Raw genomic sequence first — 87,397 nt, 5'->3', positions numbered from 1 at the left:
AAATGTTCCGTAAGCTTCTTGACGAAGGTCGTGCTGGTGAGAACATTGGTGCACTTCTACGTGGTACTAAGCGTGAAGACGTTGAACGTGGTCAAGTACTAGCTAAGCCTGGTTCAATCAACCCACACACAACATTCACTTCAGAAGTATACGTACTTTCTAAAGATGAAGGTGGTCGTCATACTCCATTCTTCAAAGGTTACCGTCCACAGTTCTACTTCCGTACAACTGACGTAACAGGTGACGTACAGTTACCAGAAGGCGTAGAAATGGTAATGCCTGGTGATAACATCAAGATGACAGTAACTCTAATCGCGCCAATCGCGATGGACGAAGGTCTTCGTTTCGCTATCCGTGAAGGTGGCCGTACTGTTGGTGCTGGTGTTGTTGCAACTATCGTTGAGTAATCAACTGTTGTAATGCATTAAGCATTAAAAAAACCCGAGCTTAGTCTCGGGTTTTTTAATGCCTGTAATTTATGTAATGTGAAGGTGGCTCTCTTACCTTAGGCATCGGTGCTTTGTAGCAACTATCGTTGAGTAATCAACTGTTGTAATGCATTAAGCATTAAAAGTATTAATGTTATCGCTGTAACAGAGTAGGAGCATGAACTTAATCAGTTAGTAACCAGCATTCTTACGTAACTCATCAAGCATATCTTGGTTACCCATCATTTCGTCAAGCGTTGTCCTGACTGCATTGTCAGAACTATTGTTATAAACTGAAAGTAGATGCTGCGCCATTTGCTTCGTATAACCATCTTGTTTATTTTGAGCTTGGTAGTATTGCGCCATCAACCCTTGTGCAGCTAAGCGACGGATATAATCATTCGTGTCTTGCTCTAACAAGTTTGTAAATTGCTCTGCAAGGCGGTAATCAAGTACCGGTGTTTGAGTTGTTAACTCAACAGCTTGAATTTTAAATTTTTCGTCACTACTGTTGTTCGCTAAATTTAAAATGTTACCTACTACTTCATAGTCATACTCAGGCATACTCGATTTATTCAAGATAAACATATTCATTTGCAGTTGGCTCAGTGCAGCTAACCTATTTAAATCAGAGATGCTTGGATCTAAAGTTTGCTCTCTTAATTGAGAGTTTATTTGTTTAGCATAATCAGGTTCTGATTTGATCCTTAAATCATAGTCTTCTGGTAAGTCTGCATAAAAGCTATAAAGAGGATTTTGCTCACGTCGTTTTTCATCTTCTTGCTGCTGTTTTTCCTCTAGTACGTCAAGAACAAGTTCCTTAAATTCGTCGGTATCTTGTTCTTGATAAGAGCCATTAGCGTGCAGTGTTAAGTTTGCTACTTTGCGTTGTAGCGAACTTACTTTCTTGCTTAGTTCGTCAATTAAGGCTTCATTTGATTGCTGATATTCTGCAGGAGTACTAATAGAAACTGTGGGGCTTAGCTGTTGCTGCTTGGGTTTATTAAGCGAACTGGACTGATCTTTAAAAAATGTTCCGTAGCATGAAATTACCAAGGCAAGTGTTGCTATAGTAATCGCAATAGTTCCTTTGTTTATAGTCATAAAATAATCTGCCTCTAAAATGGGTAATTTATCTGTTTTCGAAATATAAGTCTGTTAAAAAATGTGTTAAATGAGGATGAAATATACGGGTTAATTAAGAAGGCGGGGCGTGAGTGGCGAAATACGGTGTTTAAATTGGCTATAAGCGCTAGACCTAAGCCTAGCGCGTAAAGCTTAATGCGATTTTGCGTATTGCTCAGCTTGTTTCCACACTCTTAGTGTATTGCCGCTTAAAATCTTTTTAATATCGGTGTCGCTGTAACCTCTGTCTATCAAACCTTGAACTAGATTTGGGTAGCTAGATACATCTTTTAAGCCGATAGGTAATGAATCGCCAACTCCATCATAATCAGAGCCAATACCTACATAATCAATACCAATTAGCTCAACTACGTGATCAATATGGTCAAGTACTTGCTCAAGACTTGCAAATGGATACGGATTTTTAGCACGGTACGCAGCATCAAAATCTTTACTTAACTTAGTACCTTCTTTTTTAGCTGACTCTTTTGTACTTTTTAATTGCTTGCCCCAGCTACCTGCTTTAGCGGTAACAAAGCTTGAGCCAAAATTGATTTGAATAACACCGCCATTTTCCTTCAGCGCTAATAGCATATCGTCATTCATATTACGCTCAAAGCCAGGCGTGTATTTACGAAGTGATGAATGAGAGGCAATTACTGGCGTTTTAGAGAGCTCCATAACCTGATAAAACGCATCATCAGAAATATGCGATACGTCAATTAGCATGCCTATATTATTCATTTCAGTGACAAGCTTTTTACCGAATGGGCTTAAGCCTTTCCATTTACGGCGTATATCGTAAGACGAATCCGAAATATGGTTGCTTTGCGAGTGCGCTAGCGTGATGTAACGAATGCCACGGTCGTAAAAGTGCTGAAGGTTTTTCATATCACCTTCGATTGGAGAGCCATTTTCCATACCCATGGCTATAGACAGCTTACCTTGTTTAAATTGCTCTTCAATATCAGAGCTTGAGTTAGCAATAGCAAACTTATTGGGTGCGCGCTGGATTATGGCTTCCATACTATCAATCATTTGATTGGCTAGCTGGTAGCTTTTTCCTTTACCCTCAAACTCTAAATGCGCAGGAATATAAATCGACATAAACGGTGCGTTTAAACCGCCTTTTACAGCGCGAGGATAGTCAAAATCGCCATCACTAGTTGCTTTGGTTACATCAACCCAGCTTTCGTGAATTCGATAAGGTACGTCAATATGGGTATCAATTAAAATGGTATCTTTAGCGAGTTTAATTGCCTTATCAGATGCTGTTATTGTTTGTTCTGCTTGGGCTTGGCTAGTTAAAGCTAGTGATATGGCTACCACTAGAGTGCTGAGTTTTATCATGTTTTGGCTCTTTGGGTAAAAAGCCATTGTGTACGTTCAATTCAAAAGTTACAAGTACTACGCCCTAATCAAACGACTGTGCTTGATGCTCTTCACTTTGCAGCGCTTTAAATTCACCTTTTGAAATTATAGTTACAGACTCGTGTAATTCTGAGAAAAACACCATCGCTTCGCCATTTTTAAGCTGCAGCTTTACTTGGCTTACTTTAGATTCGATGCTTGCCTCTACTTCACCATAATCGGTACCTTCGCGTAATACGTAGCTTTCGATTAAGTTATAAAGAGTGTCTTGATCGAGTTGTTCAAAAGGGATAATCATTACTACTTGTTACTCGCTTTATTTGATACGTGCTGGCTAAAATAATGAGGGACGGCTTTTTCTAACCAAAATATAGGTTTAAACGGATTTTTACCGCTAATAAAACCAACATGCCCGCCCTTGTCAGAGATGCGCAGCGTAACATGCTCACTTACGTCTTGCCTACTCGGTACGGCTTTAATTGAGAGCATAGGGTCGTCTTTGGCATGAATAATAAGTGTGGGTATAGCGATATCTTTTAAGTACGGCATAGCACTGGCTTTACGATAGTAATCGTGGGCATTTTCAAAGCCATGTAACGGTGCTGTAAGTTGGTTATCGAACTCTAATAAATCATCAATATTCATTAATTGATCGGTAGTTATAGGAATTTGCTGCTTAATTTGCGGTAATTTACGTTGCATCGACTTTTTCATGCGATCGAGCAAATACTTTTGATAAATTTTACCTAAGCTTTTACGAATAACATCACTTGATGATGATAAGTCATAAGGCGCCGATACCACTGCAGCTGCATTGAGTGGGCAGTTTGTATTCTCTTCGCCTAAGTACTTAGCAAGCACATTACCACCAAGCGAAAAGCCCACGGCAACCATCGCTCTATCTGGGTATTGTTGCTTAAGATGATTTATAAAAAAGGCTAAATCGGCGGTGTCACCGCTGTGATAAGCACGTGGAAGGCGGTTTACTTCAGTTGAGCAGTTTCTAAAGTGCATAAGCACAACTGCATAACCTTGTTTTTTTAAAGCCTTCATCATGCCTTTGGCATAAAAGCTATTTATATTGCCTTCAAGGCCATGCAAAACAACAGCAAGTGGTGCGGTTTCGTTATGTGGAAGTGACCATGCGAGCTCAATAAAGTCACCATCAGGTGTATCAAGTTGCTCAAGTTCGTAGCGAGTGTGGTGAAATGGGCGGAAAAAACGCGGCATTATGGTTTGAACGTGACGATTAGTCATCCACCATGCTGGTTTGAACTGAGAGATCATGTTTGTACTACGCACTTTGTATTAAACGAAAAGCTAGTGTACCAAATTTTTCGCTTCAGAAAATAAAAAGCGCCTAACTAGTAAACTAATAAGGCGCTTTAGTGCGTCGTGCTTAATTTTGGTCAGGAATTTCTGCATCATGTATTTTTTTCAGAAAGAAAAAAGCAAAAAAGATACACAAAGAAACAACGATAGTTAAAAATCCAAAAGACATAAATAAAACTGGATCTGTAAAAAAATCTCTAAAGAATACGCTCATGATTTGTTCCCCTCGTTGTTGATGGGTTAATCATAAGCGGTGTTTAGAAGGCCCAACGTGATCGAGATCAAGTTATTTACATAAGCAGATGTAGGAGCGAAGCTAAGTTGATTTAGATCATGATTTGAGGACTAATAAGTTATTACCAAAGGGTAAATAGAGTTTTTCGCTTGAAATAGTGAGCTGATCGTAATCCATGTTTTTTCACTTCCTCCAAAGCGTAGTGCTTTTAACTTTTTTGAGTAAACTACTTAAAAAATTTTCACAAAGAGAAAAGAATGAGAAGTAAATGAGGGTAGAGCTATAAACTACTTGAGCCAAACAACCGCTCAATATTTATATTTTTATCTAAGTAATCTAGTTTGTTTTCCTCTAAAAGCGAAGCGCCTCTTAACCTCTTTGTGAATAAATTACTTAAAGGTTTTTTGCACAAAGAAAATAGAATGAGCAGTGGAGGAGGGTATAAAAAGTCGCAGCCTAAGTGGCTTTCACATATAGCTCAATATTGTTTGGCTCTGCATACTCGACTAATTCAAACTCATTTACTGTTTCAATCAACATATGTTGCTGTTGTTTTTCAAGCTTTAGCTCAGCGCTTAGTAACTCTGCGCGTATTGTGGCGTAATCACTTATTGAATTTTGGTTAGTTTTTAAATAGCTACGTGCAGCACGTAGCGGTTGCAAGGCTTGGTTATCAAACTCATTAATTACGTTTATTAACTCACTTAGTTGCTCGGCGTTAACGCTTAAATTTAATGAATCTAAATAAAGTAGTAACAAGCACAAATTTACATTTTTACCTTGCTGGTTTTGTAGTGCCAGCAAGGTTGTTTGTTGATCAGGCTTTGCGTACAAGGTGCACGCAAATTGCCAAAAATGGTCGCTATTGAGCAAGTTCATCAGCGAATGCCTGTTCTTTTTCTTCCATTTCTTCAAGTGCCATCAGTAGCTCTTCTTCAATGTCGTTAAGTTTAGGCGTAAGCGTTGCTTGCTTGGCCAATAACTCTTTGAGTTTGGCTTTGTTGTCGTCGTTGTAGAGTTCGTTGTCGCCAAGGGCTACTTCCACTTCACTTAATTCGGCGGTAAATTTATCGAGTTGCTTTTCAAGCTTTTCAATTTGCTTTTTAAGTGGCTGAGTGGCTTTTCTAAATTCAGCCTCTAAGCGCTTTTGCTCTTTACGGTTAACACCAGGATTAGCTTTAGGTTCGTCGCTTTGCTGTGCTTTAACTGCTTCTTTATTGGCGTTAAGTAGCCATTGATAATACGCATCTAAGTCGTAACCAAATTGCGTTACTTTGCCATCATCTACTAAGTAAAACTCATCGGCAGTGTTTTTAAGCATATGGCGGTCGTGCGATACGGTAACCATAGCGCCTTCAAAGCCTTGCAGTGCCATAACAAGTGCATGGCGCATTTCTAAATCAAGGTGGTTAGTTGGCTCATCGAGAAGCAGTAGGTTTGGCTTTTGGTATACCAACATGGCAAGTACTAAACGTGCTTTTTCGCCGCCTGAAAAAGGGGCTACAGGCTCAAGTGCTTTATCGCCAATAAAGGCAAAGCCACCTAAAAAGTCACGTAGTGATTGCTCAGTGGCTTTTGGGTCTAGTCGTTGTATGTGCGTTATTGCACTGGCTTTTAAATCAAGAGATTCAAGCTGATGCTGCGCAAAATAACCAATATTTAAACCATGGTGCTGCGCAACTTCGCCCGCTTGTGGCTCTAAGTCGCCAGAAAGCAGTTTAATTAACGTTGATTTACCCGCACCATTTCGGCCAAGTAAAGCAATTCGGCTGCCTGGTACTAGGTTTAGCTCTATATTATTTAAAATAGTGACGTCACCATAACCCGCTTTGGCTTTATCTATTGTCATTAGTGGGTTTGGTAATGCTTTTGGCTCTGCAAACTCAAAGTTAAAGGGCGAGTCGGCATGTGCCGGCGCTAGTTTTTCCATGCGTTCAAGTGCTTTCACACGGCTTTGTGCTTGTTTAGCTTTACTGGCTTTTGCTTTAAAGCGCGTTATAAACTGCTCAAGGTGGGCAATTTGATCTTGTTGCTTATCAAACATCGCTTGTTGTTGTAATAAACGCTCTGCTTTTTGGCGTTCAAACTGAGAGTAGTTACCTTTGTACACATTGATAAGTTGCTTATCTACATGCCAAATTTGATCAACCACCGCATCTAAAAACTCACGGTCATGCGATATAAGTACAAGGGTGCCGGTATACGCACGTAAAAAGCGTTCAAGCCAATAAACGGCATCTAAATCAAGGTGGTTTGTTGGCTCATCGAGAAGTAGTAAATCGGCGTCGCGTATTAATGCTTGGGCAAGATTTAAACGCATACGCCAACCACCCGAAAAAGAGCTGACAGGGTTTTCTATTAGGTTATTGGCAAAGCCTAAGCCGTGTAATAGCTCACCGGCGGTCGATTCAATGCTGTAGCCTTTAATGTTTTCAAGCTGAATATGTACTTTGGCTTGTGTGTCGCCATCGTTGTTTTTCTCGGCCTCACGCAGTGCTATACGCATTGCATAGTATTCTGGGTGGCCTTGAAGTACATAATCAATCGCGCTTATTTCAAGGGCAGGGGTTTCTTGCTTAACAGAGGCAATAGACCAATCTTTTGGAATGCTGCAGTTACCGGCATCCAGTTGTAATTCAGATTTTAGTAAACCAAATAACGTTGATTTTCCACAGCCATTAGCGCCAACAAGGCCTACTTTGTGTTCTGGAAATAATGTAGCTGATGCGTTTTTTAATAAGGCTTTACCGCCACGAAGTAGTTCTATTTCTGATATTTGGATCATGAATGCGTTACTTTACTGTGCCCTTGTTAAGTTGGCGCTATCATAACATAGAACTTAATGCTCTTATCAAGCGTATCAACAAGTGAAGTTATACGATAAAATAGCGGCAGTTCAAACCACAGGAAAAATGTTGTGAGACAAAAGAAGCGATTTATTGCTGGTGCATCGTGCCCTGAGTGTAAAGCCATGGATACTATGATGCTATACAGAGAACATGATGTTGAAAAAGTAGAGTGTGTTGAGTGCGGTCATAAAATGGCGCAACCCGATAACGCTGTTCAGGCGTCTACTCGCCAATTTGAACAAGTAATTGGTGTATTTAAACCGGGCGACTAACCCGGTTTTTTATTGCCTAATTTATACCAGCTTTAGTAATGCGGTGGAGGCGGCTCAGGTACTTCAGACATCATAGACGATGATGACTGCGACTCTTTAATTTTCTCTGCTAGCAGCTCGGTTTGGCGTTTCATTTTTGCTAACAGCTGTTGGTGCACTTTTATTTCATCATTTAAGACTTCAATCGTTTCGTCTTGAAAAGCCACTTTGGCTTCAAGTTCCATTAAGCGATGTTCAATTGTGTTCATTATTCTCTCGTATAATAAATCGCTCTGCGATCCCGCTGGAGCTTTCGGTTAACAACGACTTACCGTTATCTGTAAATGTCACATCTAGCACCACCGCCGATTTAGGCTTACTGCCTTCGCGCGGGGTAACCTGCCAAGTTTGAATTTTTTCACCGCTTGGTATTTGCCACAAATCTACGCGCTTATTTGGCGAGCCGGTTGCAAGCAAAGTGCCTTGTTCGTTAAAACGCACAGCAGTAAAAATTTTCTGACGCGCAATATACTTCAGTTTACTCACAAGATCACCTGTAGTCAGCTTCCATACATTTGCTTGTGCCATACTATCGGCCGTAAACGCATAGCGACCTTGTGGATCGAGCGTCACTTGGGTAACACGCGTTGGGTGATTAAAACGATGAATTACTTGTCCTGTACGTGTATCCCAAAAGTAAGCAACATAATCGTTAGAACCACTTAAGGCAAAGCGTCCGTTAGGTGACAGGTCAACGGTGTTAACTTTATCTTGATGACCTAAAAACTCAATACGACGTCCAGTTTCTAGGTTTACAAATACGACAACGCCGTCGCTACGGCCGTATAAAACACTACGGCCTTGATTGCTAATAGCAATATCGCGAATACTGGCTTTTTGTATTTTGTAATAACCTTTATTTTTGCCTGTGGCTATATCCCACACAGCAAACGTGGTTTTTTCGGCGGTAACAGCCACGCTGTTATCAAAAGCAATGGCAACAGCGTACACTAGGCTGTCTTGTGACTGCTGCTGAAACCATTGGTATTTTAGCACCTGCTGTTGATTATCCCACAGGGCGACCCCATGGTTGATAGAGGAGATCAAACTGTATTTACCATCGTTTGAAACTGTTGATGAAAACGCACCTTGTGCAGCATGTTCGTAACTTGCTACAGCGTGTTGTTTTTTATCGGTACAGGCGATGGCTAAAAAACAGCTAAATACGATTAAAAAAGTACGAAATATCGACATATTACAGGTATTTCCCCTTAACTCTTAGTGACTGAGAGGTTAGACTAGGACGCGTTAAATGCCTAGGTTGTTTGTCTAATCACTGGATATGTTTTTAGTTTAGCTAACAATGTGGAATTTAGTCATTAAACAAGCAGCCTATCATGTGGGCCGTTAATCTTTAACTAGTAATAATACATTAAAATGACAACTGCAAAGTGTGTCGGAGATTTAAAATGAAAAAGACGATTAGATTGTCATTGATTGCAGCGTCAGTTTTAGCGCTTACAGCTTGTAATCAAGAAGCAAAAAAAGAACAAGCTGAAGTTAAATTAGACACTGTAGAACAGCAACAAGCATACGGTATTGGTGCATCTGTAGGTAACTTTTTAAATAAAGACCTAGCAGACAAAACAGAAATTGGTATTGAACTAGACCAAGCACTTCTAATCCGTGGTTTTGAAGATGCACTTGCTGGTAATGCAAAACTTGACGAAGAAAAAATTCGCGAAGTATTAACTGAACTAGATACATCAGTGCGTACTAAGCAAGAAGAAAAAGCAAAAGTAGAGTCTGAAAAAAGCAAAGAAGCAGGTGTTAAATACCTAGCTGACAACGCTAAAAAAGAAGGCGTTACAGTAACTGAATCTGGTCTACAGTACGAAGTACTTAGCGAAGGCGATGGCGAAAAGCCAGTAGCAACTGATGTAGTTAAAGTACACTACAAAGGTACTTTATTAGACGGTACTGAGTTTGATAGCTCATATGCACGTAACGAACCGACAACTTTCCCTCTTAATCGCGTAATTGCGGGTTGGACTGAAGGTTTACAACTTATGTCAGTGGGTTCTAAGTATAAGTTCACTATTCCTTCAGAACTTGCTTACGGCGATCGCGACTTAGGTAAAATTCCAGCTAATTCAACACTTGTATTTGAAGTTGAATTACTTGAAATTCAAAACGAAGAAGCACCAGCACAATAATAAGCTTATTGTGTAAATGCAAAAAGGGACCTTAGGTCCCTTTTTTAATGTGCGTAAATAACATATTAGTTTGCGTGATTAGAAAACAAGTTATCAATAAGCTCATCTTCAAGTGCAAAGCGTGCTTCTAATGCCTCGCCAATAACAGATAAGTCATCATCAAAGCCCTTTAACAAGTCTTCTTTGTCTACTTCAGCGTATTTATCATTAAAATCAAGCGCTATGTCGGTTGTACTAGAAATACGCGGGTAAATAGAGTTTGCTAACTCTTGGCTTTGTAAGCCCTTTTTTTCACATGCTTTTGCTATATCGTCATACACTTCAAAATGGCCTGCAGATAGGTAATCCATTAAAAGTTGGCAAAATGATTCAATTAGCTTTGGCTCTGGTAATGCCTGATCTTGCTTTTCGTACGGCGTAAAGCCTGCAATTTTGCAATAAAGTACAATAAGGTCTTGGCGTTCGTTTAGCCATTTATCAATTACTGTGTGGCTACCACCCCATTTCTGTTGAGCTTTTTCTACACGCGTCAGCATAATTATTCTCCTAGGCTGGGTTGGTTTTTAATTAAAAATATAATAACTCACTGTACATCAAGATATATTTAATTTGAGCGTATATCAACAAGTAAAGTAACCCAGTTGTGAGTTGTATCTTCTTATATTAATTAAGATGGGGGAGTTTTATTGCAGGCAAGAAAAAACCACCAGTTACGGTGGTCTAATTTCTTTCAGTGACTTGTTATAACAAGCTTTCTTATTTTTATGAGATGATTTTTATTGTTATTATTTTAAAACTTTTATTTTTATTGTTTTAAGATTTTTATTGTTGTTTTAAGATTTTTATTGTTGTTTTTGTTAACGCGGGACAAACAATAACAAGGTTTTTAGTATGTTGCAAACATATTAATAAAAAGTTTTAAATGTTATTATTTTTTGCTTATTTTATAGTCAAAATGGATTAAAACACTCCATTCTATTGATCTACCTCTAGGTAAAGCTGTTTTCGTCCCTAAGCAATAGAGGGTCGGGGAATATGGTGGTACAATCTTGCACAATTTATACAAGTCTTAGGATCATTTACGCCATGAGCGAATTAAAAAACGACCGTTATTTACGTGCACTTGCAAAACAACCTGTTGATGTAACTCCGGTATGGATGATGCGCCAAGCAGGACGCTATTTACCAGAGTACCGTGCAACACGTGCACAAGCGGGCGATTTTATGAGCCTGTGCCGTAATGCAGAACTTGCATGTGAAGTAACACTGCAGCCACTACGTCGCTACCCGTTAGATGCCGCTATATTATTTAGTGATATTTTAACAATTCCAGATGCGATGGGTTTAGGCTTGTACTTTGAAACTGGCGAAGGCCCTAAGTTTGAACGTCCTATTTCATCACTTGCTGATGTTAAAAAAATTCCAAAGTTAGACCCTACAGACGAGCTTGGCTACGTAATGAACGCAGTAAGCACTATTCGTCGTGAACTTAAGGGTGAAGTACCACTTATTGGTTTTTCTGGTTCGCCTTGGACGCTAGCAACTTATATGGTTGAAGGCGGTAGCAGCAAAGTATTTGGTAAAATCAAAAAAATGGCGTTTGCAGAGCCGCAAACACTTCATTTATTACTCGATAAATTAGCTGATTCAGTTATCGATTACTTAAATGCTCAAATTAAAGCTGGCGCGCAATCGCTAATGGTATTTGACTCATGGGGTGGTGTATTAAGTCCGCGCGATTACAACGAATTTTCACTGCAATATATGCATAAAATTGTAGATGGCTTAATTCGTGAATACGATGGCCGTAAAGTACCGGTTACTTTGTTCACTAAAAATGGTGGTCAATGGATTGAAGCAATTGCAGCAACAGGTTGTGATGCAATTGGCCTTGATTGGACTATTAATATTAGCGACGCTAAGCGCCGTGTGGGTGATAAAGTAGCGCTACAAGGTAATATGGACCCGTCTATGTTACACGGTACACCAGAGCGTATTCGCCAAGAAGTAGGCACTATTTTAGAAGATTTCGGTACAGGCAATGGCCACGTGTTTAACTTAGGTCACGGTATTACACCAGATGTAGACCCTGAAAATGCCGGTGTATTCATTAATGCCGTACATGAGCTAAGTGCTAAGTACCATAAGTAATAGTGACTTAAACAAGCATTAGTGCTTGTTTAAAAATAAAAAACCCGCTTAGTGCGGGTTTTTTGTTATCTATTTATAAAGGCGTTTAAAAACCTTATTTAAGCAGTTACTTAAATAAACGATTTAAACCATTTAGCGCCGCAACACGGTAGGCTTCAGCCATAGTTGGGTAGTTAAATGTGGTATTTACAAAGTAGTCGATGTTATTGCCGCCATTTTTTTGTTCCATAATGGCTTGGCCAATGTGAACAATTTCAGACGCACGCTCACCAAAGCAATGTACGCCAAGTACTTCTTTGGTTTCGGTGTGGAATAATATTTTTAAACTACCCACTTCAGTGCCCGCAATTTGCGCACGTGCCAAATGCTTAAACTGAGCACGGCCAACTTCATAAGGTACTTTAGCGGCTGTAAGCTCTTGCTCGGTTTTACCGACTGAACTCATTTCTGGAATGGTATAAATACCAGCCGGAATATCAACAATCAGTCTGTCGTCACAGTTACCACACGCAATTGCATCAGCAGCTATACGACCTTGGTCAAACGCAGCACTTGCAAGGCTTGGGTAGCCAATTACATCACCAACAGCATAAACGTTATCAATTTCTGTTTGGTATGTTTCGTTCACTTTTAATTGGCCACGGCTATCGGCTTTTAAACCAATGGCTTCAAGGTTTAGCGTATCAGTGTTACCAGTACGGCCATTAGCAAATAAAATACAGTCAGCTTTTACGCGTTTACCCGATTTTAAATGCATAATAACGCAGTCGTCACGGGTCTCTATTCGATCAAATTCTTCATTATGACGAATAACAATACCGCTGTTCCAAAAGTGATAGCTAAGCGCGTCAGATATTTCAGCATCCATAAAAGCAAGCAGGCGGTCGCGTGTATTAACTAAATCAACTTTAGCGCCTAAGCCTTTAAATATAGAAGCATACTCACAACCAATAACACCTGCGCCATAAATAAGTACGCGATGAGGGTCGTGTTCAAGGCCTAGTATCGTGTCGCTTTCGTAAATACGAGAATGCGTAAAATCGACTTCAGGTGGGCGGTAAGGGCGTGAACCCGTCGCTATAACAATTGTTTTAGCGGTTAGTCGCTCAGTTGAGCCATCATTTCTTTTTATTTCAATTGTGTGCTTATCTACAAAGCTCGCATCACCTTGAAACATATGAATGCGGTTGCGATCGTAAAAGCTGCTACGTAAATTAGATTGCTTAGAAATAACCGAACTAGCATGACGTAAAATATCAGGAAATGTTAAGCGGCTAGGACGCTCGCCAACATTAAATAACGGGTTTGCTTTGTATTCAATATAACGGCTAACAGAGTGGCGAAGCGCTTTTGAAGGAATTGTTCCCCAATGTACACAACCGCCACCAACAGCTTCTTGGCGTTCAATAACCGCTACTTTTTTGTCATTTTTTGAAAGGTTCATGGCGGTACCTTCACCGCCAGGACCCGTGCCAATAATTATTGCATCATATTGGTATGTCACGGGTACTTTTTTTTGTTCTGGTTGTTTGGCCACTGCCACTCCTAAATTAATTAAAAGAGGCTTTTAATAACCTCGCATTAAGTGCTAGCCATGCCTGTTTTTGATTTTCCCAGGCGGCTTCCAACTCATGGTATTGTGCCATTAATGCTGAGCGTTCACACTGCTTTGCCATGTTATTTTTTTTAACTTCTAACACTTGTTTTTGTAGTGAACAATAATTTTGCAGTTTTTTCAGCAGTAAATCGTACTCTTGTTGTAATAATGTAATCTTATCTTGTGCTAAAGGCAATTTTGCAAGACGCGTTTGCGTTTTACCCATTAGCGTTTCGGCCTTTGCTTTTTCGATACGTTCAACAGGTGTACGCTTTAGTTTATTGGCTAAACCAACAGCTGCTAAAGAGCGGATCATCCATTTTGTTGGATCGTAATGAAACCATTTAATACCGTTACGGTAGTCGCTTGCAAAAATATGATGGAAGTTGTGATACCCCTCACCGTATGTAAATAACGCTAAAAAGCCGTTATCGCGTGCCGTATTTTTTTCAGTGTATGGGCGAGAACCCCAAATATGTGCAACCGAATTTATAAAAAAGGTAAAGTGTTGGCTTAGTACTAAGCGTAGTAAACCTGCAAGAATTAACATACCCCACACATCACCAACTAATAAACCAAGTGCAAGAGGCAAACCTACGTTCATGGCAATAGCTAGTTTTAAGTAGTGCTTATGTTGCCACATAACGACTTTATTTCGTTGTAAATCACGACAATTACTATAGTCGTTGTAGCTATCGCCTTGGTAGTCACGTAACATCCAGCCGATATGGCTATACCAAAAACCATTGGTAGCCGCGTAAGGGTCTTTTATTGGGTCGTCAACTTGGCCGTGATGTATACGGTGATCGCTACTCCAGTGCAAAGCACTGTTTTGTAGTGCAAAAGCACCGCCAAGCGCAAAAATAAATTCAACAGCTGGGTGTGCGTTATAGGTTTTATGTGCCCATAATCGGTGGTAACCGGCAGTAATAGATAAGCCCGCATAAAACATGCAGCCTACAAAAGCAATCCAATGCGCGCTGGTAAATCCGTAGCTAATAGCGTACCAAGGTACAAGGGTGGCAGCCGCCAAAAAGGTTAGGCTAAAAAACAGGACGTTTGTCCAAATAATCGGTGGTTTATTCATAATTCTCAATCTCAGCGTACAACTGTAAGCTAAAATAGTATTTCAAACTCTTGGCGTCAAGTATTAGACTGTACAATTGAGCTAATATCACTAAATATTCATATAAAATAATTCAGGGAGCTGTTGATGTCGGGTGTTAGAGCGCAACAGAAACAAAAAACACGACAGGCGTTAATTCAAGCGGCATTTAATCAGCTGAGTGCTGATCATAGTTTTTCGAATTTAAGTTTACGCGAAGTAGCACGAGAAGCCGGTATTGCCCCTACTTCTTTTTATCGTCATTTTAAAGACATGGATGAGCTAGGTTTAACCATGGTAGACGAAGCAGGTTTGACTCTTCGCCAACTAATGCGTCAAGCACGTAGGCGCATAGCAAACGATGGCGGCAGTGTTATAAACACCTCAGTGGTTACGTTTATGGAGTTTATTGATAACTCAAGTAACCAATTTAGGTTGTTGCTGCGAGAACGCTCTGGTACGTCTAAAGCATTTAGAGCCGCAGTAGCGCGCGAGGTAAAACATTTTATTTTAGAGCTGGCTCATTATTTAGAAAGCGAAACCAAATGTAACTCCATGCATGCCTATATTCAGGCGGAATCTATGGTCACTCTGGTATTTAATGCCGGTGCAGAAGCACTCGACATAGAAGGGCTACAACGCGACGAATTGATTGAGCGCGTTATTTGGCAGCTGCGTTATATTACTCGAGGAGCCGGGCATTACGTAAGAGAAACGAATAAAGAAGCATAGCTTAAAAAAATTGCAAAAAGTTAATATAAGCACGGTATATTGCAGTGCTTATTAATTTAAGCGCCACTAGTTACGTATTTGTTATTTTAATTCTTCACAGTCACCTTGTTTGAATTAAAAAACCCAATTGAATCGTTTTTAAATCTGTTTTGTGGAATTTTTATGCTTGCTTCCGTCGCTTTGTAATGTTAAAAATAGGCTTCACTGAACACACACACAAGAAAACAAGATGCATATTATTCGTTTAATTACACTAAAACTTAACCTCTTACTGCTATGGCAAGTAAGCGGGGATTAGTGTGTTTGCATCGAGTTGAACACTAAAAACCCCGCAATTGCGGGGTTTTTTTTATCTCGCGGCTGGGATTAATTGAAATTTGGGTAACATAGGAATGAGGGGCAGTTATGCAAGAGCAAGATAAAGTATGGATTTTTGATACCACCTTACGTGATGGCGAACAGGCGCTTAAAGCAAGCCTTACTGAAGATGATAAAATTCAATTAGCGCATACAATTAGCCGCTTGAATGTGGATGTGATGGAAGTGGGTTTTCCGGTTTCGAGCCCTGCTGATTTTCGCTCGGTGCAACGTATTGCAACCGAAGTAAAAGGCCCGATTATTTGTGGTTTAGCGCGCTCAGTTGCTAAAGACATTGAAGCCTGTGGCGAAGCACTTCGTACAGCTCAGCAAAGCCGTATTCATACTTTTATTGCTACAAGCCCTTTGCACCTTGAACATAAATTGCGTATGAGCCTAGATGATGCAACGGCAATGGCGGTTAAATCAATTAAATTAGCGCGTAACTACACAGACGATGTTGAGTTTTCGTGTGAAGATGCCGGTCGTACGCCGCATTGGGATTTATGTAAAATTGTTGAGCAGGCAATTAATGCCGGAGCTTCAACTATTAACTTGCCAGATACCGTTGGTTTTGTAACGCCAGACGAATACGCCGCGATGATCCGCCATTTAATGAATAACGTGCCAAATATTGATAAAGCGCGTTTAAGTGTGCATTGCCACAACGATTTAGGTTTAGCCGTAGCAAACTCGGTGGCTGCAGTGCAAGCCGGAGCACGTCAAATTGAGTGTACTATTAATGGCATTGGTGAGCGTGCTGGTAACTGCTCACTTGAAGAAGTGGCGATGATCATGAAAATGCGCCACGACCACTTAAAAGTATACACAGATATTAAAAGTGAAGAAATTTACCGCGCATCTCGCCAAGTGGCTAAAATTTGTAATATGCCAGTACAGCCAAATAAAGCGATTGTTGGCGAAAACGCCTTTGCACACAGCTCTGGCATTCACCAAGACGGTGTATTAAAAGCGCAAAATACTTATGAGATTATGTCGCCAGAAAGCGTGGGTGTGCCAAGCAACCAATTAAATATGACTTCGCGTTCGGGTCGTCATGTTATTGAGCATCGCCTAGAAGAATTAGGCTATCAAAAATCTGATTACGATATGGATGGCTTATATAAAAGCTTTATCGAATTGGCTGACCAAAAAGGCACAGTATACGATTACGACCTTGAGGCGATGATTTACTTTAATCAAATTAACGACAAAGACGAAAAATACCAATTAGAATTTGTTAACTCAGCCTCTAACTCACAATCGGTAGCAAGCTCTACTATTGGAATGCGCATTGATGGCGAAGCTAAACAAGAAGCCGCGACAGGTAATGGCCCAGTTGAAGCTTCGTTTGCAGCTATTGAGCGCTTAACCGGTATGAGCGTTGAAATGATTGAATATAACTTAGAAGCGACAGGCCAAGGCGCAAGCTCATTAGGCCAAGTAAATATTATAGCTAAATACGATGGCCGACCTTACCACGGTGCGGGCATTGCAGCGGATGTGGTTGAAGCGTCGGTACGCGCCATGATCCGTGTTTATAACTTAATTTATCGTGCACAAAAAGTGTCTGATTTAAAACAACAAAGGAAAGCAGGATGAGTAAAACAAACTACAGCGTTGCGGTATTAGCTGGCGACGGTATTGGTCCAGAAGTAATGGCAGCAGCAGAGCAAGTACTTGATGCTGTGAGCAATAAGTTTGGTTTTACCCTAAACCGCGAGCATTATGCAATTGGCGGCGCAGCCATTGACGAATTTGGTAAAGCATTACCAGAGAGTACACTTACTGCGTGTGAAAACTCAGACGCTATTTTATTTGGTTCGGTAGGCGGTCCTAAATGGGAAAACTTACCACCAAACGAGCAGCCTGAGCGCGCATCGTTATTGCCGCTTCGTAAGCACTTTGGTTTGTTTTGTAATTTACGCCCTGCACAGTTATTACCTGCATTAAGTGCAGCGTCGCCACTTCGCGCTGATATCAGCGAAAAAGGGTTTGATATTTTATGTGTGCGCGAACTAACTGGCGGCATTTACTTTGGTGAAAAAGGCCGCAGTGGTGAAGGCGCAGAAGAGTTTGCATTTGATACGCAAACATACTCACGAAAAGAAATTGAACGTATTGCACGCTTTGCTTTTGAAGCTGCAAAACTACGTAGTAACCATGTTACCTCTGTTGATAAAGCAAACGTATTAGCATCAAGCGTATTATGGCGCGAAGTAGTAACCGAAGTAAGCAAAGACTACCCAGAAGTAAGCTTAGATTACATTTACGTAGATAACGCCGCTATGCAGTTAGTTAAGCAGCCTAGCCAATTTGATGTATTACTTTGCGATAACTTATTTGGCGATATTTTGTCAGATGAGTGCGCCATGATCACAGGTTCAATGGGCTTATTACCATCGGCAAGTTTGAATCAATCAGGTTTTGGATTGTACGAGCCAGCAGGCGGTTCAGCACCAGATATTGCAGGTAAAGGCGTTGCAAACCCAATAGCACAAATTTTAAGTGCCGCATTAATGCTACGTTACTCGCTAGGGCAAGACGAAGCTGCTCGCACGATTGAAAAAGCAGTAGCAGAAGCCGTAGAAGCAGGCGTTGGCACACCAGATATATATCCAAATGCAGGTTACAGCACAAGCGATGTGGCAGCAGCCATCGTTTCACGCATTTAATAACATATTAAAGTTGCAGCACCGTTATGCTGCAACTCAAACAGATTAGGGAATTAGCAAGTGGCCCAAACGTTATACGAAAAAATTTGGCAATCACATACCGTTGCCAGCATAAACGAGCAAACCGACTTACTTTATATTGACCGCCATTTAGTGCATGAAGTTACTTCTCCGCAGGCTTTTGCTGGTCTACGTGAAAAAAACCGTACTGTACGTTGCCCAGAAAAAACCTTTGCAACGATGGATCATAACGTATCGACTAAAAGCCGATCACTTGATGCCGCAAGCGAAGTATCTAAAAACCAATTAATGGCGCTTGATAAAAACTGTAAAGAGTTTGGTATTGTGCTTTACGATTTAAACTCAATTAATCAAGGTATTGTGCACGTAATGGGCCCAGAGCAAGGGATTACTTTGCCTGGCACAACCATTGTATGTGGCGATAGCCATACCTCTACGCATGGTGCGTTTGGCGCATTAGCGCATGGTATTGGTACGTCTGAGGTTGAGCACGTATTAGCAACGCAAACGCTACAGCAAAAAAAGGCGAAATCGTTAAAAATTCAAATTAACGGTGTATTGCGTCCAACGGTTACGGCTAAAGATTTAATTATGGCGGTAATTGGCAAGTTAGGTACCGCTGGTGGCACAGGTTATGTAGCAGAGTTTTGTGGTGCAGGCATTGAAGCACTTTCAATGGAAGCCCGTATGACGCTATGTAATATGAGCATAGAAATGGGTGCAAAAGCGGGTTTGATTGCATCTGACCAAATTACTTATGATTACCTAAAAGGTCGTCCGTTTGCACCTAAAGGCGCAGATTTTGATGCAGCCGTTGAATATTGGGAAACTTTAAAAACGGATGAAGGCGCACACTTTGATTTAGTTGTTGAGCTAAATGCCGACGACATTCAGCCACAAATTACCTGGGGCACAAGCCCAGAGCAAGTAATTGGTGTTGATGAGTGCATACCCGATCCAGACCAAGAACCTGATTTAATTAAAGCGGACGCTATTCGCAGCGCGCTTAAATACATGGATTTAAAAGCGGGCGATAAATTATCAAGCGCGAAAGTAGACACGGTATTTATTGGCTCATGTACAAATAGCCGCATTGAAGACTTGCGCGCTGCTGCAAAAATTGTTGAAGGCAAACATGTTGTTGCCGGCATAGAGGCGTTAATTGTACCGGGCTCTGGCTTAGTTAAAAAACAAGCCGAAGACGAAGGCTTAGCCGATATTTTTAAAGCCGCTGGCTTTGAATGGCGCGAACCGGGTTGTTCTATGTGTTTAGCGATGAACGATGACCGCCTAGGAGCAGGCAAGCGTTGTGCATCTACTTCTAACCGTAACTTTGAAGGTCGCCAAGGTCGTGGCGGGCGTACTCATTTAGTTAGCCCTGCAATGGCCGCAGCTGCTGCAATACATGGTCACTTTGTTGATATTAGAGGAGAAGCCTAATGAGCGTATTTTTTAGTGGCTTAATGGCCCCACTTGATAAAAACAATGTAGATACTGACCAAATTATCCCTAAGCAGTTTTTAACATCAACTAGCCGCGAAGGCTTTGATGCGGCATTGTTTTATGATTGGCGTTACCTAGATAACGACGAGCCAAACCCTGACTTTATTTTAAACCGCCCATGCTACCAAGGCGCGCAAATATTATTAACGCGCGACAACTTTGGTTGTGGCTCATCTCGTGAGCACGCGCCATGGGCGCTGAAGCAATATGGTTTTGAAGTGATTTTAGCTGAAAGCTTTGCAGATATTTTCTTTAATAACTGTGGTAACAACCAAATGTTAGCCATAGCGCTACCTGCCGATACGCTTGAGCAATTGTTTGTACTTAGCGAGCAGCACGACGATATTAACATTGAAATCGACCTTGAAAATCAAACACTAACAAGCAGTAAGTTTGCACCAATTAGTTTTGATATTAGTAAAGAGGTAAAAGAACGTTTGTTAAGTGGTTTAGACTTTATTGGTGTAACCGAAACGCTAAACCCACAAATTGATGCGTTTGAAAAACAACTAGCGACTGAGCGTTCTTGGCAGTAATTGCTTAACCGTGTGTATTAAAAATCACGTATTAAAAAGCACGGCAATTGCCGTGCTTTTTTGTGGGTAAATATGAGATGTGGTAGCTAAAGGTTAATGCCTAAAGTCAGCCATTAACGCCGGTATACCAGGTAACATACCTACAATTGCCATTACAGTGGTAAGTAACACAAACATAATAAGTGGAATCACCCAGCGGCTCATTTTAGTTAACTCAGCGCTGCGCTCTTTACAGCCAATCAGCCCTAAGTTATCAAGTAGCATAGTAAGTGACCAACCAAAAGCAGGATTAACTAAGGTCGAAGCAAATACCACAATAGCGGCTGATTGCGTCGTTTTACCTTCGCGCGTCATTTCCATGCCAGCTTCAAGTAGCGGGATAAACACACCAACAATAAGCGCTACACACAATACAGGCTGCCAAATTGCTAAATCCATAGGGTAACCCCATAAACCAGCAATAATACAAAATAATGCAGTTAAAATAGCGCCAGCAGGGATAGGGCGTTTAGCAATAGCGGCAGGCACAATATAAGTACCCCAAGAGGAGGCAAAGTTAGCACCACCGGCAAGTGAGCCGAATGTTTGTCTAACCGATGCACTTAGCATGGTGTCGTCGATATTCATTTGTACTTTTTCAGTGCGTTGCGGATAACTTATTTTTTGAAATACTTGATGGCCTAAAAAATCAGGAGACCACATAGCAACGGCGAGCACTGCAAATGGGAGTACAACAACAAAGCTTTCAAGCGTTGGTAAACCTAGCATCCAACCCGTGTTTTCGCCCCACCAGTAAGCTGGGTTCATATTTGGTAAACCCGGTGCAGTATGAAACTCAAACGGTGCGCCTAAGGCAAAGGCAACCACGCCACCAATAAGGCAACTTAACGGCACGGCTAACCAACGCTTTTTAAAGTGCTCTAATAGCGCATACAATAAAATGGTGGCTAAAATAACAATAAACGCAATGTGTGCCATATCAATGGCTTCAGCCCAAGCAAACAGCTTTTTAACTTGCGAAATAGTACCAATAAAGCCTAAATAAATAAGTAGCCCGCCACATACACCTTTACTGGTTAGGCGCGCGAGCATACTTCCTCCCTTGGTTATGGCTAAAATAAAACCAAAGGCACCAATGAGTAAGCCAAACGCCATAGGGTGACCGCCAGCAGCAACAACAATAGGAATTAACGGAATAAGCGGGCCGTGAGTACCAGCCAAGTTGGCTGTTGGTAAAATAAAGCCTGAGAATAAGATGATAAAAATAGAAACAATGAGTAATTCGTAACGTACATTTTCTAAAACAAATGCATCGCTTAAACCAAGAGGCGCCGCAAAGGTTGCTGCAATAGCCCCCACCATAACGACTTTACCAATAGTGCCCGCCATTGCAGGTATAGTGTCTTCAAATTCAAATCGGTAATCTCTAAACGGTAAATTAGGACGCCAGCGCTTAGGCTGCATAATTTGTAATTCATGTTCGAGGTACTCGTCGCGAGTATTAAACTCTGAACTCGGCTTGTGAAGTTGCTCGTAGCTTTGAGCATCTTTGTGCGTGTTTGATGGTGCATCACCGGGTGGTGTAGTTTGCATGCGTTCTCCTGCAACATTGTTGCTTAATCAAATAAATACGGCTTTGTTAAAGCAAATGAATATTGAACATGCAGGGTAAATCAGCTCTTAGGCTGGGATGTATAGGCAAAAGGTCGTGTATGGTTGTTTTTAATACAGTTAATCTGACAGTCAGCTTTACGTTAGAAATTATAAAACTATACAAAATGATTTAAAGTTATTATAAATCAATGGCTTGTTTTTTATTTTAAGGAGTTTGATTACTGTTTATAGCGGGGAGTAGTGTTAATGGCAGGTTATTATCCTTTAGTCTTAGTGGCTGTAAAAGCCGCTTTGTTTGAAAAGCTTATTGGTAGCAGCCGTTAATTTCGTTTTATTTGTGGTGAAATAATACTTCTGTTACTTTCGGATTGTTAATAACAACAATAAAGAATAGAGATGCAACTCAAATCCCCTAAATCAATTGGTATTTTACTTGGTACGCTTTACGGCATATTTATGCGGCTGTTTGTAGAGCTAGTCAATGCTTATAATTTAGGTAGCTTAGTCTCTATATCATTTATGTTTTTAGTGCCTGTTGCTATTGGCTATATTCGTATTCACTTTGAGTACAACGAATCAAAAGCATTAACTAAAAGGCAAATGGTGACGATTGCTTGGCAGCCTATTTTTGTTTTTTTATTTGTAAGTGTAATTACTTTACTTGAAGGCAGTATTTGTGTGGCCATGGCATTACCTGCCTTTATGCTCTTTGCAAGTATTGGCGGTTTACTGGCAGGCTTTATTAATAATCGTCAAACAAAAAATGCTAACCGTTCTTTACTTTCAATTGCTTTGCTTCCTGTATTACTTTCACCTATTGAAGTTAATTTTTTAAATTTATCAAAAACGTACGAAGTCACCAACTCTATGGTTATTGAAGCACCTATAAATCGTGTATGGCAGCAGCTTGCAAATGTAAGCACAATAGAGCCACAAGAGTTGCCATTTTCGCTTACCCAATTAATAGGTGTACCTAAACCTTTAGAGGCAAATATGAATGCTACGGGTGTTGGGGCAATTAGAACGAGTAAATGGCAAAAAGGAGTTGTATTTAAAGAGGTAATTACTGATTGGCAACCAAACAAAAAAATGCTTTATAGATTTGACATAGACCCTGATGCTATCCCCGATGACGCACTCGATAAACACGTGAAACTTGGCGGTGAATACTTTTCTCCACTTTATGGGGGCTATCAGCTAAGTGAAGATAAAAGCGGCAATACAATTCTAACGTTAACAACTACCGTTCAAGATAATACAAACTTTGGTATTTATTCGCGAATATTGGGAGAGGTGATATTTCAAGATTTTCATCATTCACTTTTAACGTTGATGAAAAACAGAGCTGAAAAGTCACTTATCGCAATTGTTTCTTATAACTAGCTTAAACCATCATATCTCTAAAAATATTACACGTTAAAAGGTAAAGCCTTTGCAATTGCAAAGGCTTATGTTTTAACAGCTAACTTTTACCAAATCATTTCTACAAATTCAGGGTGGTCGATATACGGGTTACGATTACCTTGAAATTCAAACGCTGCTTGGTTACGGTCAAGTTCCATTTGGCTTACAGGATCGCTGTTATGCCAGTTAAGCAGCATGGCTACGACCCAGCTTTCAAACACTTTGTTGCTTGAACCATCAAGCACTGCATTACTTGAGGTCGTTTTGGTTTGCCAAGTGCCTATTACATTTTCGTAGCGCGTTGCCATGTAAAAATAAGCGCGAGCAAAGTCACCTTTAAATTCGTCAATTGGCTCAAACACAGTACCAGAGTAATTTAATGAACTTGCTGCAGAACCTAATTTACTTCCGTTAGTTGATGTAAATGAAGCGCTTGCTACTTCACCAAATGGGAAATTACTACGTTTTGAGTTTACATAACCGTCGGTTGCGTAAATATGATGCACATCTGAGTTCATTGGCTCAATAGTGCCGCCAAACCAGCTTTTAGGGAATGAATGCTCACGGTTGTAACAGTCGCCTTCTCCACTATAGTTACCACATTGATCGCTCACAGCAGTATAATTGTAGCTATCTGAACCGTTTGGTTTTTCACTATACATATCTAAAATGCTGTTATCGTTTTCAAAGTATTTATCACGTGCTGATGAGTCGTAAAAATTCCAAATAGCCAAGTAACCCTGTGCATTATGATCTTTAATAATATTATAAAGCTCAGTTTTTAGTGTATAACCCGATAACCCTTGAGCAGTAACATAGTAGCCTGTGGGTGTTGGATTAGTCCCGCCGCCATCACCAGAGCCACCGCCTAAAGTAAATGCTGTACTGTCGGTGTTACTAAAACTTGCACCACTTGCAAGTGTGGTAGAGCCTTGCTTAAGTGCATAACTGCCACTACCTGTTGAGCAACACATACCATCGCCGTAGCTGTCGCTAATAACTAGTGCGTATGTACCATCAGTTAGGCATATTTGTTCATCATATTGTGTGTTTGATGCGTAACCACTGCCGTTAGCGATTGCGCTACCTTGATTGTTATTTACGGCCCAGCTAGTTTCGCTACCGTAATTATCGGTATTAAGCGTTAGGGTAAGGCTATTGTCGGTACAACTTGTTGATGCGCTGCCATCAGCGTTTGGTAAAAAGTTATCTACGTATGCGGTTTCGCTGCCATCAAATCCACTTACATCGTAAAACCTAAGTCCAACACTAATTGTTTTATCACTGCTTGCTGTATAGCTATGGCTAACTGTTTGCCATTGGTTAGTTTGTGCCTGATTTGAATAGCCTTGGTAGCCGTCTACATATAAGCGCGCCTTAACTTTACCTTCGGTATGGTAAACATCAGCCGAAAAGTTATAGGTTTTACCTGCTTCTACAGTAACTTGTTGTAATAAATCGGTGTTACTTTGCGACCCTGTAGTTACATTTACAGCAGCAGAGCTACTGCCACTTTTAACTGTGCTGGTGGATCGTGAAAGGCTAATTCCGCCATCTATTGTTGTCCATGCATCAGGTGTATTACCTGACCATTGCTCAAAGCCGCCATTAGTTACATTGGCCATTACAGGTAATGAGCCCAGTAACAAAGCGGTACTAATTAATTTGTTTTTATATTTCCCGTGTAACATGATTGTTCCTATTTTTACTTTGAAAGTAAAATATACCCTACATTAGTTTGGTTACAAAATTGTTAATTTAAAATGCAGTAAAAGGCAACAATTACTCTTTAAACTGTTTTTGAAGGTATTTTTATAAATTAATAACTAAATGGAATATCAAAGCAGATTCTATTCTTTTTTTATCTATGCTTAGCCCGTTATCCTGCATACTTAGAAAACCTCAACAGATACACTCTGGATGAGGTAAAACTCATTTTTAACAATACACAAAGTGTGTTGTGTTTAATTTTCAGGGTTATGGGGAATCGATTCATGTTGTTAGGTCAACTAAATGCTGCGGCAAGCCCGCTATCGCAAGATCAAGTACAAAAGCTGCAAGGTTTAGTGGCTGAGCTTAATCCAATTCAACAAGCATGGGTAAGTGGTTACTTAGCCGCTAATGCTAACTCAGCTGCATTAGGTGCTCCCACTGCTGGCGTACCGGCTGCAGGAGATGCTGCAGCGCTAACTATTTTATATGGTTCGCAAACGGGTAACGCAAAAGGCGTAGCAAGCAAAATGAAAGAGCAGGCTGAGTCGCGCGGCTTAGCGGTTAAATTGGTTAGCATGTCAGATTACAAACCAACAGCCCTGAAAAAAGAAAAGTTTTTAACCATCGTTGTATCTACTTACGGTGAAGGTGAGCCACCAGAAGACGCAGAAACACTCTATGAATTTTTAGCAACTAAAAAAGCACCAAAACTAGACGATGTAAAAATAGCCGTTATTGGTTTGGGTGATTCTAGCTATGAGTTTTTCTGCCAAACAGCAAAAGACTTTGAAGAGCGTTTAAATAAACTAGGTGCACAGACCATATATCAACGTGCTGATTTAGATGTAGATTATGAAGAAGAAGCTGCAACATGGATTGCGGGCGCAATTGACGCATTCGAACCTGATTTAAAAGCGCAACAAGAGGCCGCTGGTGGTCAAGTTGTATCAATGCCATTTGGCGCTCCAACCTCTGCAGCAAGCCAATATACAAAACAAAATCCATTTGAAGCAGAGCTATTAACTGTTCAAAAAATTACCGGTCGCGACTCGACTAAAGATGTACGCCACGTTGAAATTTCGCTTGAAGGTTCTGACATTACTTACACGCCAGGTGATTCATTAGGTGTGTACTTTTTAAATGACGATGTATTAGTTGATGAAGTACTTACACTTACTCAAATTGATGCAACAAGCATTGTAAAAGTAGGTGATGAAGAGCTAAGCGTACGCGATGCACTTATTGAAAAACTAGAGCTGACTCAGTCATACCCTGGTTTTGTAGAAAAATATGCAACTGCTACGGGCACGCCAGAGCTGCTTAAACTAGTTGAAGATAAAACGGCAATGCGCGCATACATTGAGCCTCGTCAAATATATGATGTGATTCGCCAAAACCCAGCAAAGCTTGATGCGCAAACATTAGTAGATTGCTTACGTAAACTACAAGCTCGTTTGTACTCAATTGCATCTAGCCAAAGCGAAGTTGAAGACGAAGTACATTTAACACTAGGTCTAGTGCAGTTTGATGCATTTGATAGCGAGCATTTAGGTGGCTGTACTGGTTACTTAACTCGTCGTGCTGAAGAAGGTTGTAAAGTTAAAGTATTTAGCGAACACAACGATAATTTCCGCCTACCTACTAACGATGATACACCTGTGATCATGGTTGGCCCAGGTACCGGTATTGCGCCGTTCCGTGCATTTTTACAAGAACGTGATTCGCGTGAAGCGCAAGGCAAAAACTGGTTGTTTTTTGGTAACCCACATTTTACTCAAGATTTTTTATACCAAGTAGAAATACAGGGTTATTTAAAATCGGGTTTACTCAACAAAGTAGATGTTGCATTTAGCCGCGACCAAGCCGAAAAAGTATACGTACAAGACAAATTACGCAGTAACAGTAAAGACGTGTTTGAATGGTTAGAAGCTGGCGCTCACTTTTATATTTGTGGCGATGCAAATCGTATGGCAAAAGATGTACACAACGCCTTGCTTGATATCGTTAAAGAAAACACAGGTAAGAGTAACGAAGACGCAGAGCAATACTTAAAAGATTTGCGTAGCGCAAACCGCTATCAGAAAGACGTGTATTAATCACGTTTCTTATTTTATTTAACAGCTAACAGCCGTCACTGTAACAAATTTAGGATTTAAAATGAGCGAACAAGATAAAAACGTAAAACTTTCTGATAACGAACGTTTGAAAAGAGAAAGTAACTTTTTACGTGGCACCATAGAAAAAGATTTAAAAGATGAAATTACTGGTGGTTTTACTGCCGACAACTTTCAGCTAATTCGTTTTCATGGCATGTACCAACAAGATGACCGCGATATACGTGGTGAGCGTGCTAAGCAAAAGCTAGAGCCGCTACATAATGTAATGTTACGTGCACGTATGCCTGGCGGTATTATTAAGCCAGAGCAGTGGCTAGCAATCGATAAGTTTGCAGATGACAAAACAAGCTACGGCAGTATTCGTTTAACAACGCGTCAAACGTTTCAGTTTCATGGTGTATTAAAGCCTAATATTAAAGGCATGCACCAAATGCTTGATAGCGTAGGTATAGACTCTATTGCTACAGCGGGTGACGTTAACCGTAATGTGCTTTGTACTACTAACCCAGTTGAGTCTGAGTTACATCAAGAAGCTTACGACTGGGCTGCAAAAATTTCTGAGCATTTATTACCAAAAACGAAAGCGTATGCCGAAATTTGGTTAAATGGCGAAAAAGCAGAAACCACAGAAGAGCCAATTTTAGGGTCTAATTACTTGCCGCGTAAATTTAAAACAACGGTAACTATTCCACCTAACAACGAAGTTGATGTGCATGCGAATGACTTAAACTTTGTGGCAATTGCTGATAACGGCAAACTTGTTGGTTTTAACGTATTAGTGGGCGGTGGCCTTGCAATGACGCACGGCGATACCGCAACTTATCCGCGTAAGGCTGATGACTTTGGCTTTATTACGCTAGAAGATACCTTAAAAATTGCAGAGCATGTTGTATCTGTGCAGCGCGATTGGGGTAATCGTTCAAACCGTAAAAATGCAAAAACTAAATACACACTAGACCGTGTAGGTGTTGATGTATTTAAAGCAGAAGTAGAAAAACGCTCAGGCGTTACGTTTGCACCAAGCCGTCCGTTTGAGTTTACTCACCGAGGCGATCGCATTGGTTGGGTTGAAGGCATTGATGGTAAGCATCACTTAACGCTATTCATTCAAAGTGGTCGTATTTTAGACTACCCAGGCAAACCGCTTAAAACAGGTTGTCGTAAAATTGCAGAAGTTCACCAAGGTGACATGCGTATGACGGCAAACCAAAACTTAATTATTGCGGGTGTACCTGCAGATCAAAAAGCCGTGATTGAAGAAATTGCACGTAGCCATGGCTTAATTGATGACAAAGATTCGCAGCAACGTAAAAACTCTATGGCGTGTGTTTCACTGCCAACGTGCCCACTTGCAATGGCCGAAGCAGAGCGTTACTTACCAAGCCTAGTTGAAAAAACTGAAGCATTACTTGCTAAGCACGGTATACCAGATGACAGCATTATTATGCGCGTTGTTGGTTGCCCGAACGGCTGTGGCCGCGCAATGCTAGCCGAAGCTGGTTTAGTGGGTAAAGGCCCAGGTAAGTACAACGTTTACCTAGGTGGTAATTTAGAAGGCACACGTATTCCTAAATTGTACCTTGAGAACGTAGGCGAAGACGTTTACCTAGAAGCATTCGATAAGCTAATTGGCCAATGGGCAAGCGAGCGCAATGACGGTGAGTGTTTTGGTGACTTTGTTATACGCAAAGGCATTGTTGCTGAAGTAAAAGTATCAGTAACCGATTTTCACGCTTAATTAAATACCAGCGCTTTGGCGCTGGTGAGGTTTGGAATTTACCATGAGTGAATTTAAAAACATTTTACAGCTAGATAAACAAAGCCAAACGGCTATGCTAGCTGATGCTAATGGTTTACTAGCGAATATGAGCGCAGAACAGCGTGTTGCATGGGCGCTTGATAACTTGCCTAATACGGCTTTTTTATCATCTAGCTTTGGTATTCAAGCGGCAGTAATGCTGCATTTAATGACCTCACAACGTCCAGATATTCCCGTTGTATTAACCGATACAGGCTATTTATTTCCTGAAACGTATCAGTTTATTGAACAAATGAGTGAGCGTTTATCACTAAACTTAAAGGTGTATAGAGCGCAGCTAAGCCCAGCATGGCAAGAAGCTAAGTTTGGTAAGTTGTGGGAGCAAGGCGAGGACGGCATTAAGCAATATAACCAGCTTAATAAAGTTGAGCCGATGACCCGCGCACTTAAAGAGATAGAAGCGGGCACGTGGTTTAGTGGTTTGCGTCGCGATCAATCATCTACACGTGCTGATAAACAGTTTGTAGAAATAAGCCGTGGTACCGTTAAAGTGTACCCGATTATTGAATGGTCTAACCGCGACGTGTATCAGTATCTTACTAAGCACGATTTACCTTATCACCCATTATGGGAACAAGGTTATGTGTCGATGGGTGACGTACATACAACACGTAAGTTAGAACCAGGAATGACAGAGGAAGAAACTCGCTTTTTTGGTTTAAACCGAGAATGTGGACTACACATGGATGGTGACGGTATTTAACGTCACTACGATGTAGTTAAATCGCAAATAAAAACGCAGCTTCGGCTGCGTTTTTATTTTCTTTTATTCGGGTACAAAAAATTGCCTAATTAAGTATTTTTTATTAGACTCAAGGCATTAAAGGATTAATTAAAGCAGGAACGCTATGAAATACTTTACCTACTTAGCTATATCAATTATGGCTATTGCAGTCATCTCTTTGTTTTATTTAAAAAAGCCCGATGGTCAAACATGGCTTTCTGCATCATCAATTAGCAGTGAATCTCAGCAAATTAAAGAAAGAATGGTCGCGCTATCTAGCAGTACTTTGGACCAAGCAGTGCAGGGCGTTCAGCAAGCTGGCGATAAAATTGCGAGCAGTATTTCTGATGAACCAATTGCTGCAAATGCTACCTCAAGTGGTAAAATTTTTAAGTGGCAAGACGAAACAGGCCAATGGCACTTTTCTGATACACCTAACCCACATGCAAAAAGTATTGAAGTAAAACTCGATCCTAAAGATATTACTGTTATTGCTGCAGAAGACACGTCTATTTTAAATACCTCTCCAAGTACAAATACAATGTCGGCTGCACCAGAGGGGATCAGTATTTTGAACCCAGATTCGGTTAAAAAGCTATTTAATGACGCCGAAAATGTAAAAGACAAACTAGAAAAACGTAATAAAGAAATTAATAATTTAAGTGCACTTTAATTATTTAGAGTGAGTGCTTTTATGGTTTTTTAAATAACGTTTTTCGGCTTCCATCAATAATACTGTTAAATATATTTTAGTGGGAAGCGACAGCAGCACGCCTACAGCAATGCATGCCGCCGCTATAGTTATTCCTTTAATACCATGCTCGACAGTAAAGTAGTTCGACACAATTAACGTATGGGCAGTCACGATATGGCACAACCCAAGCACTATTGATGTTTTAAGCAGCCTAATTATCATTGTTTGCGACATAGTTACCTCAGTAGGCACGCTTTAAATGCTTAGCATTGATTTAAGACAACAAACAGCAAATATAAAAAAGCCCAGCTTATTACTAAACTGGGCTTTTAGATGTATTAACTACTGTCTTTGTTAGTCGATCATATTACGCAGTACATATTGTAAAATGCCGCCGTGTTTGTAGTAATCCCACTCTTTAGGGGTATCAATACGTACATCAGCACTCAAGGTTACTTTTTTACCTTCGGCATTTGTAGCAATAACGGTTACTTCATCGGTTTTATCGTACAGGCCATCAATATCAAATTGTTCTTGCCCTGTTAACCCGTGTGACTCGTAGCTTTCACCTTCTTTAAATTGCAGAGGTAATACACCCATACCAATTAAGTTAGAGCGATGAATTCGCTCATAGCTTTGTGCTACAACCGCTTTAACGCCTAGTAAAAGTGAGCCTTTGGCCGCCCAGTCACGAGATGAACCCGTACCGTATTCTTTACCCGCTAAAATAATGAGAGGCGTATTATTTTTTTGATACTCCATAGCTGCATCGTAAATGCTTGCTAAATCGTTTTCTGGTTGTGTACGTGTTACACCGCCCTCAGTACCCGGGGCAAGTAAGTTTTTAAGACGTACATTGGCAAACGTGCCGCGCATCATTACTTCGTGATTACCACGGCGTGAGCCATACGAGTTAAATTGCGATTTTTCTACACCTTTCTCTTGCAAGTATAAACCTGCTGGCGCTTCTGCTTTAATAGCACCTGCTGGAGAAATATGGTCAGTAGTTACTGAATCCCCAAGCTTAGCTAAACAACGTGCGCCCTCAATCGTTGGAATACCCGGAGGTTCTACTTTCATACCATCAAAAAATGGTGCTTTTTTAATGTAGGTAGATGCGTCATCCCAATCATAAAGTTTGCCATCAGGTATTTGAATTTGCTGCCAGCGGCTATCGCCTTCGTAAACGTTAGCGTAGCTTTTTTCAAACATTTCTTTAGTTACTGTTTCTTTAACTAGGTCGCTCACTTCTTTAACGCTTGGCCAGATGTTTTTAAGGTAAATATCGTTACCATTAGCATCTTGCGCAAGGGGTTCGTTGTATACGTCAATGTCGGTTCTGCCGGCAATGGCATAGGCTACAACAAGTGGAGGTGAGGCTAAAAAGTTCATTTTCACATCTTGGTGAATACGCCCTTCAAAGTTACGGTTACCCGATAAAATAGAGCTAACCACTAATTTATGCTTTTGAATCGCATCTGATATTTCAGTCGCTAGTGGACCTGAGTTGCCAATACACGTAGTACAGCCATAGCCTACCAAGTTAAATCCTAGGCTTTCTAGGTCGTCCATCAAGCCTGCTTTTTCTAGGTAGTCGGTAACTACTTTAGAGCCTGGTGCAAGGGATGTTTTAACCCAAGGTTTTACATTAATGCCTAATTGCTTCGCTTTTTTAGCGACTAAGCCTGCGGCTAAAATAACACTTGGATTAGAGGTATTGGTACAGCTGGTAATTGCGGCAATAACACAAGCGCCATCATTTAGCTCAAACTCTTGGCCTTTAAATTTAACTTTAGCGGCACCCATAAACTGTGCTTCGTCTACTGGCTCATCTGGATTTGTTGTTGGGCCTTCACTTTCAATACGAGCTTGCTCTTCATCGCTTTTGTCGCGACGAGCCATACGCTCATCTTGAAAGCCTTTTAAATGCTCGCCAATTACTTCACCCGCTTTATTTAGGGCAATTCTATCTTGTGGACGTTTAGGGCCTGCAAGGCTTGGTACAACATCGTCTAATTTAAGTTCGAGTGTATCGGTGTAGCTCGCTTCGTCGCCATCGTTACGCCATAAACCTTGGTGTTTAGCATAATCTTCAATTACCTTTAGGTGTTTTTCGTCGCGGTTTGTTAAGCGAAGGTAGTTAATGGTTTCATCATCAATCGGGAAAATACCACACGTAGCGCCGTATTCTGGTGCCATATTCGCTATGGTTGCTCTATCGGCAAGTGGTAGGTCGGCAAGGCCGTCACCATAAAACTCTACAAATTTACCCACTACACCATGGTTACGCAGTATTTCGGTTACTGTTAATACTAAATCGGTTGCGGTTGTACCTTCAGGTAATCTGCCGCTTAGCTTCATACCGACTACTTGTGGAATCAATAAACTAATTGGCTGACCAAGCATAGCCGCTTCGGCTTCAATACCGCCTACGCCCCAACCAAGTACACCTAAGCCATTAATCATGGTTGTATGAGAGTCGGTACCTACGAGAGTGTCTGGGTAAGCGAATTTTTTGCCATCGCGCTCTTCATTAAAAACAACACGGGCTAAATACTCTAAATTCACTTGGTGAACAATACCGGTTGCTGGTGGCACTACTTTTAAATTATCAAAAGCGGTTTGTCCCCAGCGTAAAAATTCGTAACGTTCTTTATTTCGGTCATATTCAAGCTTGGCATTTAAATCAAATGCACCATCATTACCATAACCATCTACTTGTACCGAATGGTCAATAACAAGTTCAGCTGGCGATAACGGATTTATTTTTGCAGGATCGCCACCTAGTTTTTCCATTGCGTCACGCATCGCGGCTAAATCAACAATAGCGGGTACACCGGTGAAATCTTGCATAACTACGCGAGCTGGAGTAAAGGCAACTTCAGATGCAGGTTTTGCTTGAGGATCCCAATTAAGGAGGGCTTGAATGTCTTGTTCTTTAATATTTGCGCCGTCTTCGTTTCGAAGAAGGTTTTCAAGTAATACTTTTAAGGAGAAGGGCAATCGTTTCGCTTTGTCGCCAAGTCCTTTTAGAGAATGAATATGATATTGCTCACCGTTTATTGTGAGCTGATGTTGGGTATCGAAACTATTATTCATTATTTGCCCCTTTATGAATTATAAAAATATTTTGAAGAGTGACCTCTGTAGCACTTGAGTTGCAAAGTGCATACCAATGTAAAAAGCTGTCTTTAGAGAACGAATTTTATACAATTATTATAGTAGAGATGATGCTGAAAAATTTAATTTCAAGAGATGATTTGAAAGACGAGGTAAGGTCAAAAGTTATTTTGACCTTTATTAATTACTGTAACCAACCTTGTTGCTTAGCTTTAATACTTAAATAAAGTAGAGCAATGGCAATTATGATTACAAAAACAGGCATAAATACAGCACTTGCGCCAAGCAGCTCAATACTGTTTATAACTACAAAGTTATAGTACTGCTGTAGTAAAATAGCACCGAGCGACAGTGCAAAAGTAGGTATTGCCAGCGCGTTTTTAGTAAGTAGAAACAGACAACCCAAAGTGCTTCCAAATACAGCTATAGCAAAGGCAATAGTTGACCAAATAGGAACGTTAGAGTAGGCAGCTTGTTGATCTAGCGGTAGTTTACCTATCATTTCGGGTGTCATCATCATGTGCATAGCAAATGCAATAACGCCAAGTAAGTTCCATACAAGTGCCGCCCATACAGCGGGTTTAAACCAGGTGGCTGGTGTGTTTTGTGACATATTATTACCTTGTTTTTATTATTATTAGCTAGGTAATTAAAGAGCAAAAAGGCCAACTATACAAGGTGGCCTTTTTATATAAAAAGAGGGTTTTTTAAATACTTAACCAAATGAAATAGGACGACGACCTGTTTTATCGTCAACTTTTGGCTTTTTAGTGCGCTTGCGCTTAGCTTTAGCTGGCTGATTTATTGGTTGTGGTGCAGCTTGCTTTGATTCTGCTTGAGGTTGTGCCGCAGGTTTTTCTGCAGGAACTGCATCTTCACTTAACGCAAGTTGAAAAAACTCACCATCGAATTCTAGTACATCGCCACTGTATAATTTTTTCCGCTTTATTGTACAAATTTCATGGTTAACACCCACATAGCCTTCAGTGATTAGGTTTTTAGCTTGGCCGCCACCTTCAACTAAGTTTAATACTTTTAATAATTTACAAAGCTCAATCGGCTCTTCTTCTAACTCTATTTCTATATATTCTTCGTTCATATTTGCTCTCGGTGGGGTAACGCACAGGCTTTAGTATAAAGGCTTACAGCGACTTTTGCACCAAAGCAAGTAACTTTAGATAGCTGTAATACACAATTAGTTATGAAAGTTTTTAGGTATTTTATCTGTCTTTAAAAAAACTGAAGCAATTAAAAGTTAAGCTTCGTTGCAATCTTTTTTACGTATGGCTCGCTAATTGCTAAAACTCTGGCGGATTAATCAATGTGTAATGAATACATATAAAACGGAGTAGAAAATGGGCGTAAGATTAGCAATGAAAAAAGAGCTAATGGGCTTAGATAATTCAGATATGTTGACCGCAGATGATGTTAGGTCACATCTTACTAATCAAGTAAAAGAGCAAAAGGAAAATGCTGAACGTGGTTTTTCTGTGATTTCAAAATTTAACGATCACCATAGTCGTTTAGTGAGTGGCGATATGAAAAAAAAATCGGTACTTGAATTTCAACGCCATCGTTTATTTAAAGAAGTTTTATACACCCGTAAAAGTGTTGATGCGTGGTTAGATAGCCAAACAAATTAAATTGCTATAAATAGTTACCTTTAATAGACTACAATTGTAATTTAAAAGGGTAACTATGAAAAATGGAATTTTAATATGTGTGTTGGCATTACTATTAGCTGCGTGCCAACAACCTACCGTGTATGTATTTAGTGAAAACTTGCAAGATGAACAGCGCAACCAGCTCGATGCTGCGCTAAAAGCACAATCGCTCTCTTATGAATATGTAGAGCTGGCAATCCCACCTGACTTTGGTGAAGCCACATTACTCTTATCAAGTGATAAGATTTATTCTAAAGAAACTGAGCAACTTGCGGCTATAATGCAGGGGCTAGGTTACGAGCCACAAGTTAACTATACAACGCGTTCAAATCATTTTTATGGTGATGGCAACATAGGTTTTTATTTAAAAAATGTAGTGGCGGGTACAACCTTTGTTATGCCTAAAAGGTTACGAACAACTCAATGCAGCGAAGACAAGTACAATGATTTACTTGTCACATTTACAGATAAATATGCTGACTTTACCTTACCCAGTGGCGCTGTTGTAAGGTTAGGTTGGGAGTTTTTATACGGTTACGTTGTCATTTATTACAAAAATTATTCGCAAACATACAGCCACTCGCAACCACTTGTAAATACCCCCTTTGGTGCCAAGCCTTCAGATACTTACACTTTTACTGCGCACGCTAATAAGCCCAGTTGGCTTGATTGCTCATTGCAAATTGTTTATATGGATTGAGTGATAGAGTTAACCGTGAGTTTCTATATGTTCACTAAGTTTTGCAATACGCAAACTCATACCTTCTATAATTCGGTCTTTAATTTTTTCACGGATAACATTAGGTAAGCGGGTGAGTGCTTCAGGGGTAATAGCAAGAACTATGCTGTCGGTTTTGGCGCGTGCGCTAGTGCTGCGCTCTCGGTTATTTATAAAAGCGCCTTCACCTATAAATTCACCTGGCTCTATAGTACCAAGTTCTAGCAAATGATTATGTTTAAATACTAATAGCGCGCCGCTAAGTACAATATATAAGCGCTTGTCGTTATCGTATTGCTTAAATAAAAACTGATGCTGGCTTACTAAATATAACAGGCCGAACGACTCCAATAAGACTTGGCGCTCGCTGAGCGTAAATTCCTTAAAAAAGTGCAGCCTGTTTATAATTTCCATTTGTTTGAATAATGGAATATGTTCGATTAGCTTCATCAATAACCAAATGTGTTAAAAGCGTTTAATCAGCTAATATTGCGCTCTTTTAATTTTCGGGTCAACGTGTTGCGTCCCCAACCAATTTTTATAGCAGCATCTTGCTTATGACCAGAACAATTAGCCAGGGCGGTTTTAATTAAACGAGTTTCTAGCTGGGCTTGAATGTCAGGCCAAATATTTTCTTTGCCTTGTTTAAGCTCTTGATTAAGCCATTGCTGAAACGCATCTAGCCAATCACCTTCTTCTTGGGTTGGCGAAGCATCCAGAATCTCCGGTGGTAAGTCTTGCTCGCTTACAAGCTCACCTGGCGCCATAACTGTTAGCCAGCGACACGTGTTTTCTAATTGGCGTACATTGCCTGGCCAATTAAATAAACGTAATTGCTCAGTCGCTTTAGGGCTCAGCACTTTGCTTTCTACTTGTAGTTCTTTAGCACTTTTATGTAAAAAGTGCTGCGATAAGCTTTCTATATCTTCAGTGCGCTCTCGGAGAGCGGGTAAACGTAGGCGCACAACATTAAGACGATGAAATAAATCATCCCTAAACTTGCCCTGTTTAACTAAATCTTCAAGGTTTTGGTGAGTAGCCGCAATAATACGGACATCTACTTTTATACTTTGATGGCCACCAACGCGATAAAATTCACCATCGGCAAGTACGCGCAATAAACGTGTTTGTACATCAAGTGGCATATCACCAATTTCATCTAAAAACAGTGTGCCGCCATTGGCTTGCTCAAAGCGGCCTTTACGTACGCTATCTGCGCCCGTAAATGCGCCTTTTTCGTGGCCAAATAACTCTGACTCAACTAGCTCTTTTGGAATGGCTGCCATGTTAAGTGCAATAAATTGATTTTCTTTACGTGGACTATGGTTGTGCAGGGCGCTGGCGACAAGTTCTTTACCTGTGCCAGATTCACCATTTATTAATACGCTCATGCTAGAGGCCGATAGTTTACCTATCGCTCTAAACACTTCTTGCATAGCGGGTGCTTCACCAATAATGTGGGCACTTTTTGGTGGAGCTTGCTTTCGCTTAGTTTTTTTAGTGGAGTTTGCTCTGCACGCGCTCTCGACTAGCGCCACTGCTTCGTTTAAATCAAACGGCTTAGCTAGGTATTCAAAAGCACCTTTTTGGAATGCATTAACTGCAGAGTCCAAATCTGAGTGGGCAGTCATTATAATAACTGGCAGCCCAGGGTTTTGCTCTGCGATAAGTTCAAGCAACGCCATACCATCCATGCCTGGCATTCTAACGTCAGAAACTAAAACAGTAGGTTGGCTAAACTTTAGTGCGCTTAGTACATCTTGCGCATTAGCAAAGCTCTCCGTGTTAAACCCTGAACGGGTTAGTGCCTTTTCAAGTACAAAGCGAATTGAGGCATCATCATCTACAAGCCAAACTGTTTTCATGCAAACTCCAAACATTAATCTGCAAAGGGCAGATAGATATTAAATTCAGTATGTCCAGGCCAGCTATCGCATTCTATATAGCCATCATGTTGATCTATCAGCGTTTGCGCTATTGAGAGTCCTAACCCTGAGCCATCTTCTTTATTGGTGATCATAGGGTAGAACAGTGTTTCACGTACACTGGGATCAATACCTGGTCCGTTATCAGATATTTGGATCAACAAGGCTTTTTTAGGTGCTTTACCTGGGCGACGATGCTGATGATTAATGCGGGTTTTTATTGTTATTTCACCGCCATTTACAAGCGCCTGCTGAGCATTTCGAACAATGTTTAATACTACTTGCTGAATTTTACCTTGATCAATGTATACATCAGGAATGCTTGGGTCGTAATCCTTAACCAAGCTAATGTTAGAACAATTATCTAACGTACTTAGTCGTGCAACTGATTCAAGTGATTGATGTATATTGCCATACGATTTTTGCGGAAGCTGATTTGGCCCTAAAAGCCTATCTACTAATTCGCGTAATCGGTCAGCTTGCTCAATGATAAGTTCAGCACATTGGTCTCTTTCTTGTTGATCAACCTCATACTGCAATAACTGCGCCGCTCCGCGAATTCCACCTAAAGGATTTTTAATTTCGTGAGCTAAGCCTCTAATTAGATTTCGGGCTGCTTGGTATTGATGCATTTGATTAGACGCTTGGTCGTGCTTAATTTCGTCATCAGTTTGGCGCCACTCAAATAAAATATAAAGTGAGCCATCAAACTTAATTTGTCGTGTACTTACGGCTACTTTTGCATGGCGAGAATCGCTAAAAACCACGTCAGCTCTGTGCTGCTGGCAATCTACACCTTCAACTAATGAGTATTGTTCTATACGCTGCAAATCGATTGAATGGTAATTAAAAAGACTGTCGAAAGGCTGATCTAATAGGCGCTTGTTACCAAGGCCAAGCAGTTCGCTAGTACTGGTATTGGCATAGACAACGGTGAAGTTTTTATCAAGCAACATGATAGCGGTTGTTTGATTTTGCCAAATAGCATCGAGTAGCTCAGGGCTAAAGTTTTTATTATTAATCATAGCTGCACCATTTTAGTGCGTTGATGTTTGCAAGCAAGTTATACGGTAAAATACACTGCTGCACGATTAGTAATACCCCAATTTAATTACTTAGGCTTAGCCCTTTTCGGTGCATAAAAAACATACAGGGCTCGCTTGTAGCAATAACTTGGTTTTTACTATTAAAAAGCTTTAATTGTAGTGTGTGCTGACCACGTTCTACATCCCTTATTGCAAAGGTTGAGCTGTCACTGGCAGGGCCGTGTGCTTTACCATCAATAAAAAGTTGTATAGTAAAACCAGTTTCAAAGCGCGGTTTTATTCGGCTAGTAACATAAACAGTGCCGGTATTTTCACGAATAGTCTGGTTATGATCAGGTGAGGAAATGGCAATACTAAAGGCCGCTTGTTGAGGCTGGGGTTGCTCGTCAAAAATGTCAGTATTTGTTGCAGGCATATTAAGATCTTGGCTGGTAAGCTTTACCTCTTTAGCACCTCTATGAGGGGTGTCAGAGAACACTAATACGCCATTTTTATCTTTCCAAGCGTATATTTTTGTTTCACCGGCATAACCATAATTACTTAATCCTAAAGTAATTAATAGTAATAAAATCTTGTTATTCACTCTGCAGCCCTGCATTTTTATCGGTAACTTAACTTTAGTGGAGATTGACTAATTTTACCATTAAAAAAGCCCGCAAAGCGGGCTTGAGAACACACATATTTTTTACAGCTTATATTAACAGCTGTAGTACATTTCAAACTCAACTGGGTGAGTTGTCATGTTAAGCTTTTCAACTTCTTTAGACTTAAGTTCGATGTAAGCATCGATTAAGTCGTCAGTGAATACGCCACCTTGAGTTAAGAATTCACGGTCTGCGCTAAGTGCAGATAGTGCTTCGTCAAGTGATGCTGCAACAGTTGGAATTTCTGCTGCTTCTTCAGCTGGTAAGTCGTATAAATCTTTATCCATAGCATCGCCAGGGTGGATCTTGTTTTTGATACCATCAAGGCCAGCCATAAGCATTGCTGAGAAAGCAAGGTATGGGTTAGCTGTTGGATCCGGGAAGCGTACTTCAATACGACGACCTTTTTCAGATGGAACCACTGGGATACGGATTGATGCAGAACGGTTACGTGCAGAGTACGCAAGCATAACTGGTGCTTCAAAACCTGGTACTAAACGTTTGTACGAGTTAGTAGATGCGTTTGCAAAAGCGTTAATTGCTTTAGCATGCTTAATGATACCGCCAATGTAGTAAAGTGCATCTTCAGAAAGACCGCCGTACTTATCGCCAGCAAAAAGGTTAACACCGTCTTTAGCAAGTGACTGGTGACAATGCATACCAGAACCGTTATCACCAACAACTGGCTTAGGCATAAACGTTGCTGTTTTACCGTATAAGTGAGCCATGTTATGGATAACATATTTCATTTCTTGGATTTCATCCGCTTTTAATACCATTGTATTAAAGCGAGTAGCAATCTCGTTTTGACCTGCTGTTGCAACTTCGTGGTGATGTGCTTCTACTACTTGACCCATTTCTTCTAGAACTAGACACGTAGCTGAACGCCAATCTTGGAAGTCATCAACAGGAGCAACTGGGAAGTAACCGCCTTTAATACCTGGACGGTGACCTGTGTTGCCATCTGCATATTCTTTATCTGAGTTCCAAGCAGCTTGCTTAGAATCAATTTTGTACATAGAACCAGACATATCTGATTTGTATTTAACGTCGTCAAATACGAAAAACTCTGGCTCAGGGCCAAATAAAACTGTATCTGCAATACCTGTAGAGCGCATGTAATCTTCAGCACGCTTAGCAACAGAACGCGGGTCGCGCTCATAACCTTGAAGTGTTGAAGGCTCTACTACGTCACAACGTACGATTAATGTTGATTCTTCAGTGAAAGGGTCTAGTTTGATTGATTCAGCAACTGGCATTAATACCATGTCTGATTCGTTTATGCCTTTCCAGCCTGCAATTGAAGAACCGTCAAACATTTTACCGTCTTCAAAAAAGTCTTCATCAACTTGGTGATGAGGAATAGATATATGTTGTTCTTTACCCTTAGTGTCAGTAAAGCGTAAATCAATGAACTTGACGTCATTTTCTTTAATAAAATCTAAAACCGATTGTGACATGTGTCCTCCAACTATTGGGTTTTGTTATTGCTGCATAATTGCTTTGGGATTTACTAAGCTGATTTTGTGCCATTTTTATAACTAGCTGTTTATAAATTAAAAAAATATCGTTGCATCAAAATGGAATGTACAAACGCACTATATTGGTGCGTAAATTTTCCTTTTTGGTGCAAAATTTACAGGGCACAATTTGCTGCTAATTTAATCGCTCGGAAATAGCATAACCTAAATGCAAAAGAGTACCAAAAAGATCAGCAAAATAGCCAAAAAGGCTGTTTTTCAAAAAAAATTTGAAATTTAATTCATATAATTGTCATATATAAAACAGATACTTAGTAAAAGTATTGAGAAAGTTTTGAAATTTATATTGGATAAACTTTCATCCATGTCATTAATGAGGGATAATATGCGCCCTTTTAAATCCTATGCTGGGACATCTCGCGAAAGCGTGGATGAGTGCGTAGATCTTGCAGGATCAATGAGAATTTAATTTCTCTGAGTAAATATATGAGCATCGAACAGTTAAGAAATATAGCGATTATCGCGCACGTTGACCATGGTAAAACAACACTGGTTGACAAACTACTTGAGCAATCAGGTACATTAGAAACACGCGGCGGTAACGAAGAGCGCGTGATGGACTCAAACGACATTGAGAAAGAACGTGGTATTACCATTTTGGCTAAAAACACAGCCATTTCTTGGAATGACTACCATATCAATATCGTAGATACCCCGGGACACGCCGATTTCGGTGGTGAAGTTGAACGCGTACTTTCGATGGCTGACTCAGTATTATTACTTGTTGATGCTCAAGAAGGTCCAATGCCGCAAACGCGTTTCGTTACGCAAAAAGCATTCGCGCAAGGCTTAAAACCAATCGTCGTTATCAATAAAATTGATAAGCCAGGCGCTCGTCCAGATTGGGTTATGGATCAAATCTTTGATTTATTCGACAACCTTGGCGCGACTGACGAACAGTTAGACTTTAAAGTAATCTACGCTTCAGCAATCAACGGTTGGGCAACACTAGATTTAGACGAACCATCAGACAACATGGAACCTATGTTCAAGATGATCGTTGAAGAAGTATCACCACCGGATGCAGATCCTGAAGGTGACTTCCAAATGCAAATTTCTCAACTAGATTACAACTCTTATGTTGGTGTAGTTGGTATTGGTCGTATAAAACGTGGTTCTGTTGCTCCTAACCAACAAGTTACTATTATCAGTGCTGATGGCACTACACGTAATGGTAAAATTGGTGCAGTACAAAGCTACCTAGGTCTTGAGCGTATCGAAACTGATAGAGCTTACGCTGGTAACATCGTAACTGTAACAGGTATTGGTGAGCTTAAGATTTCTGATACAGTTTGTTTCCCAGGAAACGTTGAAGCATTACCACCACTAAGTGTTGATGAGCCAACTGTAACAATGACATTCTCTGTAAATAACTCACCTTTCTGTGGTAAAGAAGGTAAGTTTGTAACGTCACGTAATATCCGTGAGCGTTTAGACAAAGAATTAGTACACAACGTAGCACTTCGCGTTGAAGATACTGCTAGCCCAGATAGCTTCCGTGTTTCTGGTCGTGGTGAATTACACCTAGGTATCTTAATCGAAAACATGCGTCGTGAAGGTTACGAGCTTTCAGTTTCTCGTCCAGAAGTTATCTTACGTACTGTAGATGGCGTTCTAGAAGAACCGTTTGAAACAGTGACTATTGACTGTCAAGAAGAGCATCAAGGTTCTGTTATGGAACAAGTTGGCCTACGTAAAGGTGAACTTACTAACATGACTCCAGATGGCAAAGGCCGTATGCGTTTAGACTTCATGATCCCAAGCCGTGGTTTAATTGGTTTCCAAACTGATTTCATGACGCTTACTTCGGGTTCTGGTCTTATGTACCATACGTTCGATCATTATGGTCCTCATAAAGGTGGCGCTATCGGTGTTCGTAAGAACGGCGTAATGATTGCAAACGCAACTGGTAAAGCACTTACTAACGCATTATTCAACTTACAAGAGCGCGGCCGTTTATTCATCGGTCACGGTGTTGAAGTATACGAAGGTATGGTTATCGGTATTCATAACCGTGATAACGACCTTACAGTTAACGCCCTTAAAGGCAAGCAGTTAACTAACGTACGTGCATCTGGTACTGATGAAGCGCAAACGCTTTCTCCGCACCTTAACTACTCACTTGAGCAAGCGCTTGAGTTCATCGATGATGACGAGCTAGTTGAAGTTACTCCACTAAACATTCGTATCCGTAAGAAACACCTTACAGAAAACGAACGTAAACGTGCGGGTCGTGCACCTAAGTCATAATCTATTAATTTAGAATAATGATTTTAAAAGCCGCTGTATTGAAAAACACAGCGGCTTTTTTGTGAATAATAGTTAGCGAGAGAAGAGCTGTAAGCTCTCAGGTTAGAAGAACATCGCGGTTGGTTCGATACCGTTAAACAGTTTTTAATATTGAACCTAAAAAAGGTATTAAGTTATTATCAAAGCTATATTTAATATGTGAGAGTAAGCTAGTGTGAATACCGAAAATGAAATGAAGGCAAAACTAGAGATAGAACATATTGCTGAACTGCAAAAATATAAAGATGAATTTGAAACGTTAGGAAAAAATGATTGGGGCTTGAAAGATCTCATATCAATTTTTTTACCGTTTGTTTTGTTATCAATTGCTAATAGCTTCTATGATATTGAAACTGAATTATTTCAAATAATATGTTTTATTTTCCTTGCTTCAGCTGTGGTGCAGGGAATGATTAGGGAGCAAACCAAAAAAACAAATCGCAGAATTGATTTGCTTCTTAAAATTATTAAACATGAGCAAAAGGGTGGCTGAAATTAGCTTTATATTAGGGCGCAGCGCTCTTTGTCTAAGCAAAAACGTGCTTGAGAATTAGATAATCGATATTGCAAAGTCTCTGTTTTTGTTGGTAGGATATTTTTCGTTGGGTTTCGCTTCGCTCAACCCAACCTATTGGTGTGGGGGGCTTACTTTTTAGGGAGTAGGGTGATTTTGCCAAATACATCTGCATCTATAAAGCCACGATTTCTGTCGCCGTTTACTGGCTGTACTTCGTGTGAGCCCATAAAGTGTTCGCGCACGTCGCTGCCATCGTTATCGCAATACGCTAACATAAAGCCGATTACTTGCTTTTCGCTAAGTGTAATTGGGGTATTTTTAGCACCTTCTTTATAATCATTCGGGTAGAGTTTTATTGCTACTTCCCACGTGATGTTAAAAGGTGCGGTGGTGTTGCGCTTCCAGTTACTAACTAGGTGGTCGGTATACAAATGGGCTTTTTTATCAGGGCCGTAATCGGCAGCTTGGTTATCAAGGCCAATATGGTACGCCAAAGCGGTGTGATTAAATTGGTGGTTTCCGCCCGATGCATCGCTATCAATAAATATCTCTAATGCATCGTCATCCCAATATTTATAGGTTGGATCTGCGTGTGTATCTATTAAAACATCATCCACTATATCGGCTTGTAGGTATAAGTAGTTTTGATCCCACAGTAAGCGATAACGCCCTTTAAAATCGGCATCGTTTGATGGCAGTGTGCCATCCATTAAATAAGGCATATCGTGCCAAGTGGCTTTATCCCACGCACTTTCTGATACGCCATCAATAGTAATTGGAGTTGATGTATGTTCAACATCAATGGCCATTGCAGGCGTGCTTAATAAAAAGCTTAAGGCGAGTGCTAATTTTTTCATTAATTTCTCAATTTTATTGTCGATTTGGTTTAATGTAATAACAATCTTAAAACAGCTAAGTAAATAGTTACAGTGAAATACTTTCGCCTTCGTTTAAAATATACAGCGGTGTTTTAGCATCCATTTTTTTTACCATGTGTAATAAACGTAGCAAAGCAGAGTGGCTAGAGTGGTCGCCCATTTTCCAACTTGAGTTACCGTATCCCCACGGTATCATTACTTTGCAGTTAAGCTCTTGTGCTGCGTTAAGCGCGTCTTCTGGTGTAGTGTGAACGTAGCGATAAAATTTGCCACTTTCTTTACTGTAGTAAGATGCGATTCGTATTAAGCACACATCTATATCGCCATATTTTTGCTGTATATCTTTAAAGTGTTTTGAGTAGCCCGTATCGCCTGCAAAAAATAAGGTATTGCCGTTTTGTTCAAGCAGCCAGCCATTCCATAAGTCTTTATTGTTATCTTCGTAAATAAAGGGCACCAATACTCGAGCGCTAAAATGATGAGCTGGCACGGCATTAATAATTAAGTCGTCAATGTTGGTTGTTGAGTACCATGGCATTTCGCTAATATTAAAACCGCCGGTGGGGAAGTTGTCGGCCATACCGAGTGGTGTTAAATAACGAGGTTTATTGCCAATGCTTTGTATGTCGGCTTTATTAAAGTGATCGTAATGAATATGCGAATACATTACCGCATCAATATTTTCCAGTTCTTGTTCACTAGGCCAAGCGCCTGCTTTACGATAAATACCAACGCCGAGTTTAAAGCCAAGTGCGACTGGAGAATCAAACTGATTTTTTACCGGATCAAACAGCACACTTTGACCATTTGGGGTGTTAATTACAAAACTAGCGTGACCAAGCCAGCGCACAGTATAGCCGGTGCTAAGTTGTGGTTTAGTTTGCTGGCCTTGATACTGGCAGTTTTCGCTGCCGGTTTTGCATAGTAAGTCTGGGTGGGTTGGGTAGCAGTTTTCAGTACAGGTGGTGGGATATGTTTTTTCACCTGTGTATAAATTTTTATAACGACCGTTCTTATCATTAATAACAACAACTGAGTCGGGGTTGGTTATACGATTAATATTATTAGGTGCACCGCAGGCAGTTAGTATACATAAGAGCATTGTTGTGATTAAAAAGCTTTTCATTGTAAATCCCTTTTAGCATTCCCTTTAATATAAAAAAGCCTGCAATTAAGCAGGCTTGTTAAAGTAACAAATGATTAGCCTGCGCTATTCATTTGTTCAATAAATTTGTTTGAATCGGCAATCGATTTGTTCATGTCGTTCATCAACAATTGAATATCGCGCTTAAGGTTAGTGAATTCACCTTTAATAGCCGATACCGCTTGTGCATTTAAGTTATGCTTTAAGTATAAAACGTTATCATGAAGCGAGGTTAATACTGGCTCCATTTTACTCTCTGCGCTGCGCATTGAGCGTAATAGCTGATCAAATTGACGCTTAGTTGCGGCTAGCTTTTTGCTGCTTTCACGCTTAAGTGATGCGCTTTTGTATTGCTCCAACTCATCGCCCCACTCATCAAATAGCGCTTCTGCCACGTCTTCTACCTTATTGATATTAGTTGAGACTTCGTTAGCGGCATTTAAGCTCGACTCGTAATCGTCGTTTAACTGATTATAAGTGTCTTGTAATTCGCCACCATTAAAATCGATTAGAGTCGTTAAGCGCTCTAGTGCCGATTTAAATTCTTCTTGTGACTCTTCTTGAGAGTCTTTGGTTTCTTCTACGCGGTCAATAAGAATATCGCGTTTGTGAACACCGACTTTTTCCATTGCAGAGTAATAAGCTGATTGGCAGCCAGTTAAAGTAAGTGTTACTACAAGCATTGAAACACTGAGTAATGTTTGTTTTTTCATTTGAATTCCTGTTTACGTGCGTTAGTGCTGTAAATTATGGCGCTGATTGTTATTATAATCAAAATTATATAAGCACAAGTCAATTGTATGAATGATAAGCTCTCACATTACAAACAGCAAGTTAAGTCCTTTATACGCCAGCAGCCTGGTTGGTGGATGCAGTATTTTAATCGTTGTATAGACGATCAGATAACGGTTAATGCAGGTTACCTTGCTTACGTGACACTTCTGTCGTTAGTGCCATTAATTGCGGTGGGTGTTGCTATATTTTCGGCTTTTCCGGGCTTTGAATCTACTCGCATGGAAATTGAGAGCTTTTTGTTTACCAACTTTGTCCCTACCTCTACCGATGTTATTAGAGAGCACATTAGCTCCTTTGCGGGCAATGCTAATCAAATGACGGCGGTTGGTATTGGTTTTTTAGCGGCCATTGCGTTGCTGTTAATACGCAATGTAGATGCCACATTAAACCGAATTTGGCGAATTAAGAAAAAACGCCCAATGATGATCTCATTTGCTGTGTACTGGATGGTTTTGAGCTTAGGGCCTATGTTGCTCGGAGCTAGTATTGGTGTTACCTCTTACATTGTATCGTTGGTATCGTTTGCAGATCAGGGTATTCCTGGGTTTAGCGGATTTTTGTTAAAGTTATTGCCATACGGGATTTCGATGGTGGGCTTTATTATGCTCTACACCTTAGTGCCTAATACGCGCGTGTCGTTTAGAGCGGCAATACCTGGCGCTTTTTTTGCGGCACTTTTATTTGAGCTGACTAAAAAAGGGTTTGCACTTTATATTAGCCATTTTCCTTCGTACGAAGTTATTTATGGTGCAGTAGCTACCATTCCTATTTTGTTTGTATGGGTGTATTTGTCGTGGGTAGTTGTTTTGCTTGGCGCTGAATTTACAGCGTGCATTAGCCCAAATGATATTCCAGAAACACCTGAGCTTGAACTAGAAGATGATGAACCAGCAATAAAGGACACAGTTTAAATGCAAGGTTTAATACAGCGTGTAAAGCATGCCAAAGTAGAAATTAATAACCAAGTAGTAGGCGAAATTGGCAATGGTATATTGTTGCTATTAGGTGTTGAAAAACACGACGACAAGCAAACGTCCGACAAGCTTTTACACAAAGTAAGTAATTATCGTATTTTTACTGACGAAAACGACAAAATGAACTTAAGCCTTAAAGATATTAAAGGTGAGTTACTTGTGGTTTCGCAATTTACGCTAGCGGCTGACACTAAAAAGGGTATGCGCCCTAGTTTTTCATCTGCGGCAACGCCAAGCCAAGCTAATGAGCTTTACGAGTACTTTGTTGCTCAAGCTAAAGAGTTGGGGCTTACAATAGCCACAGGTGAGTTTGGTGCCGATATGCAAGTAAGCTTGTGTAACGACGGGCCCGTTACGTTTAACTTATCTGTTTAAGCCTATTTTTATGCCTCTTTTTTAGTGATCACGACAATATGATTTACATAGCCCGTAATTTTTTGCGGGCTGACGTTACAACCAAATACATCGAGTAACAGCTGCTGAAGTTGCTTTAATTGCGACTCATGCTGCGATAAAAAGTTAATAAATAGCACGCCGTTGTTATTTAAAGCCGAGTAGATTTTTTTATAAAATGCCTCTTCAAATAAAAATCGAGGTGCATCTATTTGGCTAAATAAATCTAGAATAACCCAATCAACATTTAGCGCACTTTTTAAAACCTGTTGCGCATCGGCGCAAAGCAGTTGCTCATTTTTATTTGACGAAAAAAACTGGGTATAGCAATTAATAATATCGGCGTTTTTTTCAACCGATGTTATTTGTGCTTTAGGGTATTTATGTTGTAGATAATTACGAATTGCTCCACCGCCAAGGCCAAGTTCTAACACATTTTGTGGCGGCTTAAGAGCTTGCCAATGCTTATCTAAGTACAATAAATGCGGAAAAAGTAATAAGCTCGGATTATTTAAATCAACAACAGACTGAAGAGTGTCGTTAATAAGTAACCAGCGTAACTGCTCGTGCTCACGTACTTGAATGTGCTCACCACTGCATTTATGCCAATAGATTAACTGACCAATGCTGTGGCTATTTTCAATAAATCGATCGCTTAGCAAACCAGTCAGTGAATTTATATAATTGATTTTTTCAGTCATATTCTCAGCATAAACTAGCAACGTTAAAGCGCAATGCCCTTTGCTATTATTTTTTACGTTATTTTGCAGGCATCACCAAAGTCGTATTTGCAGTTTTTTTAGGATGGAGTATGGTATTTGCCATAATAATACCAATCAATTTAATTATTTTATTTTTTTAGCTTGGTAGATAATCAATATGATTAGTATAGCGCCGTAGCCTTTTTTGACTTTTATTTGCGGCTTATATAACAAAAGGAGTATGTATGTTTCAGGTAAGCACCCCACAAAGTAGCGAAGATTGGCAAGCGTATTATCAATTGCGTTGGCAGGTATTACGCGCGCCTTGGGGCGAGCCTCGTGGCTCTGAACAAGACGATATGGAACAAGATTCTGAGCATCGCTTTATAAAAAATAAAGAAGGTGAAGTGCTAGGCGTAGCACGTTTGCACTTTAACAATCATGAGCAAGCACAAGTGCGTTATATGGCAGTTGCTGAGGGTAATCGTAACCAGCATATTGGTAGTCGCTTACTGCACGAGCTTGAAAAAATTGCATGGGTTCAAAATGCCGGTGAGCTTGTATTGTTTGCACGCGAACGAGCACTTGAGTTTTATAAGCGCCACGGTTATGAACTAAAAGAAAAAGCGCATTTAGCGTATGGCGATGTTCAACACTTTAAAATGGTAAAGCAAAAGCCATGTGAACCAGGTTGGTTCCGCCACCCTAATTGGACGCAAGTACTACAAAATATATGGCGTGAGTCTATTCCAATTAGTGACGCGATGGGCATTAAGGTAGAAAGCTATACCGATTGGCAATTTACAACCAGTGCCGACCTTGACGCCAACTTAAACCTACATAACACGATGTTTGCAGGGTCTATTTATAGCTTGGCCACGCTAACAGGTTGGGGCGCTACGTACTTAGCACTTAAAGAAGCTGGGCTTGAAGGTAATATTGTATTGGCCGATGCTAACATTAAGTACTTAAAACCGCTTACTACCGACCCACGTGGTTGTGTTGATATACAAACCTGTAAGGGCAAGTTAAGCGATTTAGAAACCGACGGTAAAGCAAGTTACGTAGTGCCAGTAACTATTTACGATGGTGATAACGTGGTTGCAGAATTTGAAGGGCAGTTTGTAGTAAAAAAAATAACTGTTTAGCTGTTCAAAACACAAAAAAGCCAAGCAATGCTTGGCTTTTTTGTGCGTAAAACTTAGGGAAGTATTACAGCAAATCGGTTAATAATATACCGACACCAATACGTTCTACATCCGCATTGTAATCAATTAAGCTTTCGCCATAACCGTTAAAGTATTGTGCATAACCACGAACGCGACCCCATAATGGAAATGACCAGTCGAGTTGAATTGCACCACGGTTTTCTGAATTTAAGTTGTTACGCGTCATGAAGCTAAATTCATGATCGTTAAGACGATATGCACCACTAAATTCAAAATAGCCCATGTATTTGTATATGTCTGGGTTGTCGTCGCCTTTAGCATCAAGTATGTCTTCTTTAGTATCTTCGCTTATGCGATACCAAGGTTTAAAGCTAAAAACAAAACCTCTGTTTTCCCAAATAAAGTCTGCATAAATACGGTTCCACGAACGCGAGTTTGGCTGGCTGCGACCATTTGATTGATGCGAAATACCTAGTGAAATTGCCATTTCGTCGCCCCATAATACGTTTTCTGGGTCGAGGTAGTTTATCCAAAATATTTCTGGTTCGTAGTTGGTTTCACGAAATGGAGAAGAGATTTCTGAGTTATAAAGCTGCCAGTAAGATTGCAGAGTAAAGCCAAAAAATATGGCTTGGTCTTCATCAGAAAAGTCATCATATAGAGGCACTTTGATTGAAAGCTGGTATTTTGCTTCTAGGTTGTCTAGTGGCTCGCCATCGTTATCATCTGTTAATTCGTCAAAACCATCAAAAGGGCGATCGTTTGGGTGTGATACGTACGAAAGCGGTAAAATATAGTTACGCTTATGTGGCGTAATTACGTTTCTATTTTTTTTACCGACTTCTTCTCGAGCTTGGCGTTTATCAAGCGCGGTAAGTTGTTTGTTTTCTTCAAGAGCTGAACACTTTTTACGAAGATCGTCTAATGTCTGTTTACCGTCTCCGCCAATTACTTCATTTAAAATACACTGCTTTACAAGTTCGATGTCGTTATCTTGCTCGTTTGTGGCAACTTCTTCTTGTGCGAAGGTCGCTGTACTTATTAAGGCAGTAAGTGTGATCCAGTGGCGCCAGCTCATTGTAATTCCTTGTGAGTTCGGGTTGTTGTATGCGTTAATTTAATTATAACGTCTTTTTACATATGTAACGGTGAACTTTTACTGAATTTGTATTCACAGCAATCATTATACGTATATAAAGTAAATATAGAACAGAAAAAAAAGCGACCTAGGCCGCTTTTTTAATGCAGATTAATTATTTTAGTTAATTTATACCAATTTTATTAAAAACATGATCATTCTAGCGTATTAAATAACTCACTAACTACGTTAAAAATTATTTATATAGAACAACTATGTACCATAATTTTAGCCTTGTTATTAAGCTATTTCCTTATCGCTATAATAGATCACTAATTTAATGCAATTGGTATTACTCTCAAGCAATGAGAAGGGTGAGCTAAAGCTCAAATATGTTAGTAAAAAACTTATAAAGCTCGGTACCTTGATTAACACTCGCTGAGGCAAAGTGCAAAATAGCAATTGCATCGCAATCAAGAGTAAGTGTTTGCAATGGTTGCTCACTTAAGTAGCGCTCCATGCGTAAAATATTGGCAATAGGCTCACCAGCTTTAATGTGCCCGCCAAGTGGGGCTAAGTATTCAACCATGCCGCCAATAGGGGCGTAATAGGCAAAGTAGTCATCTAAATTACATGCATAACGAGTCATATTAGCTGGCGTATGCGGTGCGTTTTGTAATACGCCTTTGTGATTTAAGTAACTTAAAATGCTGTTTGCATCGTTTAATGCTTCTTTTAAGTCTATTTTTTCTTGGCTGCCTAGCTCTACAGTAAATGCTTCTACAGGTATTGATAATTCGCGACCTTGTCCGCTAAGTGCATCACTTAAATGCCACCATGGGCAAAAGTTAGCTTCATCCATAGCGCCGTCAAAATCACTAGGAATAAGCAATACATGTTCAATATTAAAGTAACGTGCGCTGTCGGTTGCATAGCTTGGGCAGTACAGATGCTTGCTTGAAATAGGGCCTGTGTGTAAATCGAGTACTATATCAGCCTGATGAGCGAGCTTTTGTAAGTTAAGCGCAATGCGTTTACCCGTATTGAGTAAATAAACAGGGCCGTTAAGTTTGCTGTCTACTTCGTCAATAAGTGCCTGTTTGAAGTTACTTTTTAATGTAGCGTCGTCATACTGAGTATGATTTTGTGCAAACTGTGCCACTAAATTTTTATTGTAGTGATACATGCGATTCCAATTAGTGCCCGTAATCGGATCGAACCTGCCAAGGGTAAACTCGCCAGATTTTTGATTACAACCAATCGGATTTGCATAAGGTACAAGGGTAATATCGCCACTAAGGTTAAGGTGTTTTAATTGCTCAAGCAGCTGAAAAATAACTGCGTTACCTTGCACTTCAGCGCCATGCATATTGGCCTGAATGTAAACACTTGGCCCTGTGCCATCACCTTTTAAACGATACACAGGAATTGTAAGTGGTAAGCCGTTTGCAACTTCCCCTACTACAATGTTCTCTTGGCTAATGTGTGTTGTATTACTCATGATTATTACCTTAAGTAGTGGCTGGCATTTTCGGCTTGGCGAACACAGGTAAGTGTACCGTTTTGCAAGGTGTACTCGCCAGCTAGCTCATGGCATAAAAAATACGGCATACTTTCGGTAAAGCCGTAAGCACCGCATTGGCTAAACACTAGCCAGTCGTACTCATTTAAATCGCTTGGTAAGTTATGTTCACCCAAGCAATCAAGCGCTGTACAAAGTGGGCCGTATAAAGTGACCGCTTGAGTTTTTGCACTGGATTCACGCAGTAACGCAGCAGGGAAATCTTGGCTGGTAACAGCAGGGCGTAATAAGTGATTTATACCGCCGCTTAAAATTACTTGTTCTTGATTGTAGTTTTGTTTGCGCTCTACTACTGGGTTTGCGTAATGACCGCATTCGCCAACGGCATAGCGACCAAGTTCCATCCATAGCTCTTCTACACCCGCATCATTTTTAATTTTAGCGAGCGCAGCAATTAAGTCATCCCAATCAAGTGTTGCTTCGTTTTGTGTATAAGGAATACCTAAACCGCCGCCTAAATCGAGAATCTTAAGGCTAATATTTAAATCGCTGGCAAGTTGGCTAAGAGGTGCAATCATTTGTGACCACAAGTCGCTTAGCTTTTGCGTGCTAAGCATGTTGCCCCACTGAAAAATATGCAGGCCGTCAAATTTAAGCGCAGGGTAGTCAGCTACATTGAGTGCTTGCCACTCATCACAACCCAAACCAAATGGGGTAAGGCTGTCGCCACCCAATGGGTTTTTTTCACCTTCAGGCCAGCGCAACTGTACACGTAAAAGTACTTGTAACTGCGTGTTTTGTAGTTGTGCTTGTTGGTTTAACCAACGGACTTGATTGAGGCTTTCGGCTACAAATATACGTACGCCGCGCTCAATAAAGTGTTTAATTTGTTTGGGGCTTTTTGCAGGCCCCGTGTTGAGCACGCGCTGTGAGCTAATACCTTGTGCTAATACTTGCTCAAGCTCACCTTTACTTGCTACGTCAAAATTAAAACCGGCGTTGTCTAAGCTTTGAATAATTTTAGACAGTGGGTTTGCTTTTACGGCGTACCAAAGTTTTACGTCGGTTTGTGCAACTAAACGCGCAAGATGCGTGTTTAGTTTATCTAAGTCGTAAACAAAAAAAGGTGTATCAAGTTGTTGTGTAATAGTATTTACAGCAGTTTTGATAGGCGTGCTCAAAAAGCTCATTATCGTAAAACCTCTTCAAGTAATAATGATGCATCGCTTTGTTCGTCGCGGTATTTGACAATTAACGCACACGACATACTTAGACCTTGCTTACGTGCCCATTCGTTTGACGCAGGACGAGAGCCCGGTATTACAATGGCATATTCAGGAATAGGCTCGCCTTTATCTAGTTGGCGCTCGTTTACGCAGTCGTAAACTGGAATAGTCGCAGATAAACGCACGCCTGGTGCAAGCACTGCGCCTTTTTTAATGACTACACCTTCAACAATAACGCAGCCTGCGCCAATAAATGCATCGTCTTCGACAACTACTGGGCTTGCACCAATTGGCTCAAGTACACCACCAAGCTGCACTGCTGCACTTAAATGTACGTTTTTACCTACTTGTGCACACGAGCCAACTAATGCGTGGCTATCTACCATTGTGCCTTCGTCGATATATGCACCGATGTTTACATACGCTGGTGGCATAATAATCGTGCCTTTAGCAACATAAGCACCACGGCGAACACTAGAGCCACCCGGCACCATACGCACGCCATCATCAGTACTAAACTCTTGTGGAGCTAAGTTGTGTTTATCAACAAAACCGCCTGCAAACTCAGTATTAGTGCCATTTTTAAAGGCTTCTAAAATGCCTTTTTTTACTTCTACGTTAGCTTGCCATTGGCCGCTTTCGTTTTGTGATGCTGCGCGTACTGCGCCCGATTCTAAATTATTTAATAGTTCTAACCAGCTCATTATAAAAACCTGTATTTAATGCCAAGATAAAATGGTGTTGTTTGCAGTTGTGATGCAATCGGTTTGAGTTAACTCAAGGTGTGTTAAAGGTGGACGAAGTTGCGGGCTGCTTAAGCGGCCTTGTAAATGCATCAATACCTTTACGGGAATGGGATTTGCGACAGCAAATAGGCTATTAATGGCACTAGTCCACTGAGCAAATAAATTAGGATGTTGACCACTTAAACTGCGTTTAACAAACTCGTGAGTTTGTGCGGGCCATGCATTTGCAGCTACCGACACTAAGCCTTTTGCACCTGCTTGTGCAAAATAAGGCATTAGCGCATCGTCGCCACTAAAAATAGCTAAATTAGGCGCAGCTTGGCGGTAAGCTTCAAACTGAGCAATGCTGCCGCTCGCTTCTTTTAACGCCCATAAATTTTTATTGTTTTGTAAGTTTTGAATTGTTGCCGTTGGGATGCTAACAGCACTGCGCCCCGGTACGTTATAAAGCATACACGGGTGAGCGCTTGCATTAAGTAGGCTTTCAAACCAATGAGTTTGGCCTATAGCGCCGGGCTTTGCATAAAGGGGTGAGCCAAGTAAAAAGCTATGAATGGGTAGTGTATTACAATAGTTAACCCACTCAATTTGTTGCTTTAAGTTACTACCACCCACAGCAACCATTAATGGTACCGCTGGTTTTAGCTGGCATACGTGTTCAACAATGGCTTGCTGCTCTTCTTGCGTTAGCGCCAAGCCTTCGCCCGTACTACCAAGTAGTAGAATACCGTTATGTGCCGCTTCTTGCTCGCTAACCAGCTTAGTTAACGTGTTGTAGTCAACATCGCCGTGTTGATCAAATGGCGTAACGAGCGCGGTCCACAGTGAGTAGTCGTTTAAATTGAAGTTGTTGATCATCTCTCACGAACTTATAATTTGTACCAATTTTATTAAAAACGTGATCATTTTAGCGATAACTAATTTAATGTAATTGGTATTATTCGAAGAGTTAAAAAGCTTTATGGAAGGAGCCGCATTAACATCGTTCGAACTAATAATTCGAAGAGCGAATGGGCTTAAAATAATAGGGCGCACGGCCTTAATATTTAAGACCAGAAGCTCTCCACCAAACTAATAAGCTGCTTGTTATAAGCAGCTATTGGTGACAGTCGCTAGGGTTCAACCTAGTCGCCCGAAATAAACACTTCGCAAAAGTGATTACTTCTCGGCGTTAATTCCCCTCACGTATGCTCACTGGAGTTTGCGCTCCTAACATACGCTACCTGAATAACGCACCTCTTCTAGCCCTTTGCACCTGTTTATAGAGTAAAACTTACAAACCTGTGCAATTTAAATAGGGTAATTACGGCGATTAAAGCATTTTAGCCGTCTAGGTGTCAAGCGACTAAATACAGATTAATTCATCGAAAAGAGGGGTGGTTACGTATTAGGTGCTTTTCTCGTACACTAGCAATATAAGTAGTGAGGTATTTAATTAGTATGGAAAAATTTAGCGATATTTATAAGCGAGCGGTAGAGCGAAAAGGCTCTGAAAAAATGCTTAAGTTATTACTTGCAAAACCGCTATCTAAAAAACAACTAAGCACGTTAAGTGACGACGATTGGCTTGAAGAATTTACTCGAAAAGTATTTCAAAGCGGCTTTTATTGGTCAGTCATAAATAATAAGTGGGCAGGCTTTAGAGAGGTTTTTTGGGATTTTAGCGTTGATAAGTTATTAATGATGCCACCCGATATGCTGGAACAAAAAGCAACGGATGAGCGAATTGTTCGTAACTATAAAAAAGTAAAAACAATTACCGAAAATGCTTACATGATCCACGAAATAGCACAAGAACATGGCAGTTTTAGCCAGTTTGTCGCTAGTTGGCCAACAGACGATATTATTGGTTTATGGGCGTATTTAAAAAAGCATGGTTCGCGTTTAGGCGGAAATACAGGGCCTTATGCGCTACGAGCACTTGGTAAAGATACTTTTTTACTATCACGCGATGTAGAGAATTATTTGCGTGCTCATAAAATTATAGACGGCGGCTTACAAACCAAAAAATCACTGAGTGCAGCCCAAGCCTTTTTTAATGAAATGCAAAAGCAAAGTGGTTTAAGTATGCAAGAGCTAAGCTTAATTGTGGCCTATGGTGTAGGTGATAACCGCGTGGGTATAAGTCAGCAATAATAGGAATTACCATGAAATTAGTGCCAAGATACACAGATATTGCGGAAAACTTCGCGATTGAAGATTTCCCTGCAAGTGTTGCCTCCCCTCAGTTATTGCTGTGGAACGAGAGCTTAGCAAAACAGTTTAATATTAATGTCGCTGATGATTTACGTGCTAATACTTTTAGCGGTAATGAAAAGCAGGCGATTCCTGCAGTAGCACTTGGTTACTCTGGGCACCAATTTGGACATTTTTCACCACGTTTAGGTGACGGACGAGCCCACTTATTAGGGGCTGTTACTGACAATGAAAACCAGTTATGGGATATTCAATTGAAGGGCTCTGGCGCTACTCCTTATTCAAGAGGGGGTGATGGCCGTTGTGCACTTGGGCCCGCTATTCGTGAATACGTAATGAGCGAAGCAATGCATGCACTAGGCATTAAAACTACCCGATGTTTAGCGGTCGTTGGCAGCGGTGAAACGGTTTATCGTAACCCACCACAAGCAGGCGCAATAGTTACTCGTTTAGCAACCAGTCATATTCGCGTTGGCTCGTTTCAATATTTAGCGACGCAAGGCGATGTTGAAGGGCTTAAAAATTTAGCTGATTTAGCTATAGAGCGACATTATCCAGAAATAACCGACACAGGACCACAGCGCTATTTAGCATTTTTAGGCGCTGTGATTAAAAACCAAGTTAAGCTAGTTGTGAGCTGGATGCGTGTTGGCTTTATTCACGGAGTAATGAATACAGATAATACACTAGTTAGCGGAGAGACCATTGATTACGGTCCGTGTGCCATGATGAATAGCTTTGATTTTGATACCGTATTTAGCTCTATAGACAAACAAGGCCGCTATGCATTCGGTAATCAACCTAATATAGCTAACTGGAACTGCGCACGCTTGGCCGAGAGTTTAATACCACTTATTAATGATGATGACGAGCAGGCTGTTACGTTAATGACGCCATACATTAATAGCTTTGCTGAGCAATTTAATATTGAGTTTACTGCTATGTGGGAACAAAAACTGGGTTTAAATGAATCTAGCTGCAGTGATGGCGAGTTAATCGCAGAGTTGCTAACACTATTAAAAGATAACCAGCTCGATTACACCAATACCTTCGATGCGCTTACTGAATCCTTAAAAGAAGAAACAGTAATACCTGAGTCGCTAATTGAATGGAGAGCTAAGTGGGTAAGCTTAACCGACGATAATAGTTATGAAGTAATGAGAGCGGCAAATCCTCGTGTAATTCCTCGTAATCATGTGATCGAAAAAATAATTGCAGAGTATAATGCTGCAGGGTCTAGTGAGTTGCTACAGCGCTTTATGAGAATAGCGGATAACCCGTATTCTGATGATGAAAAGCTATCAGAGTTTCAGGCTGCACCGATAAATGATAATGATTACCAGACTTTTTGTGGTACTTAACTATTAGAAATCAATGTAACTACATGATTCAAAAGAGTCATTTTTCAACCAAATGTGAGCATATATGTTTGGGAATGCAAGATCAGGTGGTATTATGCGCCGAATTAAAGTGAGGCAATATTTCTGTGCATATACTAAGTGTATTTTATTTAATTGCTTTACATTCCTTGCTCAATACTAATCTACAAAAACTACTATACTTATTTTTCAATAAAGTTTTAATTTCGCCTATAGTAAGTGGTTGTGTGTTGTTACAGGGTATTGAAAAAAGTTATAAACTTTATTTTTCGTTAAGTATTGATTAACAAAGGCTCAGTTAGTCTATATAAAACTGATTGAGCTAGTATTGATTAGCTACAATTTATTAGTTGTTAAAAATGGGAAGAAAACAATGAAATTAAAATCACTTACAATCGCTATCGCGTTGGCTGCAACTAGCGCATCTACATTTGCTGCAGATAAAGAAGAAGGTTTCTACATTGGTGTGTTTGGTGATTACTACGACGCATCTTGGAAAAATTTAAACATGTACCAAGACTTAGAAGTTAATGAGTCTGCAAGTTGGGGTGCTGAAGTTGGTTACCGTTTCAGTGATTACTGGAGCGCACGCCTTGAGTATGCTGACATGGATTTTAACGCATTTTTAGCAGCTCCGATCCCAAATGGTAATCGTGACGATGTTGATGGCGAACGTTACGGTATTGATGCTCTTTACCACTTTGGTGGCGGCCCTTTCTACGGTTTATTCGGTGTTAAGGAAATGCAAGTAGCTACAGATAATACGTTCTTAAATGCAGGTGTTGGTTACCAACATTTCATTACAGATGGCTTATTTGTTAACGCTGAAACATCTGTATACCAAGGTCTTGACCGTGGTTACACTGACGTAGGTGCTAAATTAGGTATTAACTACTTATTTGGTCAGAACTCTTCGCCAGCAGAGCCAGTTCAGGCTGCTCCAGAACCTGTTGCTGCAGCTCCATCAGACAGTGATAACGATGGTGTTATTGACGCTAACGACGAGTGTGCTAACACTCCAATGGTAGATGCTGTTGATGCTAAAGGTTGTACTGTATACGAAGATAAAGAAGTAACTGTAAAGTTATTAGTGACTTTCCCTCATGACGTTGCTGATGTACCAAATAAATTCTTCGATGATATCAAGCAAGTTGCTAATTTCATGAAAGAGAACAGTGAAGTAACTGTAGTATTAGAAGGTCATGCTTCTGCTCCTGGTGATGCAACTTATAACCAATCGCTTTCTGAAAAGCGTGCTAAAGATGTAGCAGCTGAATTATCGAAAGACGGTATTAAAAAATCACGTATTTCTACTATGGGTTACGGCGAAACACGCCTTAAGAACCCAGCAAACACACGTGCTGCAAACGCAGAAAACCGTCGTGTTGAAGCGCAATTGACTACAGTAGAGAAAGTAAAAGTTAAGCGTTAATAGTTATTTATCTATGAAAAACCCAGCTTCGGCTGGGTTTTTTTATGTGTGTATTAAAGTGAGCATATTTATAAACAGTAATGATTCTTACTTAACAAGTATTCATGAAAATAGTTTTTACCACAACCACTATTCATAGTATTTATAATCGGTATAATCAGTTGCGCAACTGGATGGATTTTCATCTATCCATAAAAGCTTTATAATTACGCGTTAGAATACTATAAGTATTGGGTAACTTATTCGCGCCCAAAGCGCTACCGGATACTTTCACGTCACCAAGAGGGCAATATTGTGCTACAAGAATATCGTAAACACGTAGAAGAACGTGCCGCGTTAGGTATCGTACCAGCGCCATTAGATGCTCAGCAAACTGCTGATCTTATTGAATTAATAAAAAACCCACCTGCAGGTGAAGAAGAATTCATTTTAGATTTGTTCATTCAGCGTATACCAGCTGGTGTTGATGATGCTGCTTATATTAAAGCGGGATTTTTAGCAGCTGTAGCTAAAGGTGAAGCTAATTCTCCACTTGTTTCTAAAGAAAAAGCGGCAGAATTATTAGGTACAATGCTGGGCGGTTACAATATCGCGCCAATGATTGACCTACTTGATGACGAAACACTTGCACCAATCGTAGTTAAAGGCCTTTCAAATACATTACTTATGTTTGATGCGTTCTACGATGTTGAAGAAAAAGCAAAAGCGGGTAATACATTCGCTAAGCAAATTATTGAGTCTTGGGCAAATGCGCAGTGGTTTACTAATAAACCAGCTGTTGCTGAAAAGATCTCAGTTACTGTATTTAAAGTAACTGGCGAGACAAATACTGATGACTTATCACCAGCACCAGATGCATGGTCTCGTCCAGATATCCCACTTCATGCTTTAGCAATGCTAAAAATTGAACGTGACGGAATTACACCAGACAAGCCAGGCGAAGTAGGTCCAATCTCTCAGCTTGAAGAATTAAAAACTAAAGGCTTACCACTTGCATATGTAGGTGACGTTGTTGGTACTGGTTCTTCTCGTAAGTCTGCAACTAACTCTGTACTTTGGTTCATGGGCGATGATATCCCGTTCGTACCAAACAAGCGTGTTGGCGGTGTATGTCTAGGTAATAAAATTGCTCCAATCTTCTTCAATACAATGGAAGATTCAGGTGCATTACCAATCGAATTAAATGTTGATGAGCTTAACATGGGTGAGCAAATCGATATTTACCCGTACGAAGGTGTTGTTAAGAGCCACGGTACTGACAAAGTAATCTCAACTTTTGAACTTAAATCTGATGTAATTTTAGATGAAGTTCGTGCTGGTGGTCGTATTCCACTAATTATCGGTCGTGGTTTAACTGATAAAGCGCGTACATCTCTTGGCTTAGGCGCAACTGATATATTTAAGGTACCAACAGCAACAGAAGTTTCTGATAAAGGCTTCACACTAGCGCAAAAAATGGTTGGTAAAGCATGTAACGTTGCAGGTATTCGCCCAGGTCAGTACTGTGAGCCTAAAATGACAACTGTTGGTTCGCAAGATACAACAGGTCCTATGACACGTGATGAACTTAAAGATTTAGCATGTTTAGGTTTCTCTGCAGATTTAACAATGCAGTCATTCTGTCATACATCAGCTTATCCTAAGCCTATCGATGTAAGCACTCACCATACGCTTCCTGATTTCATCATGAACCGTGGCGGTGTTTCACTTCGTCCAGGTGATGGTATTATTCACTCGTGGTTAAACCGTATGTTATTACCAGATACCGTAGGTACTGGTGGTGATTCACATACACGTTTCCCATTAGGTATTTCATTCCCAGCAGGTTCGGGTGCAGTTGCATTCGCAGCAGCAACGGGTGTTATGCCACTTGATATGCCAGAATCTATTTTGGTTCGTTTTAAAGGCGAAATGCAACCAGGTATCACGTTACGTGACCTTGTTCATGCAATCCCTTACTACGGTATCAAACAAGGTTTATTAACAGTTGAGAAAAAAGGTAAAATTAACGAATTCTCTGGTCGCGTACTAGAAATTGAAGGCGTTGAGCACCTAACTGTTGAGCAAGCGTTCGAACTATCAGATGCATCTGCAGAGCGTTCTGCTGCTGGTTGTACTGTTAAGTTATCTAAAGAGTCTATCTCTGAGTACCTTGAGTCTAACATTGTTATGCTTAAGTGGATGATTTCTGAAGGTTACGGCGATGTACGTACGATTGAACGTCGTATTACTGCAATGCAAGATTGGTTAGCTAACCCAGAACTAATGGAAGCTGACGCTGATGCAGAGTACAAGCATATCGTTGAAATTGATTTAGCTGAGATTAAAGAGCCAGTTCTTTGTGCTCCAAATGACCCAGATGATGCGCGTCTTCTTTCTGATGTTGCTGGCGAGAAAATTGATGAAGTATTCATCGGTTCTTGTATGACTAACATTGGTCACTTCCGTGCTGCTGGTAAGTTGCTTGATGGCTTTAAAGGTCAACTTCCTACTCAGCTTTGGGTTGCTCCACCTACTAAGATGGACAAAGATCAACTTACAGAAGAAGGTTACTACGGTATTTTTGGTCGTGTTGGCGCACGTATCGAAACTCCAGGTTGTTCACTATGTATGGGTAACCAAGCACGTGTTGCAGATAAAGCAACGGTTGTGTCTACCTCTACACGTAACTTCCCTAACCGTTTAGGTAATGGCGCGAACGTATTCTTAGCATCATCTGAGCTTGCTGCAATTGCTGCAATCATAGGTAGACTACCTACAGCTGCTGAGTACCAAGAATATGCAGCGAAGATCAATGCAACGGCTTCAGATACATACCGTTACTTGAACTTCCACCGTATGCCTGCTTACACTAAAAAAGCAGACAACGTGATTATTCAACAAGCTGTATAATTTTTAGAGTTTGTTTAAAAACCCGCTTAGGCGGGTTTTTTATTGGCTAAAATAAATATTAGATAGTTCATGCTTCTTTTTTTATATTATTGTATTAAATCTAGTCTCAAGTTACTTTTAAAGTAATTAATAGCGCAAAAATTCCTATAAAAATGCATTAAAATCCTCATCAATATTCTCATTATTTTAGGCGAGATTTTATGACAGCATTAAACAACCAGAATTTACTGCAACTACGTTTTGTTAACCAAGCAAATATTGATTTGATTAAGCCTTCTTTTGATAACCTGCCTGCTAATCCTTATGCAGATGGTGCCTTTCGTAAACGTCGTTACTCAGTAGTTAAAATGCAAAATGGTGAAATAAAGCTACAGCAAGCCAAAGCATTTGTTCAAGACGATTCAATTAATACTTTTCAAGGTAATGTAGAGCGCACTTACGAAAACTTAGAGCAAAGTTTACTTGAGTCAGAGGGCATGAAAAGCATTGTAAATGAGTTTCGCCAACTTACCGGTATTGATGAGCAGCGTGATATTGAAATTCATCAGTTCCGTATGCTTGCCATCGATAGCGATACACCTGCAGCGCCAGAAGGCGTGCATCAAGATGGTTTTGACCATGTATGTATATGCGGTGTTTCTCACGAGAACTTAGAAGGTGGAGAACTGCTTGTATACGAAAACAAGCAAGCTGAGCCTTGTTTTAAAATGGAAATAAAAGACGGCATGTTTGCATTAATAAACGACCGTCAAGTGTGGCATAACGCAACACCTATGAACAAAATTGATGCTAGCAAACCAGGTTACCTGGATTGTTTTGTATTAACGTCTTAAGGAAGTTAGGCATGAACATAACGCAATTACGTGAGCAGTTTCCAGCATTAATGCAGAACGTTGATGGTAAATCGCCAATATTTTTAGACGGACCAGGTGGCTCGCAGGTACCAACATCGGTGCTTACTGCGATGACAGCTTATTTAGGTCATTATAATTCGAACTTAGGTGGCGCGTTTTTTTCAAGTGATAAAACGGTTGAGTTGATGGCGAATGCGCGCCAAGCCGCCGCTGACTTACTTAATGCACCTAGCTCACAACAAATTGTGTTTGGTCCAAACATGACCAGCCTTACGTTTAGTTTTAGCCGTGCAATTTCACGCGACTGGCAGGCTGGCGATGAAATAATTGTAACCAATGCCGATCACTTCTCAAATGTATCGTCGTGGCAACAAGCTGCAGAAGATAAAGACGTTAAAGTTAATACGGCTTTAATTAACGAAGCTGATTGCAGCTTAGATATGGCGCAATTTGAAAGCTTATTAAACAGTAACACTAAGCTTGTAGCGGTTACTTACGCTTCAAATACCACAGGTTCAATTAATAATATTAAACGTATTGTAGAGCTTGCTCACGCTGTAGGTGCACTTGTTTATGTTGATGCCGTACACTATGCACCTCACGAACTTGTTGACGTGCAAGCACTTGATTGTGACTTTTTAGCGTGCTCTGCGTATAAGTTTTTTGGCCCGCATTTAGGTATGGTTTACGGTAAAAAAGAACATTTAGACGGGTTTACGCCTTACAAGGTTGAGCCAGCTAAAGACGTAGCACCAGGTCGTTGGGAAACCGGCACACAAAGCTTTGAAGCTATGGCGGGCTTTATTGCTGCTGTTGATTACATTGCAGCGATTAGCGAACTTGACGATAGCCATTCACGCCGCGAAAAGTTAAGCGTTGCTTTTGCTAAAACTAAGCAGCACGAAATGGCGCTTAGCGAACACTTTTTAACGCGCTTAGTTAATTATCCACGTATTAAGTTATTTGGTATTGATGATTTTGATCGCCTTAATGAGCGTACACCTACTTTTGCTTTAATTTTTGAAGGGCTTGAGCCACGCGCCGTTTCAGAATTTCTAGGTAAGCAGCATATTTGCGTGTGGGATGGTAATTTTTACGCGCAAGGGTTGTGCAAGCAATTAGATGTGCTTGATAAAGGCGGCGTAGTGCGCATTGGTTGTATGCACTACAACACCATTGAAGAGCTAGATCAGTTGTTTAATTTATTTGATGAACTGCTCGGTTAAATAATACTGATTTTGGTGCGCTAACTCTTAGGCGCACCATATATTTGTTCTGCACGGTTAAACAATACCCACGAGGTTAAAATATACTTATCGTTTGATACTGGCTTATTGCCTCTATGAGTATGTGTAAAGTAGCCAGGTGCTATTACCATAGTGCCTTTTTTAGGGGCGATTTTACGGTTTTGATAATAAAACTCTGTTTCACCACCTTCTTCTACATCGTTTAAGTAAAACATAAATAACAACACGCGATGCAAAGCTTCATTGTGCTGTAGCTGCGGATAAACTTCACTGTGCCAGTAAGGGTAGCCACCTTTGTTTACTTCGTATTTTTGCGCTTGAATGTTACCGAGTCTAAAAATTTGCTGAACTAAAACGGGTAATTGCGGTTTACCCACTTCTTCAAAATTCTCTTGGGTTAAATCGACTACATCACCTGTTTTTGGATGATAAACCTTTAAGCCAAATGCCCCAATCATCATAAAAATATGCTCTTCAACATACTTAAAAACATGCTGTGCAGTCGTTTGTTGTATATGTTTTAATTGTTGTGCATATTCGGGGTGATTATTTAAGTGTAGGTCGTGGCTGTCTTTTTTCTTTAAGTCGACACCGCCCGATGTTACCCCTTGTCTTACATGCGGGCTTTGCGCGAATGTGGAAATAAATTCATCGCAAAACTCATCGCTTAATGCGTTATCAATAACGCGTATAAAGTCCGTCATGGTTTACCTTTATATAATTATTATTGGATTTTTATGTTTATTGAAAAAGTGATGCCGCGCTTTAGCGAAACAGATGCACTCGGACACATTAACAATACCGTACTCCCTGTATGGTTTGAAGTCGCGCGTGGACCTATTTTTAAGTTTTTTACACCGGACTTAAATCCACATGATTGGAAATTGATTATCGCCAAAGTTGAAGTGTCGTTTGTAGGCGAATTATTTTATGGCCACGAAGTGACAGTTAAAACCTCTGTAGAGCATATAGGGACTAGTTCTTTTACGCTTAGGCAAGAAGCATGGCAACACGATAAATGCTGCGCAATAGGCAAAGCTGTGATGGTGAGATACGACTTTATTGCTAAATCAAAGCAAGCGCTTAGCATTGACGAAAAAGCAGCGCTTAACGAGCATATTTACCAAGGCAGTTAACCTTACAAAGCTTATATTTTATATAAGCTCATGCTGAGCTGGATTAGTGTAAATAAATAATGGCAGCTGTAATACCTATCCTCAATAATACTTAATCAATTTGAGGGATTAAATCTGACGATAACTGCGTTAAAAATTTCTGATATAGAACAACTAAATAACGAAATTTTTGCCTTGTTATCAACACGATTTTCTTACCTCAAAATAGATCACTTAATTAAGTGAAGAGGTATAAATTTTTGTCGAGAAATTTTAACGTATTTAGATTGAGTTGCAGGCTTCAATTATATACTATTTATATTATATATTGTTGCGCCGTTATAACAGGAAATGTTAATTCGGTAATTTGATTGGAGTATGCGTGTGACATCTATTGCCAGTAACCAGCCTTTACAAGTTATTCAGCTCAGTGATGGTGAGAATTTAGCAGCTGAAATTTTGCCGTTTGGCGCAATAATAAAAAGCATTAAATTTAAAAAACAAGAAATGACGCTTAGCGTCGATGACCCTCAATACTATCTTGAAAACCCATTTTACTTAGGCGCTACAGTAGGTCGATACGCTAATCGTATTGCAAAGGGGCGTTTTAACTTATCTGGTACGCAGTATCAACTAGAGGCAAATAACGGTCCTAATAGCCTACATGGCGGTGTTAAAGGTTTTAATAAAGTACTTTGGCAAGTAACTAAACAAACTGAAAGTGAAGTTGAGCTTTATTATTGCTCGCCGGACGGCGAACAAGGTTTCCCCGGTGAGTTGCAGGTTTGGCAAACTATTAGCGCTAAAAACGGCGAGCTTACTCTGCACTTTAAAGCGATAACGAATAAAGAAACGCTCGTTAACTTTACCAACCATTGCTATTTTAATCTTGATGGCAGTGAGTCAATTAATGAGCATCTTGTTCAAATTAATACCGATCGTTACCTTCCTATTGATACAACTAGTATTCCACTTAATGAAGCCGCTTTAGTTTGCGGTACCTGCTTTGACTTTAGTAAGCCAGCTCAAGTTGGTGAGGCCTTAAGCGCCGTTCATCCTCAGCTAGAAGCTGGAAATGGCTTTGATCACTGCTATATTTTTAATGATGACAGCAGTTTAAAGACGATGGCTACATTAACTTCGCCACACACGAACGTTAGTTTAACCCTTAAAAGTACGCAGCCAGGCATGCAGCTTTATACCGCAAACTTTGTTGGTTCGCCTTTTAAAGCACGGCAAGCTTTGTGTTTTGAAGCGCAAAATTGGCCAGATGCGCCAAATCGTGAAAATTTTCCAAAGGCTAATTTATTGCCAGCAGAGAAATACGAACAGGTTATTATTTACGCTTTTTCTGAGTAAATACAGTTCTTTAATGTTAATTAAAAGAAAATCAAAAGAAAATATACGGTAATTAAATGCTATCCATAATTAAGGAAAAGGTTGCACTTTTTGCCGGTTTAAAGTATTTATAATATAAATAGTATTTGAAACTATACGCACTACCACAACGACTACACACAATCAGGAGTTTTTAAAAAATGATAATTAACAATAAGTTATCGTTCAACAAGAAAACCGCGCTCAGTATTGCTATCACTGGTATATTGGCAAGCGGAAGCGTTGCAGCTCAAGGCGCTGAAGGCAATACGCCTACAGTAGTAAATGAAGATGTTGAAGTTATCGCAGTAACGGGTATCCGCAGCAGCTTACGTTCATCAATGTTAGATAAAAAAGCATCTAATGTTGTTACAGACGGGATTAAAGCAGAAGATCTTGGCAAATTTCCTGATTTAAACGTAGCAGAGTCTCTGCAACGTATTACAGGTGTAGCAATTGACCGCAGTGGTGGTGAAGGCCAAGCGGTAACTATTCGTGGTTTTGGTCCACAATTTAATACTGTACTTGTTAATGGTCGTCAAATTGCGACAGACAGTGCAGGTCGTGAATTTAATTTTGATGTATTAGCGGCAGATCAAATCACCGGTGCTGATATTTATAAAAGTAATACAGCAACGCTTCAAGAAGGCGGCATTGGTGGTACGGTTAACGTAACTACAGCACGCCCTTTTGATTTTGGTGGTTTACATATTTTAGGTTCAGTTAAAGGTATGTAGAAAGCCTTTCTGAGGAAGTATCTCCATCAACATCATTTTTAATAAGTAATACGTTTAACGATGACAAGCTAGGTGTGCTTTTTGCCATCACTAATCAACAACGTAAACTTCAAAATAACCAAATTTTAACGGCAGGTTGGCGCGGTGGCCAAACAATATCTAACCCAACTGATGGTGTATTGTTTGAAAATGCCTATATTCCACGTAACTGGGACCAAGTAGTTGATGAGCAAGACCGCGAGCGTACAAATGCAAGTTTAGTACTTCAATATGCACCATCTGACGATGTTACGATTACTGTTGATGGTATGATTTCAAAATTCGAAGTTGACTCAACAGTACGCGATTTAGTATCTTGGTTCGAACCAGACCGTGTAGGCAATGCAACGATTGATCCAGAAACAGGCACTCTTTTAACTTTCTCTCAAGAAGTTGGTTTAGGCGCGCCAAGTGGCGACCCTGCAAGTGACTTTGTATCGCATACACGTAATTCACGTGATGTAACTAATAAAGCATTTGGTATTAACGTAGATTGGCAAGTAAACGAGTCATTAAAAGCTAAATTTGATGTATCTCGCTCAACAGCCGAAAACGACCGTGCTGGTAGAGATCGCTTTAACGTTGTAGGTGTTATCAATAGCTATACTTTTGACGGTACAGGCAGCATTCCTACTGTACAGCATGACGGTTTTGAAAATGGTTCGTTGCCAGATCCAAGCCTAGCGCGACTTCATCACAACGAAATTGGTAATCAATTTACAGATGAAGATGAAATTACTGAAGTAAAAGCCGATTTTGAATATGTGCCAGATAAAGGCCCAGTTGATCGCATTAACTTTGGTGCTTATCGCCAAGAGCGTGAAAAATCTAGCTTCCAAATTTTTGGTAGCCAATGTCAATTTTGTGGTTACGGTACACAAGCACCGCTTGATGAAATTGATTTTGAAGCATATACAGCGAGTAATTACTTCCCTGGTTTAATCGATACATTTTATAGCTACGATGGCGATAAAATGCTTGATTACTTAGCCGATCAAGGTTTCCCAGTAGAGCCAACGCTACAAAATAACCGTTACACAATTAACGAAGACATCACTAGCTTATACATGGACTTTACGCTTGGTTTTGACTTAGCTGATATGCCAGTAACCGTTAATATGGGTGCTCGTTACTCTGAAACCGATATTGCAGTTGCTGCAATACAAAGCTTTATTAGCGATGTAGTTCCAACTTCAGATGCGACATTGTTTGCTAACGTATTTGGCCCTGCGACTAATATTGAACAAGGTACTAGCTACTCAAACTTACTACCGTCTTTCAACGTTAAGCTTGAGCTACAAGATAATATGATTTTACGTTTTGCCGCGTACGATAGTATTACTCGTCCAACTATGTCTCAGTTATCTCCTGCGACAAACTTTAACGAACCACGTCGTCAAAACTTAACGGCAAGTGGTGGCAATCCAGCACTTAAACCATTCCAATCAGAAAACTGGGATATCTCTTACGAGTGGTACTACAACGATGCTAACTTATTTAGCTTTGCAGTATTTAGTAAAGAAGTTGACGACTTTATTGTTACGTTAACAGGTGCAGAAACATACGAAATGTCTGACCGTTCAGGTCCTGATTTTGCGTGTACTACATGTACAGACCAAACAGATGACGAACTTATTGGTAGCTCAGAAGTTTACACTGTAAGCCGTCCTCAAAATGGTGAGTCTGCAACTGTAACCGGCTTCGAAGTGGGTGTTACTCACATGTTTGAAAATGGCTTTGGTTTTATCGCTAATGCGACTGTTGTGAATAGCGACATTAGTGTAGGTGATGATACAACTCAAACATTTGCACTTGAAGGTTTGGGCGATTCACAAAACTTAGTATTGTTTTATGAGCAAGACAACTGGCAAGCACGTGTTGCATTTAACAACCGTGAAGGCTTTTTACGCTTAGTTGATAACGGCTTCAATGGTGAACCAGTGAACGTAGAAACGTACGGCCAGTGGGATATTAGTGCAAGCTATGATATTAATGAAAACTTCACTATTTTTGCTGAAGGCATCAATATCACTGAAGAAGAGTTAGTACAAACAGGTCGTTTTGCTAACCAAATTTATTCAGTGGAAGATAATGGCTCACGTTACGCGTTTGGTATTCGCGGATCGTTTTAATTAATGTTTGAGGCGAACTTCTCGCCTCTTGTTTCATTGCAGCACATTAGTGCTAATACCAATTAGGTTAATTTAACAGTAATGTATATTAGTTAACCTAATTGGCTAAAATGAATTCACATTAAATCAAAATGCCCTACCGGGCATTTGTTGTATAAAACGTTATCAAAGATACTCAAAGAGTAGTCCATTATGAATAAAACAATAAAAACAATCGCAGTAATTGGTGGCGGCACAGCAGGATGGTTGAGCGCTGCAATTATAGCTTCGTATCACCAAGGTCAAAATGGTGACGGCTTAAAAGTGATGTTGGTTGAATCGTCAGACATTCCAACTATTGGCGTAGGTGAAGGTACCTGGCCCACGATGAAAAACACACTTCAGCAAATAGGCTTGCGTGAAGTTGATGTGTTTAAAGCCTGTAATGCTACCTTCAAACAAGGCGGAAAGTTTGTAAATTGGACGCATGGCAATAATGACTTTTACTACCATCCATTTACTGTACCGCTAGGCTACGGCCGTATAGATTTAGCCCCATATTTAGATAATGTTGAAGACTTTGCACAGCAAACTAATTTTCAACATGATATTTGCGAAGCAAGCTTAGCCCCAAGAGGTATAGCGCAAGGTGAATATCAAGGTAACTGTAATTACGCTTATCACTTAGATGCCGGCGCTTTTGCAGAAATACTTAAACAGCATTGTAAAAGTAAGCTTGGCGTAGAGCATATTGTTGGTACTGTTGAACAGGTAAAACTTGATGACGATGGTGCAATAAATGAGCTTACTCTAAAAGATCAAACCCGCATTATAAGCGCCGATTTATTTATAGACTGTACTGGTTTTTCATCATTGTTATTAGGCCAAGCGCTCAACGTAGCGTTTAAAAAAATGGACCACGTGCTATTTAACGACAGCGCACTGGCGATGCAAGTCCCTTACGATGAAAACGATGACTCCTTAGCCAGCCATACCATAGCAACAGCGCAAAATGCTGGATGGATTTGGGATATAGGTTTAACGCATCGTCGTGGTGTAGGGCATGTATATTCAAGCAAATTTTTATCAGACGATGAAGCAGAGCAAAACTTACGAAACTATTTAGGCGATGCAGCAAACGGTTTAACTGCCCGTAAAATTAGCTTTGAGTCGGGCTACCGTGAGAAGTTTTGGCATAAAAACTGTGTTGCAGTGGGTATGTCAGCAGGGTTTGTAGAGCCGCTTGAAGCAACCGCTATTATGCTTGTTGAAATTTCAGCACGCTTTGTAGCAGAGCATATGCCAGCAGATACACAAGTAATGCCTATTGTAGCTAAACGCTTTAACGAGCAAATGGACTACCGCTGGCAGCGCATTATCGACTTTTTAAAGCTGCATTACATGTTAACCAAGCGCCCAGAACCTTACTGGCAAGCACATGTGCAGCCCAATACTATTCCACAAACCCTGCAAGAAGATTTACTGCTTTGGGGAAGCCGTGGCCCGCTTATTCAAGATTTTCATGGCGCATTAGAGTTATTCCCAGCCGCCAGCTACCAGTACGTTTTATATGGTATGGGCTTCAAACCAGACTTTACTAAACAGGCTTATTTGTATTCACAACATGTGCAAGCCAAACAAATAATTGAACGTAACAGCCAGCTTACACAGCAGATGTTGCAAACTTTGCCGCCACACCGCGCTTATATTGAGCAGTGGTTAGCGGCTAACCCAGTTTAAGGATGTGTAACTATGGCTATTAGTGAACTAGTAAACACCAAACACCAAACATTAAAAATTAACCCTAATGCAGGTATTGAATATGCAAAAACGCAGCATTTAGTTAATTTAAGAGCAAATGAAATAGCAAAAGCAGCCTGCGACTTACCTATTTTTTTAGCACGAAATGCGCAAAACGGCAGTTATACCGTATCGGGTTTAACAAGCTTTAGTGCTGGGCAAAGTTTATTGGTTAATAACCACCAGTGGCAGGCGCTTTACACACCGGTATGTATGCAAACCCAGCCTCTTTATTTAATGACCCGTGAAGCAAATAGCAGCGACTACTTTATTGCGATTGATGATCAAAGCTCAGCCGTAAATACGCAGCAAGGCGAGGCACTATTTGATGCTAAAGGTAACCCAAGCTTATTTTTAAATTCACAGCAAAAGCTACTTGAGAGCGATTTAAAAAATGATTATCAAACGTATCAATTTACCCAGGAAGTAGCGCGCTTAGGGCTTATTAAAAACATAGATATTGTATTGCAGTTTGAACAAGGCGAAACCCAAACTATTCAAGGTTTGAGCACCGTTGATGAAGACAAACTGCAAACTTTAGATAGCGATACCGTTGCAAACTTACACAAGCAAGGTTACCTAAGTGTGCTTAACAGTATGCTTATTTCACTGTTTCAGTTAAATGCATTGGTAAAGCTGCACAACCAACGTCCCGAACTTATGCCTTTAAAGCAAATTAAGTTAGAACTAAGTCGAGATGCGCACGCGCTGTAGCGTGCACTTTTTTATTACACAGACATTGCGCGTAACGCGTAGGAGACACACACATGTCAGATAACATTTTACAGCTGGTGGTTTTTGTTTTTGTCACCGCTTTAATTGGTGGCCTTACTTATTGGAAATGCCGAGGCCAAAATCGTAATAACGGACAAAGCCAAACCAAAGAGTATTTTTTAGCGGGCGGTGGCCTTACTTGGATGTTTGTTGCAGGTTCAATAACATTAACTAATTTAAGTACCGACCAACTAGTAGGTATGAATGGTAACCAAATGGCTTTACTAGTTTGGTGGGAGTTTGCAGCAATTATAGGTTTGATTATTTTAGCCAAAGTGTTTATTCCTGTTTATTATAAATACAACTGTACAACGACCACAGAGCTTTTAGAAAAGCGCTATAACAACAAACATATTCGCGCTGTTATTGGGGGATTATTCTTTTTAGGTAATGCACTTATTTACATGCCAGCGGTAATTTACTCAGGTGCGCTGTTTATGCAAACCATGTTTAAGGTTGATATTCCGCTAATGTATATTGCCACCGCATTTGCCATTGTAGGTGCTATTTATGCGTTTTTTGGTGGTCTACGTGCAGTTGCAGTGTCTGATACTTACAACGGTTTACTGGTACTGGGTATGGCTGTTTTAGTGGTATTTTTAGCACTTAATGCGATTAATTATGACTTTACGGGTATTCCTGAGGAGCGCTTAACACTCATAGGCGATGCTGACTCACCTATTCCGTGGCCAACACTTTTAACCGGTATGATCTTTATTCAAATGTATTACTGGGGTACTAACCAAACAATTACGCAACGAGCCATGGCTGCTCCTAATGTTAAAGAAGCGCAAAAAGGTATATTTGCAGCTGCGGGTATTCGTTTTTTAATCGTCCCTGCAATTGTGGTATTACCGGGTATTATTTCGTTTAAACTTTACGGCGATATTGGCGACGCTGCTTATGGTCGAATTGTAGGTGATGTAATGCCAGCATGGTTAACCGGTGTGTTTGCAGCGGCAATGGCAGCCGCTGTACTCTCTACTTACAACAGCTTATTAAATTCAGCTACAGCACTATACGTGTGTGACATTCACGAAGCTTACTTTAATAAAGAGCCAAGTGTTGTAAAGCTAAGTGGTTACGTAACATTGCTACTAACAAGCTTAGCACTGGTACTTGTACCAATTTACCAGCAAGCCGACAGTATTATTAACTTACTACAGCAATTAAACGGCTTATTAAGTATGCCTATATTCTCAATTTTTGTAGTGGGCTTATTATTTAAAAATGTTGATGCACGTGCAGGTATTGCAGCAGTAATTTTAGGTGTTGTAATGTACGGCATGCTTACGTTTGCAAACTCACCACTACATACTGACATTCATTACATTCATTTAATGCCAATTACACTGATTGTATGTGTAGCTTTTGCATTGATAGTAAATAAAGTGGTATTTGGTTTGAATGCGCAGTGGGCAGGTAAAACACCGGCACTTGATGACGCAGGCCAAGCACAAGTACAAAAATAACGTATAAATAGTTTAAGCTGACAAAATCGGTCATGGGGAAACTCTGGCCGATTTTTTATATGTATTAAAAGCAACATGACAACTTCAAAGCTAAGGTTAGTTTAATACTTTTTATTACAGTGGTACTTCCAGTGAGTTTATCTGACTATTTGCGATGTAAAGACTATCAAAACCTAATTTATATGATATATACTATTATTATTGAATGTCACTGTCTGATCGATTGTGGCTCAAGCAATGAGATACATTTAGTACATAGTGTAGCTTACTAATTTTCGTTATATTTATAACTCACACAATGAATAAGAGGATAGGAAAATCATGGCCGACACTAAATCATTTTATCGATTAGACAGTGTAAACAGCACCGTTATTTTCGACTGCCAGAGCAAAACACCGGCGTTACTGTACTTTGGTAAACGCCTATCTGAGCAAACAACAGAAACAATGCTAACTCAGCTTGCTACGCGTCAAGAAGTAAAATGTGCCGTGGTTGAAGAAGCGCCTATTTCTCTATCTCCATTACTCGGTGAGGGCTTTACTGGTGCGCCAGGGCTTGAGCTAGTAAACGACTCAATCGCATGGTCAGTAGGGCCAGAGCTTCAAGAAGTGCGTCAGCCTTCAAGTACGACCGCTGAGTTTGTAAGCGTAGATAAGCTTCGTGGTATTGAAGTAGTGCACAGCATTACACTTGATAAAAACACTGATGTACTAAGCGCACATACTGTATTAACTAATTTAGGCGACTTACCGCTAAGCGTTAACTTTTGCGCAGCACCAACATTTCAGCTACCAGATAGCGTAAGCAAAATAGTGAGCTTTGAAGGTCGTTGGTCAAACGAATTTCAACGTCAGTCGGTTGATTTAGTTTTAGGCAGTTTTGTTCGCGAAAACCGTAAAGGCAAAACATCACACGATGTATTTCCAGGTTTATTAGTGCATAACGAAAATGCAGGCGAGCAACACGGCGAATGTTACGGCTTTCATTTAGGTTGGAGTGGCAATAATAAATTACGCGCAGAGCTTTTAGCTGAAGGTCGTCGTTATGTACAAATGGGTGAGTTATTACTTCCTGGTGAGCTTACGCTTGCTAAAGGTCAAACGTATCAAAGCCCGAGCATTTATGGCTCGTTTTCGAGTGAAGGTTTTAGTGCGCTTTCTCGTAATTTTCATCGTTTTGTTAAAGCTAATTTACTTAGCCAAGCACAGCGTGAAAAAACGCGTCCTGTGCATTACAACACATGGGAAGGCATTTACTTTGATCACGACGTAGACACGCTTAAGCAACTAGCCGACAAAGTAGCGCCGTTAGGTATTGAACGTTTTGTACTTGATGATGGTTGGTTTAAAGGCCGCCGTGGCGATAACGCTGGTTTAGGTGATTGGACAGTAGATTATAAAATTTACCCAAATGGTTTATCACCCGTTATTGATCATGTGAATAGCTTGGGTATGGAGTTTGGTATTTGGTTCGAACCAGAAATGGTCAACCCTGATAGCGATTTATACCGCGCGCATCCAGATTGGGTTTTAGGATCTGAAAACAACGAACAGTTAAGCTTTAGAAATCAGCTAGTACTTGATCTAACGCGCTCTGAGGTTGTTGAGTACCTATACAAAGCCATCGACGATATTTTAGTTGAATACCCAACTATTAAGTACATTAAATGGGACATGAACCGCGATATTAACCATGCGGGTAATTTTGATGGTAAGCCAGCAGTGCACCAGCAAACATTAGCACTCTATCGTTTAATTGACCGTATTAAAGCGGCGCACCCAGGGCTTGAAATAGAAAGCTGTTCGTCAGGTGGTGCACGTGTAGATTACGGCGTACTTGCACACACAGACCGTGTATGGACGTCAGATTCAAACGATGCGCTTGACCGCCTTGAAATACAGCGTGGATGTTCGTTCTTTTTCCCATCGTCGGTTATGGGTGCACACGTAGGCCCACGCGATTGTCATATCACAGGGCGTAATGTAAGTATTGAAATGCGTGCTGCGGTATCAATGTTTGGCCACATGGGCATTGAAATGGACCCACGTGAACTGAACGATCACGAATACAATGCACTTAAAGCGGCAATAGCACTTCATAAAGAGCATCGTGAGTTTATTCATAGCGCCGATTTATACCGCTTAGATAGCGACGATTTATCAATTAACTTTGGTTTAATCGATGAGCAAAAAACAAAAGCGTTATTTGCGTATAACAGCGTTCGTGAAACACCGCGTACAGCGCCTAATAAATTACGTTTTGTTGGCCTAGATGGCGATGCGCAGTACACACTTAATTTAGTGTGGCCGGTAAAATTTGAAGAGTATCGCCCATCTTCTATTGCTGCGGTAAATGGTCAAACATTTACAGGTGAAGCGCTAATGCAGTTTGGTTTACAAATGCCAATATCATTCCCGCAAACATCGCTTATATTTGAGCTTAACAAAGCTTAAATTTAACTAAGAGCAGTAAAAGGCGCTAATCGCTTTTATGCTGCTTAGCTTAGATATCAGTAGTCAGCTCTATATTGTTTAGAGCTGACTTTTTTATATCCTTTGTAAATGCTAACAAATAAATTTAGCATCCCTAACTTAGTAAGCTAATTTAGTAAATTAACTTAGTAAACTCAAAGTATCGAAAATAGAGTGGTTACGCTTGCGCGTAATTTTGCTTATTACCCAACCAACGTTGAATTAGTGGGTCAACAGCTTCAGGGTGTTGCTTAAGCATTTGCTGTGCAATCGGCCTAACTTGATTAAGTATGTGCTTATCACGGGTAAGATCTGCAATTTTAAACTCGGCTAACCCTGTTTGTTTTGTACCAAGTACTTCACCAGGGCCACGAATTTCTAAATCGCGCTCAGCTATCACAAAACCATCGTTACTATCGCGTAGTACTCCTAATCGCTTTTGAGCGGTGTGAGACAACGGTGCGTGGTATAAAAGTACGCAATGCGATGCCGTAGCGCCACGGCCAACTCGCCCACGTAATTGATGTAATTGTGCTAAGCCTAAGCGCTCGGGGTTTTCTATAATGATTAAGCTCGCATTGGGGACATCTACACCAACTTCAATAACCGTAGTGGCAACTAAAACATGTATATTACCTGCTTTAAACTCACTCATAATGGCTTGTTTTTCAGCTGATTTCATTCGGCCATGTACTAAGCCTACGTTTAGCTCTGGTAGCGCTTCTTTTAACTGCAGTGCGCTGTCCTCCGCTGCCTGGCACTGCAGTACTTCAGATTCATCAATAAGTGTACACACCCAATAAACTTGGCGGCCTTGCTCGTTACACGCTAATTTAACGCGAGCAATAATATCGTCTCTGCGAGTATCAGGAAGTGCCACTGTTGTGATTGGCGTACGCCCTGGTGGCAGCTCGTCAATCACAGAAGTTTCTAAGTCGGCGTAGGCGGTCATAGCGAGTGTACGTGGGATAGGTGTTGCGGTCATAACTAGTTGATGGGGGTAGCAATCACCAAACTTACCCTTTTCGCGTAGTGATAAACGCTGGTGGACACCAAAGCGGTGTTGTTCGTCAATAACGATGAGCACTAAGTTATTAAACTTAACTTCATCTTGGAATAAAGCGTGAGTACCTACAATCATTTGCGCCTCACCAGAGGCAATTTTTTCAAGTGTTGCTACGCGCTCTTTGCCCTTTGTTTTACCGCCAAGCCACGCAACTGTTATGCCTAGTTGATTAAACCACGTTGTAAAATTAACACCATGTTGCTCTGATAAAATTTCAGTAGGAGCCATTAAAGCGACTTGAAAGCCCTGAGCAATGGCTGTTAGTGCACTAAGTGCTGCTACTAGGGTTTTACCTGAGCCTACATCGCCTTGTACTAAACGCATCATGGGATACGCGTGTTGCATGTCACCTTTAATTTCAGCAACTACGCGGCTTTGCGCATTTGTGGGTGCAAAAGGAAGTTGCTCTAAAAATTGGCTTTCTAATGTGTTTACCGGATTTAATGCCACGGCTTTAACTTGTTGCCCTTGCTCTCTTACTTTTAATAAGCTGAGATTTTGTGCAAGTAATTCTTCAAATACAAGGCGCTGTTGAGCAGGGTGAGTACCTTGTTCTAATGCAGTTACATCAACATCATTAGGTGGGCGATGCAGCAATAATAAGGCGTCGCTTAACGCCATACTTGATAGCTGCCATTTTGAAGGCAGTAGTTCTTCTATTGAATATTTGTGTAGTAAATCAATAGCCTGTTCGCTTAAAGCTCTAATCGATAGCTGCTTTAAACCTTCGGTTGTTGAATAAACGGGTGTTAATGTCGTCGCTACCGGCTGCTCGTTAGAGGTATCGCTGATGCTGTATTCAGGATGACTCATTTCAAAGCCAACACGGCCTCGGCGTATCTCACCAAAACAACGTATTATTTTACCTGCACTAAATGCGTTCTTTTGTGCGGCGGTAAAATTAAAAAATCGTAGTGTTAGCCTGCCAGTACCATCATTGATTTGGCAAACAAGCATGCGCCTTTTACCAAACGTTATTTGGCTTGTTTCAATTGTGGCTTCAACACTTACGTGGCTATGCAGTGACAACTCGCTAATCGCGTATAAGCGAGTACGATCTTCGTAGCGAAGTGGCAAATGAAAAAGCATATCTTGCACAGTTAAAATACCTAGCTTTAGCAAACGCTCAGCCATTTTTGGGCCGACCCCTTTGAGCTCTGTAATTGGGTATTGATTTAAGCTAGGTTTAGACAAATTGTATCAATCTTATTATTTGTGAGTAAGTTAAGTGTACTTACAGAGCTTTAGTCCATCAAGTATGTTTTAAAGCTTGCCAAAATTGCTCATCAGCGACGATTTCGCCGTTTTCATCAAGTGCTGGGTAGGGTAATTTTTTTTGTTTACACTGCCTTGCAATAATAGGATGGCAGCCTTCAAAGTAAAGTGGGTGCTTAACTTCGGCGCTCAGCATATCTCTATTATATAAACCAGCCAGCTCTCGTTGGCGCTGTGCTTCAAACAATATTAGCGCAGCAGCAACCGAAACATTTAGCGATTGCACCATGCCTTGCATTGGAATAATAATATTTTGATCGGCATATTCTAGGGCTTTTTCTGATATCCCTGTTTTTTCTTGTCCAACAATAATAGCCGTTGGCTTGGTGTAATCTACTTCTCTAAAATCAACGGCATCTTCTGACAGGTGAGTCGCTAATATCTGTATTTCTGGATTGCGTTCACGCATTGCCACTACAGCATCATCAATATTTCTATGCAGGTGCGTCTCTAGCCAGTTTTTACTGCCACCCGAGGTATTGTTTGTTAGCCATTTTTGTTTTTCAGGCCATACAGCATGTACGTGATGGCAACCAACCGCATCAGCACTTCGTACTATTGCCGATAAGTTATGGTGTTTATGCACGTCTTCTAAGCACACGGTTAAGTCTGTTTGACGGCGCGAAAGTACGTCTTCGATTCTTTGATAGCGAGTTTGCTGCATGGTTATCCTCTTTTTTCGGCAATTATACGAGATTTTTACAGTTAAGGCATTACCGTACGGCTAATTGGGTTTTGTAGAGAAATAAGTGTTTCTGTTGATTGAATGGCCTCTATTGCCTGTATTTTATTAATCAGTACATCTTGTAAGTGATCAATGGATTTTGTCATTACTTTTATAAATATACTGTAGTTACCTGTTGTGTAATAAGCCTCTACCACTTCCTCCAATGCTTCTAGCTTTATAAGCGTTTGCGGGTAATCACGTGCGTTATTTAAATTAATGCCTATAAAGCAACACACATCGTAGCCTAGCTGTTTAGTATTAATCGTTAATTGGGTGCCTGTAATGATCCCTGCCTGCTTCATTTTTTCAATTCTTACGTGAATTGTCCCCGCGCTTACATTAAATCTTTTTGCTAATTCGGCGTATGCAGTACGGGCATTTGCCATTAACGCATGAAGTATCTGTTTATCGAGATTATCGATTAAATAATTTTCCATTATATTTTTCTCATAAAATTATCGAATATCTGGTTTTTATATCACTTAATTAATGCTTTTTATATATTAAAGCTATTTTTGTTGTGGGATGTTGAATTAATCCTTCAAATCGTTACATTAACTTCATTAAGGGCGCTAGTTAGAGCGCTTTTTATCAATTAAGCAAGTAACAATAACTGGGAATGAGGCCAATTATTATGAGTTCACACTATGTGCAGCAACAGCAGCAAATAAGTAAAGTTAAGCAATTTTTTTCACAACAACTAGAAACCCAACTTGGGCTGGTTGAGGTTCAAGCCCCAATTTTGGCTAAGGTTGGCGACGGCACGCAAGATAACTTAAGCGGCCATGAAAACGCAGTTGCTGTAAATGTGAAAGCGATTACAGATAGCCGCTACGAAGTGGTGCATTCACTGGCTAAGTGGAAACGTAAAACACTGGCTACTTATGGCTTTGGTGTTGGTGAGGGTATTTACACTCAAATGAAAGCTTTGCGCCCAGACGAAGATTCATTAAGTCCTATTCATTCTGTATATGTTGATCAGTGGGATTGGGAAAAAGTAATTAGCGAAACGACAGAGCGTTCGCTGGCAACACTAAAGCAAACTGTTCAGTCTATTTATAAAGGGATAAAAGAGACGGAAGCTTTTGTAAGAGAGTCTTATGGTTTGACGCCTTTTTTACCGGATGATATTAAGTTTGTACACAGTGAAGAGCTACGTAAAATGTATCCTGAATTTAGTGCTAAGCAACGCGAAAAAGCCATTGCACAAGAATATGGTGCTGTATTTTTAATTGGTATTGGTGGCGCGCTTGGTGATGGTAAAATCCATGATGTAAGAGCCCCAGATTACGATGATTGGTCTACACCAACATGCGATCAATACATGGGTTTAAATGGCGATATTTTAGTATGGAACCCAGTGCTTGAAGATGCATTTGAAATATCATCAATGGGTATACGTGTAAGCCCTGAAGTTTTAAAAGCACAGTTAAGTACAACTGGAGATGAAGATCGCTTAGAGTTTGATTGGCATAAAGCGCTACTACAAAGTAAATTCCCGCAAACAATTGGCGGTGGAATAGGACAGTCGCGCTTAGCGATGCTATTGCTACAAAAGCAGCATATTGGTCAAGTACAAGTGGGTGTATGGCCGCAGCAAACACATGTTGAGGTAAGTGGTTTACTTTAAAATATGAATTAATTTGAGTGCTCAATAGAGCACTCTGTTCTTAGCTTGTTTTAAACTCTATTTCAATTTTGTTATTCAAAAGTTTAACGTTGCACGGAGGGTAATTACGGATTGTTTTTAGCACTTTATCAAAAATATGAATTTCTACACCTGAATGCAAAACAGAATTTACCGCTAAATTAGCGTCGTTAAGTAAATCGTGTAAGTCGTGATCTAAGTTTGAAAGACGTTTTTCTAATTGCTCTGCCTGCTCACAATAATGCTTTTGAGTAGCACCAATTTTAGTAATTAATAGTTTTTTCTTTTCGGCATCTTTCACTAAATCAGTTTTTTCTAGTGCTGCTTGCAACGTGTCTAGCTGTGCATCTGTTTTAGCTAAGTCTTTAAAGCAATTATCAGTATCTGCTGTTATTTCGGCGCCAGAAGCCGCTAAGTTAATAATCATTTTAGCACCTGACTCATTCCCTATTTCGCCAGCAATGAGGGTCGTTGCATCAAGTATTTCTCCACCAAATATTTTACCCTTAGGTAAGTCTGATTGACCAACTTGCAGTAAGCGTTTAGCTTTCATTACACAATGGCTTGTTTGACGCTCAATAAAAATATTATTTGCTTCTAGATAGCAATACTGTGAGTGAGATACATGAATATCACCCAGCGCAATTAGTTTGCAAGAAAGTGATTTACTATCCACTTTTTGATGGCCAATAATACCTTGTTTAACAGTGATGTTTCCGCCTGCGGTAAGCTCGCCAGATTCAACCGTGCCAAATATAGTAATATCGCCTTTGGCAGTTACTTTCATCCCTGGGTCTATATTGCGAGTAACAATAACACTGCCTTGAAAGTCAATATGGCCGCTTTTTACATTTACATCTGAAATGGTAAAAATATCGTCGACACGCATGCCATTATTAATTTCAACCGGAACACCAGCAATAGTAGAGACTAACTCAAGCGGATTCATTTTTGATATTTCAGTGCCTTCGCCAGCCACTAATTGTTTATTTTCTCCGGGTTTTGCAGGCAGTATGTCACCTATTACGGTAAATCCTTCTTTACCGGGAGTTGCTGGTTGTTGGCGTATAAGCACAGAGCCAGGCTCTACGCTTGCAAGCTTGCCAAAGTCGCGCATGTCCACACTGCCGTCTTCTTTGAGTTTGGGCGCTTTTAAACGATCTTTTAAAGTCTCTACCGTTGTTATTAGTTTAGTGGCTAAACCATCGCTTGGGAGTGTACCTTTAGCTAATATCCCCTTAACTACAGATCCCGCAGAGTGTTCAGATTGTTTTTGTAGCAGCTGTTCTAAAAAAGCTTGTTTATACCCGCGCACAATACCTGCTTTAACGAGTTGTTTTTTTGCATCTTCTAAGCTTAATAACTTTCCACCTTGGGCAAGCGTTAGCTCGCCAATGGCCAGCATTTTATCGTCGCTAATTGTTACATTTAAAGTAGCATTGTGTTTTGTTGCTACAACCAGAGTTTGTTGTGTGTTTTCGTTTTTAAAAAAATCATTAATAGCGTCATGATCTATTTTACAGTCGCAAAAAGCTGACTTTTCGAGAGCCTCTAAAATAAATGCAGCGCTGGGAGGAATATGTTCTTTTACATCAAGTAAAACATTTCCATTGTTGGCAATCTTAAACACGAGTTAATCCTTTTTTACTACTTAAGTTAAGTTTGTTTTTTAAAACACAACTACAGATTGCTAGAAATTTACATTTGAGTCAAGAAGTCAGAGAAAACGAAGTGCAGAGCGAGAAAATAAAGGCTATAGAGAAGCTCTATAGCCTGTAATACTTAATTGGTAGAAGGAAGTTCCATTATTCCGTCTATTTCAACTTGTGCACCTTTTGGGAGTGCACGAACACCTAATGCAGCTCTCGCTGGGTAAGGTTGTTTAAAGTATTGGCTCATTACTTCATTTACAGTGGCGAAGTTAGATAGATCTGTTAGGTAAATATTGATTTTCACTAAATCTTGAATTTGCCCGCCTGCTTTTTCGCATACCGCAGTAATATTTTTAAATACTTGATGCGTTTGTTCGCTAAAGTCTTCTGAAATCATTTCCATCGTTTCTGGAACTAATGGAATTTGACCAGATAAATAAACAGCGGTACCTACTTTAACTGCTTGGCTGTAAGTGCCAATAGCTGCAGGTGCTTTGTCGGTAGAGATAAATGCTTTATTCATGTGTTTCCTATTTTATTTTTTACGATAGACTTTTTGCACATCAGGCATAACGCGAATGCGGCGCATAATGTTGGCAACGTGGATACGGTTTTTAACGGTAACCCCTAAATCTATCACGTATAAATTACTTTCTTTTTCATCAGTGGCAATTTCTACAATATTGGCTTGGGTTGTAGCAACAACATTGGTTAGCTTAGCTAACGCGCCTTGATGGTTAATAATTTCAACTCTCAGAGCTGCAATATATTCTTTTTCTGGGCTATCGTCCCATTTTACAACTAAGTATTTAGAGCGCTCATTTTCCCAACCACGAATGTTTTTACATTCTTGGCGGTGAACAGTCAGGCCTTTACCTTGGCTTATGTGAGCTGTAATGGCATCACCTGGTACAGGTCGGCAGCACTTAGAGTAATTCACTAACATGCCTTCAGTACCAATAATGGTCGCTTTGGCTTGGTTTGTTATATCAGTTAAATCGTCATTGTCATTTTGCAATAAGCGCTTGGCAATTAACATGCTCATTAAGTTACCAGAGCCAATTTCTACCAACAACTCTAAAACTGTGGAGAGTTCGTGTTCTTCAAGTACTCTCGCTATATTTTCATCAGCAATACTATCTAGTTTGTTTTCACCTAATGCCGAATCAAGTAAACGACGCCCTAAAAGCATAGCTTCTTCATGATGCTGGCTTCTAAGGTAATTACGAACACCTAAGCGTGCTTTACCAGTAACAATAAAGTTTAGCCATGTTGCATTAGGGTGGGCACCTGAGCTTGTTATTATCTCTATGGTTTGCCCTGTATCTAACGGCCTACTTAAAGGATGTGGCTTGCGATTAACGCGTGCGCCTACACAAGTGTTGCCTACATCAGTATGAACTGCATACGCAAAATCGACTGCGGTAGCGCCCATTGGTAGCTCAACAATACGACCATCAGGTGTAAATACGTAAATTTCTTCTGGGAATAGCTCAGTTTTTACATTTTCAATAAATTCAAACGATGAACCCGCACTTTGCTGAAGCTCTAATAAGCTTTGCATCCATTGGCGAGCACGTTGCTGCGAAGTATTACCTGCACCATCACCTGATTTTTTATACATCCAGTGCGCCGCTACACCTTTGTCGGCCATCTGATCCATATCGTGAGTACGAATCTGAATCTCAACAGGTATTCCGTGTGGGCCAACTAATGAAGTATGAAGCGATTGGTAACCGTTAGTTTTTGGTACTGCAATATAATCTTTAAAGCGTGTTTCTATAGGCTTATAAAGACTATGAACCACACCTAATACGCGATAACACGTATCCATAGAATCAACTGCAATCCTAAACGCGTAAATATCCATAACTTCGTTAAATAGCAGTTCTTTATTAAGCATTTTTTTATAAATACTATATAAATGTTTCTCACGGCCTGACACAGTCGCTTTAATGCCTGACTCTTCAAGACGTGCTTCTATTTCGTGTTGGATATTAGTGATAACTTCTTTGCGATTACCACGTGCTTTTGCTACTTCAGATTTAAGTGCGCGATGACGCATAGGATATAAAGCTTGAAAACCTAAGTCTTCAAGCTCATTTTTAATATCGTGGATACCTAAACGGTTTGCTATTGGCGCGTAAATTTCAAGCGTTTCACGTGCTATTCTGCGGCGCTTATCTGGGCGCAGTGCCCCTAAGGTACGCATATTGTGCGTTCTATCAGCAAGCTTGATTAAAATAACCCGAATATCCTGAGTCATTGCCATAATCATTTTACGGTAGTTTTCGGCTTGGAATTCTTTTTTATCTTTAAAGCTAAGTTTATCGAGCTTACTTACACCTTCAACGAGTTCTGCCACTGTTTCGCCAAAAATTTCGGCTAAATCTTGTTGGCTAAAATCAGTATCTTCAATTACATCGTGCATTAGCGCGGCCATGAGCGTTTCATGGTCAAGATGCATGCCTGCAAGAATTTGGGTTACTTCAACAGGATGAGTAATATAAGGTTCGCCACTTGAGCGAGTTTGTCCTTCATGGGCCTCTCGGGCTACCACGTAAGATTTTTGAACCAGCTCTACATCAGCTGCGGGCAAGTATTCTGAAATTTTCTTTTTAAGACCTTCAAAAAGATACATTCACACTCCAATGTTCTAGGGCCTGTTGACCTTTCAGGATTAAAATTTGTTCAATCTAGGGGCGATTTAATCGCGGCGCGAGGTTTTTAGCCTAGCGGGCTAAGTAAAAATCGAGAAACAAAGAGTAAATTGCCCCTAGGCAGAACCCTTTGGACAGCTCCTGTTTGGCATTTATGCAAGCATACTACTGCAAATTTAACCTCGAAAGATAGACAGCCCTAGTGAAGCAAATTAGGTAAGTTACGAATATACGATGAAATGAAAGGATTGCCAACGGCTATAGTAGAAATACTGCGCCGTTGGCTAAATCAGACCGGGAGGTCGATTATTGGTTGCCACCAACAATGGCAGCAACAGCAGCTAATTCTGCTGCTTCTTGGTGTTGTTGTTCTTCACGGTCAATTAAGTCCATTGAAGAGCTATCAACTAAACCTAATTCAATTTCACGTAAAGCAACTACCGTTGGCTTATCGTTTTCAGGGTCTACTAGTGGAGTTTTACCACCAACAGCAATTTGGCGGGCACGACGAGCCGCAACTAAAATTAAGTCAAAACGATTACCAACTGCATCTACTGCATCTTCAACTGTTACGCGGGCCATCACAGCACTCCAAAAATAATTTAAAAGCAAAGGCGTAGTTTACTCCAAGGAGCCACTTTCGCCAATAGCCAGTGTTCAATTTTTATCAGTTTTACTTGCCTAAGCCTAATTTAAGTAGGCTTAAATTATTTAAGCAGACTATTTAGTAAAGCTTGATGACGATCTTCTTGGGTTTTTAGCGTTAAGCGCTGAGCCATTACAATTGTTTCTATGTCGGCAAGTGCGCTCTCAAAGTCATCATTAACAATTACAAAGTCGTATTCGTTATAATGTGATGTTTCAGATTGTGCTTTTGCCATACGAGAGGCAATAACTTCAGCCGAATCTTGGCCACGGTTATTTAAGCGTTGCTCTAATTCTTCTTTTGAAGGAGGTAGTATAAAAATAGTTTGTACGCTTGGCATAATTTTGCGCACTTGCTGAGCGCCTTGCCAATCAATATCTAAAAACACATCAATACCCGCATCAAGTTGCGACTCAATAGCTTGCTTTGATGTGCCGTAGTAATTATCGAATACTTGAGCCCATTCAAAAAAGTCATCTTTGGCAATAAGCGCTTTAAATTCGTCTGTAGATACAAAGTGATAATGTACGCCATTTTCTTCACCTGGGCGAGGGGCGCGAGTTGTATGTGATACAGATACTTTCATGTCAGCGTGTTTTTTTAATAACGCATTGATTAAGCTTGATTTACCAGCACCAGAAGGGGCTGACAAAATAAATAAGTTACCGCGAGTTTGTGCCATTTTTTCTCTACCTAAAAATAAACAGGCCTGGGTTACAAGTAAGCCAAGCCTTTAATTAACTGCATTGTACTTTAATTAGCTCACCTTGCTCAAGTTAGTCGTGCTCATGTTGGTCATGCCCAAATTGGCTTGGGCGTATTTTGCTAAGTTAGATTTTAAATAAAATTGCAGTTTAAAATTGTCAACAGAACTAGCCGCTAGATATAAGTATTTGATAAGGTGAAGTATCACCTAGTAAAGGCTGTCTCTTGATCACAAGTCTGACTCAAGAGATTTTGCTAAATCGTAGCCTTCCAGGATGGCTTGTAACTTAAGCCATCCTTGCCATAACACTTTCACAGATGCACGCCCTGTGCGCTTGGTATCTTTCCAGCCTCCTAACTTTGCCAGTTCCTGATACGCCCATGACATATTTGGAGCAGTTTCAGGCAATGGTGTTTTTATTCTCTTTAACCACAATAACTTCCATGCTTTGGGAGATAACA

General features: G+C 40.3%; 74 protein-coding genes, 2 pseudogenes and 1 riboswitch. Of the genes and pseudogenes, 35 read left to right on the top strand and 41 right to left on the bottom strand.

Annotation, left to right across the window (positions count from 1 at the left end; all coding sequences use genetic code 11):
- The coding region (locus tag QL998_RS05465) for an elongation factor Tu (RefSeq protein ID WP_290192274.1) at positions 1 to 407 on the top strand (407 nt) is incomplete at its 5' end.
- Positions 408 to 620: 213 nt separating this feature from the next.
- Here QL998_RS05465 and QL998_RS05460 read toward each other — a convergent pair.
- The 6 genes from QL998_RS05460 to QL998_RS05435 form a co-directional block, all read right to left on the bottom strand.
- Positions 621 to 1,532, bottom strand: coding sequence for a hypothetical protein (locus tag QL998_RS05460; protein WP_165744994.1), 912 nt, complete (start codon positions 1,530 to 1,532; stop codon positions 621 to 623).
- 174 nt (positions 1,533 to 1,706) lie between these two features.
- The gene (locus QL998_RS05455; RefSeq protein ID WP_182193777.1) at positions 1,707 to 2,903 is read right to left on the bottom strand and encodes a dipeptidase; all 1,197 of its coding nucleotides are present in this window, start codon (positions 2,901 to 2,903) and stop codon (positions 1,707 to 1,709) included.
- A gap of 64 nt (positions 2,904 to 2,967) precedes the next feature.
- Complete coding sequence (locus tag QL998_RS05450; protein ID WP_004335925.1) at positions 2,968 to 3,222, bottom strand: YheU family protein; 255 nt, start codon at positions 3,220 to 3,222, stop codon at positions 2,968 to 2,970.
- A 2-nt stretch (positions 3,223 to 3,224) separates the two neighbouring features.
- Positions 3,225 to 4,211, bottom strand: a complete 987-nt coding sequence (locus QL998_RS05445) for a hydrolase (protein ID WP_182193775.1) — start codon at positions 4,209 to 4,211, stop codon at positions 3,225 to 3,227.
- A 736-nt stretch (positions 4,212 to 4,947) separates the two neighbouring features.
- On the bottom strand, positions 4,948 to 5,370 hold the full coding sequence (locus QL998_RS05440) for a TIGR02444 family protein (RefSeq protein WP_182193773.1): 423 nt from the start codon (positions 5,368 to 5,370) through the stop codon (positions 4,948 to 4,950).
- Positions 5,354 to 7,276, bottom strand: a complete 1,923-nt coding sequence (locus QL998_RS05435; protein ID WP_182193771.1) for an ATP-binding cassette domain-containing protein — start codon at positions 7,274 to 7,276, stop codon at positions 5,354 to 5,356. Before QL998_RS05435 ends, QL998_RS05440 begins: the two co-directional genes overlap by 17 nt.
- 132 nt (positions 7,277 to 7,408) lie before the next feature.
- On the opposite strand from QL998_RS05435, the gene QL998_RS05430 reads away from it, so the two are divergent.
- Positions 7,409 to 7,612: a YheV family putative zinc ribbon protein gene (locus QL998_RS05430; RefSeq protein ID WP_004589620.1), complete on the top strand. Its 204-nt coding sequence runs from the start codon at positions 7,409 to 7,411 to the stop codon at positions 7,610 to 7,612.
- 32 nt (positions 7,613 to 7,644) lie between these two features.
- Here the strand turns inward: QL998_RS05430 and QL998_RS05425 are convergent, their stop codons facing one another.
- Both QL998_RS05425 and QL998_RS05420 read right to left on the bottom strand, forming a co-directional pair.
- On the bottom strand, positions 7,645 to 7,860 hold the full coding sequence (locus QL998_RS05425) for a SlyX family protein (RefSeq protein WP_004335946.1): 216 nt from the start codon (positions 7,858 to 7,860) through the stop codon (positions 7,645 to 7,647).
- Positions 7,847 to 8,845, bottom strand: coding sequence for a hypothetical protein (locus QL998_RS05420; RefSeq protein WP_182671845.1), 999 nt, complete (start codon positions 8,843 to 8,845; stop codon positions 7,847 to 7,849). Before QL998_RS05420 ends, QL998_RS05425 begins: the two co-directional genes overlap by 14 nt.
- Positions 8,846 to 9,060: 215 nt before the next feature.
- On the opposite strand from QL998_RS05420, the gene fkpA reads away from it, so the two are divergent.
- Positions 9,061 to 9,807: an FKBP-type peptidyl-prolyl cis-trans isomerase gene (fkpA, locus tag QL998_RS05415; RefSeq protein ID WP_024595253.1), complete on the top strand. Its 747-nt coding sequence runs from the start codon at positions 9,061 to 9,063 to the stop codon at positions 9,805 to 9,807.
- 65 nt (positions 9,808 to 9,872) lie between these two features.
- Here fkpA and QL998_RS05410 read toward each other — a convergent pair whose 3' ends face one another.
- Positions 9,873 to 10,343, bottom strand: a complete 471-nt coding sequence (locus QL998_RS05410) for an Rsd/AlgQ family anti-sigma factor (RefSeq protein WP_007582240.1) — start codon at positions 10,341 to 10,343, stop codon at positions 9,873 to 9,875.
- Positions 10,344 to 10,893: 550 nt separating this feature from the next.
- On the opposite strand from QL998_RS05410, the gene hemE reads away from it, so the two are divergent.
- Positions 10,894 to 11,958 carry a uroporphyrinogen decarboxylase gene (gene hemE, locus QL998_RS05405; protein WP_002961084.1) on the top strand — a complete coding sequence of 355 codons (1,065 nt, stop codon included), beginning with the start codon at positions 10,894 to 10,896 and terminating at the stop codon, positions 11,956 to 11,958.
- Positions 11,959 to 12,064: 106 nt separating this feature from the next.
- Here hemE and sthA read toward each other — a convergent pair whose 3' ends face one another.
- Positions 12,065 to 13,495, bottom strand: a complete 1,431-nt coding sequence (gene sthA / locus QL998_RS05400) for a Si-specific NAD(P)(+) transhydrogenase (protein ID WP_182193767.1) — start codon at positions 13,493 to 13,495, stop codon at positions 12,065 to 12,067.
- A gap of 13 nt (positions 13,496 to 13,508) precedes the next feature.
- A complete protein-coding gene (locus QL998_RS05395; protein WP_182193765.1) occupies positions 13,509 to 14,642 on the bottom strand; it encodes a fatty acid desaturase in 1,134 nt (377 codons plus the stop codon).
- Between the two features lie 126 nt (positions 14,643 to 14,768).
- Between QL998_RS05395 and fabR the strand changes: the two genes are divergently transcribed.
- The 5 genes from fabR (at position 14,769) to leuD (ending at position 20,484) form a co-directional block, all read left to right on the top strand.
- Complete coding sequence (gene fabR / locus QL998_RS05390; protein WP_182193763.1) at positions 14,769 to 15,392, top strand: HTH-type transcriptional repressor FabR; 624 nt, start codon at positions 14,769 to 14,771, stop codon at positions 15,390 to 15,392.
- 405 nt (positions 15,393 to 15,797) lie between these two features.
- A complete protein-coding gene (gene leuA / locus QL998_RS05385) occupies positions 15,798 to 17,351 on the top strand; it encodes a 2-isopropylmalate synthase (protein WP_008171909.1) in 1,554 nt (517 codons plus the stop codon).
- The gene (leuB, locus tag QL998_RS05380; protein ID WP_007582207.1) at positions 17,348 to 18,424 is read left to right on the top strand and encodes a 3-isopropylmalate dehydrogenase; all 1,077 of its coding nucleotides are present in this window, start codon (positions 17,348 to 17,350) and stop codon (positions 18,422 to 18,424) included. Before leuA ends, leuB begins: the two co-directional genes overlap by 4 nt.
- 60 nt (positions 18,425 to 18,484) lie before the next feature.
- A complete protein-coding gene (gene leuC, locus QL998_RS05375) occupies positions 18,485 to 19,885 on the top strand; it encodes a 3-isopropylmalate dehydratase large subunit (protein WP_101217610.1) in 1,401 nt (466 codons plus the stop codon).
- Positions 19,885 to 20,484, top strand: coding sequence for a 3-isopropylmalate dehydratase small subunit (gene leuD, locus QL998_RS05370; protein ID WP_010555450.1), 600 nt, complete (start codon positions 19,885 to 19,887; stop codon positions 20,482 to 20,484). The genes leuC and leuD overlap by 1 nt, the downstream gene beginning before the upstream one ends.
- Positions 20,485 to 20,577: 93 nt before the next feature.
- Here leuD and QL998_RS05365 read toward each other — a convergent pair whose 3' ends face one another.
- Positions 20,578 to 22,077 (bottom strand): DUF3360 family protein, encoded by a 1,500-nt coding sequence (locus QL998_RS05365; protein ID WP_007582201.1) that lies wholly within the window; start codon positions 22,075 to 22,077, stop codon positions 20,578 to 20,580.
- 417 nt (positions 22,078 to 22,494) lie between these two features.
- On the opposite strand from QL998_RS05365, the gene QL998_RS05360 reads away from it, so the two are divergent.
- A complete protein-coding gene (locus tag QL998_RS05360) occupies positions 22,495 to 23,481 on the top strand; it encodes a hypothetical protein (protein ID WP_290192273.1) in 987 nt (328 codons plus the stop codon).
- 86 nt (positions 23,482 to 23,567) lie between these two features.
- On the opposite strand, the gene QL998_RS05355 is transcribed toward QL998_RS05360, so the two are convergent.
- The gene (locus tag QL998_RS05355) at positions 23,568 to 25,193 is read right to left on the bottom strand and encodes an endonuclease (protein WP_290192272.1); all 1,626 of its coding nucleotides are present in this window, start codon (positions 25,191 to 25,193) and stop codon (positions 23,568 to 23,570) included.
- A gap of 303 nt (positions 25,194 to 25,496) precedes the next feature.
- Between QL998_RS05355 and QL998_RS05350 the strand changes: the two genes are divergently transcribed.
- The 4 genes from QL998_RS05350 (at position 25,497) to QL998_RS05335 (ending at position 30,548) form a co-directional block, all read left to right on the top strand.
- Complete coding sequence (locus QL998_RS05350; protein ID WP_182193759.1) at positions 25,497 to 27,311, top strand: assimilatory sulfite reductase (NADPH) flavoprotein subunit; 1,815 nt, start codon at positions 25,497 to 25,499, stop codon at positions 27,309 to 27,311.
- A gap of 61 nt (positions 27,312 to 27,372) precedes the next feature.
- Positions 27,373 to 29,070 (top strand): assimilatory sulfite reductase (NADPH) hemoprotein subunit, encoded by a 1,698-nt coding sequence (gene cysI, locus QL998_RS05345; RefSeq protein ID WP_076926058.1) that lies wholly within the window; start codon positions 27,373 to 27,375, stop codon positions 29,068 to 29,070.
- Between the two features lie 43 nt (positions 29,071 to 29,113).
- Positions 29,114 to 29,854 (top strand): phosphoadenylyl-sulfate reductase, encoded by a 741-nt coding sequence (locus QL998_RS05340; RefSeq protein ID WP_182193757.1) that lies wholly within the window; start codon positions 29,114 to 29,116, stop codon positions 29,852 to 29,854.
- 145 nt (positions 29,855 to 29,999) lie between these two features.
- Positions 30,000 to 30,548 (top strand): DUF4124 domain-containing protein, encoded by a 549-nt coding sequence (locus QL998_RS05335; RefSeq protein WP_024603798.1) that lies wholly within the window; start codon positions 30,000 to 30,002, stop codon positions 30,546 to 30,548.
- Here QL998_RS05335 and QL998_RS05330 read toward each other — a convergent pair whose 3' ends face one another.
- The 4 genes from QL998_RS05330 to QL998_RS05315 all read right to left on the bottom strand — a co-directional run bounded on the left by QL998_RS05330 (position 30,549) and on the right by QL998_RS05315 (position 34,788).
- A complete protein-coding gene (locus QL998_RS05330; protein ID WP_024603799.1) occupies positions 30,549 to 30,803 on the bottom strand; it encodes a hypothetical protein in 255 nt (84 codons plus the stop codon).
- A 120-nt stretch (positions 30,804 to 30,923) separates the two neighbouring features.
- Positions 30,924 to 33,668 carry an aconitate hydratase AcnA gene (gene acnA, locus QL998_RS05325; RefSeq protein ID WP_024603800.1) on the bottom strand — a complete coding sequence of 915 codons (2,745 nt, stop codon included), beginning with the start codon at positions 33,666 to 33,668 and terminating at the stop codon, positions 30,924 to 30,926.
- A gap of 205 nt (positions 33,669 to 33,873) precedes the next feature.
- On the bottom strand, positions 33,874 to 34,302 hold the full coding sequence (locus QL998_RS05320) for a hypothetical protein (protein WP_182193755.1): 429 nt from the start codon (positions 34,300 to 34,302) through the stop codon (positions 33,874 to 33,876).
- A 102-nt stretch (positions 34,303 to 34,404) separates the two neighbouring features.
- Complete coding sequence (locus QL998_RS05315; RefSeq protein WP_076926063.1) at positions 34,405 to 34,788, bottom strand: RNA-binding S4 domain-containing protein; 384 nt, start codon at positions 34,786 to 34,788, stop codon at positions 34,405 to 34,407.
- Between the two features lie 256 nt (positions 34,789 to 35,044).
- Here QL998_RS05315 and QL998_RS05310 point away from each other — a divergent pair, with 256 nt between their 5' ends.
- Entirely contained in the window at positions 35,045 to 35,332 is a 288-nt protein-coding gene (locus QL998_RS05310; protein ID WP_024596967.1) for a hypothetical protein, read from the top strand.
- 55 nt (positions 35,333 to 35,387) lie between these two features.
- Positions 35,388 to 36,053 carry a hypothetical protein gene (locus QL998_RS05305; RefSeq protein WP_024603803.1) on the top strand — a complete coding sequence of 222 codons (666 nt, stop codon included), beginning with the start codon at positions 35,388 to 35,390 and terminating at the stop codon, positions 36,051 to 36,053.
- Between the two features lie 9 nt (positions 36,054 to 36,062).
- Here QL998_RS05305 and QL998_RS05300 read toward each other — a convergent pair whose 3' ends face one another.
- From QL998_RS05300 to glnA, 5 genes are all read right to left on the bottom strand, one after another.
- A complete protein-coding gene (locus QL998_RS05300; protein WP_010554789.1) occupies positions 36,063 to 36,521 on the bottom strand; it encodes a cyclic nucleotide-binding domain-containing protein in 459 nt (152 codons plus the stop codon).
- A 29-nt stretch (positions 36,522 to 36,550) separates the two neighbouring features.
- Complete coding sequence (ntrC, locus tag QL998_RS05295; protein WP_024596969.1) at positions 36,551 to 37,936, bottom strand: nitrogen regulation protein NR(I); 1,386 nt, start codon at positions 37,934 to 37,936, stop codon at positions 36,551 to 36,553.
- A 14-nt stretch (positions 37,937 to 37,950) separates the two neighbouring features.
- Entirely contained in the window at positions 37,951 to 39,021 is a 1,071-nt protein-coding gene (glnL, locus tag QL998_RS05290) for a nitrogen regulation protein NR(II) (RefSeq protein WP_024603877.1), read from the bottom strand.
- Positions 39,022 to 39,103: 82 nt separating this feature from the next.
- On the bottom strand, positions 39,104 to 39,625 hold the full coding sequence (locus QL998_RS05285) for a DUF4124 domain-containing protein (protein ID WP_024603878.1): 522 nt from the start codon (positions 39,623 to 39,625) through the stop codon (positions 39,104 to 39,106).
- Positions 39,626 to 39,739: 114 nt separating this feature from the next.
- Positions 39,740 to 41,146 (bottom strand): glutamate--ammonia ligase, encoded by a 1,407-nt coding sequence (gene glnA, locus QL998_RS05280; protein ID WP_024603879.1) that lies wholly within the window; start codon positions 41,144 to 41,146, stop codon positions 39,740 to 39,742.
- A 507-nt stretch (positions 41,147 to 41,653) separates the two neighbouring features.
- On the opposite strand from glnA, the gene typA reads away from it, so the two are divergent.
- Together typA and QL998_RS05270 are read left to right on the top strand one after the other, a co-directional pair.
- The gene (gene typA / locus QL998_RS05275) at positions 41,654 to 43,477 is read left to right on the top strand and encodes a translational GTPase TypA (RefSeq protein ID WP_002961123.1); all 1,824 of its coding nucleotides are present in this window, start codon (positions 41,654 to 41,656) and stop codon (positions 43,475 to 43,477) included.
- 214 nt (positions 43,478 to 43,691) lie between these two features.
- Complete coding sequence (locus tag QL998_RS05270; RefSeq protein WP_076926067.1) at positions 43,692 to 44,009, top strand: hypothetical protein; 318 nt, start codon at positions 43,692 to 43,694, stop codon at positions 44,007 to 44,009.
- A 152-nt stretch (positions 44,010 to 44,161) separates the two neighbouring features.
- Here the strand turns inward: QL998_RS05270 and QL998_RS05265 are convergent, their stop codons facing one another.
- The 3 genes from QL998_RS05265 to QL998_RS05255 all read right to left on the bottom strand — a co-directional run bounded on the left by QL998_RS05265 (position 44,162) and on the right by QL998_RS05255 (position 46,768).
- Positions 44,162 to 44,890 carry a CBM9 family sugar-binding protein gene (locus QL998_RS05265; RefSeq protein WP_076925804.1) on the bottom strand — a complete coding sequence of 243 codons (729 nt, stop codon included), beginning with the start codon at positions 44,888 to 44,890 and terminating at the stop codon, positions 44,162 to 44,164.
- Between the two features lie 67 nt (positions 44,891 to 44,957).
- Entirely contained in the window at positions 44,958 to 46,037 is a 1,080-nt protein-coding gene (locus tag QL998_RS05260) for an MBL fold metallo-hydrolase (protein ID WP_182193751.1), read from the bottom strand.
- 74 nt (positions 46,038 to 46,111) lie between these two features.
- Positions 46,112 to 46,768: a DUF2959 domain-containing protein gene (locus tag QL998_RS05255; protein WP_024597208.1), complete on the bottom strand. Its 657-nt coding sequence runs from the start codon at positions 46,766 to 46,768 to the stop codon at positions 46,112 to 46,114.
- 87 nt (positions 46,769 to 46,855) lie between these two features.
- Between QL998_RS05255 and QL998_RS05250 the strand changes: the two genes are divergently transcribed.
- Together QL998_RS05250 and dtd are read left to right on the top strand one after the other, a co-directional pair.
- The gene (locus tag QL998_RS05250; protein ID WP_024600023.1) at positions 46,856 to 47,761 is read left to right on the top strand and encodes a virulence factor BrkB family protein; all 906 of its coding nucleotides are present in this window, start codon (positions 46,856 to 46,858) and stop codon (positions 47,759 to 47,761) included.
- The gene (gene dtd, locus QL998_RS05245) at positions 47,762 to 48,199 is read left to right on the top strand and encodes a D-aminoacyl-tRNA deacylase (RefSeq protein ID WP_024600024.1); all 438 of its coding nucleotides are present in this window, start codon (positions 47,762 to 47,764) and stop codon (positions 48,197 to 48,199) included. It abuts the gene before it with no gap.
- Between the two features lie 8 nt (positions 48,200 to 48,207).
- Here dtd and QL998_RS05240 read toward each other — a convergent pair whose 3' ends face one another.
- Complete coding sequence (locus tag QL998_RS05240) at positions 48,208 to 48,918, bottom strand: fused MFS/spermidine synthase (RefSeq protein ID WP_182193749.1); 711 nt, start codon at positions 48,916 to 48,918, stop codon at positions 48,208 to 48,210.
- A gap of 245 nt (positions 48,919 to 49,163) precedes the next feature.
- Between QL998_RS05240 and QL998_RS05235 the strand changes: the two genes are divergently transcribed.
- Entirely contained in the window at positions 49,164 to 50,066 is a 903-nt protein-coding gene (locus QL998_RS05235) for a bifunctional GNAT family N-acetyltransferase/hotdog fold thioesterase (protein ID WP_290192271.1), read from the top strand.
- 64 nt (positions 50,067 to 50,130) lie between these two features.
- Here the strand turns inward: QL998_RS05235 and QL998_RS05230 are convergent, their stop codons facing one another.
- The 5 genes from QL998_RS05230 to dapA form a co-directional block, all read right to left on the bottom strand.
- Positions 50,131 to 51,165 (bottom strand): phospholipase A, encoded by a 1,035-nt coding sequence (locus tag QL998_RS05230; RefSeq protein ID WP_024606524.1) that lies wholly within the window; start codon positions 51,163 to 51,165, stop codon positions 50,131 to 50,133.
- A 379-nt stretch (positions 51,166 to 51,544) separates the two neighbouring features.
- A complete protein-coding gene (locus QL998_RS05225; protein WP_290192270.1) occupies positions 51,545 to 52,666 on the bottom strand; it encodes a succinylglutamate desuccinylase/aspartoacylase family protein in 1,122 nt (373 codons plus the stop codon).
- A gap of 5 nt (positions 52,667 to 52,671) precedes the next feature.
- Positions 52,672 to 53,877 carry a PLP-dependent decarboxylase gene (locus QL998_RS05220; RefSeq protein WP_290192269.1) on the bottom strand — a complete coding sequence of 402 codons (1,206 nt, stop codon included), beginning with the start codon at positions 53,875 to 53,877 and terminating at the stop codon, positions 52,672 to 52,674.
- Positions 53,877 to 54,617, bottom strand: coding sequence for a 2,3,4,5-tetrahydropyridine-2,6-dicarboxylate N-succinyltransferase (locus QL998_RS05215; RefSeq protein WP_024600030.1), 741 nt, complete (start codon positions 54,615 to 54,617; stop codon positions 53,877 to 53,879). Before QL998_RS05215 ends, QL998_RS05220 begins: the two co-directional genes overlap by 1 nt.
- 15 nt (positions 54,618 to 54,632) lie before the next feature.
- Positions 54,633 to 55,517, bottom strand: a complete 885-nt coding sequence (dapA, locus tag QL998_RS05210) for a 4-hydroxy-tetrahydrodipicolinate synthase (protein WP_024606521.1) — start codon at positions 55,515 to 55,517, stop codon at positions 54,633 to 54,635.
- A gap of 190 nt (positions 55,518 to 55,707) precedes the next feature.
- Positions 55,708 to 55,908, bottom strand: a riboswitch (Lysine riboswitch).
- A gap of 191 nt (positions 55,909 to 56,099) precedes the next feature.
- Between dapA and QL998_RS05205 the strand changes: the two genes are divergently transcribed.
- The 6 genes from QL998_RS05205 to QL998_RS05180 all read left to right on the top strand — a co-directional run bounded on the left by QL998_RS05205 (position 56,100) and on the right by QL998_RS05180 (position 64,638).
- A complete protein-coding gene (locus QL998_RS05205; protein WP_024606520.1) occupies positions 56,100 to 56,795 on the top strand; it encodes a DNA-3-methyladenine glycosylase I in 696 nt (231 codons plus the stop codon).
- Positions 56,796 to 56,806: 11 nt separating this feature from the next.
- Positions 56,807 to 58,216 carry a protein adenylyltransferase SelO family protein gene (locus tag QL998_RS05200; protein WP_182193739.1) on the top strand — a complete coding sequence of 470 codons (1,410 nt, stop codon included), beginning with the start codon at positions 56,807 to 56,809 and terminating at the stop codon, positions 58,214 to 58,216.
- Positions 58,217 to 58,607: 391 nt separating this feature from the next.
- Positions 58,608 to 59,666 carry an OmpA family protein gene (locus QL998_RS05195; protein ID WP_182193737.1) on the top strand — a complete coding sequence of 353 codons (1,059 nt, stop codon included), beginning with the start codon at positions 58,608 to 58,610 and terminating at the stop codon, positions 59,664 to 59,666.
- Positions 59,667 to 59,960: 294 nt separating this feature from the next.
- A complete protein-coding gene (gene acnB, locus QL998_RS05190) occupies positions 59,961 to 62,558 on the top strand; it encodes a bifunctional aconitate hydratase 2/2-methylisocitrate dehydratase (RefSeq protein WP_182193735.1) in 2,598 nt (865 codons plus the stop codon).
- A 200-nt stretch (positions 62,559 to 62,758) separates the two neighbouring features.
- Positions 62,759 to 63,391 (top strand): 2OG-Fe dioxygenase family protein, encoded by a 633-nt coding sequence (locus QL998_RS05185; RefSeq protein ID WP_182193733.1) that lies wholly within the window; start codon positions 62,759 to 62,761, stop codon positions 63,389 to 63,391.
- Between the two features lie 11 nt (positions 63,392 to 63,402).
- Positions 63,403 to 64,638, top strand: a complete 1,236-nt coding sequence (locus QL998_RS05180) for a cysteine desulfurase-like protein (protein ID WP_182193731.1) — start codon at positions 63,403 to 63,405, stop codon at positions 64,636 to 64,638.
- A 20-nt stretch (positions 64,639 to 64,658) separates the two neighbouring features.
- On the opposite strand, the gene QL998_RS05175 is transcribed toward QL998_RS05180, so the two are convergent.
- Complete coding sequence (locus tag QL998_RS05175) at positions 64,659 to 65,363, bottom strand: 2OG-Fe(II) oxygenase (protein ID WP_165743502.1); 705 nt, start codon at positions 65,361 to 65,363, stop codon at positions 64,659 to 64,661.
- Positions 65,364 to 65,396: 33 nt separating this feature from the next.
- Here QL998_RS05175 and QL998_RS05170 point away from each other — a divergent pair, with 33 nt between their 5' ends.
- The 7 genes and pseudogenes from QL998_RS05170 to QL998_RS05135 all read left to right on the top strand — a co-directional run bounded on the left by QL998_RS05170 (position 65,397) and on the right by QL998_RS05135 (position 76,538).
- Complete coding sequence (locus tag QL998_RS05170) at positions 65,397 to 65,795, top strand: acyl-CoA thioesterase (protein WP_002958811.1); 399 nt, start codon at positions 65,397 to 65,399, stop codon at positions 65,793 to 65,795.
- Positions 65,796 to 66,158: 363 nt separating this feature from the next.
- On the top strand, positions 66,159 to 67,133 hold the full coding sequence (locus QL998_RS05165) for an aldose epimerase family protein (protein ID WP_024606514.1): 975 nt from the start codon (positions 66,159 to 66,161) through the stop codon (positions 67,131 to 67,133).
- A 179-nt stretch (positions 67,134 to 67,312) separates the two neighbouring features.
- Positions 67,313 to 70,059: pseudogene (locus tag QL998_RS05155) on the top strand (TonB-dependent receptor).
- 192 nt (positions 70,060 to 70,251) lie between these two features.
- The gene (locus tag QL998_RS05150; protein ID WP_182193725.1) at positions 70,252 to 71,778 is read left to right on the top strand and encodes a tryptophan halogenase family protein; all 1,527 of its coding nucleotides are present in this window, start codon (positions 70,252 to 70,254) and stop codon (positions 71,776 to 71,778) included.
- A gap of 12 nt (positions 71,779 to 71,790) precedes the next feature.
- Positions 71,791 to 72,552, top strand: coding sequence for a SapC family protein (locus QL998_RS05145; protein ID WP_182193724.1), 762 nt, complete (start codon positions 71,791 to 71,793; stop codon positions 72,550 to 72,552).
- Positions 72,553 to 72,605: 53 nt separating this feature from the next.
- Positions 72,606 to 74,084 carry an SLC5 family protein gene (locus QL998_RS05140; protein WP_182193722.1) on the top strand — a complete coding sequence of 493 codons (1,479 nt, stop codon included), beginning with the start codon at positions 72,606 to 72,608 and terminating at the stop codon, positions 74,082 to 74,084.
- Between the two features lie 321 nt (positions 74,085 to 74,405).
- Positions 74,406 to 76,538 carry an alpha-galactosidase gene (locus QL998_RS05135; RefSeq protein ID WP_182193719.1) on the top strand — a complete coding sequence of 711 codons (2,133 nt, stop codon included), beginning with the start codon at positions 74,406 to 74,408 and terminating at the stop codon, positions 76,536 to 76,538.
- Positions 76,539 to 76,734: 196 nt separating this feature from the next.
- Here the strand turns inward: QL998_RS05135 and recG are convergent, their stop codons facing one another.
- The 3 genes from recG to asnC are packed head-to-tail and all read right to left on the bottom strand — an operon-like array spanning position 76,735 to position 80,061.
- Positions 76,735 to 78,816, bottom strand: coding sequence for an ATP-dependent DNA helicase RecG (recG, locus tag QL998_RS05130; RefSeq protein ID WP_290192267.1), 2,082 nt, complete (start codon positions 78,814 to 78,816; stop codon positions 76,735 to 76,737).
- A 58-nt stretch (positions 78,817 to 78,874) separates the two neighbouring features.
- Complete coding sequence (trmH, locus tag QL998_RS05125; protein ID WP_076925783.1) at positions 78,875 to 79,561, bottom strand: tRNA (guanosine(18)-2'-O)-methyltransferase TrmH; 687 nt, start codon at positions 79,559 to 79,561, stop codon at positions 78,875 to 78,877.
- 41 nt (positions 79,562 to 79,602) lie between these two features.
- Positions 79,603 to 80,061, bottom strand: coding sequence for a transcriptional regulator AsnC (gene asnC / locus QL998_RS05120; protein ID WP_002958822.1), 459 nt, complete (start codon positions 80,059 to 80,061; stop codon positions 79,603 to 79,605).
- Positions 80,062 to 80,258: 197 nt separating this feature from the next.
- Here asnC and asnA point away from each other — a divergent pair, with 197 nt between their 5' ends.
- Positions 80,259 to 81,254: an aspartate--ammonia ligase gene (asnA, locus tag QL998_RS05115; RefSeq protein WP_182193715.1), complete on the top strand. Its 996-nt coding sequence runs from the start codon at positions 80,259 to 80,261 to the stop codon at positions 81,252 to 81,254.
- A 40-nt stretch (positions 81,255 to 81,294) separates the two neighbouring features.
- On the opposite strand, the gene QL998_RS05110 is transcribed toward asnA, so the two are convergent.
- The 6 genes and pseudogenes from QL998_RS05110 to QL998_RS05085 all read right to left on the bottom strand — a co-directional run.
- Positions 81,295 to 82,902, bottom strand: coding sequence for a FapA family protein (locus QL998_RS05110; protein ID WP_290192266.1), 1,608 nt, complete (start codon positions 82,900 to 82,902; stop codon positions 81,295 to 81,297).
- Between the two features lie 152 nt (positions 82,903 to 83,054).
- Positions 83,055 to 83,447, bottom strand: a complete 393-nt coding sequence (locus QL998_RS05105) for a RidA family protein (protein WP_039488601.1) — start codon at positions 83,445 to 83,447, stop codon at positions 83,055 to 83,057.
- 12 nt (positions 83,448 to 83,459) lie between these two features.
- A complete protein-coding gene (gene spoT / locus QL998_RS05100) occupies positions 83,460 to 85,565 on the bottom strand; it encodes a bifunctional GTP diphosphokinase/guanosine-3',5'-bis pyrophosphate 3'-pyrophosphohydrolase (protein WP_290192265.1) in 2,106 nt (701 codons plus the stop codon).
- Positions 85,566 to 85,890: 325 nt separating this feature from the next.
- Positions 85,891 to 86,166 carry a DNA-directed RNA polymerase subunit omega gene (rpoZ, locus tag QL998_RS05095; protein ID WP_002958829.1) on the bottom strand — a complete coding sequence of 92 codons (276 nt, stop codon included), beginning with the start codon at positions 86,164 to 86,166 and terminating at the stop codon, positions 85,891 to 85,893.
- Between the two features lie 125 nt (positions 86,167 to 86,291).
- Positions 86,292 to 86,912 (bottom strand): guanylate kinase, encoded by a 621-nt coding sequence (gene gmk, locus QL998_RS05090; RefSeq protein WP_290192264.1) that lies wholly within the window; start codon positions 86,910 to 86,912, stop codon positions 86,292 to 86,294.
- Between the two features lie 252 nt (positions 86,913 to 87,164).
- A pseudogene (locus tag QL998_RS05085) lies at positions 87,165 to 87,397 on the bottom strand (IS4 family transposase); the annotation flags it as partial.

The organism is Pseudoalteromonas sp. APC 3691, from assembly GCF_030408135.1.
GTDB lineage: Bacteria > Pseudomonadota > Gammaproteobacteria > Enterobacterales > Alteromonadaceae > Pseudoalteromonas.
Note: the sequence above shows the minus strand (reverse complement) of the source record. Positions and strands in the feature narration are given on the sequence as shown.

Coding starts and splice junctions, on each gene's coding strand:
- QL998_RS05460 (WP_165744994.1), bottom strand. CDS start 1,532: ATGACTATAAACAAAGGAACTATTGCGATTACTATAGCAACACTTGCC.
- QL998_RS05455 (WP_182193777.1), bottom strand. CDS start 2,903: ATGATAAAACTCAGCACTCTAGTGGTAGCCATATCACTAGCTTTAACT.
- QL998_RS05450 (WP_004335925.1), bottom strand. CDS start 3,222: ATGATTATCCCTTTTGAACAACTCGATCAAGACACTCTTTATAACTTA.
- QL998_RS05445 (WP_182193775.1), bottom strand. CDS start 4,211: ATGATCTCTCAGTTCAAACCAGCATGGTGGATGACTAATCGTCACGTT.
- QL998_RS05440 (WP_182193773.1), bottom strand. CDS start 5,370: ATGAACTTGCTCAATAGCGACCATTTTTGGCAATTTGCGTGCACCTTG.
- QL998_RS05435 (WP_182193771.1), bottom strand. CDS start 7,276: ATGATCCAAATATCAGAAATAGAACTACTTCGTGGCGGTAAAGCCTTA.
- QL998_RS05425 (WP_004335946.1), bottom strand. CDS start 7,860: ATGAACACAATTGAACATCGCTTAATGGAACTTGAAGCCAAAGTGGCT.
- QL998_RS05420 (WP_182671845.1), bottom strand. CDS start 8,845: ATGTCGATATTTCGTACTTTTTTAATCGTATTTAGCTGTTTTTTAGCC.
- fkpA (WP_024595253.1), top strand. CDS start 9,061: ATGAAAAAGACGATTAGATTGTCATTGATTGCAGCGTCAGTTTTAGCG.
- QL998_RS05410 (WP_007582240.1), bottom strand. CDS start 10,343: ATGCTGACGCGTGTAGAAAAAGCTCAACAGAAATGGGGTGGTAGCCAC.
- hemE (WP_002961084.1), top strand. CDS start 10,894: ATGAGCGAATTAAAAAACGACCGTTATTTACGTGCACTTGCAAAACAA.
- QL998_RS05395 (WP_182193765.1), bottom strand. CDS start 14,642: ATGAATAAACCACCGATTATTTGGACAAACGTCCTGTTTTTTAGCCTA.
- fabR (WP_182193763.1), top strand. CDS start 14,769: ATGTCGGGTGTTAGAGCGCAACAGAAACAAAAAACACGACAGGCGTTA.
- leuA (WP_008171909.1), top strand. CDS start 15,798: ATGCAAGAGCAAGATAAAGTATGGATTTTTGATACCACCTTACGTGAT.
- leuB (WP_007582207.1), top strand. CDS start 17,348: ATGAGTAAAACAAACTACAGCGTTGCGGTATTAGCTGGCGACGGTATT.
- leuD (WP_010555450.1), top strand. CDS start 19,885: ATGAGCGTATTTTTTAGTGGCTTAATGGCCCCACTTGATAAAAACAAT.
- QL998_RS05365 (WP_007582201.1), bottom strand. CDS start 22,077: ATGCAAACTACACCACCCGGTGATGCACCATCAAACACGCACAAAGAT.
- QL998_RS05360 (WP_290192273.1), top strand. CDS start 22,495: ATGCAACTCAAATCCCCTAAATCAATTGGTATTTTACTTGGTACGCTT.
- QL998_RS05355 (WP_290192272.1), bottom strand. CDS start 25,193: ATGTTACACGGGAAATATAAAAACAAATTAATTAGTACCGCTTTGTTA.
- QL998_RS05350 (WP_182193759.1), top strand. CDS start 25,497: ATGTTGTTAGGTCAACTAAATGCTGCGGCAAGCCCGCTATCGCAAGAT.
- cysI (WP_076926058.1), top strand. CDS start 27,373: ATGAGCGAACAAGATAAAAACGTAAAACTTTCTGATAACGAACGTTTG.
- QL998_RS05340 (WP_182193757.1), top strand. CDS start 29,114: ATGAGTGAATTTAAAAACATTTTACAGCTAGATAAACAAAGCCAAACG.
- QL998_RS05335 (WP_024603798.1), top strand. CDS start 30,000: ATGAAATACTTTACCTACTTAGCTATATCAATTATGGCTATTGCAGTC.
- QL998_RS05330 (WP_024603799.1), bottom strand. CDS start 30,803: ATGTCGCAAACAATGATAATTAGGCTGCTTAAAACATCAATAGTGCTT.
- acnA (WP_024603800.1), bottom strand. CDS start 33,668: ATGAATAATAGTTTCGATACCCAACATCAGCTCACAATAAACGGTGAG.
- QL998_RS05320 (WP_182193755.1), bottom strand. CDS start 34,302: ATGTCACAAAACACACCAGCCACCTGGTTTAAACCCGCTGTATGGGCG.
- QL998_RS05315 (WP_076926063.1), bottom strand. CDS start 34,788: ATGAACGAAGAATATATAGAAATAGAGTTAGAAGAAGAGCCGATTGAG.
- QL998_RS05310 (WP_024596967.1), top strand. CDS start 35,045: ATGGGCGTAAGATTAGCAATGAAAAAAGAGCTAATGGGCTTAGATAAT.
- QL998_RS05305 (WP_024603803.1), top strand. CDS start 35,388: ATGAAAAATGGAATTTTAATATGTGTGTTGGCATTACTATTAGCTGCG.
- QL998_RS05300 (WP_010554789.1), bottom strand. CDS start 36,521: ATGAAGCTAATCGAACATATTCCATTATTCAAACAAATGGAAATTATA.
- ntrC (WP_024596969.1), bottom strand. CDS start 37,936: ATGAAAACAGTTTGGCTTGTAGATGATGATGCCTCAATTCGCTTTGTA.
- glnL (WP_024603877.1), bottom strand. CDS start 39,021: ATGATTAATAATAAAAACTTTAGCCCTGAGCTACTCGATGCTATTTGG.
- glnA (WP_024603879.1), bottom strand. CDS start 41,146: ATGTCACAATCGGTTTTAGATTTTATTAAAGAAAATGACGTCAAGTTC.
- typA (WP_002961123.1), top strand. CDS start 41,654: ATGAGCATCGAACAGTTAAGAAATATAGCGATTATCGCGCACGTTGAC.
- QL998_RS05265 (WP_076925804.1), bottom strand. CDS start 44,890: ATGAAAAAATTAGCACTCGCCTTAAGCTTTTTATTAAGCACGCCTGCA.
- QL998_RS05260 (WP_182193751.1), bottom strand. CDS start 46,037: ATGAAAAGCTTTTTAATCACAACAATGCTCTTATGTATACTAACTGCC.
- QL998_RS05255 (WP_024597208.1), bottom strand. CDS start 46,768: ATGAAAAAACAAACATTACTCAGTGTTTCAATGCTTGTAGTAACACTT.
- QL998_RS05250 (WP_024600023.1), top strand. CDS start 46,856: ATGAATGATAAGCTCTCACATTACAAACAGCAAGTTAAGTCCTTTATA.
- dtd (WP_024600024.1), top strand. CDS start 47,762: ATGCAAGGTTTAATACAGCGTGTAAAGCATGCCAAAGTAGAAATTAAT.
- QL998_RS05240 (WP_182193749.1), bottom strand. CDS start 48,918: ATGACTGAAAAAATCAATTATATAAATTCACTGACTGGTTTGCTAAGC.
- QL998_RS05235 (WP_290192271.1), top strand. CDS start 49,164: ATGTTTCAGGTAAGCACCCCACAAAGTAGCGAAGATTGGCAAGCGTAT.
- QL998_RS05230 (WP_024606524.1), bottom strand. CDS start 51,165: ATGAGCTGGCGCCACTGGATCACACTTACTGCCTTAATAAGTACAGCG.
- QL998_RS05225 (WP_290192270.1), bottom strand. CDS start 52,666: ATGAGTAATACAACACACATTAGCCAAGAGAACATTGTAGTAGGGGAA.
- QL998_RS05220 (WP_290192269.1), bottom strand. CDS start 53,877: ATGAGCTTTTTGAGCACGCCTATCAAAACTGCTGTAAATACTATTACA.
- QL998_RS05215 (WP_024600030.1), bottom strand. CDS start 54,617: ATGAGCTGGTTAGAACTATTAAATAATTTAGAATCGGGCGCAGTACGC.
- dapA (WP_024606521.1), bottom strand. CDS start 55,517: ATGATCAACAACTTCAATTTAAACGACTACTCACTGTGGACCGCGCTC.
- QL998_RS05205 (WP_024606520.1), top strand. CDS start 56,100: ATGGAAAAATTTAGCGATATTTATAAGCGAGCGGTAGAGCGAAAAGGC.
- QL998_RS05200 (WP_182193739.1), top strand. CDS start 56,807: ATGAAATTAGTGCCAAGATACACAGATATTGCGGAAAACTTCGCGATT.
- QL998_RS05195 (WP_182193737.1), top strand. CDS start 58,608: ATGAAATTAAAATCACTTACAATCGCTATCGCGTTGGCTGCAACTAGC.
- QL998_RS05185 (WP_182193733.1), top strand. CDS start 62,759: ATGACAGCATTAAACAACCAGAATTTACTGCAACTACGTTTTGTTAAC.
- QL998_RS05180 (WP_182193731.1), top strand. CDS start 63,403: ATGAACATAACGCAATTACGTGAGCAGTTTCCAGCATTAATGCAGAAC.
- QL998_RS05175 (WP_165743502.1), bottom strand. CDS start 65,363: ATGACGGACTTTATACGCGTTATTGATAACGCATTAAGCGATGAGTTT.
- QL998_RS05170 (WP_002958811.1), top strand. CDS start 65,397: ATGTTTATTGAAAAAGTGATGCCGCGCTTTAGCGAAACAGATGCACTC.
- QL998_RS05150 (WP_182193725.1), top strand. CDS start 70,252: ATGAATAAAACAATAAAAACAATCGCAGTAATTGGTGGCGGCACAGCA.
- QL998_RS05145 (WP_182193724.1), top strand. CDS start 71,791: ATGGCTATTAGTGAACTAGTAAACACCAAACACCAAACATTAAAAATT.
- QL998_RS05140 (WP_182193722.1), top strand. CDS start 72,606: ATGTCAGATAACATTTTACAGCTGGTGGTTTTTGTTTTTGTCACCGCT.
- QL998_RS05135 (WP_182193719.1), top strand. CDS start 74,406: ATGGCCGACACTAAATCATTTTATCGATTAGACAGTGTAAACAGCACC.
- trmH (WP_076925783.1), bottom strand. CDS start 79,561: ATGCAGCAAACTCGCTATCAAAGAATCGAAGACGTACTTTCGCGCCGT.
- asnC (WP_002958822.1), bottom strand. CDS start 80,061: ATGGAAAATTATTTAATCGATAATCTCGATAAACAGATACTTCATGCG.
- asnA (WP_182193715.1), top strand. CDS start 80,259: ATGAGTTCACACTATGTGCAGCAACAGCAGCAAATAAGTAAAGTTAAG.
- QL998_RS05105 (WP_039488601.1), bottom strand. CDS start 83,447: ATGAATAAAGCATTTATCTCTACCGACAAAGCACCTGCAGCTATTGGC.
- spoT (WP_290192265.1), bottom strand. CDS start 85,565: ATGTATCTTTTTGAAGGTCTTAAAAAGAAAATTTCAGAATACTTGCCC.
- rpoZ (WP_002958829.1), bottom strand. CDS start 86,166: ATGGCCCGCGTAACAGTTGAAGATGCAGTAGATGCAGTTGGTAATCGT.
- gmk (WP_290192264.1), bottom strand. CDS start 86,912: ATGGCACAAACTCGCGGTAACTTATTTATTTTGTCAGCCCCTTCTGGT.